The sequence below is a fragment of the Thalassobaculum sp. genome (assembly GCF_040219215.1).
GTDB lineage: Bacteria > Pseudomonadota > Alphaproteobacteria > Thalassobaculales > Thalassobaculaceae > Thalassobaculum_A.
The window spans coordinates 1-113665 of record NZ_JAVJSX010000006.1; the positions used below are offsets into that span (position 1 = coordinate 1).

101 protein-coding genes, 2 tRNA genes and 2 pseudogenes are annotated in these 113665 nt (G+C 66.2%); 59 read left to right on the plus strand and 46 right to left on the minus strand.

From position 1 onward, the window contains the following. Positions 1-940: pseudogene (groEL, locus tag RIC54_RS03040) on the plus strand (chaperonin GroEL); the annotation flags it as partial. 96 nt (positions 941-1036) lie between these two features. Here the strand turns inward: groEL and RIC54_RS03045 are convergent. The 4 genes from RIC54_RS03045 to tsaD all read right to left on the minus strand — a co-directional run bounded on the left by RIC54_RS03045 (position 1037) and on the right by tsaD (position 3858). Further along, entirely contained in the window at positions 1037-1456 is a 420-nt protein-coding gene (locus RIC54_RS03045; RefSeq protein WP_350098486.1) for an EVE domain-containing protein, read from the minus strand. A gap of 14 nt (positions 1457-1470) precedes the next feature. Continuing rightward, positions 1471-1767, minus strand: coding sequence for a YciI family protein (locus tag RIC54_RS03050; protein WP_350098487.1), 297 nt, complete (start codon positions 1765-1767; stop codon positions 1471-1473). Between the two features lie 67 nt (positions 1768-1834). Then, positions 1835-2782, minus strand: coding sequence for an NAD(P)H-dependent glycerol-3-phosphate dehydrogenase (locus RIC54_RS03055; RefSeq protein WP_350098488.1), 948 nt, complete (start codon positions 2780-2782; stop codon positions 1835-1837). Further along, complete coding sequence (gene tsaD / locus RIC54_RS03060; RefSeq protein ID WP_350098489.1) at positions 2779-3858, minus strand: tRNA (adenosine(37)-N6)-threonylcarbamoyltransferase complex transferase subunit TsaD; 1080 nt, start codon at positions 3856-3858, stop codon at positions 2779-2781. The genes RIC54_RS03055 and tsaD overlap by 4 nt, the downstream gene beginning before the upstream one ends. 47 nt (positions 3859-3905) lie before the next feature. On the opposite strand from tsaD, the gene hemC reads away from it, so the two are divergent. The 7 genes from hemC (at position 3906) to RIC54_RS03095 (ending at position 10278) form a co-directional block, all read left to right on the plus strand. After that, on the plus strand, positions 3906-4871 hold the full coding sequence (gene hemC, locus RIC54_RS03065; RefSeq protein ID WP_350098490.1) for a hydroxymethylbilane synthase: 966 nt from the start codon (positions 3906-3908) through the stop codon (positions 4869-4871). Between the two features lie 8 nt (positions 4872-4879). Beyond that, on the plus strand, positions 4880-5611 hold the full coding sequence (locus RIC54_RS03070; RefSeq protein ID WP_350098491.1) for a uroporphyrinogen-III synthase: 732 nt from the start codon (positions 4880-4882) through the stop codon (positions 5609-5611). A 12-nt stretch (positions 5612-5623) separates the two neighbouring features. Next, a complete protein-coding gene (locus RIC54_RS03075; RefSeq protein WP_350098492.1) occupies positions 5624-7123 on the plus strand; it encodes a mitofilin family membrane protein in 1500 nt (499 codons plus the stop codon). A gap of 4 nt (positions 7124-7127) precedes the next feature. Next, positions 7128-8498: a heme biosynthesis protein HemY gene (locus tag RIC54_RS03080; protein WP_350098493.1), complete on the plus strand. Its 1371-nt coding sequence runs from the start codon at positions 7128-7130 to the stop codon at positions 8496-8498. A 168-nt stretch (positions 8499-8666) separates the two neighbouring features. After that, positions 8667-9437, plus strand: coding sequence for a hypothetical protein (locus tag RIC54_RS03085; protein WP_350098494.1), 771 nt, complete (start codon positions 8667-8669; stop codon positions 9435-9437). A 72-nt stretch (positions 9438-9509) separates the two neighbouring features. Then, a tRNA-Thr gene (locus RIC54_RS03090) sits at positions 9510-9585 on the plus strand. 318 nt (positions 9586-9903) lie between these two features. Then, positions 9904-10278, plus strand: a complete 375-nt coding sequence (locus tag RIC54_RS03095) for a hypothetical protein (protein WP_350098495.1) — start codon at positions 9904-9906, stop codon at positions 10276-10278. Between the two features lie 66 nt (positions 10279-10344). Here the strand turns inward: RIC54_RS03095 and RIC54_RS03100 are convergent, their stop codons facing one another. Continuing rightward, positions 10345-10770: an OsmC family protein gene (locus RIC54_RS03100; protein WP_350098496.1), complete on the minus strand. Its 426-nt coding sequence runs from the start codon at positions 10768-10770 to the stop codon at positions 10345-10347. Positions 10771-10902: 132 nt separating this feature from the next. Continuing rightward, entirely contained in the window at positions 10903-12807 is a 1905-nt protein-coding gene (locus tag RIC54_RS03105; protein WP_350098497.1) for a carbamoyltransferase C-terminal domain-containing protein, read from the minus strand. Positions 12808-13015: 208 nt separating this feature from the next. Between RIC54_RS03105 and RIC54_RS03110 the strand changes: the two genes are divergently transcribed. Continuing rightward, positions 13016-14125, plus strand: coding sequence for a dimethylsulfoniopropionate demethylase (locus RIC54_RS03110; RefSeq protein ID WP_350098498.1), 1110 nt, complete (start codon positions 13016-13018; stop codon positions 14123-14125). A gap of 10 nt (positions 14126-14135) precedes the next feature. Here RIC54_RS03110 and RIC54_RS03115 read toward each other — a convergent pair whose 3' ends face one another. From RIC54_RS03115 to RIC54_RS03125, 3 genes are all read right to left on the minus strand, one after another. Continuing rightward, positions 14136-14690 (minus strand): PAS domain-containing protein, encoded by a 555-nt coding sequence (locus RIC54_RS03115; RefSeq protein ID WP_350098499.1) that lies wholly within the window; start codon positions 14688-14690, stop codon positions 14136-14138. A gap of 89 nt (positions 14691-14779) precedes the next feature. After that, entirely contained in the window at positions 14780-15325 is a 546-nt protein-coding gene (locus RIC54_RS03120) for a class I SAM-dependent methyltransferase (protein ID WP_350098500.1), read from the minus strand. Beyond that, complete coding sequence (locus tag RIC54_RS03125) at positions 15325-17445, minus strand: aminotransferase (protein ID WP_350098501.1); 2121 nt, start codon at positions 17443-17445, stop codon at positions 15325-15327. The genes RIC54_RS03120 and RIC54_RS03125 overlap by 1 nt, the downstream gene beginning before the upstream one ends. 82 nt (positions 17446-17527) lie before the next feature. On the opposite strand from RIC54_RS03125, the gene RIC54_RS03130 reads away from it, so the two are divergent. Further along, positions 17528-17971 carry a DUF1178 family protein gene (locus RIC54_RS03130; protein WP_350098502.1) on the plus strand — a complete coding sequence of 148 codons (444 nt, stop codon included), beginning with the start codon at positions 17528-17530 and terminating at the stop codon, positions 17969-17971. A 19-nt stretch (positions 17972-17990) separates the two neighbouring features. Here RIC54_RS03130 and ubiG read toward each other — a convergent pair whose 3' ends face one another. After that, entirely contained in the window at positions 17991-18785 is a 795-nt protein-coding gene (gene ubiG, locus RIC54_RS03135; RefSeq protein WP_350098503.1) for a bifunctional 2-polyprenyl-6-hydroxyphenol methylase/3-demethylubiquinol 3-O-methyltransferase UbiG, read from the minus strand. A gap of 141 nt (positions 18786-18926) precedes the next feature. Here ubiG and RIC54_RS03140 point away from each other — a divergent pair, with 141 nt between their 5' ends. The 9 genes from RIC54_RS03140 (at position 18927) to RIC54_RS03180 (ending at position 31047) form a co-directional block, all read left to right on the plus strand. After that, positions 18927-20156 (plus strand): aspartate kinase, encoded by a 1230-nt coding sequence (locus tag RIC54_RS03140; protein WP_350098504.1) that lies wholly within the window; start codon positions 18927-18929, stop codon positions 20154-20156. A 4-nt stretch (positions 20157-20160) separates the two neighbouring features. Next, positions 20161-22470, plus strand: a complete 2310-nt coding sequence (gene ptsP, locus RIC54_RS03145) for a phosphoenolpyruvate--protein phosphotransferase (RefSeq protein WP_350098505.1) — start codon at positions 20161-20163, stop codon at positions 22468-22470. Positions 22471-22740: 270 nt separating this feature from the next. After that, positions 22741-24087 carry a RodZ domain-containing protein gene (locus RIC54_RS03150; RefSeq protein ID WP_350098506.1) on the plus strand — a complete coding sequence of 449 codons (1347 nt, stop codon included), beginning with the start codon at positions 22741-22743 and terminating at the stop codon, positions 24085-24087. Positions 24088-24192: 105 nt separating this feature from the next. Further along, positions 24193-25314, plus strand: a complete 1122-nt coding sequence (gene ispG / locus RIC54_RS03155) for a flavodoxin-dependent (E)-4-hydroxy-3-methylbut-2-enyl-diphosphate synthase (RefSeq protein WP_350098507.1) — start codon at positions 24193-24195, stop codon at positions 25312-25314. Positions 25315-25332: 18 nt separating this feature from the next. Then, positions 25333-26577 (plus strand): histidine--tRNA ligase, encoded by a 1245-nt coding sequence (hisS, locus tag RIC54_RS03160; protein WP_350098508.1) that lies wholly within the window; start codon positions 25333-25335, stop codon positions 26575-26577. Between the two features lie 13 nt (positions 26578-26590). Then, the gene (hemA, locus tag RIC54_RS03165; RefSeq protein WP_350098509.1) at positions 26591-27856 is read left to right on the plus strand and encodes a glutamyl-tRNA reductase; all 1266 of its coding nucleotides are present in this window, start codon (positions 26591-26593) and stop codon (positions 27854-27856) included. Continuing rightward, positions 27853-28923 (plus strand): peptide chain release factor 1, encoded by a 1071-nt coding sequence (gene prfA / locus RIC54_RS03170; RefSeq protein WP_350098510.1) that lies wholly within the window; start codon positions 27853-27855, stop codon positions 28921-28923. The genes hemA and prfA overlap by 4 nt, the downstream gene beginning before the upstream one ends. 5 nt (positions 28924-28928) lie before the next feature. Beyond that, entirely contained in the window at positions 28929-29804 is an 876-nt protein-coding gene (gene prmC, locus RIC54_RS03175) for a peptide chain release factor N(5)-glutamine methyltransferase (RefSeq protein WP_350098511.1), read from the plus strand. Positions 29805-29988: 184 nt separating this feature from the next. Continuing rightward, a complete protein-coding gene (locus tag RIC54_RS03180; RefSeq protein ID WP_350098512.1) occupies positions 29989-31047 on the plus strand; it encodes a DUF4167 domain-containing protein in 1059 nt (352 codons plus the stop codon). 3 nt (positions 31048-31050) lie between these two features. Here RIC54_RS03180 and RIC54_RS03185 read toward each other — a convergent pair whose 3' ends face one another. Both RIC54_RS03185 and RIC54_RS03190 read right to left on the minus strand, forming a co-directional pair. Next, the gene (locus tag RIC54_RS03185; protein WP_350098513.1) at positions 31051-31734 is read right to left on the minus strand and encodes a helix-turn-helix transcriptional regulator; all 684 of its coding nucleotides are present in this window, start codon (positions 31732-31734) and stop codon (positions 31051-31053) included. Between the two features lie 254 nt (positions 31735-31988). After that, positions 31989-32750: an MOSC domain-containing protein gene (locus RIC54_RS03190; protein WP_350098514.1), complete on the minus strand. Its 762-nt coding sequence runs from the start codon at positions 32748-32750 to the stop codon at positions 31989-31991. Between the two features lie 259 nt (positions 32751-33009). Between RIC54_RS03190 and clpB the strand changes: the two genes are divergently transcribed. Then, positions 33010-35628 carry an ATP-dependent chaperone ClpB gene (clpB, locus tag RIC54_RS03195; RefSeq protein WP_350098515.1) on the plus strand — a complete coding sequence of 873 codons (2619 nt, stop codon included), beginning with the start codon at positions 33010-33012 and terminating at the stop codon, positions 35626-35628. Between the two features lie 30 nt (positions 35629-35658). Here the strand turns inward: clpB and RIC54_RS03200 are convergent, their stop codons facing one another. From RIC54_RS03200 to RIC54_RS03220, 5 genes are all read right to left on the minus strand, one after another. Further along, entirely contained in the window at positions 35659-37668 is a 2010-nt protein-coding gene (locus tag RIC54_RS03200; protein ID WP_350098516.1) for a carbamoyltransferase C-terminal domain-containing protein, read from the minus strand. 72 nt (positions 37669-37740) lie between these two features. After that, on the minus strand, positions 37741-38790 hold the full coding sequence (locus RIC54_RS03205) for a DUF4340 domain-containing protein (protein WP_350098517.1): 1050 nt from the start codon (positions 38788-38790) through the stop codon (positions 37741-37743). Positions 38791-38800: 10 nt separating this feature from the next. After that, complete coding sequence (locus RIC54_RS03210) at positions 38801-40756, minus strand: Gldg family protein (RefSeq protein ID WP_350098518.1); 1956 nt, start codon at positions 40754-40756, stop codon at positions 38801-38803. Between the two features lie 2 nt (positions 40757-40758). Continuing rightward, a complete protein-coding gene (locus tag RIC54_RS03215; protein WP_350098519.1) occupies positions 40759-41493 on the minus strand; it encodes an ABC transporter permease subunit in 735 nt (244 codons plus the stop codon). Beyond that, on the minus strand, positions 41486-42211 hold the full coding sequence (locus RIC54_RS03220; RefSeq protein WP_350098520.1) for an ABC transporter ATP-binding protein: 726 nt from the start codon (positions 42209-42211) through the stop codon (positions 41486-41488). Before RIC54_RS03220 ends, RIC54_RS03215 begins: the two co-directional genes overlap by 8 nt. Positions 42212-42327: 116 nt before the next feature. Between RIC54_RS03220 and RIC54_RS03225 the strand changes: the two genes are divergently transcribed. Beyond that, entirely contained in the window at positions 42328-44043 is a 1716-nt protein-coding gene (locus tag RIC54_RS03225; RefSeq protein WP_350098521.1) for an adenylate/guanylate cyclase domain-containing protein, read from the plus strand. Positions 44044-44071: 28 nt separating this feature from the next. On the opposite strand, the gene RIC54_RS03230 is transcribed toward RIC54_RS03225, so the two are convergent. The 3 genes from RIC54_RS03230 to RIC54_RS03240 are packed head-to-tail and all read right to left on the minus strand — an operon-like array spanning position 44072 to position 47012. After that, on the minus strand, positions 44072-44689 hold the full coding sequence (locus RIC54_RS03230) for a glutathione S-transferase family protein (protein WP_350098522.1): 618 nt from the start codon (positions 44687-44689) through the stop codon (positions 44072-44074). Positions 44690-44694: 5 nt separating this feature from the next. Next, the gene (locus tag RIC54_RS03235; RefSeq protein WP_350098523.1) at positions 44695-45870 is read right to left on the minus strand and encodes a M20 aminoacylase family protein; all 1176 of its coding nucleotides are present in this window, start codon (positions 45868-45870) and stop codon (positions 44695-44697) included. Continuing rightward, the gene (locus RIC54_RS03240; protein WP_350098524.1) at positions 45867-47012 is read right to left on the minus strand and encodes a diaminopropionate ammonia-lyase; all 1146 of its coding nucleotides are present in this window, start codon (positions 47010-47012) and stop codon (positions 45867-45869) included. The genes RIC54_RS03235 and RIC54_RS03240 overlap by 4 nt, the downstream gene beginning before the upstream one ends. Positions 47013-47244: 232 nt before the next feature. Here RIC54_RS03240 and RIC54_RS03245 point away from each other — a divergent pair, with 232 nt between their 5' ends. Both RIC54_RS03245 and RIC54_RS03250 read left to right on the plus strand, forming a co-directional pair. Continuing rightward, positions 47245-47517 (plus strand): DUF2798 domain-containing protein, encoded by a 273-nt coding sequence (locus RIC54_RS03245; RefSeq protein WP_350098525.1) that lies wholly within the window; start codon positions 47245-47247, stop codon positions 47515-47517. A gap of 301 nt (positions 47518-47818) precedes the next feature. Continuing rightward, entirely contained in the window at positions 47819-50389 is a 2571-nt protein-coding gene (locus tag RIC54_RS03250) for an HWE histidine kinase domain-containing protein (protein ID WP_350098526.1), read from the plus strand. A gap of 69 nt (positions 50390-50458) precedes the next feature. On the opposite strand, the gene RIC54_RS03255 is transcribed toward RIC54_RS03250, so the two are convergent. Beyond that, positions 50459-51223, minus strand: a complete 765-nt coding sequence (locus tag RIC54_RS03255) for a Crp/Fnr family transcriptional regulator (protein ID WP_350098527.1) — start codon at positions 51221-51223, stop codon at positions 50459-50461. A gap of 340 nt (positions 51224-51563) precedes the next feature. Between RIC54_RS03255 and RIC54_RS03260 the strand changes: the two genes are divergently transcribed. The 4 genes from RIC54_RS03260 (at position 51564) to RIC54_RS03275 (ending at position 54353) form a co-directional block, all read left to right on the plus strand. Next, the gene (locus RIC54_RS03260) at positions 51564-52286 is read left to right on the plus strand and encodes a cytochrome P460 family protein (protein WP_350098528.1); all 723 of its coding nucleotides are present in this window, start codon (positions 51564-51566) and stop codon (positions 52284-52286) included. Next, positions 52276-52701, plus strand: a complete 426-nt coding sequence (locus tag RIC54_RS03265; RefSeq protein ID WP_350098529.1) for a c-type cytochrome — start codon at positions 52276-52278, stop codon at positions 52699-52701. Before RIC54_RS03260 ends, RIC54_RS03265 begins: the two co-directional genes overlap by 11 nt. 29 nt (positions 52702-52730) lie before the next feature. Continuing rightward, positions 52731-53747 carry a DUF3179 domain-containing protein gene (locus tag RIC54_RS03270; protein WP_350098530.1) on the plus strand — a complete coding sequence of 339 codons (1017 nt, stop codon included), beginning with the start codon at positions 52731-52733 and terminating at the stop codon, positions 53745-53747. 117 nt (positions 53748-53864) lie between these two features. Then, positions 53865-54353, plus strand: a complete 489-nt coding sequence (locus RIC54_RS03275) for an Lrp/AsnC family transcriptional regulator (RefSeq protein WP_350098531.1) — start codon at positions 53865-53867, stop codon at positions 54351-54353. Positions 54354-54383: 30 nt separating this feature from the next. Here RIC54_RS03275 and RIC54_RS03280 read toward each other — a convergent pair whose 3' ends face one another. From RIC54_RS03280 to RIC54_RS03310, 7 genes are all read right to left on the minus strand, one after another. After that, a complete protein-coding gene (locus tag RIC54_RS03280; protein ID WP_350098532.1) occupies positions 54384-55253 on the minus strand; it encodes an ABC transporter ATP-binding protein in 870 nt (289 codons plus the stop codon). Continuing rightward, entirely contained in the window at positions 55253-56017 is a 765-nt protein-coding gene (locus RIC54_RS03285; RefSeq protein ID WP_350098533.1) for an ABC transporter ATP-binding protein, read from the minus strand. Before RIC54_RS03285 ends, RIC54_RS03280 begins: the two co-directional genes overlap by 1 nt. Beyond that, complete coding sequence (locus tag RIC54_RS03290) at positions 56014-57069, minus strand: branched-chain amino acid ABC transporter permease (protein WP_350098534.1); 1056 nt, start codon at positions 57067-57069, stop codon at positions 56014-56016. Before RIC54_RS03290 ends, RIC54_RS03285 begins: the two co-directional genes overlap by 4 nt. Continuing rightward, positions 57066-57965, minus strand: a complete 900-nt coding sequence (locus tag RIC54_RS03295; protein WP_350098535.1) for a branched-chain amino acid ABC transporter permease — start codon at positions 57963-57965, stop codon at positions 57066-57068. The genes RIC54_RS03290 and RIC54_RS03295 overlap by 4 nt, the downstream gene beginning before the upstream one ends. A gap of 143 nt (positions 57966-58108) precedes the next feature. Continuing rightward, on the minus strand, positions 58109-59359 hold the full coding sequence (locus RIC54_RS03300; RefSeq protein WP_350098536.1) for an amino acid ABC transporter substrate-binding protein: 1251 nt from the start codon (positions 59357-59359) through the stop codon (positions 58109-58111). Positions 59360-59547: 188 nt separating this feature from the next. Then, the gene (locus RIC54_RS03305) at positions 59548-60387 is read right to left on the minus strand and encodes a nitroreductase family protein (protein ID WP_350098537.1); all 840 of its coding nucleotides are present in this window, start codon (positions 60385-60387) and stop codon (positions 59548-59550) included. Positions 60388-60457: 70 nt separating this feature from the next. Then, positions 60458-61336, minus strand: a complete 879-nt coding sequence (locus RIC54_RS03310) for a LysR family transcriptional regulator (protein ID WP_350098538.1) — start codon at positions 61334-61336, stop codon at positions 60458-60460. 122 nt (positions 61337-61458) lie between these two features. On the opposite strand from RIC54_RS03310, the gene RIC54_RS03315 reads away from it, so the two are divergent. Together RIC54_RS03315 and RIC54_RS03320 are read left to right on the plus strand one after the other, a co-directional pair. Continuing rightward, a complete protein-coding gene (locus RIC54_RS03315; RefSeq protein ID WP_350098539.1) occupies positions 61459-62175 on the plus strand; it encodes a carboxymuconolactone decarboxylase family protein in 717 nt (238 codons plus the stop codon). Positions 62176-62306: 131 nt separating this feature from the next. Beyond that, positions 62307-63224 carry a ketopantoate reductase family protein gene (locus RIC54_RS03320; RefSeq protein ID WP_350098540.1) on the plus strand — a complete coding sequence of 306 codons (918 nt, stop codon included), beginning with the start codon at positions 62307-62309 and terminating at the stop codon, positions 63222-63224. A gap of 45 nt (positions 63225-63269) precedes the next feature. Here RIC54_RS03320 and RIC54_RS03325 read toward each other — a convergent pair whose 3' ends face one another. Continuing rightward, positions 63270-64472, minus strand: a complete 1203-nt coding sequence (locus RIC54_RS03325; protein ID WP_350098541.1) for a tetratricopeptide repeat protein — start codon at positions 64470-64472, stop codon at positions 63270-63272. A 220-nt stretch (positions 64473-64692) separates the two neighbouring features. Between RIC54_RS03325 and RIC54_RS03330 the strand changes: the two genes are divergently transcribed. From RIC54_RS03330 to RIC54_RS03365, 8 genes are all read left to right on the plus strand, one after another. Next, on the plus strand, positions 64693-65112 hold the full coding sequence (locus RIC54_RS03330; protein ID WP_350098542.1) for a nuclear transport factor 2 family protein: 420 nt from the start codon (positions 64693-64695) through the stop codon (positions 65110-65112). A 10-nt stretch (positions 65113-65122) separates the two neighbouring features. Further along, positions 65123-65863 (plus strand): succinate dehydrogenase/fumarate reductase iron-sulfur subunit, encoded by a 741-nt coding sequence (locus RIC54_RS03335; RefSeq protein ID WP_350098543.1) that lies wholly within the window; start codon positions 65123-65125, stop codon positions 65861-65863. Then, positions 65860-66195, plus strand: coding sequence for a succinate dehydrogenase (locus tag RIC54_RS03340; RefSeq protein WP_350098544.1), 336 nt, complete (start codon positions 65860-65862; stop codon positions 66193-66195). Before RIC54_RS03335 ends, RIC54_RS03340 begins: the two co-directional genes overlap by 4 nt. Beyond that, on the plus strand, positions 66192-66533 hold the full coding sequence (gene sdhC, locus RIC54_RS03345) for a succinate dehydrogenase, cytochrome b556 subunit (RefSeq protein WP_350150538.1): 342 nt from the start codon (positions 66192-66194) through the stop codon (positions 66531-66533). Before RIC54_RS03340 ends, sdhC begins: the two co-directional genes overlap by 4 nt. Before the next feature lie 3 nt (positions 66534-66536). Further along, on the plus strand, positions 66537-68285 hold the full coding sequence (locus RIC54_RS03350) for an L-aspartate oxidase (protein WP_350098546.1): 1749 nt from the start codon (positions 66537-66539) through the stop codon (positions 68283-68285). Between the two features lie 19 nt (positions 68286-68304). After that, the gene (locus tag RIC54_RS03355) at positions 68305-69780 is read left to right on the plus strand and encodes a M81 family metallopeptidase (RefSeq protein WP_350150540.1); all 1476 of its coding nucleotides are present in this window, start codon (positions 68305-68307) and stop codon (positions 69778-69780) included. 169 nt (positions 69781-69949) lie between these two features. After that, complete coding sequence (locus RIC54_RS03360) at positions 69950-71458, plus strand: TRIC cation channel family protein (RefSeq protein ID WP_350098548.1); 1509 nt, start codon at positions 69950-69952, stop codon at positions 71456-71458. 86 nt (positions 71459-71544) lie between these two features. Continuing rightward, positions 71545-72843: a DUF3422 family protein gene (locus RIC54_RS03365; RefSeq protein ID WP_350098549.1), complete on the plus strand. Its 1299-nt coding sequence runs from the start codon at positions 71545-71547 to the stop codon at positions 72841-72843. Between the two features lie 13 nt (positions 72844-72856). On the opposite strand, the gene RIC54_RS03370 is transcribed toward RIC54_RS03365, so the two are convergent. Next, the gene (locus RIC54_RS03370; RefSeq protein ID WP_350098550.1) at positions 72857-73855 is read right to left on the minus strand and encodes a Gfo/Idh/MocA family protein; all 999 of its coding nucleotides are present in this window, start codon (positions 73853-73855) and stop codon (positions 72857-72859) included. A gap of 139 nt (positions 73856-73994) precedes the next feature. Here RIC54_RS03370 and RIC54_RS03375 point away from each other — a divergent pair, with 139 nt between their 5' ends. Both RIC54_RS03375 and RIC54_RS03380 read left to right on the plus strand, forming a co-directional pair. Continuing rightward, a complete protein-coding gene (locus RIC54_RS03375) occupies positions 73995-74975 on the plus strand; it encodes a fumarate hydratase (RefSeq protein ID WP_350098551.1) in 981 nt (326 codons plus the stop codon). Beyond that, on the plus strand, positions 74936-75619 hold the full coding sequence (locus RIC54_RS03380; RefSeq protein ID WP_350098552.1) for a fumarate hydratase C-terminal domain-containing protein: 684 nt from the start codon (positions 74936-74938) through the stop codon (positions 75617-75619). The genes RIC54_RS03375 and RIC54_RS03380 overlap by 40 nt, the downstream gene beginning before the upstream one ends. Positions 75620-75623: 4 nt before the next feature. On the opposite strand, the gene RIC54_RS03385 is transcribed toward RIC54_RS03380, so the two are convergent. Then, the gene (locus tag RIC54_RS03385; protein ID WP_350098656.1) at positions 75624-76175 is read right to left on the minus strand and encodes a PAS domain-containing protein; all 552 of its coding nucleotides are present in this window, start codon (positions 76173-76175) and stop codon (positions 75624-75626) included. A 192-nt stretch (positions 76176-76367) separates the two neighbouring features. On the opposite strand from RIC54_RS03385, the gene RIC54_RS03390 reads away from it, so the two are divergent. From RIC54_RS03390 to RIC54_RS03400, 3 genes are all read left to right on the plus strand, one after another. After that, complete coding sequence (locus RIC54_RS03390) at positions 76368-77207, plus strand: DMT family transporter (RefSeq protein ID WP_350150542.1); 840 nt, start codon at positions 76368-76370, stop codon at positions 77205-77207. 65 nt (positions 77208-77272) lie between these two features. Further along, a complete protein-coding gene (locus tag RIC54_RS03395) occupies positions 77273-78046 on the plus strand; it encodes an SDR family NAD(P)-dependent oxidoreductase (protein ID WP_350098554.1) in 774 nt (257 codons plus the stop codon). 29 nt (positions 78047-78075) lie between these two features. Continuing rightward, a complete protein-coding gene (locus tag RIC54_RS03400) occupies positions 78076-78723 on the plus strand; it encodes a DedA family protein (protein WP_350098555.1) in 648 nt (215 codons plus the stop codon). Here RIC54_RS03400 and RIC54_RS03405 read toward each other — a convergent pair. Beyond that, complete coding sequence (locus RIC54_RS03405) at positions 78708-79403, minus strand: arylesterase (protein WP_350098556.1); 696 nt, start codon at positions 79401-79403, stop codon at positions 78708-78710. The two genes, RIC54_RS03400 and RIC54_RS03405, sit on opposite strands and share 16 nt — an antisense overlap. A 37-nt stretch (positions 79404-79440) precedes the next feature. On the opposite strand from RIC54_RS03405, the gene RIC54_RS03410 reads away from it, so the two are divergent. The 4 genes from RIC54_RS03410 to RIC54_RS03425 all read left to right on the plus strand — a co-directional run bounded on the left by RIC54_RS03410 (position 79441) and on the right by RIC54_RS03425 (position 85083). Continuing rightward, positions 79441-80124 carry an ABC transporter ATP-binding protein gene (locus RIC54_RS03410; RefSeq protein WP_350098557.1) on the plus strand — a complete coding sequence of 228 codons (684 nt, stop codon included), beginning with the start codon at positions 79441-79443 and terminating at the stop codon, positions 80122-80124. A gap of 5 nt (positions 80125-80129) precedes the next feature. Next, on the plus strand, positions 80130-82664 hold the full coding sequence (locus RIC54_RS03415; RefSeq protein ID WP_350098558.1) for an ABC transporter permease: 2535 nt from the start codon (positions 80130-80132) through the stop codon (positions 82662-82664). A 39-nt stretch (positions 82665-82703) separates the two neighbouring features. Continuing rightward, on the plus strand, positions 82704-83003 hold the full coding sequence (locus RIC54_RS03420; RefSeq protein ID WP_350098560.1) for a hypothetical protein: 300 nt from the start codon (positions 82704-82706) through the stop codon (positions 83001-83003). 85 nt (positions 83004-83088) lie between these two features. Continuing rightward, positions 83089-85083 carry a sensor histidine kinase gene (locus RIC54_RS03425; protein ID WP_350098562.1) on the plus strand — a complete coding sequence of 665 codons (1995 nt, stop codon included), beginning with the start codon at positions 83089-83091 and terminating at the stop codon, positions 85081-85083. Between the two features lie 7 nt (positions 85084-85090). Here RIC54_RS03425 and RIC54_RS03430 read toward each other — a convergent pair whose 3' ends face one another. From RIC54_RS03430 to RIC54_RS03440, 3 genes are read right to left on the minus strand one after another with little or no spacing between them, the layout of a single operon-like run. After that, positions 85091-86293, minus strand: coding sequence for an MFS transporter (locus RIC54_RS03430; protein ID WP_350098564.1), 1203 nt, complete (start codon positions 86291-86293; stop codon positions 85091-85093). Positions 86294-86335: 42 nt separating this feature from the next. Next, a complete protein-coding gene (locus RIC54_RS03435; RefSeq protein ID WP_350098566.1) occupies positions 86336-86485 on the minus strand; it encodes a hypothetical protein in 150 nt (49 codons plus the stop codon). A gap of 28 nt (positions 86486-86513) precedes the next feature. Beyond that, a complete protein-coding gene (locus tag RIC54_RS03440) occupies positions 86514-89708 on the minus strand; it encodes a WD40/YVTN/BNR-like repeat-containing protein (RefSeq protein ID WP_350150544.1) in 3195 nt (1064 codons plus the stop codon). 448 nt (positions 89709-90156) lie between these two features. Between RIC54_RS03440 and RIC54_RS03445 the strand changes: the two genes are divergently transcribed. After that, positions 90157-91371 (plus strand): argininosuccinate synthase, encoded by a 1215-nt coding sequence (locus RIC54_RS03445; protein WP_350098570.1) that lies wholly within the window; start codon positions 90157-90159, stop codon positions 91369-91371. A gap of 123 nt (positions 91372-91494) precedes the next feature. Here the strand turns inward: RIC54_RS03445 and RIC54_RS03450 are convergent, their stop codons facing one another. Beyond that, positions 91495-92187, minus strand: coding sequence for an NnrU family protein (locus tag RIC54_RS03450; protein ID WP_350098572.1), 693 nt, complete (start codon positions 92185-92187; stop codon positions 91495-91497). On the opposite strand from RIC54_RS03450, the gene RIC54_RS03455 reads away from it, so the two are divergent. Next, positions 92174-92557 carry a DUF3253 domain-containing protein gene (locus RIC54_RS03455; RefSeq protein WP_350098574.1) on the plus strand — a complete coding sequence of 128 codons (384 nt, stop codon included), beginning with the start codon at positions 92174-92176 and terminating at the stop codon, positions 92555-92557. The genes RIC54_RS03450 and RIC54_RS03455 overlap by 14 nt on opposite strands. 3 nt (positions 92558-92560) lie before the next feature. Further along, on the plus strand, positions 92561-93397 hold the full coding sequence (locus tag RIC54_RS03460) for a carbon-nitrogen hydrolase family protein (RefSeq protein WP_350098576.1): 837 nt from the start codon (positions 92561-92563) through the stop codon (positions 93395-93397). Position 93398: 1 nt separating this feature from the next. On the opposite strand, the gene folD is transcribed toward RIC54_RS03460, so the two are convergent. Genes folD through RIC54_RS03475 form a run of 3 tightly spaced genes read right to left on the minus strand, consistent with a single transcriptional unit; the run spans position 93399 to position 94944 of the window. Beyond that, a complete protein-coding gene (gene folD / locus RIC54_RS03465; protein WP_350098578.1) occupies positions 93399-94295 on the minus strand; it encodes a bifunctional methylenetetrahydrofolate dehydrogenase/methenyltetrahydrofolate cyclohydrolase FolD in 897 nt (298 codons plus the stop codon). Then, a complete protein-coding gene (locus tag RIC54_RS03470) occupies positions 94292-94630 on the minus strand; it encodes a DUF167 domain-containing protein (RefSeq protein ID WP_350098580.1) in 339 nt (112 codons plus the stop codon). The genes folD and RIC54_RS03470 overlap by 4 nt, the downstream gene beginning before the upstream one ends. Positions 94631-94656: 26 nt before the next feature. Then, positions 94657-94944 carry a YggT family protein gene (locus RIC54_RS03475; protein ID WP_350098582.1) on the minus strand — a complete coding sequence of 96 codons (288 nt, stop codon included), beginning with the start codon at positions 94942-94944 and terminating at the stop codon, positions 94657-94659. 373 nt (positions 94945-95317) lie between these two features. Here RIC54_RS03475 and RIC54_RS03480 point away from each other — a divergent pair, with 373 nt between their 5' ends. The 3 genes from RIC54_RS03480 (at position 95318) to RIC54_RS03490 (ending at position 97426) form a co-directional block, all read left to right on the plus strand. After that, a complete protein-coding gene (locus RIC54_RS03480; protein WP_350098584.1) occupies positions 95318-96451 on the plus strand; it encodes a sensor histidine kinase in 1134 nt (377 codons plus the stop codon). Between the two features lie 104 nt (positions 96452-96555). Beyond that, positions 96556-96631, plus strand: a tRNA-Ala gene (locus RIC54_RS03485). Between the two features lie 198 nt (positions 96632-96829). After that, entirely contained in the window at positions 96830-97426 is a 597-nt protein-coding gene (locus tag RIC54_RS03490; protein WP_350098586.1) for a hypothetical protein, read from the plus strand. Positions 97427-97584: 158 nt separating this feature from the next. Here RIC54_RS03490 and RIC54_RS03495 read toward each other — a convergent pair whose 3' ends face one another. The 5 genes from RIC54_RS03495 to RIC54_RS03515 form a co-directional block, all read right to left on the minus strand. Beyond that, complete coding sequence (locus RIC54_RS03495; RefSeq protein ID WP_350098588.1) at positions 97585-98673, minus strand: tyrosine-type recombinase/integrase; 1089 nt, start codon at positions 98671-98673, stop codon at positions 97585-97587. Positions 98674-98736: 63 nt separating this feature from the next. Further along, positions 98737-99159 (minus strand): helix-turn-helix domain-containing protein, encoded by a 423-nt coding sequence (locus tag RIC54_RS03500; RefSeq protein WP_350098590.1) that lies wholly within the window; start codon positions 99157-99159, stop codon positions 98737-98739. A 15-nt stretch (positions 99160-99174) separates the two neighbouring features. Continuing rightward, on the minus strand, positions 99175-99381 hold the full coding sequence (locus RIC54_RS03505) for a helix-turn-helix transcriptional regulator (RefSeq protein ID WP_350098592.1): 207 nt from the start codon (positions 99379-99381) through the stop codon (positions 99175-99177). 97 nt (positions 99382-99478) lie between these two features. Beyond that, entirely contained in the window at positions 99479-100537 is a 1059-nt protein-coding gene (locus tag RIC54_RS03510; protein ID WP_350098594.1) for a serine/threonine-protein kinase, read from the minus strand. A 6-nt stretch (positions 100538-100543) separates the two neighbouring features. Continuing rightward, on the minus strand, positions 100544-102220 hold the full coding sequence (locus tag RIC54_RS03515; RefSeq protein ID WP_350098596.1) for a S1C family serine protease: 1677 nt from the start codon (positions 102218-102220) through the stop codon (positions 100544-100546). Positions 102221-102379: 159 nt separating this feature from the next. Between RIC54_RS03515 and RIC54_RS03520 the strand changes: the two genes are divergently transcribed. From RIC54_RS03520 to RIC54_RS03550, 7 genes and pseudogenes are all read left to right on the plus strand, one after another. Continuing rightward, positions 102380-104254 (plus strand): class I SAM-dependent DNA methyltransferase, encoded by a 1875-nt coding sequence (locus tag RIC54_RS03520; RefSeq protein ID WP_350098598.1) that lies wholly within the window; start codon positions 102380-102382, stop codon positions 104252-104254. Then, positions 104247-104654, plus strand: a pseudogene (locus tag RIC54_RS03525) (restriction endonuclease subunit S); the annotation flags it as partial. The gene RIC54_RS03520 and the pseudogene RIC54_RS03525, both read left to right, overlap by 8 nt. Positions 104655-104696: 42 nt before the next feature. Then, the gene (locus tag RIC54_RS03530; protein WP_350098658.1) at positions 104697-105473 is read left to right on the plus strand and encodes a restriction endonuclease subunit S domain-containing protein; all 777 of its coding nucleotides are present in this window, start codon (positions 104697-104699) and stop codon (positions 105471-105473) included. Beyond that, positions 105470-105922: a hypothetical protein gene (locus RIC54_RS03535; protein WP_350098600.1), complete on the plus strand. Its 453-nt coding sequence runs from the start codon at positions 105470-105472 to the stop codon at positions 105920-105922. The genes RIC54_RS03530 and RIC54_RS03535 overlap by 4 nt, the downstream gene beginning before the upstream one ends. Then, a complete protein-coding gene (locus RIC54_RS03540) occupies positions 105919-107037 on the plus strand; it encodes a Fic family protein (protein WP_350098602.1) in 1119 nt (372 codons plus the stop codon). Before RIC54_RS03535 ends, RIC54_RS03540 begins: the two co-directional genes overlap by 4 nt. Positions 107038-107389: 352 nt before the next feature. After that, the gene (locus RIC54_RS03545; RefSeq protein WP_350098604.1) at positions 107390-110638 is read left to right on the plus strand and encodes a type I restriction endonuclease subunit R; all 3249 of its coding nucleotides are present in this window, start codon (positions 107390-107392) and stop codon (positions 110636-110638) included. 19 nt (positions 110639-110657) lie between these two features. Further along, positions 110658-111668 (plus strand): hypothetical protein, encoded by a 1011-nt coding sequence (locus RIC54_RS03550; protein WP_350098606.1) that lies wholly within the window; start codon positions 110658-110660, stop codon positions 111666-111668. Positions 111669-111713: 45 nt separating this feature from the next. On the opposite strand, the gene RIC54_RS03555 is transcribed toward RIC54_RS03550, so the two are convergent. Continuing rightward, positions 111714-112985 (minus strand): site-specific integrase, encoded by a 1272-nt coding sequence (locus RIC54_RS03555; RefSeq protein WP_350098608.1) that lies wholly within the window; start codon positions 112983-112985, stop codon positions 111714-111716. Positions 112986-113244: 259 nt separating this feature from the next. Further along, positions 113245-113619 (minus strand): response regulator, encoded by a 375-nt coding sequence (locus RIC54_RS03560; RefSeq protein ID WP_350098610.1) that lies wholly within the window; start codon positions 113617-113619, stop codon positions 113245-113247. Positions 113620-113665: the final 46 nt, after the last annotated feature.

Sequence of the window (113665 nt, forward strand, 5' to 3'; positions counted from 1 at the left end):
GACCGGCCTACAGACGCTGCTGCCGCTTCTCTAATCGGTCGTTCAGTCGGGCCGGCCCCTGCTGATCCTCTCCGTGGATGTGGAAGGTGAAGCGCTCGCCACCCTGTTGGTCAACAAGCTGCGCGGCGGTCTCAAGGTATCGGCCGTCAAGGCGCCGGGCTTCGGCGATCGCCGCAAGGCGATGCTTGAGGACATCGCCATTCTCACCAGTGGCCAGGTGATCTCGGAAGACCTCGGGACCAAGCTTGAGAACGTGAACCTGGACATGCTCGGCCGCGCCAAACGGGTGGTGATCGACAAGGATACGACCACGGTGATCGACGGCACGGGCGACAAAGCGGGAATCGCCGCGCGAATCGCCCAGATCAAACAACAGATCGAGGAAACGACCTCCGACTACGACAAGGAAAAGCTGCAGGAGCGGGTGGCCAAACTGGCCGGCGGCGTTGCCATCATCCGGGTCGGCGGTGCCACCGAGGTTGAACTGAAGGAGCGCAAGGACCGGGTCGACGACGCGGTGCACGCTACCCGGGCCGCGGTCGAGGAAGGCATCGTTGCCGGAGGCGGCGTCACGTTGCTGTACGCGAGCAAGCAACTCGGCAGCCTGAAGGCCGAGAATGACGACCAGAAGGCCGGCATCAACATCGTCCGACGCGCGTTGCAGGCGCCAGCCCGGCAGATCTTCGTGAACGCCGGCGCGGACGGCTCGATCATCGTCGGCAAGCTCCTGGAACAGAGCGACTCCAACCACGGATTCGACGCGCAATCCGGTTCGTATGTCGACATGGTGAAGGCGGGAATCATCGACCCGGCCAAGGTCGTTCGCCTGGCTCTGCAGGGTGCCGCCTCGATCGCCGGATTGCTGATCACGACGGAGGCGATGGTCGCCGACAAGGCGGACAAGACCGACGCAATGGCCGGCGCCGGTATGGACTACTAAACCGGCTCCGAATGCGGGCCGACGGCGACTCCGTCAATCGGATCGTCGTCGTCGGCCGGTGCCGGCCGCGTCCTGGCGTGTGCCGGCGTCCCTATCTCATCCCTTTGTCTCGGCCATCCCGCACAGCAGTTCCCACTGGTCATCGGTCACCGGCACCACCGACAGGCGCGACTGGCGAACCAGGGCGAAGCCTTCCAGCCGCGGCTCGGCCTTGACGTCGGCCAGGGTGACCGGCTTGTTCACCGGCTTGACCGCCTTGATGGTGACCATGCCGAACCGGCCGGACTCGTCGGTCGGGTCGGGGTGGTAGGTCTCGATCACCTCGACGATGCCGACGATCCGCTTCTCGTCGACCGAGTGATAGAAGAAGCCGCGGTCGCCGACGACCATGGCCTTCATGTTGTTGGCCGCCTGGTAGTTGCGGACTCCGTTCCAGCCCTCGCCCACCTCGCCCTTGGCGACCTGATCGTCCCACGACCACGCCCCCGGTTCCGACTTGAACAGCCAGTACGCCATGTTTCGGCCCTCCCTCAGGCACCGACGGCCGGATTGAAGAACGCCTTGCGCCAGCGGGTGATCCGCACGCTCTCGAACAGGCCGGCCTTGGCGAACGGATCGCCGTCGGCAAAGGCCTTTGCCGCCTTCTCGTCGGCGGCGTCGATGATCAGGACCGAGCCGAGCATGGCCTCGCCGTCCTCGGCCAGCTGCGCGCCGCCGACCAGGATCTGGTCTTCCTTGGACTTGAGGTAGGCGATGTGCTCCGGGCGGTGCGCCATCCGCAGATCCATCGAGTTCGGCTTGTCGATACAGTAGATGGCGTAGAGCATCGGTCTCTCCGGGTTCCTGATCCTTGATTGCGCCGAACGCTAGCCGATCGGGCGCGGCGGCGGAAGGTCAGGCGGTCTCGGCCCCCCGCGACGGGCGCGCCAGCAAGCCCACGGCGGTCGCCTTCAGGTCGGCGCCGCGGTTCAGCACCGCGTCGACCGCCTCGGTCACCGGCAAGTCGAGTCCCAGCGACCGGCCGCGCGCCAGCAGGCTGGCCGCCGTTGCCGCCCCCTCGACCACGCCGGCACTGGCCGACAGGGCCTCGTCGATGCTGCGGCCCTCGCCCAACCGGCGTCCGAAAGCGTAGTTGCGCGACTGGCCGCTGGTGCAGGTCAGCACCACGTCGCCCAGCCCGGCGAGGCCCATCACCGTTTCGGCCCGCCCGCCCAGCCCCGCCGCCAACCGCGCCAGCTCGGCAAGGCCGCGGGTGATCAGGGCGGCGCGTGCGTTGTCGCCGAGCGCCATGCCGTCAGCGATGCCGCAGGCGATGGCCAGCACGTTCTTGAAAGCGCCGGCCGCCTCCACCCCGATCACGTCGGTGGTGGTGTACAGCCGGAAGGTCGGCGAACCGACGGCCGCTGCGATCCGGTCGGCGACGTCCTGGTCGCTGCATGCGACGGTCGCGGCGGTGGGCACGCCGCGCACCGCCTCGGCCGCGAAGGTCGGGCCCGACAGCACCGCCACGGGGTTGCTTGGCGCGTCGGACGCCAGCACGTCGGACAGCATCCGACCGCTGTCCGGATCGAAGCCCTTGGCGCACGACACCAGCACGCCTGAACCCCCGGCCGCTGTCCACGCCGCCGCCACCGGGCGCACCGCCTTGGCCGGAACCGCAAGCAGCACGATCGACGCCCGCACCGCCGCCAACTCGCCGGTTACCGCGATGCCGGAATCATCGAATGACAGGTTGCGCGGCTGCCGCGCCCATAGCGTCGGACGCTGCCCGGCGCGGCGGGCCAGTATCGCCAACGCCTGTCCCCAGGCGCCGCCGCCGAGGATCGCGATGTCGGCCGTCATGCCTTCACCGCCCCGGCGCCGATCGACCGCGCCGCATCCGGATCCAGCGGCCAGCGCGGCCGCGGCCGGAAGTCCAGACCGTCGACCATGCCGAGCGCCAGCCGCTCCTGCCCGGCCCAGGCGATCATGGCGGCGTTGTCGGTGCACAGCGCCAGCGGTGGTGCGACGAAAGCCATGCCGCGGCGCTCCGCCAAGCCGGCCAACGCCGCCCGCAACGTCTTGTTGGCTGCCACGCCACCGGCGACCACGAAACCGCGTCCGGTGCCGTGCTCGGCCTCGAACAGCGCGATTGCCCGCCCGGAACGGTCGACCAGCGAGGCCGCCACCGCCACCTGGAAGCTGGCTGCCAGGTCGGACTTGGCCCGGTCGTCCAGACCGTTGCCCAGTTCCTCGACCCGTCGGCGCACCGCGGTCTTCAGCCCGGAGAACGAGAAGTCGCATCCCGGCCGTCCGACCATCGGGCGTGGCAGATCAAAGCGGGTGGCGTCGCCGCGCTCGGCCGCCCGCTCCAGCGCCGGTCCGCCCGGGTAGCCGAGGCCCATCAGCTTTGCGGTCTTGTCGAACGCTTCGCCGGCCGCGTCGTCGATGGTGGTGCCGAGCCGGCGATACCGCCCGACACCCTCCACCGCCAGCAACTGGCAGTGCCCGCCGGATACCAGCAGCAGCAGATAGGGATAGTCGATGCCATCGGTCAGCCGCGCGGTCAGTGCGTGTCCTTCCAGGTGGTTGATCCCCATGAACGCCAGGTCGTGGACCATCGCGATTGCCTTGGCGGTGGTCGCCCCCACCAGCACCCCGCCGATCAGACCTGGACCGCCGGTCGCGGCCACCCCCGCGAGGTCGGGAAACCCCAGATTGGCGTCCGACATCGCCTGCGCGATCACCGCGTCAAGATGATCGAGATGCGCGCGCGCCGCGATTTCCGGCACGACCCCGCCGTAGATCCGGTGCTCGTCGAGCTGCGACAGCACGACGTTCGACAGGATGCGCCGGTCCGGTGCGACAACGGCCGCCGCGGTCTCGTCGCAGCTGGTCTCGATGCCCAGGACCGGGCCGGATTTCGGTCGCGCGTCCAACGGCGCCCCCTTTTCGTGCGTGCCGCTTCCGTCTACACGATGCGGGCATGAGCGCAAACAACGCCCCTTCGTCGACCAATCCGCCGCGCCTCACTCTCGGGTCGCGTGGTTCGCCGCTGGCCATGCGCCAGACCCACGAGGTGCGCGACCGGCTCGTCGCCGCGTGGCCGGAGCTCGCCGGTGCCATCGCCATCCAGGAGATCCGCACCACCGGTGACGCGGTGCGCGACCGGCCGCTGGCCGAGATCGGCGGCAAGGGCCTGTTCATCAAGGAGATCGAGCAGGCGCTGATGGCCGGCCAGATCGATGCCGCCGTGCATTCGATGAAGGACATGGAGACGGTCATCGCGCCCGCTTCTGTGCTGGTGGCCGTGCTGCCGCGCGAGGATCCGCGCGACGCGTGGCTGTCGCCGGTTGCCGGCCGGATCGACGACCTGCCGCAGGGTGCCAGGATCGGAACCGCCTCGGTCCGACGGGCCGCCCAGGTGTTGAACCGCCGGCCGGATTTGCAGGTCGTGCTGTTCCGCGGCAACGTCGAAACCCGGCTGCGCAAGCTGGCTGAGGGCGAGGTTGCCGGCACGTTCCTGGCTGCCGCCGGACTGAGCCGACTCGGCATGCTCGACAAGGCAACGCGGATCCTCAGCGTCGACGAGATGTTGCCAGCGGTCTCCCAGGGCGCCATCGGCGTCCAGTGCCGTGACGGCGAGGCCTCGGCCCGCGATGCCGAGATCCGGGGCTGGCTCGCCGCTCTCGACGACCGGCCGAGCCGCCTGCGGGTTACCGCCGAGCGCGCCATGCTGGCGACACTCGACGGTTCCTGCCGCACCCCGATCGCCGGGCACGCCACGCTCGGCGGCACGCGATTGACCTTGACCGGCACGGTGTTCTCCCTGGACGGCCAGAGCAGCCACGGCGCGGCGGACACCTCGGGCACCGATGACCCCGAAGCGCTGGGCCAAACCGTTGGCGAGGCGATCCTTGCCCGCTGCGGGCGCAACTTCCTCGCCCGTTGAGTGCGGCGATGACCTGCAGGGTCCTGGTCACCCGCCCGCAGGCCGAGGCCGAAGCGCTGGCCATCGACCTGACGAGGCGCGGGCACGAGGCGGTGATCGCCCCGATGCTGGTCATCCGGTCGACCGGCATCCAACTCCAGGATGCCGAGCGGTATCAGGCGGCCGCGGTGACCAGCCGCAACGGTGTCGACGGTCTCGCCTCCGCGACCGACCGCCGCGCTGTTCCGGTGTTTGCGGTGGGCGAGGCCACGGCAGAACAAGCTTTGGCGGTCGGCTTCAGTCCGGTGACCGCCGCACGGGGAACCGGCGGCGCCCTGGTCGATTTGATCCAAGCGCGGTTGAAACCCGAGAACGGTCCGATCCTGTGGGCAAGCGGCGACGAGGTGCGGGTGGATTTGACGACCGAACTCGGCAAGCGGGGCTTCGCGGTCGAACGCGCCGTCGTCTACAGGGCTGAAGCAGTGGACCGTCTGTCCGACGCCGGTTTGCGGGCCCTGACGGACCGGCCGGCGGACGCCGTATTGTTTTTCTCCCCCCGAACTGCGGAACGGTTTGTTAGGCTGGTGCTCGACGCCGGGCTGGACAGACGGGTGACCACGATGGCCGCCCATTGCCTGTCACCCCCGATAGCCGATACCGTCAAGACGCTGCCTTGGGCGACGATTCGTACGGCGGCGCGGCCGACACGCGATGACTTGCTGGCGATGCTGGACGATACCATCTCGTCCAATCCGGACTGACAGGAGCTTGCGATGGCCGACACGCCGAAGGGCGACACCGCTTCCCCGACCGACGATGCCGAGCCAATCCGGTTGGGCGAAGGGGCTGCCGACGCCGAGACGGTTTCTGCGGATACCATCGCGGCCAATGCCGCCGACGACATCCTGATGGCCGGCAGTCGCGACGGTCGCGCCGCCGAACCGTCCGATGCTGACGCCAATCCTGCACCGACCCGCACAGGCGGCGGGCGACGGTATCTGGTGCTGGCCATTCTGGTGGTCCTGGCAGTCGGGGCCGGATACGCCACCTACCCGATGTGGCGCGCCCAGGTCGCCCCCCTGGCGCAGCGCATCGGCATCACCCTGCCCGAGATCGGGATGGCCACGGCGCCAACTGAAACGCCACCGGCCGAGTCGAAGCCGGCGGCCGCGAACGAAACCACGGCCCCCGCGGCGACGCCGACCGTCAAGGCGCCGGAACCGCCGGCGACCACCGCCGACCCGGCGCTGGCGGGTGACGTCGACCGGTTGATCGACCGGGTGAACGCCCTGGAGCAACGCCTCGCGGCCGTCGAGAGCAAGCCAGTCGAGCCGACCGCCGACACTGGCGCGATCACCGCCCTGGAAGCCCGTCTGGATGCGGCAACCCGGAAGCTGAACGCAGTCGCCGACGAAGTCACCATCGTGCGGGAAGGGCTGGCCACCAGCGGCGGCACCGAGGGGCTCGGTCCCCTGGCCGCAAAACTCTCGGAGCGTCTTCAGGGTCTCACCGGGCGGGTCAGCGCGCTGGAGCAGGAACCGGCGGCGCCGGCAGTCGCTCCGGAACGCCTGGATGCGCTGCAGTCCCGCCTGGACAACCTGTCAGGCAGTCTCGACGGCGAAGTCCGTAAGAGCGCCGAGGACGTGGTTCGGCTGGAAACCCTTCAGGCCAGCGCGCAGGGTCGCCTTGATGAAATGCAGCGGCGCGTGGAGGAACTGGCCAAGGCTCTCGAGAACACCCGCAGCGGCCGGGAGAAGGCCGGTGCGTTCCTGCTGGCCGCCAACCAACTCGCCGCCACATCGGCCACGTCCGCCGATTTCAACGCCGAACTGGGAGCGTTGCGCGCCGCCGCACCGGGCGACCCGGAGGTATCCGGTGCCCTTGATACCCTGGCCCCCCATGCCACTGGCGTTCCCTCGATGGCCGTGCTGCGCGAGCGGTTCGGCCGGACCGCATCCGCCGCGGTTGATGCCTCGGTGGTGGGAACCGGTGAAGGAGTGATCGGGCAGGCGCTGACCCGTGTCGCCTCGCTGGTCACCATCCGGCGAACCGCCACGGCGGAATCCGAGGGTCTGGACGCCTATCTGGTAGAGGCAGAGACGGCCTTGGCGGCCGGCGACCTGACCGCGGCGATCGCTGCGGTCAGGAAACTGGATGGCGATCCGGCCAAGGCGACCGCCGGCTGGCTGGCCGATGCCGAGGCCCGCGTCACGGTTGACGCATCCGTCCGGACCATCCAGGCCAAGGCCCTGGCCGGCGTGGCTGGGGGCTGATCCGGTGCGCCGCTCGTTCCTGTACATCATCCGCCTCGCCGTCCTGGTCGCGCTGGCGATCTGGCTGGTCCGCAATCCCGGTGACATCCGGATCGACTGGATCGGCTGGCGGCTGGAGATGCCGTTCGCGCTGTTCATGGCGGTCGCGGTCGCGGTGATCTGGGTGGCCGGCATCGGCCTGCGCATGGCCGCCAGCGCGCTCGGCGCTCCCTGGGTCGCCATGCGTCGCCGCGCCGACCAGCGCCGGGAAGCTGGATTCCGCGCCCTGACCCTCGGGCTTGCCGCAATTGCCGCCGGGGACGCCGAAGAAGCCCGACGCCAGGCCCGTGAGGCCGACCGCCTGCTGCGCGACCCCAGCCTGACCCGGTTGCTGTCGGCCCAGGCGGCGGCGCTGAACGGCGACACCGAGGCAGCGGCACGGTATTTCGCCGCCCTGCGCGACAACGAAGACACCGCGTTCCTCGGGATCGTCGGGTTGCTGCGGCAGGCACTTGCACGGGGCGACGAGGCACGGTCACTCGAACTCGCCGAGGAAGCCTATGCCATGCGGCCCGATGCGCCGTTGGTGGCAACCACCCGGTTGTACGGTCGTGCGCGGGTGGGGCGCTGGTTCGACGCCCAGGTTGCCCTGTACGACGCGGTCAAGCGCCGGATCGTGCCGGAAGAGGATGGCCGGCGGCATCGCGCGGCGTTGCTCACCGAACGGGCCCGCGAGGCGCTTGCCGCCGACAAGATCGACGAAGCGCTGGAGCTCGCCGGAAAGGCTCGCGAGTCGGTTCCGGGTTTCGTGCCGGCGTTGGCACTGGAGGCCGAACTGCTCGGCCGAACCGGCAAGGCCAAGCGAGGCCAGCGGCTGATCGAGGAGGCATGGCCGAAGTCACCGCATCCGGCCCTGGCGGACGCGTATCGCGGTCTGCTTACCGAAACGAACCCGATCGACCGCTTCAAGCGGCTGCATGCCCTGGCCGATCACGCGGCCGACCATCCCGAAAGCCGCATGACCATCGCCGAAGCGGCGCTCGATGCCGAACTGTGGGGCGAGGCCCGGGTGCAGTTGGAGGCGCTGTCCGGCGCCGATCTGACGGCGCGCGCCTGCCGCCTGCGGGCACGGCTCGAGGACGCTGAGCACGGAGACGACCGGGCCGCCCGGCTTTGGCTGGAGCGTTCCGGTTCAGCCCCGGCCGACCCGGCATGGACCTGCGGAAGTTGCGGCGCGGTCGCGCCCGACTGGTCGGCGGTTTGCGGCCACTGCGGCGAGTTCGACACGGTGGCCTGGACCTTGCCGCCGCGTGTCAGCGTGCTCAGCAGCGATGACGTCGCCGAACTTGAGGTCGATGTCGTCGAAATGCCGCCTTCGCTGCCTCCGGCTGCGTGAGCGATCGCCTCCGTCCGCGGATCGCTCAACGATGAATCGATATTGCGGTTAATTTTTCGTAAAGACTCTCCAAACACTTTTGGCTAGAATTCGTCCTATCCGGAACAGAACGCCGGATACGCTAGGCAGGTGCCGTGGGGGAGCCTGCCGCCCAGAAGGGACAGAGCCGTGCTCGCTCCTGTCAGTTCCAAGAGCATCGGGACAACGCTCGCCGTTGATGAGGCGGGAGCGAACCGTCCGGTAAGGCCATCGTCGCCGCCGATCGATCTCGCCGCCTTGTCGACCGTTCGTCATTCGCGGCCCGACGATCGGCTGTTCCTGACCGTTGAGCCCGATGGCCGCGACGACATCGGATTTCTGGACCGCCTGCGCCACGCGCTGCGAACGGTGTTCGAGGCGGTGCAGACCACGGAAGAGGCGGATGCCTCCGCCGAGCGGGCGTTGCAGGCCGCCGAGAAGTCGCTCGACCCGGCCACTCTCGCTTCAAATCGCTTCTTCGTTCAGCTGCGGGTAGTCAGTGTGGAAGTCGCATACGCCGACGAGGCCGGCCGGGGTGACAGCGCCTACGCGTCCTATCGGCGCCTCGGCATCGAGATCGGCGTCGCCCGCGAGGGCGTCGTGCGCGCCGACGACACCAGCGTGGTCGACCTGGAAGGGCGGTCGGTGGAACTGACCCGCAACCAGGTCCTGACCGGACTCTCCAGCGGCATCTACCGTCGGGTCGAAGGGGCCGGGGCCGGCCTGTCAAGCGCGGCAAGCGAGCGCTTGGCGACGGCGCAGGCCGGCTTGGCGCGCGTCAAGGCGATCCAGGGCGCTCTGAAGGCCTACCGTTCCGGCGACGCCGATCCGTTGAAGCAGTTGCTGAACGGTGACGACAGCCGCTCCGGCGGCCGTTCGGCGGTGGTATTCCCGGGCATCGGTGCCGTGACCCTCAACTGATCTGCACGGCCCGCACGCACCGCACTTGCATCAGCGGCCCGCAAACCGTATCTAGGGCGCGTCTTTTCCAGGGCCGCAGTAGCTCAGCTGGTAGAGCATCGCATTCGTAATGCGAGGGTCGGGGGTTCGAGTCCCTTCTGCGGCACCACCTTTTCACTACACATCGGCCTCCGCCAACAGAGTTCCTGCGTATCCTGGCCCTGCCATACGCAATGGAACGATGGCTGCTGACCACCATCCGACAATCACGCCGTGCCACCTTCCGTTCAGGCTGAGGGCTGGCTATTCTTGCGCGGCGCAGGGGCGGAATGCCCATGGAATAGCGGATCTCGATAAAGTCGTTGTTTGGTCACGGAGCCTTGCCTGCCCGGGCATGTTGCCGGCGCGGACCGGCAATGGTGAGAGTGGGCCGTCCCTCCCGGGCCGGTTCATCGTAAATCGGCAGCAGACGTTTTGGAGTGCCGTCATGCGTTGTGTGCTCGCATCTCTTCTGAGCCTCGCCTGCGTCTTGCTGCTGCCGGTCGCCGCATCCCACGCCCAGGATATTTCCGGTCGCTATGCCGTGGAAGGCGGTAATCCGAACGGCCAGGGCGCATACCAAGGCGAAGCGCAGGTCGTCCGCGCGGGCGACGTCTTCCACGTCATGTGGTCCATCGCGGGTCAGCAGCAGACCGGTACCGGCATCCTGCAGAAGGGAGCGCTGGCCGTCGTGTACCAGCAGGAGGGAGAGCGGCCCGGTGTCGCGCTCTATACGCTGAATTCCAGCGGCTCGCTCAGCGGGACCTGGACCTCGCTCGGCGGGACCGTGCTGGGGGTCGAGACGTGGCGGCGGAAAAAATAGCGGGGCGGCGGGTCCCGGAACGCGGGATCCGCTTACCTGATTCTCCTACACCCTGAGCCTGAACGGCTAGGGTGCGGCTGAGTCGACGACTTCGAAGTCGTGGGTGATCACCGCCGTATGAGCGAGCATGGCCGACGCGGAGCAGTACTTGTCGGCCGAGAGTTGGATCGCGCGCTCGACCTTGGCGATCGCAAGATTCCGACCCTTGACCACAAAGTGCATGTGTATCCGGGTGAAAACCTTCGGTTCGGTTTCCGCACGCTCGGCCTCGAGTTCCACGACACAATCCTCGACCGCCTCCCGCCCCTTCTCCAGGATCTGAACGACGTCGAAAGCGGTGCACCCCCCGGTGCCGATCAGAACCAGTTCCATCGGGCTCGGTCCCGGGGTCGGTTGTCCTGGCGACGGCGACGTCCCCAGAACCAGCTTGTGCCCGGTGCCAGACTCGCCAACGAACGTGCGGTCCTCCACCCATTTCACCCGTGCCTTCATGGTAGCTCCGTCTGCTCGCGACCCATCAGTGTGGTGAGACCATACGGGGTGCCATGACCGCTGTGGAGGCGCATTCGAGCAACACCGCCAAGCCGCACGCGTCTGCCGACAGGCGGAGTGGACGGCGCCCGCTCAGGCAGACCGCTTCCGGATGCGGTTGTTCTCCAGGTACAGCACGTCGGTCTCGGTTCGGCGCAGGAAGTTGAGCGCGTGTTCCGGCGTCTCCACGATCGGCTCGCCCGGGCCGTTCAGCGAGGTGTTCATGACCACCGGTGTCCCGGTCTGACGATCGAACGCCTCAATGATGTCACGGAACGCGCCGCTCGCCGGCTGCACGGTCTGGACCCGTGCCGAGCCGTCGACGTGGGTGACCGCGCCGAGGGTTTGCGAGCGGACCCGGTAGTTGAACAGCATGTGCGGCGAGTGCGGCGGTCCGCCGTCGAAATGGTCGCGCAGCTTCTCCGACAGGCAGGCCGGAGCGAACGGCCGCCACAGCTCGCGCGACTTCAACCCGTTGACCCTCGCCCAGTTCTCGGTCCTCCGCGGATCGGCGAGCAGCGAGCGGTGGCCGAGCGCCCGCGGCCCACTTTCGGCACGCCCCTGGAACAGCGCGACCACATTGTCCGATGCAAGGTCGGCGGCCGCACGCTCGGCAAGATCGACATCGGTTTCAACCTCGAATTCCGAGGCGGCCTGGCTGACCGCCTGCGCAATCGCCTTCGCGGTGTGCCCGCGACCCAGGGCGGCGATGCTGCGGGTGGGGTCGTTGGTCTCGCGCCGTTCATGCCCCAGCACATGGTGGTAGGCGTACAGCGATGCCCCGATCGACAAGCCGCCATCGTCGCAAGACGGCGGAACGAAGACCGAAGAGAATGCCGTCTCCTCGACGATCCGGCTGTTGGTCGGGCAGTTCAACGCGCACCCACCGCTCAGGCACAGGTTCGGCCCCATCCGCCCGGCCCTGGTCAACAAGACCCGCAGCCGTTCCACGACGAACAGGACCAGGGATTCGAAGGTCTTTTGCGCTGAAGCGGCAAGGTCCTTGCCGAATGGCCCGAAAGCCGGTCCGTCCAGGGCATAGTCGAGTTGCCGGGCCTTCTGGTCGACCACGTCGAACCATCCGTAGGCGTAGGTGAAGTCGGGGTCGCGCTGCGGGTTGAGGTAAAGGTCGGCCAACGGCTCGACATCGCCGATGAACCGGCTGTCAAAGAACACCGGCTCGCCATAGGCCGACAGGCCCATCAGCTTTCCAGGTCCACCGGCGCCGCCAAGCTCCAGAAGCTCGGCGCATCTGTTGTAGATCAGCCCGGCCGCCACCGGTGCCGTCCAGATCGGGATCAGGCGGTGCCCTTCACCATAGAACAGCATTCCGCCGGTATACTTGTTACGGCTGCGGACCGGGTTTCCGACGTCCTGCGCAAACACCGCCGCCGTCTCGAAGCTCGACTGATAGAATGCCGCCGCCGCGTGCGACAGCTGGTGCATCACGCCGACCGCCGGATAGTCCTTGCCGTCCAGGGTGACCGTCATCGGCAGCACATGACCGGTCGCGAGGCTTGGTGTCGTGAAAATGTCGTTGATGATCGATTCCTTCAGTTCGTCGATCAGCAACATCCCGTGCCTGGTCGTCCAGACATCGGCCATGTCCGGCCATTCGGAATTGTAAAGATAGTGGCCGTTCTCCCGAATGTTCCGGTTCTCGATGGTCCTCGATATCTCGATCGCCCGGTCGAAGACCGTTCGCCGGAACTTGTCGGCGCCGAGCGCCTCGGCGGTCTCCCAGGCGTATGCAAAGCGCAACCGCGTTGAATCGTCCGACTGGTAGCCGAACCGTTGCGTGGTGCACAACGCAAACAGATCCACGTCCGCTGCCGTCAGGCCGCAATACTCGAGCGCCTGGTGGATCAGGTCGACCGCGATCACTTCGTCGTGCCGAATGCGGGTGACGCGCTCCTGCTCCAGGTGAACGAGGACCTGCCCGTTCATCACCACCGCCACGGACGCATCGTGACCACACTGAAGCCCGACAATGAGCATGCTGAGCACCTTAGATGCTGGCTGGAAACGCTTTGCTCCGGCCGCCTGGCCGAAGTTGGACTGGTCGGCGGAGATCAATAGTCGCCTGAACGCGGCTTGTCACACCCGCCGTCCCGACCGGCCGGCCGAAATCCGCTGTTCACCCGGCCAAAAGCTGGGCAGGGTTGGTAACCGGCCACGGGGCCGAAAGGCAACAGGAAGCAGCACCATGTCGGCACCGGTTCTGTCGATCTCCCGGCGCACCCGGGAAACCCCGTTCACCCGCCGGGTCACCGAAGCCGGCGTCCGCGGGTACACCGTCTACAACCACATGCTTCTGCCGACGGTGTTCGAGAGCGTCGTGGCCGACTACCACCACCTGAAACGTCACGTTCAGGTATGGGATGTCGCCTGCGAGCGTCAGATCGAGATCCGCGGCCCAGACGCTGCCCGCCTCATGCAGATGCTGACTCCGCGCGACCTTCGCGGCATGAATCCGGGACAGTGCTACTACGTGCCGATCGTCGACGAGACCGGCGGGATGATGAACGACCCGGTGGCGCTGAAGTTCACCGATGAGAAGTTCTACATCTCCATCGCCGACAGCGACCTGCTGTTCTGGGCAAAGGGTCTGGCCTACGGGTTCCGGCTCGATGTCGACGTGAACGAACCGGACGTGGCGCCGCTGGCCGTGCAGGGCCCGCGGGCCGAGGAACTGATGGCCCGGGTGTTCGGCGAGGGGGTGCGGAATATCAAGTTCTTCCGCTTCGCCCTATTGAGCTTCAAGGGTCGGGAGATGCCGGTCGCCCGGTCCGGCTACTCCAAGCAAGGCGGGTTCGAGATCTATGTCACTGGCTCCGACATCGGCGAGGCGGTCTGGGACGCGCTGATGGCCGCCGGTGATGACCTGCAGGTGCGGGCCGGCTGCCCCAACCTGATCGAGCGGATCGAGGCGCGTTTGCTGTCCTATGGCAACGACATGACACGCGACAATACCCCTCACGAGTGCGGCCTCGGCCGGTTCTGCGACACCCAGACGGCGATCGGCTGCGTCGGCCGCGATGCCTTGCTGCGGGTCGCTTCCGAAGGGCCCGTGCGCCAGATCCGGAGCCTCGCCATCGCCGGGGATCCGGTCCCCGCCTGCACGCGGCCGTGGCCCATCCATGCCGGCAGCGACCGCGTCGGAGAGGTCACATCGGCTGCGTGGTCGCCGGATTTCAAGACCAACGTTGCCATCGGCATGATCCGGATGACGCACTGGAAGGACGGCACGGCGGTCGAGATCGACACCCCCGACGGCAGGCGCTCCGCGCAGGTCCGCGAAGCCTCGTTCATCTAGCCCGGCACCGCTACAGGATCAGCGGATCGAGCGGGACCGGCAGCATCGCCGGATCGGGCACGCCTGCACCAAGGTCGACGAAGCGATTGTCGTCGCCGACCGGATTGTAGACCGGGTCGAGCTGCGGCAGGCGCAGGACCACGTCCTCGACCGGCTGACGGATGGTGAACAGTTGGGTCGGCGCGTCGTCCGCATCCGCGAACACCGGCAGGCAGACGTACTCGGAGTAGACCGGCGGGCCGATGCTGTACTCGAACAGCGCCTTGAAAGCGATGCCGCACGGGTAGCGGGCCAATTCGACGTTGATCGCCGACCGGCGCGGCCAGTCCTGCGGTCGCGACAAGTCGCGCAGATTGGTCCCGGTCAGCTCGCGGCCGCGGGTGTTGTTTATGGCGGTACCGACCAGCCGGAAAACCATCTCGTCGGCGGACCGGACCTCAAGAACGCTGAGCCAGTGCAGGTGGCGGGCGATGTCACCAAGCTCGATCATCCCACGGCGCGGCGCCACTGCGTCCCCTCGCCAGCGCATCCAGGCCTGCACGAAGTCCCGGCAGGTCGGTGTCACCAACCGATCGCGTAAGCGCCCAGCATACGTATTCTCATGTGCCGATCCCGTGCCCATCGTCCTCTGTCAGCCGTTTCGCGACAGGCCGCTCAAACCGACCTCTTGGGCCGCACGGCCATGATGCGCTGCCGCACCGCCGGGCGGGGTTCGGTCTCCTCGACGTCCTCGAACGCCATGACCACCAACTCCGGGCGCACCGCGATCAGCAGTTCCTCGCGGTGCAGGAGATAGTCAGGGTTGGACGGCCAGCCATAGGCCTCGTTGCCGACGGCGAAGGTGTCATAGATCAGCGCACCGCCCGGCTGTACCGAGGCGACCAGCGCCGGCAGCATCGGCCGATGCAGGTAGTTGACCACGATGACGCCGGCGAACTGCCGCCCGGCTAACGGCCATGGCCGCCCGCCCTCCAGGTCCTGCGCCACGATCTCGACGTCGTCGTCGCTCGCCATGTCCGCGACCTGGCTGATGTCCCGGTCCAGCATGACCACCGGGTGGCCCAGGCTCCGGAAGAACCGGCCGTGGCGGCCGGAGCCGCAGGCGACGTCCAGAACCTCGCCACCGGGCGGGATCATTCCACCGTGCTTGACCACCCATCCCGACGGCGGGAGGACGGTCCGGTCCGACTCCCCTGGCATCAGCCGCCCTCCTTTCGCGTCTCGGCCGGCACCCGCGCGCCGGTGAACTGGCAAGCCGGGCTCGCCAACCGCACGAACGCATCGGTAATCGCTGCCGGCTCCGGCAAGCGCTCGGGACGCTCATTGGGAAACGCCGACGCCCGCATGCCGGTGCGCACTTCGCCGGGGTCGATGACATTGACCCGCACGGACGTCTCACGGGTTTCGGCGGCGTAGGCGCGTGCCAGGGCTTCCAGGGCAGCCTTGCTGGCGGCATAGGCCGACCAGTCCGCATGCTCGCCCTCGGCCGCACCGGAGCTGACCATCAACACCCGCCCGGAACGCGACGCCCTGATCAAAGGATCCAGCTCACGGAGCAATCGAAACGCCGATGTCACGTTGACCTCCACCACCCGGTCGAACAGCGTAGCATCCAACTCGGCCGTCGGCAGCAAAGAGCCGAGCATGCCGTGGTTGGCGACCAGCACGTCCAGACCGCCGAGCTTTCCGGCGAGTCGGCCCGCAAGCCCTTCGACGGCCGTTGGGTCCGACAGGTCGATCGCCAAGGTCGCGGCCTGTCCGCCGGCGGCGCGGATCCGACCGGCAACGGCATCGAGCTCAACCTGTGACCGGGCCGCCAGAACCACCCGCGCACCCTCAGCCGCATACCGTTCGGCCACCGCCGCACCGATGCCGCGCGATGCGCCGGTAACAAGGCAGGTCAACCCGTCCAGCGCCCGCCCGCCGGCGGTCGCTGCGGCCAGTTCGCGTTCCTGCTCCACCAGACCGAGCTCGCGCCGGACCAAGTCGAGGACGTCCCCGAGGGTTCCGACGATGCGGTCGATCTCGGCGTGGGTGACCACCAGCGGCGGCGCGATCACCAAGGCATCGCGCACCGCTCGCAGGATGATCCCGCGCTGCTGCATCTGGTCGCGGATCACCGCGGCGACCAGCCCGGGCGGATCGAATGGGATCCGAGGTTCGCGCTGCTGGACCAGTTCGACCGCACCGATCAGGCCGATCGAGCGGGCCTCACCGACCAGCGGGTGGTCGGCCAGGCGCCCCAACGCAGCGGCAAAGTAGCCCTCCAGATCGTCGCGCACCCGCTCGACCAACCCTTCGCGCGCCAGGATGTCGAGGTTGGCCAGCGCCACCGCGGCTGCCACAGGATGGCCCGAATAGGTGAACCCGTGCGCCAGATCGCCGCCCTGGATCAGGGACTGGGCGACCCGTTCGCCGATCATCACCGCCGAGATCGGCTGGTAGCCGGAGGACAATCCCTTGGCGAGCGCCATGAAATCCGGGCTGAGACCGAAACGCTCGGCGGCCGACCACGCCCCCAGCCGGCCGAATGCGCTGACCACCTCGTCCAGCACGAACAGCACATCGTGCTTGCGGCAGATCTCCTGTACTCGCAGCAGATGGCCGGGCGGCGGAATGATCACGCCGCCGGCGCCCTGCACCGGTTCGATGACCACGGCCGCCACCCGCTCCGGCCCGATCTCGCTGATCTTGGCGTCGACCCAGCCCGCCGCGGTCTCGGCAAAGGCCGCCGGATCGGCGGCCGGTGCGTGGCGGAACGCATATGGCGCCTTGACGTGGGAAAAGCCCGGCAGCGGCAACCGGCCCTGGGCGTGCATCGACGAGATCTGCCCGAGGCTGATCGTGGCCAGGGTCGAGCCGTGATAGCCTTCCTCCCGGCCGATCATCACCCATTTGTCCGGTTTGCCCTGCAGCGCCCAGAAATGCCGGGACAGCCGCACGATGCTGTCGAGCGCCTCGGAGCCGGAGTTGGCGAACAGCACCCGGTCGAGCCCCGGCGGCATCAACGCCGCAAGCCGTGCCGCCAGGGCCGCCGTCGGAGGACTCGTGGTCTTGAAGAAGGTGTTGTAGTAGGCGAGCCGCTCCATCTGGTCGGCCGCCACCTTCGCCAGTTCGGCGCGGCCATATCCGACGTTCACGCACCACAGCCCGGCCAGGGCGTCGAGGTAGGATCGCCCGTCCTCGTCCCACAACGTGCAGCCCTGCCCCCGGACGATCACCGTCGGGCCGCCGTCGTCGATCAGCACCTGCGGATCGGTGAAGGGGTGCAGGTGGTGGTCGCGGTCCTGTCGGGCTAGTTCGGAGGAATTCTCGGGCATCGGCTTCCTTGCCGCGAACGGCTATAGCTGGATCATCGCCGCGTTACGCCTATATTAAGCCGATGATATGGAATGGACGACGATGATCCTGTACCGCCTGCGCTGCAACGACGACCACGAGTTCGAAGGCTGGTTCCGCAACGCCGATGCGTTCGAAACCCAGCGCGAATCGGGACTGCTCGCATGCCCGGCCTGCGGAACCGCGGACGTGACCAAGGCCCTGATGGCGCCGAGCATAGCCAAGGGCCGCGAGGTGGCGATCGCCGCTCCCGCCGAGGTTCAGGCGATGCACCCTGCCGCCCAGAAGGCCGCCGAACTGAAACAAAAGCTGCGCGCGGTACGCCAGATGGTCGAACAGAATTGCGACTATGTCGGCGACCGCTTCGCCGATGAAGCCCGCAAGATTCACTACGGCGAAACCGATGCCCATGGGATCTACGGCGAAACCACGGCGGAGGAATCCGAGCGCCTGAAGGACGAAGGCATCGAGTTCGGATCGGTGCCGTGGATCCGTGACGACGCCTGACGCCCCGTCCTATACCTTTTCAGAGTTTTCGGGCCACCACTGCATAGTTCACCCGGTCGTCGGAAGACGGACTGAAACTTCCCTCGACCATGCTGTAGACCAGCCCGACCGGCGCCTCGACGGCAAATCCACGCGGCTCCAGCAGCGCCTGCAATTCCCCGGGTGTCGGAAACTTCGCCCAGTCGTGGGTCCCGCGCGGCACCCAGCGTAGTACATACTCGGCGGCCACGATGGCCATCGCATAGGAGCGCCGGGTCCGGTTGATGGTCGTCAGAACCAGCAGCCCGCCCGGCCTAACCAAGGCGGCCAGAGCATCTGCGAACGCCTCGCGGTCGGCGACGTGCTCGATGACCTCGCTTGCCACGACCATGTCGAACGCCCGGCCCTCGGCGGCCAGATCCTCGGCAGCACCCGCACGATAGGCGATGTCCAGGCCGACCTCGGCAGCGTGCGATACCGCAGCGGCAATCCCCGCGGCGTCGGCATCAACGCCTGTCACCGCCGCGCCCAGTCGGGTCATCGGCTCAGACAGCAGGCCGCCGCCGCATCCGATGTCGAGCACGGACAGGCCGGCCATCGGCCGCCGGCTGTCCTTGCTTTCGGGGGCTACCGTCATCGCCGCGTCCCGGATGATCGCCATTCGCGCCGGAACATAGCGATGCAGCGGTCCATGCGGCCCCTCGGGATCCCACCAGCGATCGGCCATCCTGGCAAACCGGCCGATGTCCGCGGCATCCACTGTCCCCGACCCCACCGTCGGTGCGACCACGGTATCGGCTCTCCGCTTCAGGCTGCGGCGCAACGATCCGATCATCTTGTCCTCCTCGGCCTCGCGAAAGCGGGCGGAGCGCTTGCCCGTAGCGCGTGTGCGTAATATGGATACGCCCGCTTGCGGCCGGCAAGCCAGCGCGACGGTCGGCCGCAACGTCCCTGTGGCTCGAATACGGATCCCGCGATGGCACGCATCGTGATGAAATTCGGCGGTACGTCTGTCGGCGACGTCGAGCGAATCAAGAACGTCGCCCAGCGCGTCAAGCGCGAGGTGGACGCCGGTCATGAAGTGGCGGTGGTGGTGTCCGCGATGTCCGGCACGACCAACCAGCTCGTCGGCTGGACCAGCGCGATCGCGCGCCTGCACGACGCGCGTGAGTACGACGTCGTGGTCGCCTCCGGGGAACAGGTCACCGTTGGGCTGCTGGCATTGGCGCTCCAGGACATCGGCATCAACGCCCGCTCCTGGCTCGGCTGGCAGATCCCGTTCCGGACCGACGGTATTCACGGCAAGGCCCGGATCGACCGGATCGAGACCGAGGAAATGGAGCGGCGGTTCGCGCAGGGCCAGGTCGCCGTGGTGGCCGGTTTCCAGGGGATCGGGCCGGATGCCCGTATCACCACCCTGGGCCGTGGCGGCTCGGACACCTCGGCCGTGGCGCTGGCCGCCGCCCTGAAGGCCGATCGTTGCGATATCTACACCGACGTCGACGGGGTCTACACCACCGATCCGCGGATCGTGTCCAAGGCCCGCAAGATCGACCGGATCACCTACGAAGAAATGCTGGAACTGGCCTCCCAGGGGGCCAAGGTATTGCAGACCCGTTCGGTCGCCATGGCCATGCAACATGGGGTGCGCGTGCAGGTGCTGTCGAGCTTCGTCGACGTGCCCGGCACCCTGGTCGTCGATGAGGATGAGATCGTGGAACAGCAAGTCGTCACCGGCATCGCTTACAGCCCGGACGAGGCGAAGATCACCCTGGTCGGCGTTCCGGACCGGCCGGGCGTCGCCGGCGCCATCTTCGGGTCGCTCGCCGATGCCGCCGTCAACGTCGACATGATCGTCCAGAACGTCAGCCAGGACGGCCAGACCACCGACCTGACGTTCACCGTCGGCCAGGCCGACCTGGATCGCGCCAGCGACGTGCTGAACAAGCTTCAGGCCGACCTCGCCTATGCCGAGTTGGTCGCCGACCCGAACGTCTGCAAGATCTCGGTGGTCGGGGTGGGCATGCGCAGCCAGCCAGGCATCGCCAAGACCATGTTCCAGACGCTTGCCGACAAGAGCATCAACATCCAGGTGATCTCGACCTCGGAAATCAAGGTCAGCGTGCTGATCGGCAACGACTACACCGAACTCGCCGTACGCGCCCTGCACACCGCCTTCGGTCTCGACGCCGACGCGGACAGCTGAGCCGATGACCGGGCCCTCCGCCTCCCGGGATGCCGGCAGGGGCGGTGGCCCCCGGTTGATGTTGCGTCACCTGCGCGACGTGATGGCGGGTGGCGGCACCCCGCAGGACCGTCTCGACAGCACCGTGAAGGTGATCACCGGCGCGCTCGGCGCCGAGGTGTGCTCGATCTACGTCAGGCGCAGCGGCAATCTGCTGGAACTGTGCGCCACCGAGGGGCTGAACCGCGAAGCGGTGTATCGAACCCGAATGCGCTTCGGTGAAGGTCTGGTCGGGCACATCGCCGAGACCGGGCGCTCGATCGCGCTGGCGGACGCCCAGAACCACCCGAAGTTCGCCTACTTCCCGGAGACCGGCGAGGAAATCTACCACTCCCTGATGGGGGTGCCGATCCGGCGCCTGGACCGGGTCCATGGCGTCCTGGTCATCCAGCACACCACGGCGCGTGAGTACACCGAGGAAGAGGTCGAGTCGCTGGAGACCCTGGCGATGGTGCTGGCCGAGATGATCTCGGGCGGCGACATCCCCGGCTCTGCCCAGAACCGCGGCGAGGGCACGCCCGTACGGATCGCCGGCACGCGGATCACCGGGGGGATGGCGGTCGGCCGCGCCCGACTGCACCGGCCGCGTATCGTCATTCGCCGGGTGGTGGCGGAGGATCCCGACGATGAACTGCGTCGGCTGAACGATGCGCACTCGGCCATGCATGACGCGCTCGACAAGCTACTCGACTCCACGGCGCTCGCCGCGGCCGGCGAACACCGCGAGGTTCTTGAAACCTACCGGGTTATCGCCAGCGATGCCGGCTGGATCGGCCGCATCCGCGAGGCCATCCTGGACGGCCTGACCGCCGAGGCTGCGGTTCAGCGGGTGCGTGACGACACCAGGGCCCGGATGGCTCGGGTCGAGGATGCGTATATCCGGGAGCGCCTTACCGACTTCGAGGACGTGGCGCTGCGCCTGCTGCAGCACCTGTCGCCGGAAAGCGACCCGGTTGGCGAGGCCGAGCCCGAAGGCGACTGGATCCTCATTGCCCGCTCGCTCGGGCCCGCTGAAATCCTCGACTACGACCCCACCCGACTGAAGGGTGTCGCGTTAGAAGAAGGTTCCGCCACCGCGCATGTCGCGATCGTGGCACGGGCGCTGGACATTCCGGTGGTCGGGGGGCTGACGAATCTGCTGGGCGAGGTAGAGCCGGGCGACCCCCTGATCGTTGACGGGAATCATGCCCAGGTGTTCGTGCGGCCCGGCGAGGACGCCCATGCCCTGTTCCGCGCCAGCATTGCGGCACGCACCTCCGAACGCGCGCACTATGCCGCGTTGCGCGACCGTCCCGCGATCAGTCCCGATGGAATCGCGATGACCCTGCTGATGAATGCCGGGCTGCTGATCGATGTCGCGCAGGTTCCAGTGGTCGGCGCCGAAGGCGTCGGACTGTATCGCACCGAGATTCCGTTCCTGGTCCGACGCGAGTATCCGGACGTCGAGGCTCAGACCGCGTTGTACCGGCAGGTGCTCATCAGCGCCGGAGACAAGCCCGTCACGTTCCGTACTCTGGATGCCGGTGGCGACAAGCGGCTGCCATCATTCGCTCACGAGCCGGAAGAGAATCCGGCGCTCGGCTGGCGGGCCCTGCGGATCGGACTCGACGTCCCATCCCTTCTGCGCCAGCAGATGCGCGCGCTGATCCAGGCGGCCGACGGACGGACGCTGCGCGTGATGATGCCGATGGTCACTACCGTGGAGGAGTTTCGTACCGCTCGAAGCTTTCTGGACCTGGAGTTGGAACGCGCTGAAGCCCGGGGCGTCAGAACGCCGCAATCGGTTGCCGTCGGCGCGATGGTCGAGGTTCCGGCCATCGTCCTGGCGATCGAATCGCTGGCCCGCGAGGCCGACTTTCTGTCGATCGGCAGTAACGACCTGCACCAGTTCCTCTACGCTGCCGATCGCGGCGGTGAACGTATGGCCGGACGCTACGATTCACTGGACCCGGTGTTCCTGGATGTGCTGCGGCGAATCCAACAAGCCGGGTCGGCGGCCGGTATCCCGGTGACGGTCTGTGGCGAGATGGCAGGCCGACCGCTCGAAGCACTTGTGCTGGCAGCCCTCGGATACCGATCGCTGTCGATGTCCGCAGTTTCGATCGGCCCAGTGAAAGAAGCAATTTTAAACACGAATATCAGTGAGTTATCTTTATTCCTTGAGTTTTTAAATAAATTACCGTCTTCGAGCCGTCGAAATCACCTGAAAAACTACCTCGCAGAGCGACGCTTCTCTGACGGGACGACACACGCATTGGCATCAACACCTAATTGAACTCGTGTCGTCAGTCTCGGCATTAGCTTATTGATATCGCAGCAGGTTCAAAGTAACTTACTAATGTAAGCGTTATAATTGCGCGATGCAGAGGCGGGGCTTCGCGTTGTTTGAACTGCCCGCCGTTCGGCCCGAGGGATCATGGGACTGAAGTCGGAACGTTCACGCATCCGCTTCAAGGATATCGAATCGGTGCCTTCGTTCGGCGCAGCGCGTCGGACGGGGGGACCGACGGGACCCCTCGAACCACCCGCCAATGAGGAACGGGGAATGGGCTCTCAACCGATACCGGTCGGCGAGGAGCTTCGCCGAGCCCGTGAGGCTGCCGGCCTCGAGATCTCGGACGTGGCAGCGCATCTGCGCATCCGCAGCAACTTCCTTTCGGCGTTGGAGGAAGGTCGCCCGGACGCGTTGCCGGGGGTCACCTACGCCATCGGCTATGTTCGGACCTATGCGGGATTTCTCGGTCTTGATCCGGAGGTCTCCGTGCGGCGCTTCAAGGAGGAAGCCGCCGGGCTGAACTCCCGAACCGAGTTGGTGTTCCCGTCGCCGGCACCCGAAGGTCGCGTTCCCGGTGTGGCCGTGATGCTGGTCGCCCTGTTGCTGGCCGGTGGCGCCTACGGAGGCTGGTACTGGGTATCCGAACGCGATGGCAGCCTGCACGATCTGGTGCCCCTGGTGCCGGAGCGCCTGGCACAGCTCATCGAGGGCGAGGCCCCGTCCTTGCCGGTCTCGGCGGGCAAGCAGACGTCAGGTGCAGCCGTACCGGCGCCGCGTGGCACCACGGGCACCTACGCCGACGCCAACCCGACCGGAGTGGAACTGCCGCCAGCCGGATCAGCCGGCACCGCAACACCTGCCAGCCCGAGCGTACCGCCGCAGTCCGTCGCTCCACAGGCAACCAGCCCTGCCACGACCCCGGTCATCGCGAAACCTGCCGAGCCTGCGTCCGCGCCATTAATCACAGCCCCTCAAGCGGGCTCCGCGCCCGGGGTAGCGCCCAATCCAACCCTCACCGCGCCCGCACCGGCCGTTGCGGTGGAGCCACCGCCTTCACGTGGTGGGTCTACAACTGCAACCGCCCAGGCACCCGGTGCGCCGGTACCGGCCGAGACGACGGTTGCCGCGTCCGACGACACGCCGGACGTGACCGCCCTTCCGGAACCGACCAGCGCGGCTCGCCAGTCGGCGGTCGTCACACCGCCTGAGACATCGGCGCCACCGCAGGTTCGGACGTCGGCCCCTGTCGAGCCCGACGTACCCGCAGCCCCCCGGATCGCCGGTCTGATCGGCGCGTCGGAAGCCGCCGTCCCGGTCGACCGGACCACCGCCGGTCCGATCGATCGCATCATGATCCGCGCGACCGGCGACAGTTGGGTGCAGGTCCGCGATTCCGAGGGGACCGCGCTGTTCACCCGGGTGCTGCGCGAGGGTGACATCTACCGGGTTCCCAGCAAGGCCGGCTTGAAGCTGGCGACTGGAAACGCGGGCGCCCTGGACATTCTGGTGGATGGGGTTCCGGCACCGCGCCTCGGCGGTTTTGGGGACGTCGTCCGCAACATTACGCTCGACCCGGCGCGCCTGGCCGCCGGAACCGCAGCCAGCGCCACCCGCTGAAGCCGGGGGCGGCTTCCGCCGCCCTGCCGCTTTCGCTATAACCCGCTCGATATTGTCTGGCCGGCGTAACCCGGCCCCCTAAGCTGCGACCTTGCGAGGCTCCAGATGAGCATCCGCCCATACCGTGACATCCAACGCCGCCAGTCCCGGCGCATTCACGTTGGCCCGGTTCCGGTCGGCGGCGGCGCCCCGATCACCGTGCAGACCATGACCAACACGCTGACCACCGACGTTGCGGCCACGGTTGCACAGATCCAGCGGGCCGAAGCCGCCGGCGTTGACATCGTCCGGGTGTCCTGCCCCGACGAAGAGTCGTCGGCGGCGCTGAAACAGATCGTCCCGCAGGTGTCGGTGCCGATCGTCGCCGACATCCATTTCCACTACAAACGCGCCATCGAAGCCGCCGAGAACGGTGCCGCCTGCCTGCGCATCAACCCAGGCAACATCGGCTCGGCCTCCCGGGTGCGCGATGTCGTGCAGGCAGCCAAGGACCACGGCTGTTCCATGCGGATCGGCGTCAACGCCGGCAGCCTGGAAAAGCATCTGCTGGAGAAGTATGGGGAGCCATGCCCCGAGGCGATGGTCGAAAGCGCGCTCGATCACGCCCGGATCCTCGAGGACAACGATTTCTTCGAGTTCAAGATCAGCGTGAAGGCATCGGACGTGTTCCTGGCGGTCGCCGCCTACCAGGGTCTGGCGGATGCCTGCGACTACCCGCTGCACCTTGGTATCACCGAGGCCGGCGCCCAGCGGGTCGGCACGGTCAAGTCGTCGATCGGCATGGGCATGCTGCTGTGGTCGGGTATCGGCGACACTATCCGGGTATCGCTGTCCGCGGCCCCGGAGGAGGAAGTCCGGGTCGGATTCGACATCCTGAAGTCGCTGAACCTGCGTCACCGCGGGGTCAACGTAATCTCCTGTCCGTCCTGTGCCCGCCAGCAGTTCGACGTGATCTCGACCGTCCAGGTCCTGGAGGAGCGGCTGGCCCACATCACCACCCCGATGACGGTGTCGGTGATCGGCTGCGTGGTGAACGGCCCCGGCGAGGCGCGGGAGACCGACATCGGAATCACCGGCGGTGGCAACGGCACGCACATGGTCTATATCGCCGGGCAGCCCGACCATCGACTGAAGAACGCGAGCGTGGTCGATCACATGGTCGAACTGATCGAGAAGAAGGCCGCCGACATTGAGGCGGAGATGGCCGCGGTCGCGGCTGCGGAATGAAGCACGGGAGTTCCTGATTTGGCGAAGCTGCAACCGGTCCGCGGTACACACGATCTCCTGCCCGAGGAAGCGCGGCGGCACCGCCATATCGTCGAGACCGGGCTGAGCGTTTCCGGACGCTATGGCTTCGGCGAGATCGAGACACCGATCTTCGAGTTCACCGAGGTGTTCGAGCGGCCGCTCGGCGAAGCGACCGACGTGGTCACGAAGGAGATGTACACCTTCACCGATCGCGGCGGCGAGCAGCTGACGCTGCGTCCGGAGGGGACCGCCAGCGTCTGCCGGGCGTTGATATCCGGCGGCCTGACCCAGAGCCTGCCGGCAAAGTTCTACTACCAGGGTCCGATGTTCCGGTACGAGCGTCCGCAGAAGGGACGCATGCGGCAGTTCCACCAGATCGGCATCGAGCTGCTGGGTGCCGCCGAGCCGCAGGCCGACATCGAGGTCATCGCCTGTGGTGCCGACATCCTGGATGCGATCGGGGTGCTTGATCGCACGACGCTCGAGCTGAATACCCTGGGCGACACCGAGAGCCGGCGTGCCTACCGGGGTGCCCTGGTGGAGTATTTCAGCGGTCACCGCGACGCCCTGTCCGAGGACAGCCTGCGGCGGCTTGAAGTCAACCCGCTGCGCATCCTCGACAGCAAGGACGAAGGCGACCGTCGCCTGATCAAGGATGCGCCAAGCTTCGACGATCACCTGAACGCCGCCTCCAAGGATTTCTTCGGGGCTGTCACCCAAGGCCTCGATGCCCTCGGTGTCCGGTTCGTGCGGAATCCGCACCTGGTGCGCGGGTTCGACTACTACTGCCACACGGCGTTCGAGTTCGTGACCGACGCCCTCGGTGCCCAGGGCACGGTGATGGCGGGTGGCCGCTACGACGGCCTTGTCGAGACACTCGGCGGCCCGGCCATTCCCGGCGTCGGCTGGGCGGCCGGCATCGAGCGTCTGTCGCTTTTGGCCGAAGGCATTGCCGACCCGGTTCGGCCGATCGCGATCGTTCCGGTCGGGCCCAATGGCGAGACGGAGGCCCTGAGGCTGTCGCACCGTCTGCGGCGCGCCGGCTTTACGATCGAGCACGGCTATTCCGGCAATCTCGGCAAGCGACTCAAGCGCGCGACCAAACTCAGCGCACGCGCCGCAGTAATCCTGGGCGAGGATGAGCTGGCACGCGGGATGGTGCAGCTTCGCGACCTCGATGCCGGGGCGCAGGACGAGGTCCCTCTCGACCGGATCGAGGAGAGCCTCGCCCGCTTGCGTTAGCGGGGAGACGGCCATGACGGCCGGAAATGCGCCGATCTCCGTGATCGGGCTCAGCCACCGGACCTGCCCGGACAGCCTGCGCGAGCGGCTGTATGTCGATGATTCCGAAGTGGCCGCCGTCATCGGCACTCTGCGCATTCGCGGGGTCCGCGAGGCCATCGTGCTGTCGACCTGCGATCGGGTGGAGGTAACCGCGGCGTTCCGCGACGGCGACATGGCGCCGATGACCGTCGCCACGGCACTCGGCGGTCCCATCGGGCTGCGCGGCGAGCAACTGATCCCCCATCTCTACCGTCACGACGGCAGCGACGCCGTGCGCCATGTCTTTCGCGTCGCCAGTGCCCTCGACAGCCAGATCGTCGGCGAGCCTCAGGTTCTCGGCCAGGTCAAGGCGGCCCAGCGCCTGTCGAAGGATCTCAACGCCGACGGTCCAGCGATCGACCGGATCCTCCAGGCCGCCTACGCGATCGCCAAGAGGGTCCGAACCGAGACCCGGATCGGTGAAGGGGCCGTGTCCCTCGCGACGGCGGCGGTGGCCAGGATACACGACCTGCATGGCGCCCTCGACGGCCGCTCCGCCCTGGTCATCGGCGGTGACGAATTGAGCCTGATGATCGCACGCCAGTTGCGCGCCGTCGGGCTTCGCGACCTGACGGTCCTCGACCTGTTTCGCAAGCGCGCGGCGGTCACCGCCGCCGAGTTGGAGGCCCACCACGGCCCCATGGGCGACCTTGCCGATGCCCTGGATCGTGCCGATGTGGTCATCGCGGGCCTTGGCATCGGCCGATACCTGATCACTGCCGAGATGATGCAGGCCGTGCTGCGCCGCCGGCGGCGGCGGCCGGTCTTCCTGCTCGACCTTGCGGTACCGGGCGACATCGAGCCGGCCGTGCATCGCCTGGACGAGGCTTATGTCTATGACGTCGCCGACCTGGAGAGGGTCACCCACGAGGGCCGGGCCGGCCGGGAGGCGGAAGCGGCCAGGGCCGAAGCCCTCGTCGAAGAAGCCGTGGTGCGATTCGACCATCTGCAGTCGGTGCGCGACGCGGGCGCGGACATTGCGCGGCTGCGCGCCCATGTGGAAGCGCTGGCCCTGACTGCGGCGGGCGACAGCCCGGAAGCCGCCGCCATCGCCCGGCGGATTGCCGGACGGCTGTTGCACGCTCCCAGCGAGGCTCTGCGTCGGCGCGCTGCCGCCGGACGGCTGGACAACGACATCTTGACGCTCATCAACGAAATGTTCGGCATGGATGGCGCGCCGAAAGGAGACGACACGTGAGCCTCGATGAAAAGCTCGACCGGGTGCTGACCCGCGCCCTGGAGCTCGAAGCCCGTTTGGCAAGCCCGGACGGCTTCGTCCAGTCCGACTTCCAGCGGCTGTCGAAGGAACTGGCCGAGCTGACACCCGTCGTCGAAACCGTGGCGCTGTTGCGCCGGACCCGGGCCGAGTTGGCGGATGCCCAGGCTCTGGCCGAGGAGTCCGATGGTGAGATGCGGGAACTGGCCGAGGAGGAGGCTGCGGCCATCGAGGCCAGGCTGCCTGAGCTGGAGCGGGCAATGATGCTCCACCTGCTGCCGCGCGACGAGGCCGATGCCCGCAACGCCATTCTGGAGGTCCGGGCCGGAACAGGCGGCGACGAGGCCGCCCTGTTCGCCGCCGACCTGTTTGCCATGTACCAGCGCTACGCCCAGGGGCGCGGCTGGCGCTTTGAGACAATGGAGGTCTCGGAGAACGAAATCGGCGGCTACAAGGAAGCCATCGCCACGATCAGCGGACAGTCGGTGTTCGCCCATCTGAAGTTCGAATCCGGTGTTCATCGAGTGCAGCGCGTGCCCGTCACGGAGTCCCAGGGGCGGATTCACACCTCGGCCGCCACCGTCGCCGTGCTGCCCGAAGCCGAGGAGGTGGACATCGCGATCGACGAGAAGGATCTGCGGGTCGACGTCTACCGCTCCAGCGGCGCCGGCGGCCAGCACGTCAACACCACCGACAGCGCGGTGCGCATCACCCACCTGCCCACCGGTGTCGTCGTCACCCAGCAGGACGAGAAATCCCAGCACAAGAACCGCGCCAAGGCGATGAAGATCCTGCGGGCCCGGCTGTTCGACCAGGAGCGCACCCGGCGCGACAGCGCGCGCGCCGCCGACCGCAAAAGCCAGATCGGCTCCGGCGACCGGTCGGAGCGTATTCGCACCTACAACTTCCCGCAGGGCCGGGTCACCGATCACAGGATCAACCTGACGCTCTACAAGATTGACAAGGTCATGACCGGCGAGGCGCTCGACGAGATCGTCGACGCCCTGATCGCCGAGGACGAGGCCGAGCGGCTGGCGACTCTGACGTGACCAGCGTGGCCGACCTGCTGCGCGACGCCGCCCGCCGCCTGCGCGCCTGCGGCATCGACAGCGCGCGGATCGATGCCCGGCTTCTGCTGGGCGAAGCGATGGAGCGTGAGGTCTGGCCGCACGAGTCGGGCCCGGTCACACCAGCTGAACGCGCTCGCTTCGAGACATTGCTGGCACGCCGGCTGGGCCGCGAACCGGTATCCCGGATCCTTGGGAGGCGCGCATTCTGGACGCTCGATCTGATCGTCGGACCCGATACCCTGGATCCCCGCGCGGATACCGAAACCCTGATAGAGGCGGCACTGGCCGCGTTTGCAGACCGCGAGCCGCCGCGCCGCATCATCGACCTCGGCACCGGTACCGGCTGCCTGCTGCTGGCTGCCCTTGCCGCGTTTCCAACCGCAACCGGTCTCGGGATAGATCGGTCGCACAGCGCGATCGAAACCGCCCAGGCGAACGCCGTGCGCAACGGGCTGTCCGGGCGTGCCGGGTTTCAGACGATCGGCTGGGACGAACTGCCGCAGGACCAGGGGGATCTGATTCTGTCGAACCCGCCCTACATAGACGACTCGACGCTGAGTGCGCTGGCCCCGGAGGTTGTCCGCTTCGACCCGCGGGACGCTCTGTCGGGCGGCGCGGACGGGCTTGACGCTTACCGTGGTTTGGCCGGTGTGCTGCCACGCTTGATGGCCTCGCAAGGGATCGCGATCCTGGAACTTGGGGCAGGACAGCGCAGGGATGTCGAAGCACTGATGGTCGGGGTTGGCTTTGCCATCCAGGAAGTACGCAAGGACTTGGGAAATATCGAGCGTGCTTTGGTTCTGAAATGGAATGACACTGGTGATGGCGGCTTAGACCTGCGTCATTTATGCTTGGAATAGGCCGGAATTCGGTCTACTGTTTTCTCACGCATCGCAGGCCAGCGGGCCCGGTGCGGCCACTCACTCGACGGACCATCGATCTTGCAGACCGCCCGCTTACGTGTGGGCCGCTTGCAACACAGGGTTACGAGTGACGGGAACGGACGATGGGTTCGTTCCACGACAATAGGACTCGCGAGAAGGAATGAGACAAGGGCCACACCAGAAGCGTGGACGCGGTCGCGGCAATCATCGCCGATCGAACACGCCGAACCGCAACCAAACCTTCGACAGCAACGGGCCCGACGTCCGGATCCGCGGCAACGCCACTCAGGTTCATGAGAAGTACCTGAACTTGGCGCGTGACGCTGCCGCGTCCGGGGATCGGGTACTGGCCGAGAGCTACTTCCAGCACGCCGAGCACTATTACCGCATCCTGAGTGTCTTCCAGGACGCCCAGGGCGGTGAGAACCGGGGCCAGCAACCGAACCAGAATGGCGGCTCCCGCGACTGGGATCAGGACGACGACGATCGCGACAGCGGTGGCGACGACAGGAATGATCGCAACGGCGACGATTCCTCCGACCGCGATCGTGGCGACCGTCAGCGTGCCGAGAACGATCGCGGAGGCGACGGCAACAATCGCGATCGGGGCGACCGGTTCAACCGGGAACGCGGCGAGCGTGATCGAGGTGACCGAGACCGCAATGTCAGCGATCGAAACGGTGGCGACCGGAACAGCGGAGACCGCAATGGCGGCGATCGCGACCGGAATGATCGCAATGCCGGAGATCGGGATCGCGGCGACCGGCGCCCAGCGCGTGCCGAGAGCGATTTCACCCCGCGGAACGATCGCGCGGAATCCGTGCCGATCTCTCAGCCGAAGCCTGCCGAAGCGCCTGCTTCCGAGGCCGAACAGCCGGTGACCCGGGCGCCTGAGCCGACGGTCGCGCAGCCGCAGTTGGTTCCTGTCGAACCCACAGCAGCAGCGAGCCCGGCGGCCCAGCCGCAACGCGCCGAGCCTGAAGAGGACGGAATCCGCCGGACGCTTCGTCTGACGCCATCGCGGGGTCCGCGGGCAGCCGCTGCGGCGAAGGAGGCAGCCTCTCCGGTTGCCGACGCAGCGGAAGCCGTCGAGCCGGTGCCAAGCGCTGACGCCGAACCGGTGCGCAAGCCGCGTCGTCGCAAGGCGGCGCCAAAGACCGAGGACAGCGTTAAGCCGTCGGCGGTGAACGATGATGAAGGGTCCGTCGCCGCAAGCTGACGGCTACTCGATCCAACGATCGAAGAACTCGACGAGCGTCCGGCCGGGCTCCGGCCGGAATCGCTCGTCGAGCGTTTGCATCGCCGCCACCCGGTCCAGCCGGAACGAGCGAAAGTCGACGCGCAGTTCGCACCACGCCGCCAGCAGCCATTTCGGCCCGTAGAACAGCAGCCCAAGCGGCCGGACCCGGCGTTCTGACCGGCGCCCGTTCTCATCCTCGTACAGCAGCTCCAATACGCGCCGATCACGGATGGCCCGTCGGTACGGTCCGGTATCGATGCGGTATTCGGCTCCGAGATGCTGCCTGGGTGGCGCGAACAGTGCGAGGTCGCCAATCCGACGCTCGAGTTCATCCGGTACCGCCGCCCGGACCCGATCGATCGCCCGGCCGGCCGCCTCGGCCATTGCCGGATCGGTCCAGCTCTGGACGATCCGCAAACCGAGCGTCAACGCCTCGATCTCGTCCGCATCGAACATCAGCGGCGGTAGATGGTAGCCCGGTCGCAGAATGTATCCGACGCCGGCAGACCCTTCGATCGGCACACCGCTGGCCATCAGGTCCGTCATGTCGCGGTAGATCGTCCGGGGTGATACCTCCAGCAGCGATGCCAGATCCGACGCCCGGGTTGCCCGGCGGCGACGGCGCAGTTCATCGACAATCCGGAAAAGGCGATCAGCACGACGCATCTCACATCGTATCGCATACTGTTGCCACAACGGTGTCAGCAACTACCGGAATTCGGCGGATTTGTCCTGCTGCTCCTGACAGTTCCTGGCAAGAGAGCGCGGCAGACTTGCGGCATGGGACCTTGCTACGACACAGATCGCCTCATTGCCCTCGGAATCGACCCGCGGGTGCCCCGAAGCATCACACCGGACCGGCACCGCCCGCCGTTGCCACTACGAACGCTGCTGAAGCGATGGCTGTCGCGGATCCTCGGTCAGTCGAGGACAGTCACCGTATCGCCCGGAGCAATCCGGCCGCCGACCGTCACCCGCGCATAGACCCCGCAGTCGTCGTGCCCGAAGCCGCGGCGCAAATCCCGCGGCACGGTCAGATCGCGCTGCCCGGTGTCGGGATCGACATTGGTCGCAGCACACCGACCGATGCGCGCCTCGACAACCAGTTCGGCCGCACCGATCCGCAGCCGTCGGCCAACCCATCCGAACTCAGCCCACGGCGCAGCATCGGCCAACAGCACGTTTCCGCGGAACCGGGCCGGGTCGACCGGCTTGCCCACCACCCGCTCAAGGTCACTGACCGAAGCCGGGTTGATGATCGAGATGAACGGCGCGTCGGCGTCGGTGAAGGCCTCGTTGCCACGGTCCACCAACCGCGGCGCACCCCGCAACTCGGCCTTCATGTAGGCCGCGAAGAACTGCTCGATGACGGTGCGGCCGTTGGCGGTCGACAGCACTCCGTGCGCGATCATCCGGCCGTGGCGCTTGAGCGCCAGCGTCTCGGTCGCCTCGTCGTACTCCGCCGTCAGGGCGGCCAGCCGCGGGTTGCTCATCAGCTGCAGGAAATGCGCCTTGGCCAGCCACTTCGGTGACGCCTGGTCGATCGGCGCGGTGCCATGGGCAATCGCGAAGCGCCGGTCGTGCGGGATCGTGCGCCCCGGCGACAACTCAACGGCGTCCAATGCCTGCGCAGACAGGCCTTTGACCGGGTAACGGCGCAATCCGGCGACGGTGGTGCTCATGTCCCGACAGAACCTTTCCGCCGGGTCCGTGTCAACGATTGCACACAGCGTGGTTGCAGCGTCATCGGCGCTTGTGTGGCATTCCCGCCACACCCATATGCGATGGTGACGGAGGGCGGTGCCATTGCGGACCGCTTCGGGATGTCAGAGGACACGCGTCGCTGATTTCCCGATATCCTTCTTCGAACGTCTGCCACATCGCCTGATTGGGGTGCGGCGGGCGGTACTGGCTGAACGCGGTACTCGACGGAGAATACTGATGAATTTCGAGAAGCTATCCGACCGGTCCAAGGGCTTTCTGCAGTCGGCCCAGACCTACGCCTTGGGACAGGGTCACCAGCGCCTGCTGGTCGACCATCTGCTGAAGGTCTTCCTGGACGACAAGGAAGGCTTGGCCTCCAGCCTGATCGAAAGCGCCGGCGGCGACCCCAAGCGGGCTCGCCTGGCCGTCGAGAGTACCCTTGGCAAGGTGCCCCGGGTCGAGGGCAGCGGTGCCGGGCAGGTTTACATGTCGCCCGAGTTGGCGCGCGTCCTGACCCAGGCCGAGGAGGTCGCAGAGAAATCCGGCGACCAGTACGTGACCGTGGAACGGCTGCTGCTGGCAATCGCGCTGGCGTCCGGCACCGACGCCGCCAAGGCGCTGAAGGACGCCGGGGTGAATCCCCAGGCGCTTGAGCATGCGATCCAGGACCTGCGCAAGGGCCGGACCGCCGATACCGCCAATGCCGAAGGCAATTTCGACGCGCTGAAGAAGTACACCCGCGACCTGACCGACGCCGCGCGCTCCGGCAAGCTGGACCCGGTGATCGGCCGCGACGAGGAAATCCGGCGCACCATCCAGGTGCTGTCCCGGCGCACCAAGAACAACCCGGTCCTGATCGGCGAGCCCGGCGTCGGCAAGACCGCCATCGTTGAGGGCCTGGCGCTGCGCATCGTCAACGGCGACGTGCCGGAGGGCCTCAGGAACAAGCGGTTGCGGGTGCTGGACCTGGGCGCGCTGATCGCCGGAGCCAAGTTCCGCGGCGAGTTCGAGGAGCGGCTGAAGGCGGTGCTGAACGAACTCGGCCATTCCGACGGCGAGACGGTGCTGTTCATCGACGAGTTGCACACCCTGGTCGGCGCCGGCGCCGCCGAGGGCGCGATGGACGCCTCCAACATGCTGAAGCCCGCGCTGGCGCGCGGCGAGCTGCACTGTGTCGGAGCCACCACTCTCGACGAGTACCGCAGGCGGATCGAGAAGGACGCCGCCCTGGCCCGCCGGTTCCAGCCGGTGTTCGTGTCCGAGCCGGGCGTGATCGAGACCATCTCGATCCTGCGCGGCCTGAAGGAAAAATACGAGCTGCACCACGGTGTGCGGATCACCGACGGCGCCCTGGTGGCGGCCGCCAATCTCTCGAACCGCTACATCACCGATCGCTTCCTTCCCGACAAGGCGATCGACCTGATGGACGAAGCCGCCAGCCGTCGGCGCATGGAGGTCGACAGCAAGCCCGAGCCGATCGACGAGTTGGACCGCAAGATCATCCAGTTGAAGATCGAGCGCGAGGCGCTGAAGAAAGAGGACGACAAGGCCAGTCGGGAACGCCTGACCACGCTGGAATCGGAACTCGCGGACCTCGACGAGAAGGCCACCGTGCTGACGGCGCGTTGGCAGAACGAGAAGGAGATGCTGTCGGGATCGCAGAAGCTGAAGGAGAAGCTCGACCAGGCCCGCCAGGAGTTGGAGGTCGCCAAGCGGCAGGGCGACCTGACCCGTGCCGGCGAACTCACCTATTCGGTCATACCCCAGCTTGAGCAGACCCTGGCCCAGGCCGAGGACGCGTCGTCCAAGCGCATGCTCAAGGAGGAAGTGAACGACGACGACATCGCCTCGGTGGTGTCCAAGTGGACCGGCATCCCGGTCGACCGCATGCTGGCGGGCGAGCGCGAGAAGCTTCTGTCCATGGAGAGCAACCTGCACAAGCGGGTGATCGGCCAGGACGAAGCGATCGGCGCGGTCGCCAACGCGGTACGACGTGCCCGTGCCGGCCTGCAGGACCCGAACCGGCCGATCGGCTCGTTCCTGTTCCTGGGGCCGACCGGTGTCGGCAAGACCGAGCTTACCAAGGCGCTCGCCGAGTTCCTGTTCGACGACGAACAGGCGCTGGTCCGGCTCGACATGTCGGAGTTCATGGAGAAGCACGCGGTGGCCCGTCTGATCGGGGCGCCTCCAGGCTATGTCGGCTATGAGGAAGGTGGCACGCTGACCGAGGCGGTGCGCCGCCGGCCCTATCAGGTCGTGCTGTTCGACGAGGTCGAGAAGGCCCATCCGGACGTCTTCAACATCCTGCTGCAGGTGCTGGACGACGGCCGGCTGACCGATGGTCAGGGCCGCACCGTCGACTTCCGCAACGCGCTGATCATCATGACCTCGAACCTCGGCGCCGACCTGCTGGCCGGTCAACCCGATGGCGAGCCGGTCGACGCGGTACGCAACGATGTCATGGAGATCGTCCGCCGGGCGTTCCGGCCGGAGTTCCTGAACCGGCTCGATGAGATCCTGCTGTTCACCCGGCTTGGTCGCGAGATCATGAAGGATATCGTCGACATCCAGCTCGGTCGCCTGCGGCGGATGCTGGTCGACCGCCACATCGCACTGAACCTCGACGACGAGGCCCTGGCGTGGCTGGCGGCCGCTGGATACGACCCGGTCTACGGCGCCCGCCCCCTGAAGCGGGTGATCCAGCGGTCCCTGCAGAACCCGCTGGCCAACCGGATTCTCGAAGGCAAGATCCGCGACGGCGACAGGGTGCAGATCTCGGTAATCGACGGCCAGTTGGCGATCAACGGCGATCGGGCCGCGCGGGCCGAGGACGTGACGATCGAAGCGGCGGAGTAGCAGGATCCAGCGGCGCGAGGCGGCAGGCGCTCAGGCGTCCGTCGCCTCGCGCCGGCTGATCCGGAAGCCTTCCAGATAGACCGCGTCGACCTCGCTCGACAGCAGGAACGCCAACGCTTCCTCGGGCGTCTCGACGATCGGCTCGCCAGGTCCGTTGAACGACGTGTTCAGCACCACCGGCACGCCGGTCAGGGCGTCGAACGCCTCGATCACCTTGCGGAAGCCACCGCTCGAAGCATCCACGGTCTGGATCCGCGCCGAGCCGTCCACATGGGTGATCGCCGGCAACCCGTCGCCCCTCACCCGCGCCGTGAACAGCATGAACGGCGACACCGCCGGCGCGCCCTCGAACCATTCGCCGGCCTTCTCCTGCAGCACGGCCGGAGCAAACGGCCGCCAGTACTCCCGCCGCTTCACGTGATTCACCCGGCGCCACGTGCCCGGCCCCCTCGGGTCCGCCAGGATCGAGCGGTGGCCGAGCGCCCGCGGCCCGATCTCGCTGCGCCCTTCGAACCAGCTGACGATCCGGTCGGCCGACAGGTCTTCGGCCGCCGCTCGCGCGGGATCGGAACAGCGCTCCACCACCAGCGCCGCACCGGCGGCATCGATCGCCCGCGTCACCGCGGCTTCGTCATACGCCAGCCCCAGATAGGCGCCCTCGGATCGTCCCGCTGCCTGGGACTGCCTGGGGACTCCAAGTACGTCGTGACTGACCGCGAGCGCCGCGCCGAGCGGCAGCCCGGAATCATCGCAGCACGGCGGCACGAATACCGACCGGAACGGTCCCTCTCGCCACAGGCGGCTGTTGGTCGGACAGTTCAGGGCGCCGCCACCACCCAGGCAGATCGTCCCGGCCGCCAGGCCCGCGGCGTGCAGGCCGTCGGCAAACCCGCGCAACTCGCCGAGCATGTTCTCCTCGAACAGGGCCTGGGCGGTCGCCGCCAGATCGACGTCGAGGGACCCGAGGTTGTCGGCCCCCATCTCACCAGGGATGCTGTGCCGGGTCGGCGCCGACGGATCGTCATACAGGCCCGGCGAACGCCGGCCGACGATCGCCTCCAACGGCTTCAGCACCGCTCCGCGCTCACGCTTGTCACCAAGCGCGTAATCGCTGCCGAACAGTTCGAAGGCGTTTCCGATCAGGGCGCGATCGAAGAAGCGCGGCTGCCCATAGGGCGCCAAGCCCATCAGCTTGCCGGCAGCGCTCGAATGGCCCAGCCGCAACCGCTCGCCGACGCGCTGATAGAGGTGGCCGTGCGACGCATAGGTCGGGCCGATCGGTATCAGGCGCTCGCCCTCGCCATAGGCGTAGATCCCGCCGAGATAGCCGCGCGACCGAGAATTGCCCTCGCCGTTGTCGATGGTGTAGATCGCCGCCCGCTCCAGGTCGGATTGGTAGAATGCATTGGCCGCATGCGCCAGATGGTGCGGCACCAGCAGCGCCGGCTTCGACACTCCCCGCAAGGTCGCGGTCGCCGGCATGTACCCCTGCCGAACGGAGCGAAGCTTCGACACCTGTCCACACCACCCGGCAAGGTCCCCGCGCTGAACCGTTCCCCGCCACCAGGCGGCCTGGTACGGCCAGTCCACGTTGGCGAACACCGACGCGTCGAGGTCGAGTCCCAGAGTCGGCTCGGTGAGATACTCGGTGTACGCCCCGCCGGGATGAAAGAATCCCGGGACCCGAGCGCGCGCGTTGCCGTCCATCGACCGGATCCATCGCTCGCCCGCGCGCATCGCGTCCAGCATGCTGCCGGAAAAGCCGAACCGCTCCGCCGTCGCAAGATCGACGGCCACCCGAAACTCCGATGGCTGCAGAAAAATGAACGGCCAGGACTGGCTGGTCGATACCGCAACGGTATCAACGTCGCGCCACTCGATCCCTGCGCTTCTCAAGGCGAACTCGACGAACTCGGCCGTTAGCAGGGCGCTGCGCTTGGTTCTGCTGAACCGCTCTCGCTGCAGCACGGCGACGGTACGGCCGTTGTCGACAACCGACACGCCCGCGTCGTGCGCGAAGTTCAGCCCTATAACGATCATGGCGTCTCGGTCTCCATTCACCCGCGTGAACGGGTAGCACCCACCTCACCGCCACTCAACGCCGCAAGCCGGTCAGGATCCTTCGGCGGGCTTGGTCAGGGATTCCAGCGTGGCGTGAAGCCGGTCCATGTCATAGGACGACAGGCGATAAGCCCAGCCGCTGGTCTGTGCGCGGACCGCCTCGCCGAGCTTCCGGGCGTCTTCGGTGGCATCATCCGCGACCGCCACTTCAGCCCGCAGCCACGGTTCGGCAGTTCCAGCCTGATCGGCGGGAACCGCACCGAAGTCCACGGTGATGGTCAGACCATCCTTGGTCTTGAACACTCCGCCGCCCAGTCCTGCGTTGAAGTCCAGTCCCTCGGCCGACCGCACATCGTCGAACAGCAGCTTGTCGATCACCGTCGCCGCGTTGTTCACCGAATACTGCAGCGTCACCTTGCGGCTCGACGGCAGGCCTACGATCTTGAACTCCTCGCCGGATCGAACGAGTTCCAGGACCTCCCCGGAAGCCGACGTCAACGTCGCCGAGACAATGGTGTCCTTCGGGATGTTCATGATCTCGCGCGGCAGCCATTGCACCGGTCCGCCCCGCAGGTCTAGTTCGCCTTCGGCCAGATAGGTCTGTGCCTCATGGCTGCGCCGGACATAGACCATGGGCTTGCCGCCGGTCAGGCTCTCCCGTTTCTTGCCGACGTGCAGATCGACCAGGGTCTCGCCCTGCGAGGTGGTAACGACGACGCGCGCGGCTTTCGAGTCCTTCTGCGCAACGTCGCGGAGGTTCAGGCGAGCCGAGCGCTCGGCGTCGTTCGTCTTGCGTTCGATCAGTTCGATCTGCCCGAGGTCGAACAGCAGCTTGCGGACCAGATCGGTGCGCACCGGAAAACCGTCACGCTCCGCGAGGATCCATCCGGCATCCGTGCGAATCAGGGTGATAGGCGCGTCGGCCCGGAGCACCTGGACCTGGCTGACGTCACCGGCTTTCGCCTCGAGCGTTGGGTACGGCCGCACGGCGTCGACGCCGGTGCGGGTCTCGGCGGTGCGGTCGATCACCGCCGCGGTTGCACCGAGCGTAGTCGCCAGGGCCGCCGCGCCAAGCAGGATGACGGTGCGTCGTCTGATCATCGTGCGCTCCTCACGCTTCAACCATGGTGCGGCGGGCGCGCCGTCGGACCCGCCATACCGCCAGGAGGATGGCAAACACCGCCACCAGGATCGGCATCAGCGCGATGTTGGCGAACAGCACCTTGCTTTCCAGCCGTTCCACGTCCTCCCGGAGCGAACGTTGAACCCCGCGCAGCTCCGAACGGACCCGCAGGATCTGGCGCTGGTACTCCTGCACCTGTCGGCGCTCGTCCTCGCTCAGCGCCACCGGACCGCCGGTTCCGGCCTGCCGGTTCCGCAGGGCGTCCAGCTTCTTCTGGGTCTCGGTAAGCGTCTCCCGCAACTCCTGCTCCTTGGCCTGGAACTTGCGGTCAGCCTCGCGCTTGATCTGCTCGATCACCTCGAACGGCCGGTAGGACGACCCCTGGCCACGCAGGTCCAGAAGTGCTGACGAACCGGTCAATGCGTCGAGTGCGTTGGCGACGAAGTCGCCATTGCCGGCCCCCGGTACCGCGACACGACGGCCATAGAATTCCCGGAACTGGACCCAGAATCGGTCGGTCAGGACGTCGGTGTCGGCGACCACAATCGCCTCGATCGGCTGCTTCGACTCGGTCAGCACGGTGTCGAATGTTGCCGTCGGGTCGTCGTCCTGCCCGTCGGCAAGCGGCGGCCGGCCGTCGGGAAACCCGGTCTTGACGTTGCCGGTCACCATGGCCGCGATCGTGAACCGCTCCGGCCCCGCCACGTAGTTGCGCAGAAGTTTCTCCGGCTCCGGCACCGGGCCCAGCAGTTCCTTGACGTCGATCAGCATCGAGCCGGGGCTCGAGCGGACCAACGGGTCGAGCTTGATCGAAGCGCCGTCCTTGGCCTTGAGATAACCGGCGCTGGCCACCGCCAGACTGTCGATCTGCGCGGTGATCGGCGAATTGCGCTCCAGATTCGGTCCGCGCAGCAGCAGCCAGGGCACGTAGGTGATGAAGCTGCGGCCGTCGCGCGCGCCGACCCGCCGGGCCCCGAACCGGTCGCCGACCACCTGGTCGGTCGGCATCTCCAGCCCCCAGGCGTCGAAGAGCGGCTGCAGCGTGCTCGAGGGCACGTTGCCCATCGGGCCGCCGGTCATGGCGCCGGCCTGTGACTCGGCGAACGGGTCGACGAAGATCGCCGCCTTGCCGCCGCCCAGGATGTACTGGTCGACCGCGAACAGGGTGCGCGGCGACAGGTTGCTCGGTTGGGCGATCAGCAGGATCGTGATGTCTTCCGGGATCTTCTGGATGTCGCTGTCGAGGGTCTGGACCTCCAGGATCTCCTTGATCCGCTCGGCGACCACCATTGGCGGGGTCTGTTCCGGCCGGCCCATCTGGCCCATCCGAACTTCGCCGTCGAGCTTCATCGATCCGAGGATCCCGACCTTGCCGATCCACCCCTTGGACAGCGAATGGATCATCTTGGTCAGGTCGTACTCGAGGAACGCCTCGCGGTCCGGCTGCAGGAACGGGATGGTCTCGATGTCGTCGGTCATGTTGCTGCCGGCGAGACCGAAGAACACCGTGCCGTCGGTGCCTTCCAGCGGGATCTGCTGCAGCCCGTACGACACCGCCCGGTCCTCCACCGGGGTGAACGGCGTCGGGTCGTAGATCTCCAGAACAACCTTGCCGCCGGAGCGGTTGGCGTACTCGCGCAGCACATCCTGAACGCGCTCGGCATATACCCCGTAGGACGGGACCTTGGTGCCGAGTTGCTTGGAGTAGAACAGGCGCAGCGTGACCGGTTCCACGATTCCGTCGAGCACCCGCTGGGTAGCGGGCGACAGCGAGTAGAGCTTGTCGGACGTCAGGTCCAGCCGCTGGGTCGTCAGCGTGAAGGACACCAGAACGTTGACCGCCACGAACAGGACGGCCAGCAGGGCCAGGGCGATCGCGGTCAGGCGCGCGGGGTCACGCCGCGCAGTGCCGGCGCCCGACGGGGCGAGATCACTGGTGGTCATGGTCAATCCGCCTTCTTGAGATCGACGATCAGCGCGTTGGCAAACAGCGCCAGCACGATGACCGAACCGAAGAAGATCGCGTCGCGCAGGTCGATGACACCGCGGGCGATCGACTGGAAGTGCGTGAGGAATCCGAACCCGGCAATCAGGTCGACAACGATCGCCGGCGCCCAGCCACGGAAAGCCTCCAGCACCGCGTCCGAACCGGCCAGCGCGAACACGAACAGGGCGGCTGTGGTCACCACGAAGGCGATGACCTGGTTCTTGGTGGTTGCCGAGATCATCGAGCCGACTGCCAGGAATGCCCCGGCCATCAGCAGGCTGCCGACATAGGATGCCAGGATCACCCCGTTATCCGGGTTGCCCAGCAGATTGACCGTGATCCACAACGGGAAGGTCAGGATCACCGCGATCGCCGTGAATGCCCAGGCCGCCAGGAACTTGGCGATCACCGCCTCGCTCATGGTGATCGGCAGGGTCAGGAACAGCTCGATCGTGCCGGTCCGGCGCTCCTCGGCCCACAGCCGCATGGACAGTGCCGGTACCAGGAACAGGTACAGCCACGGGTGGAACGTGAAGAACGGCTGCAGATCGGCCTGGCCGCGCTGCAGCAGGCCGCCGACGAAGAAGGTCAGCGCCCCGGCCAGCGCCAGGAAGATCACGATGAAGATGTAGGCGAGCGGCGTGGCGAAGTAGCCGCGCAACTCGCGGCGCATGATCAGCCCGACATTACGCATTGGCGGTCACCTCGCGGAACACATCGTCCAGGTTCCGGCTGGCCGACAGGCCGCGCAAACCTTCCGGGGTGTCGTCGGCCAGGATCCGGCCGCGCGCGATGATCATGGCGCGCGAGCACACCGCATCGACCTCTTCCAGGATGTGGGTCGAGATCACGATCGCCTTGGTCGCCGCCATCGCCTTGATCAGCTTGCGCACTTCGAACTTCTGGTTCGGGTCCAGGCCGTCGGTCGGCTCGTCCAGGATCAGCACCGCCGGATCGTGCAGCAGCGCCTGGGCCAATCCGACTCGGCGCTTGAAGCCCTTGGACAGCGTCTCGATCGGCTGGTGGATGACCTCCTCCAGCCGGGTCTTGGCGATCGCCGCGGTCACGCGTTCCCGGCGCTCGGTGCCGTTGTAGCCGCGGATGCCCGCGATGAAGTCGAGGAACCCGATCGTCGTCATGTCCGGATAGGCCGGCGCCCCCTCCGGCAGGTAACCGAAGCTGCGTTTCGCGGCGATCGGATTCTCCAGTACGTCATGCCCGCAGATCACCGCCGTACCAACACTCGGCGCGAGGAATCCGCAGATCATCTTCATTGTCGTGGACTTGCCGGCGCCGTTCGGGCCGAGGAAGCCGAGGACCTCGCCGGTCGCGACCTCAAAGCTGAGATCGTCTACCGCGGTCTTCGGCCCGAAGCGTTTGACCAGACCACGCACCGATAGGGCGTTCGTCATGTCCGATGCGACCATTTGTAAATGAAAACCATGCCTAAGTCGGCGGTGCGTGGTGTACCAATTTCCCCACGATTTTCAAGTGATTGCGGTAGTATCTTGGATATTGTGGAGCGATTATGGCAGCTACCGTCGATCACCCAGCCACCGCCCGAACCGCCTCGACGGGAAGCATCGTTGCGCGCTGGCGCACGGCATCGGGACTGATTCTGTTCAGCTATGTGCTCTCGCACCTGCTGAACCATGCCACCGGGATCTGGTCGCTCGAGGCGCTCGCGTATTTCCGCGAGCCGTTCGTGCTGGTCTGGCGCAATCCGGTCGGCACCGGCCTGCTGTACGGCGCCTTGACTGTCCACGTCGTGATCGCCCTGCGCGCGATCTGGCTGCGGGACTCCTTCCGCGCGATGAGTTGGGCGGAGATCGCTCAGTTGCTGCTCGGCCTCTCGATCCCATTGCTGCTGGTCGACCACGCGATCGCCACCCGCTACGCCAGCGCCGCCTTCGGGGTGAACGACGACTACACCTTCGTGCTGCTGAACATGTGGGTGTTCGCACCGTTCCTGTCGGTCAAGCAGCCGGTGGCCCTGGTCGTTGCCTGGATGCATGGCTGCGTCGGGCTGTATCTGTGGCTGCGTTTCCGGCCCTGGTTTGACCGTGCCGCGCCGTGGCTGCTGGCGGCAGCGGTGACCATACCAACCGCGGCGCTGGGCGGCTTCATCGCCGCCGGCATGACGATCCGGGAGTTGGCGCAGGATCCGGTGTGGCTGCAGAACGCCGTTGCCGCGATGAACCTGCCGTCGAACGCGGACATCGGCACGGTCTACCGCTACATCGACAACGCCCGCATGGGTTTCGTGCTGCTGGTGGCGGCGGCGCTGGCGGGCCGAACCGTGCGGCTGACCGTGGAGCGTCGCAGCCACGACGCCATCCTGCGCTACGGCAGCGGACGCAGCGTGCGCGCGACCGTCGGCATGACGGTCCTGGCGGTCAGCAGGGCCAACGGCATTCCACACGCGTCGGTGTGCGGCGGGCGCGGGCGCTGCTCGACCTGCCGCATCCGAATCGGTGCGAGGCTGGAAGCGCTGCCGGAGCCAAGCGACGCCGAGGCCAAGGTTCTGCGCCGTATCGCTGCTCCACCGAACGTGCGGTTGGCCTGCCAGACGATGATTGTCGACGGGCTCGAGGTCATGCCGCTGCTGCCGCCGCACGCCGCCGGAGTATCCGAGGCGCATGGCGGGCCCAGCTACCTGCAGGGCCGGGAGTTGGATATCGCGGTCCTGTTCGCGGACCTGCGCGGGTTCACGCAGATATCCGAGCAGCGCCTGCCCTATGACGTGGTGTTCATCCTGAATCGGTACTTCGCCGAGATGGGGGCCGCGATCGAAGGTGCCGGTGGCCGGATCGACAAGTTCATCGGCGACGGGATCATGGCGCTGTTCGGCGTCGACTCCGACCCGGCCACCGGCTCACGCCAGGCGCTCGCCGCCGCCCGGGCGATGAGTGAACGGCTGGCCGACCTGAACGCCAGTCTGGAAGGCGACCTGAGCGAGCCACTGCGGATCGGCATCGGCGTGCACCTGGGTCCGGCGATCGTCGGAGAGATGGGCTACGGCCGGGTACGCGGCGTCACCGCCGTCGGCGACACGGTCAACACCGCCAGTCGGCTTGAGAGCATGACCAAGGAGCATGGCGCGCAGTTCATCGTCTCGCAGGTCGTGGTCGAGGCCGCCGGAGCCGACCTGGAGCCCGCCCCCACCCTGGAGATCGACATCCGAGGCCGTCGCCAGACCCTGGCGGTCCGGGTGGTGATGGACGCGTCCGAGCTTCCAACCTGACGCCCCGCGGGCGGCGATGCATCTGCCCTCAATCCACCGTCTCGCCGGACAACGGGGTTGCCTGCATCGACGAGCGCTCGGCGAACCGGTCGAACCACGAAGCCAGCCTTGGATGATCGACGCGGAATGGCGCCACGTTGCGGAACTCGAGCCAATCGAGGGTAGTGGCAAGCGCAATCTGCCCGATCGTGAGCAACCCATCCAACGCCGGATCCTGTTCGACGAAGGCGTAGGCCGCCCGCAGCTTGGCAAGTTGGCCATCGTGGAACGGGGCATAGCGCAGGGCTTCCGGTCGACGCTCGGTCTCCCAACGCACGGCGATCCCGGCGTCCGCCATGCCCTGGGCCAATGCCTGCAATCGCAGTGCAGCGAACCGCGCTGTCGGCTCCGCGGGCAGCAACCGCGGCCGGTCGTGCAGACCGTCGAGGTACTCGCAGATCACGTTGGAGTCGAACAGGCAGGATCGGTCAGCGAGCACCAACACGGGGACCTTGCCGAGCGGATTGAGCGCAAACACCGCCTCGTTGCGACGGGTCGGGCTGGTCTCCTGGTGGATCACCTCCAACGCTGCCGCCAGGCCGACCTCGTGCGCCATCACCAGGACCTTGCGGGCGAACGGCGAATGGGTCTGGTAGATCAGCTGCATGCCATTCACCGCTCCGGCAATGCCGTCTCGACCAGGGTGGTCCAGTACGCCGCACCATGCGGCAGGGCATCGTCGTTGAAGTCGTAGTACTGGCCGTGCAACCCGCGGCCCTGGCCGGGCTCGCCGCCGTTGCCCAGGAAGGCGAAGCAGCCATCTTTCTCCGCCAGCATGCGGGCAAAGTCCTCGGCCCCGCCGATCGGCTTGCAGTCCGGGTCGACGTTTTCCGCGCCGAAAGCTGCACGGGCCGCATCGACCACCAGCCCGGTCGCCTCCTCGGTGTTGATCGTCGGAACGAACGAGTTGCTGTAGCTCACCTCGCAGGTCGCCCCGTGCGCTGCACAGACCCCGGCCGAGATTCGCCGCATCAGCGCCTCGACCCGGCCCTGGGACTCCGGCGTAAACGCCCGCACGTCGCCACGAATCCAGGCGGTCGACGGAATGACGTTGCGCACCCCGTCGGTGGTCAGTTCGGTCGCCGACACCACGACAGCGTCGAGTGGCGAGAACCCGCGCGCCACGATGCTCTGCAGCGCCAGCACCAGTTCGGCCGCGATCACGATCGGATCGATCGTCTGCTGCGGAGCCGAGGCGTGACCGCCGGCACCGTTGATGGTGATCTCGAAGTTGTCCTCGCTGGCCATGATCGGGCCGGTCCGGACCGCCAGTTGGCCAACCGGCAGGCCGGGCATGTTGTGAATCCCGAACACCTGATCGATGCCGAAGCGGTCGAACAACCCGTCGTCGATCATCGCCGCTGCACCACGCCCGTGTTCCTCAGCCGGCTGGAAGATGAACACCGCGGTGCCGTCGAAGCGACCCCGCTCGGCCAGGTGCCGGGCGGCACCCAACAGCATCGCGGTGTGCCCGTCGTGGCCGCAGGCGTGCATGACGCCGTCATTGACCGATCGGTACCCGAAGCTGTTCTTCTCGTGGATCGGCAGGGCGTCGATGTCGGCCCGCAGCCCGACGGCGCGGTTCGAGGCACCCCGGCGCAGCACGCCGACCACCCCGGTGCCGCCGATACCGGTGTGAACCTCCAGTCCGAACTCGGCCAGTCGCTCGGCAATCATCCGGCTGGTCCGAATCTCCTCGAACCCCATCTCCGGGTGCTGGTGCAGGTCGCGCCGCCACTCGGTCATCGCCGCCACCAGATCGGGAGCGATCTCGCCGGTACGGCTCATCGCCCGCCTCCTGCCATCACGTCTTCCGGTGTCCGGCCGACCATCGTTGTGTAGATCTCCGGATCGGTCGCACCCTCGGTTCCGATCAGCAGCACCCGGCTGTCGCGGCCAAGCCCGAGTGCATTCCAGGTAACCGGCCGATCCCGCGCTGCCAGCAGGGCCGACAGGCCGGCCACCCCGGACTCGCCGGCAACGATCGGTTGATCGCCGCCCTCGCCAGCCGCCAGCATGCGCATGGCCGGCGGTACGAACGCGTCGTCGACCGCCACGAAGTCATCGGCCCCGGCATCCAGGATCTCCCAGGCCAAGGGCGAGGGGTCGCCACAGGACAGCCCGGCCATCACCGTCTCGCCGGCCAGCGCGACCTCGGTGCGGCCACCCCGGCGCGCACTCTCCAGCAGGCACGCCGCCAGCGACGGCTCGACCACGACGAACCGCGGCGCATCGCTGCCAAGCCTGGAGCGGAGTTCGACGCACAGCGCGGCCGCCACTCCGCCGACGCCGGCCTGGATCAGCACGTGTGTCGGCCGATCCGGGCCAAGCTGCTCGACCGCTTCGGCCGCAATCAGCGAGTACCCGGCCATTACCGCCGTCGGAGTGTCGCGATAGCCGTCCCACGCCGTATCGGAGACCACGTGCCAGCCTTGGGCCGCCGCATCGCGGGCACATTGACGCACGCTGTCGTCGTAGTTGCCGGACACCCGCACGATCTCCGCCCCGAGCGCGCGCAGCGCCGCCTCGCGGCCCTGGCTGACTCCGGCGTGCAGGTAGATCACCGAGCGGGCGTCGGCCTGCCCGGCTCCCCAGGCGACCGAGCGGCCGTGATTGCCGTCGGTCGCGGCGGCGAAGGTGATACCTGTTCCGCGGCCGAACTGCTGGACCAGCCGCTGCACCGCATAGGCCCCACCGAGTGCCTTGAAGCTGCCCAAGCCGAAGCGCCCGGCCTCGTCCTTGTACAGGACCGCACCGATGCCCAACCGCCTGGCGAGGCCCGGCAGATCGACCAGCGGAGTCGGCGCATAGCCCGGCCAGCCGCGGACTGCCGCCTGCGCCTCGGACCGGATGCCGGCGCCCAGCACTCCCGGCAGCGGTGCCTTGCGGTCGGTCCTCGGGTTGGCCAGATGGTCGATCGGCTCGGCCATGGGATCTCCGTTGGCTGTGGTTCGGTCGGAGCAGAGTACCCGGAACCAGAACCGGAAAATCGCGTATCGCCGACTTTCAGCGCATTAAAATTCCGATATGCGGCTTCAGCACGCGGATTTGCCGCGGATGGATCGCCACGCTGAAGAATGACATTTGTTCCGTCGCGGCAGGCTTCATCGCCCGCCGGGAGCATCGTATGGTCGGCGCCGTTCTCTCAGGACCGAAGACGCCATGAGCCGAGCCGACACACCGACGATCCGGCCACGACGCAAACTGCCGGCGCGCTACGGCGCGATCGTGACGCCATTGTTCATTTCGATCCTGATGTCCTGCATCGTCTCCGGGATCTCGACCCTGAACGGCATCGGCCTGATCAGCGGATTCATTGAAGTCTGGATGCAGGCGTGGGGGACGTCCTGGGTGATCGCCTTCCCGATCCTCATCATCGTGCTGCCGGTCGTGCGGCGCCTTGTAGCCGCCGTTGTCGAGCAGCCGGCCCGCTGAATTCGGGCCGCTCGAACGATCGATCGACGAGCATTCGATATTGACGCTGGTTCACCGGAGTATGGCGCGACCGGCGCGCGGCAAGTGGCTGCACTTCCCGATACGCGTTCGACGCGCATGGTTCGCGACGTTCCATTGAAAATGGTTCAGAATACCCGCCACTCGAAAGCATCGATTCTGTGGACGCGCCCATGATAATTGCACTGTGTCCAGTAGTGCACAGACCAAGGAAGTCGATGTGTATAGAACGAACCGACGACCTTTGCGTTGAGCATTCGTCCACCCGGCATGCGCGTAGACAATGAGCAATGAGCCGAACGATCGTCTCGATGAAAACGCCGGTGCGGGCATCGCGGCCGGAGCTCGGGATTCGGCGTCACCGACCGGCGCGGTGCAACCCTTCGGCTTTCTGATCGCGGTCTCGCCGGATTGGACCGTGGAGCACGCATCGCGGAACACATCGCTCTGGCTGACGGTCGGCCTTGACGGTCTTTGCGGCCACCGGCTCACCGATGTCCTCAGCGCGCAAGCCATCCACGCCATCCGTGGGCGGTTGCAGCTGCTGAACGCACCGGATCTGATCGAGCGGATCTTCGGTCTTGTCCTGCAGGATGCCGGACCGCCGTTCGATGTGGCCATTCATCGGTCCGGCGAGGTGGTGATCATCGAAGCGGAACCCAGCCTTCCGGAAGAGTTCAACACGGCCGACCTGCTTCGCAACATGACGCGACGCCTTCAGCAGACCCCGGACATCCCGATGCTTTGCCGGGAAGCGACGCGGCTGATGCGCGTCCTGACTGGCTTCGACCGGGTGATGGTTTTCCGGTTCGATCCAGATGGGTCCGGCGAGGTGATCGCCGAATCGATTCGCTCCGACCAGGAATCGACGATCGGGTGGCGCTATCCGGCATCCGGCCTGCCGCATGCCGCCCGAGCCCTGTACGAGCGGAACTGGCTGCGGATCGTCACCGACGTCAACGCCGAGCCATCGGCGATCCTTTCCCGACCAGGCGTCGGGCGCCGCCCCCTGGATCTGTCCATGAGCTTTCTGCGCTCGGTTGCACCGAGCCACCGGGAGTTCCTGGATCAGATGGGGGTTGCCGCATCGCTGTCGGTCTCGATCCTGCGAGCCGGAAAGCTGTGGGGCCTGCTCGCCTGTCACAACGTGACAGCCAAGCACGTGTCGTTCGAGTTCCGCACGGCGTTCGAGCTGTTCGGACAGATGTTCTCCTGGCTGCTTGAGAGCCGCGAGCGGGAGATGGAGTTGCAGCGCGAGGCCCGTGCACGCAGGCTGTACGATCAGTTGATGAGCGTCATGGCCACCGGCGCGACCACCTTGGCCGCGATGACAGACCATTTCGACCAGCTTGCAACCACCCTGAACGCCGACGGGATCGGCGCTTGGCTCGACGGCGACATCAAGCTCTCGGGGGCAACGCCCTCAAGCGAACAGTTCACACAACTGGTCCATCACCTGAGCACGGTGTCCGCCAACCGGATCGTCGCGACGAACGAGATTGCGACGCTGCACGAACCCGCTGCCGCGTACACCGATCGAGCGGCCGGCCTCCTGGCGATCCCGATCTCGCGAACTGCCGGGGACTACCTGGTGTTCTTCCGCCGGGAAAGCCTGCACACCGTCTTTCGCACAGGAACCAGAAGCGCCGACGCGACGGCGGTAACCCAGCCGGCGCCGCAATCGGCCGGGCCGGCAATGCAGATCGGAGGCGACATCGTTCGCGGCCAGTCTGTAGTCTGGACCGACGAGGACCTGCGGTTTGCCGAATCCCTGCGGATCATGCTGCTCGACGTCATCCTGCGCCTGACGGCGGTTGCCGACGACGAACGCAAATCGGCACAGGACCGACAGGAACTTCTGATCGCGGAGCTCAATCACCGGGTACGCAACATCCTCGGCCTGATCCACGGACTGGTCACCCAAAGTCGAGCGGGCGTCACCTCCGTGGACGAGTACGCCGTCGTCATCGGCGGCCGGATCCAGGCGCTTGCGCGCGCTCACGACCAGATCACCCAGCGGCGGTGGGAGCCCGGAGCGCTGCGCGACTTGTTCGTGTCGGAAGCCAGCGCCTATCTCGGTGGACAGGCCGATCGGGTTCGCCTTAGCGGAGGGCCGGTTCTCGTCGATCCCAGGGCGTTCTCGGCACTGGCTCTCGTCGTCCACGAACTGATGACCAACTCCGCCAAGTATGGCGCCCTGCGCAACCCGGCAGGGCGGATTGATGTCACCTGGACGCTGGAGGCGACGCAGGGCCTTGTCATCGACTGGCGCGAGACCGGGGGCCCGCCGGTAGCGCCCCCCACCCGGCGGGGATTCGGCACGACCATCATCGAAAGATCGATCCCCTACGAGCTGAAGGGAAGAGTACACGTGCGCTACGAGACGTCGGGCGTTGAAGCGCAGTTGGTGATTCCAGTCGACTTCGCCCATCTGGCGCCGTCGGGCACCGAGCCGTCCCCGAGCGAATCCTCCCAGGCGTCACCCTCTGCGGAGCCCGGTCTTGCCGGCACGGCGCTGGTGGTCGAGGACAACATAATCATCGCGCTTGATGCCGAGGAAATGCTGCAGGAGCTGGGTGCGGAGCGGGTCGAGACCGCCGCTTCGGTTCGCGAAGCCCTGCAGTTGATCGAGATGTCGACGCCGGGCTTTGCCTTGCTCGACCTCAATCTCGGGTCGGAAACCAGCCTGCCGGTGGCTCAGCGGCTTCGCGACCTGGGCGTTTCGGTGATCTTCGCGACAGGCTATGGCGACAACCACAACATACCACCGAATCTCCGCGACATTCCGATCGTCGACAAGCCATTCACGATTGCGACTCTTCGTGCCGCCCTGGGGAAACTGCCGGGTTCGTGAGCGAATGCCCGAGGACGGCTCGCCCGCCGGGTCGGCGCGGCCAGACCGGGAATGTATGTCGATGGCTGACTACGGTGTTCGACGAGGCTGCGGGTAGATCCCTGCCAGTACGTCGTCGAAATGCCGCCGCACCTCGTTGTTGCACCCGCAGGCAAGCGCCTTGAGCGCCTCGGTATCCTGAACCCACAGGCTGCCGCGGTGCGTGGCCAATATCCCCCGCGCGCGCAACGAGCCGATGATCCGATTCACATAGCTGCGCCCCACGCCCAGCATTCCGGCCAGCTGCTCTTGCGTCACGGTCAGTCCGGTATCGCCCGTTCGATCGATCGCCGCCAGCATCCATTTGGCGGCACGTTGCTCGATCGTGTGCACAGCGTTGCAGGCCACGGACTGAAAAACCTGCGCCAGCAGGCAGTCCGCATAACGGTCAAAGAGATGGCGCAAGGTCACCGAACTCAGTTTCAGCTCTTCGAGTTCGACCGCTTCCATGCGCAGGAACCGTCCCGGAAACTGAACCACCGCTCTTGCAAATGCCGGAGCCCGGCCCTGGCTGACAACGCCGCCTAGAGCCCCTTCGCGGCCCACGAGCAGCGTCTCCACGTCCGGTCGATCATCGAGGGCCACGCGATACGAAACGAGGCTCGCCCCGCACGGAAAGTACACATGCCGAACCTCGTCCCCGGGCTCGTACAGCACCTTATCGGCCGGTCCTGCCCACGCCTTCAAATATGGCAACAGAAGCATGAGATCATCGGACTTCAGGAACCGCAGTAGATTATTGTCCACTCGACCTTCGGGACGGATCGCTCCAATTTGCGCTGAATCGACGACCATCAGACCTCACCATTACCCAATTTTTATTTCTCCCCGTCGAAGAAAAACTTTTGATCATGCAATTAGTTCTGATGAGCACGGATATGACACGCCATTGCTTCTTTTGGCTGTCGGTCATCATTCCGAGATGCATTTTGTGTCATCGCGGCGGCTCAAAAGCCCCGAAAGACCCGCAGAACTCCCACAGGGCGATCACCCGGTGTCACGGAAGTGTCTCTCAGACGTGATCAGGCCTGATTTCAAGCGTGACTGAGGCATCCGTATCTTGAGAGCAGGACACGGCGACCGACGCGCCTGCACCGCTCGTCGGCCCGATCGATCCGGAAAGGGAGGGCGTTCAATGAACCGCAGGAATTCGATGATGCTGGGGAGTGCCGCAGCGTTGGCGGTTGTCGGTGGGACGATGGCGGTAGCCGCCGGGGTCTCGGCCGACACCGGCGCGAAGGAGAGTAATCTGACCGATCGCGCCTGGGCGCAGATCGCCCAGGCGCCGGCGGACTGCGTCGTCCCGCGGCTGCGCACCGAATGGAAGGCCGCCGGCGAGCCCAAGGTGGAGGGCTGGGCGGAAAACGTCACCGACGCCGAGGCGGCCGCTGCCTACGCCTGCATCAAGCCGGAACTCGCGCAGAACTTCGCCAAGTCCGACGAGGCCGGCGCCAAGGAGTACCAAGGCTGGGCCATGGTCAACACGGTCGCCTACGGTTCAAGCACCCACGGCGGCCGGTTCGTGAACAACTTCGCCAACCCGACCGGCAAGGCGTATGGGAAGTTCGAGGAAGCCGGTGTCCTGCCGAAGGGCTCGATCCTCGCCAAGGACAGTTTCGGCATCGACAAGACCGGTGCGGTCAAGGCCGGCCCGTTGTTCACGATGATCAAGATGGACAAGGGATTCAACGCCGAGAGCCGCGACTGGCGCTACGCGCTGATCTTCCCGAACGGCGAGTTGATGGGAGCCACCGGCGGAAAGAACTCCGACGGCCTCGGCTTCTGCATCGCCTGCCATGCGGCGGCAGAGGCCAACGACGCCATGTTCTTCCTGCCGGAAGAATACCGTGTCAAATGAGCCTTCGGGTACGCCTCGTCGCACCGTCCGAGTGGTTCTGGCCGGGACGCTCGCGGCACTTGCATTGGCCGTCACGACCACGGAGCCGACCGCGGCCGATGGCGATGCCTCAGCCGGCGAAACCGTGTTCAGGAAGTGCGCGGTATGCCACACGGTGGAGCTCGGCAAGCACAAGATCGGCCCGGGCTTGCTGGGAGTCGTCGGACGTACTCCGGGAACGGCGGAAGGCTTCAAGTACTCGGGCGCCATGAAGTCGTTCGGTGAAGCCGGGCAGGTCTGGAATGAGGCCACACTGGACAGCTACCTCACGAACCCGCGCGCGGTCGTGAAGGGGACACGAATGGCATTCCCCGGTTTGAAGGACACTGCCGATCGGGACAATGTCATCGCCTACCTGAAGTCACTGTCCCAATAGGCATCCGCGCCGCGCCAACGGAGACGGGCATGTCATGTACTGACCATCGAACCTGGTCGCGGTGCGTTCGGCAAGGCAGCGGTGTCCTTGCAGCCCTGCTGATTACCGTCGCAGTTGCGGGTTCGGCGTTTGCCGCCGACGTTCCGGCTTCCTGGCTGAAAGCATGGCCCAGCACCGATTTCAACCGCACGTCCATCAATCTCGATGAGATCCAAAGCGGCGGGCCACCGAAAGACGGCATTCCCTCGATCGACAATCCCGTGTTCGTTTCGGTGGCCGAGGACGCCGGACTTGCCGACGACGAGCCGGTGATCGGGCTGTCGATCGCCGGGGATGCGCGTGCCTACCCGCTGCAGATCCTGATCTGGCACGAGATCGCCAACGACGTTGTCGGCGGCGTTCCGGTCGCGGTGACCTATTGCCCGCTGTGCAACGCGGCGATCGTGTTCGACCGCCGGGTCGACGGCAGAACGCTGTCGTTCGGGACCACCGGAAAGCTCCGTCGCTCCGACCTGGTGATGTACGACCGCGAGACCGAGAGCTGGTGGCAGCAGTTCCTCGGCGAGGCCATTGTCGGCAAGATGACCGGCCAGAGTCTGCAAACGGTGCCCGCACGTCTGGAATCGTTCGCCCGGTTCCGCGCCCGCCATCCGGCTGGTCGGGTGCAGGTCCCGAACGATCGTTCCCTGCGGCCCTACGGCCGGAACCCTTATGTCGGCTACGACACCGCGGTGCAGCCCTTCCTGTTCGAAGGGGCGCTGCCGCCGGAAATCCCGGCCATGGCCTACGTGGTTGCCGTCGACGGCCAAGCCTGGCTTCTGGACCTGGTTCGACGCCAGCAGGAGCTCCGCAGCGGGGACCTGATCATCTCCTGGACACCGGGGAGCAGGTCCGCACTGGATACCGCCACCATCGCCGAGGGTCGCGACGTGGGCAATGTGGTCGTGCAGCGCGAGACCGCCACCGGATTGATCGATGTCCCCTACGACCTCACCTTTGCCTTCGTATTTCACGCGTTCCGGCCGGACGCTCCCATGCACCGCTGAGGGACCGGCTGGTGGAGGCGCCGACAGGCAGGGCGTCCCGGGGCTGCGGCACCTGACAACGCTCGGGCCGGCCGTTAACGTGCCGATCGATCAATTGGTTGGCGCGAAGGTCATGGGATGAACCGACGGGCGACACTGGACAACTTCGACCGCAAGCTCCTGGCGCTGTACCAGGAGAACGCCCGGCTCACCGCGGACGAGCTGGGCGAGCGGGTCGGGCTGTCGGCGTCAGCCTGCCATCGCCGGCTGAAGCGCCTGCGCGGCGCGGGCGTGATCGAAGCGGAGATCGCGGTGGTTTCGCCGGAGGCTGCCGGACGTTCGCTGACCATGATCGTCGAGGTGTCGCTCGAGCGCGAGCATCCGCACATCGTGGATGCCTTCAAGAAGTCGATGCGCGCCACCCCGGAGGTGATGCAGTGCTACTACGTCACCGGCGATGCCGATTTCATCATCATCCTGACGGCCCGCGACATGAAGAGTTACGAACGCTTCACCCAGCGCTTCTTCTTCGACAACCCGCAGGTCCAGCGGTTCCGCACCTTCGTGGTGATGGACCGCACCAAGGTCGGCCTCGGCGTGCCGATGGATGACGACGACCAAGCTTAGCGATCCAATCCGCTCGACGCCATTTCCCGCTCAACCGCCGAGGAACAGGCGGCCGACCTCCGGGTTCTTCAGCAGGTCGTCGCCCTTGCCGGCCAGCGCGGTCTCGCCCGACACCAGGACATAGCCGACATCGGCGAATTCCAGGCCCTTCTTGGCGTTCTGCTCGACCATCACGATGGTCTTGCCGTCGACGCGCTGCAGGTCGTCCAGGATCTCGAACACCATGTCGATGAAGCGCGGCTCCAGGCCGATCGACGGCTCGTCCACCAGCAGGATCTCGGGGTTCATCACCAGGGCCCGGCTGATCTCCAGCAGCCGCCGCTCGCCGCCGGACAGCACGCCCGCCGGCTTGTTGCGGCGCTGTGCCAGCCGGTCGTACTTGGCGAACACCTGCTCGGTGGCTTCCTTCGCCTCGTCGACGGTGTCCTTCAGGAACCCCCCCATCAGCAGGTTCTCTTCCACCGTCATTCCCGGGAACACCGACTTATCCTGCAGGATGTACGCGATGCCGGCCTCTTTCAGCTTCTGCTGCGCGCTGAGATAGGTGACATCGGCGCCCCCGACGGTGATCGATCCGGAGAAGATGTTGGTGAACCCGAAGATCGAGTGCAGGACCGTCGACTTTCCGGCGCCGTTCGGCCCGATCAGGCACAGCGACTGGCCCTTGCCGACCTGCAGGTCGAAATCGTGCAGGATCTCCATCTTGCCGTAGCCGGCCCGCAGCGACTTGATCGTCAGGAACGGATCGCCGTCGACCAGGGCCCCCAAGGCCTCGACCGTCGGCCGTTCATCGGAGATCGCCTGAGCCTGCCGGACCACGTCCTCGACCGAGATGACCGTCGAGACGTCACCGCTGCCATAGCCGCGGACGGTTTCGCTTGCCGGGGTTTGATCGCTCATCAATGGGCTCCCAGGTAGGCGTCAATCACGCGGCGGTCGTTCTGGATGTCCTCGGGCGTGCCGGTGGCCAGCAACTGGCCGTGCGCCAGGCAGGAGATCTGTTCGGCCAGGTTCATGATCACCCGCATGTTGTGCTCGATCACGAACAGGGTCACCCCGAACTCCTGGTTCGCCCGCTTGAGGCGGTCGATCAGCCCGTTGATAAGGGTCGGGTTGATTCCGGCGGTCGGCTCGTCGAGCAGCAGAACCTTGGGCTCGTTCATCAGCGCCATCGCAAACTCCAGCAGCTTCTGCTGGCCGAAGCTGAGTTCGCCGGAGGTGAGCTTGCGCTTGGAGTACAGGCCGACGAACTCCAGCAGGTGCTCGGCACGCTCAACCGTCGCCGCATCCTTGGCCGACTTGAACACGCCGGCCAGCCCACCGCCACCGCGGTGCGAGACCGAGATGACCATGTTCTCGACGCAGTTCATCTTCTTGTAGATGCGGGTCTGCTGGAAGGTCCGCAGCATGCCGAGCCGGGCGATCTCCGGCACCCGCAGGGTGGATATCTCCCGGCCCTCGAAGGCGATCGAGCCTTCGTCGATCGGGTGATAGCCGACGATCGAGTTGAACAGGGTGGTCTTGCCCGACCCGTTCGGACCGATCAGTCCGGTGATCCGACCTTCCGGCACCTTCAGCGAGATGTCCTTGTTGGCAATGACGCCGCCATAGGCCTTGGAGACGCCCTTGAGCTCGATCTGGATCTTGGTTCCGTTGGCGCTCATCCGGCGGCCTCCGCACTTGTCTCTGCCGGTTCACGATCGACGGAAACGCCGAACAGCCGGGGCCACTTGTCCTGAGCCCAGCCGAGGATTCCCTGCTGGAAGTAGACGATGTTGATGATGATGATCGCGCCGAGCGCCACCCACTGCCAGCCGAGCAGATAGGTCCAGGTCCATTCCTTGACCACGTGGAACAGGATCGCTCCCAGCACTGGCCCCCACAGCGTGCCCTTGCCGCCGACCAGCGCCATGGCCACCATGAAGATGCCGAAGGTCGTGGTCGGGAACGCGACTTCCAGCGGTTCGATGAAGCCCGACATGTTGCCGAACACCGCCCCGCCCATGCCCATGAAGAACGCCGACGCCACCCAGGTGACCACCTTGTAGCGGGTGGTCTGGATGCCCATCGCCTCGGCCTTGTCCTCGTCGTCGCGGATCGCGTTGATCGCGAGCCCGAACTGGGTGGAGTACAGCCAGCGGCAGAACAGGTGGGAGGCCAGGGCCAGAAGCCCCAGCAGGATGTACCAGACGAGCGAGCCCTGACCGGCGATGCCGGGATAGACCGGCATCGAGATGCCGCCACCGCCGCCAACATATTCCCAGCCGCTGACCAGTTCGGCCACGGCAACCGCCAGGCCGAGCGTCCCGATCGCGAAGTACGGCCCGCGCAGACCCAGCATGAACGGCCCGACGATGATCGCGAACACCGTCGAAACCACACCGCCGGCCACGATCCCGAGGCCCAGGCCGGTGAAGTACTGGGTGTCGGTGAACTCGACGACGATCGCGCCGAAAGCCGACGTGTACTCGGCGACGTCATAGACCACCCCGATCTGCACGACCGCAGAGGCGTACATGCCGAGCCCGAAGAAAATGACGTTGCCGAGCGAATTGTAGCCCATCTGGCCACCGGTCATGTCCCAGGTGACGGCCATCAGGACCATGAGCCACATCACCGCGATCTGCGATGTGTAGTTGGGGAACAGCACTGGTGCGACGAACGCGAACGCGATGAGCGCCGCGTAGATCGAGAAGTCGAGCTTGCGCGCGCTCATCGGACCACCTGCCTTACACGGTAGGATTGGGCGAGCCGGTACATCAGGACGAACACCAGCATGATGACCACGGCCGCAACCGCGAACTCCGCGCCGAACACGAACCCGGACACGTTCTCCCACATGCCGAGCCCGAAGCCGGCGATGATGACGCCCGGCAGATTGCCGAGCCCGGCCGCCGTCACGATGATGAATGCCCGGATCGAATACACGATGCCGTAGTAGGGCTGGATCACCCAGATCATCGCTACCAGGACCCCCGCCGCTCCGCAGATCGAGGCGTTCAGCGCGTAGGTGAAGGCATAGACGTGATCGGTGTTCACGCCGAGCACGCGGGCCGCGCGGGCGTCCTGCGCCGTTGCTCGGATCGCCTGTCCCATGCGCGACCGCTTCATGAACACGATGATCGCGGCGGCCAGCACCCCGGCGAGCAGGAGGCTGTAGAGCCGGATGTTCTGAATGATGATGAAGCTGCCAAGCTCCATGTTGCCAAAGCCGGCCTCGGCAACCTTCACTTCAGGCCCATAGATCAGGTTCAGCACCTGCTGGATCAACAGGCTGAGTCCGAAGGTGGCGAGAAGCGACGTGAACATGTCGCGATCGACGACCCGCCGGATGATCAGCACGTAGATCAGCCACCCAAGCCCGAACATCAGGACGATCGCGGCAGGCAGCGCGACGATCGGATGAAACCCCCAGAGCGTGGCCTGGTACGAGATGTACCCGCCGAGGATGACCATGTCGCCCTGGGCCAGGTTCTTGACGTTCATCACGCCCCAGACAAGGGCCAGCCCGTAGGCGACCAGCGCAAAGATCGCGCCGATGAACAGGCCCTGGAGCAGCAGGTCGACCCCAATGATTGGCGCCTGCCAAAGGAGGGACAGATTGTCGAGCATCCGGTGGTCCTTACGTCGAGTATGGCCCGCCATCGCGCCGGCGTGGCCTCCAGCAGCGCGGCCGTCGACGAAACGGCGATGCTGCGAAACGGCGAACGGCGGGAGGCATCAACCTCCCGCCGCTGTGTCTGCTATCCGACTCGTCAGTTCTTCGGCTGACGCGGATAACGCAACTCGGATGACGCCCACTTGGAGGGCGCGACCACGTTGTATTCGCCGTCCTGGATCTGGCGCAGCACCATCGGCTTGGCGATGTTGTTGCCCGCTTCCGAGAACTTGATGGCGCCGTAGAAGGTCTTCATGTCGGTGGCGGCCAGCGCGTCGCGCAGGTCCTCGGTGTCCGCGGACTTGGCCCGGCCGAAGGCATCGGCCCAGACCATCACCGCGGCCGTCGCCTGCGCCGTCTGGTACGGGACCGTGGTGTATTCCGGATAGGCCTTCTTGAACGCCGCATCATACTCCGCGGCGGTGCCCATCAGCGGATCCGAGTAGCTCAGCGTCTCCGCCCACTGCGTCGGGCAGAGCAGCCCCTCGGAGGCATCAGCCCCGAACTTGCCGACCACGTCCGCTGCTTCGCAGTGGGTCATGGCGATCATCGGCGTGTCGATCTTCAGTTCCTGGATCTGGCGTGCCGCCGTGGCAGCACCCTTGGAGTGGCCCGACACCACCAGCAGATCCGGCTTCAACGCCTTCACCTTGGTGAGCGTGGACGTCATGTCCGACAGGTCGCGGGGCAGCTTGTCGTCGATGACGATCTTCATGCCGAGCTTTTCGGCGTCGTCAACCACGCCGGCCCGCACATCGAGCGAGAACGGGTCGTTCTCGAAGGCCATGGCGATCTTGACGTCCGACGCCTTCTTGCCCTGCTGCACGGCCACTTCGCCGGCCAGCGCAATCGAACTGGCGAGATACTGCTCGGAGGTCGACAGCACCGCGAACATGTAGCGATAGCCCTGCGTGAACAGCGACCGCGATGCACCCTCGGCCTCGACCATCGGGATCTTGTACTTCTCCGTCACCGGCGCGATCGCCTTGGTCAGGCCCGACGAGTACGGTCCAAGCATGTACTTGATGCCGTCCTGATTGATCAGGCGCTCCGCCAGCTGCGCGCCGCGCGCCGGGGTCGACTCGTCGTCGTAGTACTGAACCTTGAGCTTGTACGACTTGCCGCCGACCGTCACGCCACCGTTGTCGTTGATCTTCTTGACCGCAAATTCGTAGCCCTTCTGGGCGTGAATGCCGTTGGTCGCATATTTGCCGGTCAGCGAGATTGCCGCGCCCAGAATAATGGTGTCGCCGTCGATCTTGGCGTTCGCCGCCGAGGCCATGCCGAGTGCCGCGATACCCGCGACCGCCGACGTCAGAACACGCACGCTTTTGCGTGATACGAACATGAAGTCCTCCCTTCGTTCCCTGTGGCATTCCCGGCCGAACAGACAGCCGGATGCACGCTGCCGCGCTTTACGCGGTCTTGTCGGACGAACGGTAGGTAATCCTCACGGCTAAGGAAAGGGCCTTTTTTAGATTCCCATGGTGCGGTGCAATATTCGCGAACGTTCCCCATGCCCGCTTAGATCGAGGATCAGTCTAATCCGAACCCTTTCGAGGCAAGAAACCGAGCGAGCTGCTTTCGCTGCGGGGTCGCATACTGTCGAGCCTTGTCTTCGGACCATCCGTAGAATCCCGCGGTACCATATTCCTTGGTCATCCGCTGTTTCTCGGGCGGAGTAGCGAACCGGGAGTCGCGGCGACGGTCGTACCCGTCGATCTCGGCCATCAGGTTGCCGTCGTCGTAACGGTCCGTGTGCACCGTGACGGCCGGCGGCAGCCGCAGGCTGACCCAGCCGTTCTGCGCCGGCCAGCCGAGCCCCATGCCGGCGAGCGGAAAGACGTTGTCCGGCAGTCCAAGCAGATCGGACACCTCCTCGATGCGGTCACGGATCACGCTGATCGGACAGCAGCCAAGCCCCACCGCTTCGGCCGATCGGATGAAGGTCGCCAGGACGATACCGGCGTCGACCGCGCAGTTCAGGAACGAGTCCAGATGGCCGTTCGGATACGGCTTGCCCCGAGCCTCGGAAATCCGGCGGATCCGGCGGTTGTCACCGCAGAACACCAGCATCGCCGGCGCGCCCGGCACCCAGTCCTGGCTGGCTACCAATGCGTTCATTTTCGCCCGCACGTCGGGGTCTTTCACGACGATCACGGAACATTGCTGCAGGTCCGATTTCGCCGGGGCCGAGAATGCCGCCGCCAGGACTACGCGCAGCAGTTCGTCTGAAACCGGGTCCGGCTTGAACCGTCGATGGCTGCGGTGGCGCAGGATTGCCGCCAGTTCGCCGTCCGCCGGCATGTCGCGGCCGTCCTCGGTTGTCAGACCGAAACGGTCCTCGATCAGGTCGGCGATTGTCTTGTCGGTCATGGGGTCCTCCGGTGCGGTCGGCGGCAATCCTCGCCGATGACGATTGCAGGCGCCAGTCACCAAGGACGACTCACCGCTGCGGCCGAAAGCCGCCGACGGTATGGACCATCAGATCGCGGACGATCCGTTCACCGGGATCGCTGTCCACGGTGGGGCTCCAGGCCATCGAGACATCGAATTCCGGCGACTCGAAGGGCAGCTGCGTCATCGTCAACCCTGGCTCGTTCGCGAGCGCTGCCGCCAGATACTGCGGGACTGTCACCATGTACCCGGTCCCGCGCAGGACGTATGGGACCACCGCAAAGTTCGACACCGACAGCCTGACGTCGCGCGCCACACCCTGCTGCTCCAACGTCTCGTCCACATACCCGATCAGGTCGCCGGCAAAGGTGACAAGAGCGTGCTCTCCGGCGCAATAGTCGGCGAGCGTGGCAACCTCGGCGTTCCGGTTGTCCATGACGAGGCGATATCCGACACGACTGATCGTCCGGGTCTTAGCGGCCGCCGGAAGCTTGTCGAGATACCCGACGACCAGCGACACGTCCCGTCGATCCAGCATCTCGCCCGCGGCCATGTAGTTGGCCTGCTGCACCACCAGCCGGGCGTTCGGCATCCGCTCGGTGAAAGACGCCAGGAACTGCGGCAGGAACGCCATCTGCAGATCGTCGGACATCCCGATCCTGAACGTCCGGTCAGTGGACCGGGGATCGAACGCCCGCGAAGACACCAGGGAACTGTCGATCCGTTCCAGGGCTGGAGCAATCTCGGCATAGAAGGCCTTGGCCCATTCGGTCGGTTCCATCCGACGGCCGGACCGAACGAACAGAGCATCGCCGAGTTCGGAACGGAGCCGGGCAAGCGCGTGCGAAACCGCCGGCTGGCCGATGGACAGGCTTCGGGCGGCCCGGGTCAGGCTGCGCTCGCGCATGACCAGCGCGAAAACCCGCAACAGGTTGAGATCCAGATTCGTTAAATTATTTCTATTCATAATTTCCATTATTCTCATCGATTTGAATGATGATCAAACCAATGGCATTGGTCCCCCATTGCGCTCGGATCAGGGAGATACCCATGCCACGCACGATCGATGCCGGCGGTCGCCTGCAACGCTATGACACCAGGACCCGCGACGGAGACCTGCTGACCCGAACGGTATTAACGGCGAACGAGCGCTTCGCCGTCATGCTTGGCGCGATGGCCGCGCTCCCGGTCGATACCGACCGTCTGGTCCGCGAGTTCGGCGCATTGGTCGAAGAGGGCATCGACCCGGGCCTCGCCGAAGACATCCTCGTGCAGATGGCCGCGTACATCGGATTCCCGCGGGCTGCAGCGGCGCTGGACGCGTTCCGTCTCGCCGACCTCCGGCGGCCACCGGTCGACGATGTCGCCACGGTATCCGACGAGCAGCGCTACGAAGCAGGTATCACCGCCTACGCGCAGGTCAACGGCACGGCGCTGGCCACGATCCGGGCCGCCTTTGGCGACCTCGCCGGCGAGATGATCGACCTCACGTTCCGGTCGTTCGGCGACGTCTTCAGCACGTCGAGCCAGCCCTTGCCGTTGCGCCAGCTCGCCACGGTCGCCGCGTTGGCCGCTCTCGGCGGCGCGGCACCGCAACTTCGGTTCCACATCGGCGGCGCGCTGGCGGTCGGGGTAACCCAGCGGAAGCTGGTCGAGGCGTTCATCTGGGTTCAGTACCTGGCGGGCATGCCGGCCGCCTACAACGCGTTGGTCGAACTGAAGCAAGCGCTGGCCAGCGGCTCGGACGCCCCTCCAGCCTACGAATAGCCTCTCCGACCGCGGCGGATGGCGGCCCGTCCGGGACAACCGCTTGCCGCCCGGTCCAGCAGCGTCCTACCCTCGCCTCCAAGATGTCTTGGCCGGTTGCACCGGCGTTCAGGATCCGCCGGGAGGACACAATGAAAATCGCGATCGTCGGCTGCGGCGCCATGGGATCGATCTATGCCGGGTTGATGGCCGACGCCGGCAACGAGGTCTGGGCGGTCGACACCTGGAAGGAGCACGTGGACACCATCAACCGCGACGGTCTGCGCGTTGAAGGCAAGTCCGGCGACCGGACGGTGCGCGTCCACGCCACCACCAACGGCAACGATGTCGGACTCTGCGATCTGGTGATCGTGGCGACCAAGGCCAGCGGAGTTGCCGCCGCTGCGAAGACCGCGCTGTCGATGACTGGCCCGGATACCATGATCCTGACGATCCAGAACGGGCTGGGCGCCGCCGACCGGATCGCCGAGGCGATCCCGACCAGTCAGGTTATGCTGGGGGTCGTGGGCGGCTTCGGCGCCTCGATGAAGGGCCCCGGCCATGCACACCACAACGGCATGGAACTGGTCCGGCTGGGCGAGATGGACGGCGGCGAGACCGACCGCCTCGCCAAGGTGGTGAAGGTCTGGGAGGATTCCGGCTTTGCAGCCAAGGGCTACCCGGACATCCACCAGATGATCTGGGAAAAGCTGATCTGCAACTGCACGTTCTCCGGGCCGTGCTGCATCACCGGGCTGACCGTCGGACAGATCCTCGACAGCGAGGACGCCTGGCCGATCGCCCGGGCCTGCGCTGCAGAGGCCGACACGGTCGCGCGAACCAAGGGCATCAAGCTCGGCTTCGACGATGTGGAAAGCTACATCCGGACCTTCGGCGCCAAGATCCGAGGGGCCAAACCGTCGATGCTGCAGGACCATGAGGCACGCCGGGCGTCGGAGATCGATGCGATCAACGGCGCCATCCCGGCCGAGGCGGCCAAGGTCGGGCTGTCGGCACCGACCAACGCCACCGTCGCCGGCTTGATCCGGGCCCGCGAAAGCGGCTTCTGATCGACCGGGCGGGCGTTCGGGGCGGCGAGAAGCCGCCCCGTCATCCTACAGCTTGGTGCGGCGGGCCAGCGGCTGGTTGCCTTCCTCTGTCAACCAGAAATAAAGCAACGCCGTCTCGGGGTAGTTCTCGAAGTACTTGGAGTTTTCCTTCGCCTTGATCATTTTCTGATCGGCCTCGGTCGGTCGCGCCGACTTCTTCAGCATCCGCGACCAATAGACATACACCTCGGACGAATTCGGGTTCAGCCAGGCGGCATGCCGGAAGCTCTGCTCGGCTGCCTTGAACCGCTCCAGCTCGGTCTCGGCCACGCCCTTGATGGTGTAGGCGCTGGCCAGCAGGGTGCGGTTGTTGGTCATGGGCCAGTAGGTCGGGTAGATCACCTTCTCCAGGATCTTCAGCGCCTCCTCGTAGCGGTCCTCGTGAACATCCAGGAAAGCGAGGTTCAGATACCCGACAGACAGCTTGGGATCGGACTCGATGGACTTCTGGAAGTCGGCCCGGGCGGTCGCCACGTCGTTGTCGAGCAACCCCATGATGCCGCGCAGGTTCTCAAGCAAGGCGCGGTGATCGTGGGTCAGCGACCCTGGAAGGTCATTGATCTCCTTGTCGATCATGACCCGGCTCGGGTCGACATCCTCGTTGTTCTTCGCCCGCCCGTTCAGGTCGTACAGCAGCGCCAGGTAGGGATCGAGCTTCAGGACGGCCTGAAAAGCGGCATCGCGGATCAGATGGTCGAAATCGTCGTCCTTGGAATGCGCCGACATCTGGATGTCGAAGTATCCGCTTTTCGGGTCGTATCCCGTCAGCACCAGCTTCAGGGTTTCGCTCTCGGCCACGACGTACTCGGCGACCCGCCCGTCCGGGCCGTTCTGCACCACCTGCACGCGCTTGGTCGGATCCTCGACGATAACGCTGGTCACCATCTTGGGGGGCACGATGCCCATCAGGCTCTGCATCGCGCCCAGCGCGCCTTCCAGGTTGGCAAACTCCGCCAAAGCCACCGAGATCGGCTTGGTCTTGCTCGACTGGATGGTCGGTGCCGCGATCAGGGTGGGGGTCTTGGTGATCTTCTTCACTTCCGAGATGAAGATTCCGTCGACCACATACTTCTCGTACCCCTGCTCCTTCACCGACTCCGCGACGGTCGTGTCGAGATACATCGTGTTCTGATTTACGTAGGTGTCCGTCACCACCAAACCGAATGCCGCGAGAACGGCATAGATTGCCGCCAACGTCGTCGGATCCATCGAAACTTCCCCTCGCCTGTCCCACACAGCCAGTACGGCCGAAGCGCTTATCCTACCCGGCTGTTCGTTACTGGGAAGTGAACATTAACGTCCGAGAAGCAGAGGGCGAATCGTTCGGGAAACGGAGACTGCACGCCTTTGTCGACAGCCGCGCCATTGCACCGTCGCGAACCTGCGGTTCATACTCCGGCGCCCGATCACGAACGCCACGGAGGCGACCATGTCGACCGCGTATGCCGAACTCGTCCAGGCCATGGACCTGCACTTCGACGGTTTCTACACCGGCGACGTCGAGACCCTGAAGAAGGTCTTCCACCCCGACTGCCACCTGATCTCCGGCACCGGCGGCAGTCTGGCGAACGACCCGATGGAAGCGGTCTACGCCCGGGTTCGCGGCCGCGCCAAGCCGTCGGAGGCGGGTCAACGCCGCTACGACCACATCCTGTCGATCGACCTTGCCGGGCCGGAGACCGCGCTGGTCACCTGCCGGATCGCCCTGGAGCCGAAGCTGTTCACCGACTACCTGAACTTCGTGAAGCTCGACGGCCAGTGGCGCATCGTGTCCAAGGTCTACACCTGGGTCCCGGTGAACGAAGCCGCCGGCGCCCATCCCGTGACGACCGCCCAGGCGGCGGAGTAGCCGCGCCGACATGACCACCGCCACCGCCTCCGACGGCGGGACGCTGGCGGTCGAGATCTGGCGCGGCAAGGATGCCGGACGGTTCGAGACCTACACCGTTCCGCAGCGGGCCAACCAGACCGTGCTCGACGTCGTCACCTGGATCCAGCGCCACGCCGAACCGGCACTGGCCTACCGGTTCGCCTGCCGGGTCGGCGTGTGCGGCTCGTGCGCGATGACCGTCAACGGCAAGCCGCGCTGGACCTGCCGCACCCACGTCTCCAAGGTCGCCGGTGAGGGCGCGCTGCGGATCGAGCCGCTGCGCAACCTGCCGCGCCTGAAGGACCTGGCGGTCGACATGACCCCGTTCTTCGAAAAGTGGCAACGTGCTCAGGGCCGCTTCACCCCGACCCGCACCCGAAAGGATCCGCTGACCACCGTCAGCCCGCAGAGTGCCGGCCGAAAGGCTGCCGACGCCGGGATCGAGTGCATCAACTGCGCGGTCTGCTACTCGGCCTGCGACGTGGTCGGCTGGGATGACGGCTATCTCGGGCCAGCCGCCCTGAACCGCGCCTGGACCCTGGTCAACGACGAGCGCGACGGCGATCGGGCCGGCGTTCTGAAGTCCGCGTCGTCCGGCGGCGGTTGCCACTCCTGCCACACCCACGGCAGCTGTGTTGAGCACTGTCCGGTCGGCATCAACCCGACCGCCGGGATTGCCGGCCTGAAGCGATGGTCGATCGTCGAACTGCTCGGGGGCAAGCTGCCGTGACCCCGGTCGTGCTGTATCTGGCGCAGCGCCTGACCGCGCTGATCCTCGCGCCGCTGGTCATCGCCCATCTGGTGTTGATCCTGATCGCGGTCGAAGGCGGGCTGACCGCCGCCGAAATCCTGGCCCGGACGCGGGGCAGCGTCGGCTGGGCGCTGTTCTACGGGCTGTTCGTCGCCGCCGCCGCCGTTCACGCCCCGATCGGCCTGCGCAACGTGATCCACGAACACACACGCTGGACCGGCCGGTCGCTCGACTGGTCAATGCTGGCGCTGGCCGTGCTTTTGGCCGGCCTTGGCGCACGCGCCGTCCTTGCCGTGGTGGTGACGCCGTGATCCGCCCGGCACGCAACCATCCGGGCTTCTGGGCCTTCGTCGCGCACCGGGTGTCCGGCGTGGCGCTGGCGCTGTTTCTGCCGCTGCACTTCCTGGTCCTGGGCCTGGCGCTGGAGTCCGGCGACGCGCTCGACCGGACGCTGGCGGTCGCCGACCGGCCGGTTTTCAAGATCGCCGAATGGGGGCTGGTGGTGCTGCTGACCATCCATCTCTGCGCCGGGCTGCGGGTGATGGCGCTGGAATTCCTGCCGTGGCGCGACACCCGCAAGGGACTGATCGGCATCGGCGCGGTCACCGCCCTGCTGGTCGGCGCGCTTTTCATGCTGCGGGTGGGGTGAGCGATGGAACAGTTCGACACCGACATCCTGATCCTCGGCGCCGGCGGCGCCGGGCTGTTCGCCGCCCTCCACGCCCTGCAGGCCGACCCCGACCTGGACGTCACCGTCGCGGTGAAGGGCCTGCTCGGCAAGTGCGGCTGCACCCGCATGGTCCAGGGCGGATACAACGTCGCGCTCGACCCGCGCGACAGCCTCGAGCGCCACTTCATGGACACCATCGTCGGCGGCAAGTGGCTGCCACGCCAGGATCTCGCCTGGCGGCTGATCGAGGGCGCGGTCGAGCGGGTCCGCGAGCTGGAAAACGAACTCGGCTGCTTCTTCGACCGCAACCCGGACGGCTCCCTGCACCAGAAGGCATTCGCCGGCCAGTCCTTCGACCGCACGGTCCACAAGGGCGACCTGACCGGGATCGAGATCATCAACCGGCTGATGGAGCAGGTGTGGGCGCGCGGCATCCGCAAACTGGAGGAGCATCGGGCGGTCGCGCTGATCCCGGCCGCCGACGGCTCGGGCCTGGCGGGCGCGCTGCTGATCGACATGCGCACCGGCGGCTACCGGATGGTGCGCGCCAAGGCCACCCTGCTGGCGACCGGCGGCGGGCCGACCATGTACCTCTACCACACGCCGTCGGGCGACAAATCCTGTGACGGCATGGCGATGGCGATGCGTCTCGGCCTGCCGGTCCGCGACATGGAGATGGTGCAGTTCCACCCGACCGGGCTGCTGGCCGGGCTCGACACCCGGATGACCGGCACGGTCCTGGAGGAAGGGCTGCGCGGTGCCGGCGGCTATCTGCTAAATGGCGACGGCCGGCGCTTCATGGCCGACTACGACCGCGCCGGCGAGCGCGCCACCCGCGACGTGGTCAGCCGCTCGATCTACGCCGAGATGCGGGCCGGCCGCACCACCCCGATGGGCGGCGCCTGGATCGAGATGAAGCACCTCGGCCCCGAGAGCGTCGCCAAGCGCTTTCCCGGCATGGTCAAGCGCTGCGCCGACTGCGGCTTCGATCTGGCCGGAGGCCGGGTCGAGGTGGTTCCGACCGCCCACTACATGATGGGCGGGGTCGAGTTCGAGATCGACACCACCACCGCGGTCCCCGGCCTGTTCGCCGCCGGCGAGGATTGCGGGGGCGTGCACGGCGCCAACCGCCTGGGCGGCAACGGTGTCGCCAACTCCACGGTGTTCGGCGGCATCGCCGGCGACAGCATGGCGGCGTTCGTGAGGCGCAACGCACCGCTGCGCGACCCTGCCCAAGCGGCGATCGATGCCGCCGTCGCCCGGGCCGAGACGCCGTTCGCGCTGGCACGGGGCGACTTGGGCGATCTGCGCGACCGACTGTGGCACCTGATGTGGGACGATGTCGGGATCCTGCGCACCGCCGACGGCCTCAGGCGCGGCCTCGGCGGCCTCGCCGACCTCCGTGCCGAGCTGTACCGCACCGGTCTCGCCGACGGCGACCGCGCCTTCAACCTGACCTGGCACGACTGGTTGAACCTGGAGAGCCAGATCACCGTCTCCGAAGTGATCGCCACCGCCGCGCTGGCCCGCGAGGACAGCCGCGGCGCCCACTTCCGCGAGGACTTCCCGGAAACCGGCGATCTCGACACCACCGCCTTCACCCGGGTCACGCTGGACACCGACGAGCGCCCGCGGCTCAGCATGGTGCGGGTCGACTTCACCATCGTGAAACCGGGCGAGAGCCTGATCGACGACGAAGCCGGGGCGCCGCCGGCCACCGCAGCCGAGTAGGCCCACCGGAGACGCCCGCATGCCCCGCCTCGCCATCGCTCGGTTCTCGCACGAGGGCAACTCGTTCTCGCCGGTGCCGACCGGACTGCCCGAGTTCCGGCGCGAGTGGTACCGGGGCCAGGAGGCCGAGGCGGTGTACCGCGGCACCACCACCGAGGGCGGCGGCGCGGTTGCCTTCCTCGACGCCAATCCCGACTGGCGCGGCACCTTCCTGCGCATGGCCGGCGCCACTCCCGCCGGCCCCGTCACCCGAGATGCGTTCGAGGCGATCGTCGGCGAGATTGTCGACGATCTGCGCGACGGCGGGTGGGACGCCGTGTTTCTGTCCCTGCACGGCGCGATGCTGGTGGACGGCATGGACGTCGCCGATACCGAGATCGTCCGCCGGGTGCGTGAAGCCATCGGCCCCGACCTGCCGTTCGGCGTCAGCCTCGACCTGCACGCCAACCTCGATCCGTGCATCGCCGATCTCGTCACCTTCGCCGCGGGGTTCAAGGAACATCCGCACACCGATATGAAGGAGACCGCCGAGCGGGTGCTCCACGTGCTCGATCGCGCGGTGAAAGGCGAGATCCGGCCGGTCGGCCACATCGCCAAGCTGGACGCGATCCTGCCCAGCATCAACATGCGGACCGCCGAGGGGCCGATGGCCGAACTGGAGGCGTTCGCCCGCGGGCTGGAATTCGACCCGCGCATTCTCGACGCCTCGCCGTTCGGCGGCTTCTCCTACGGCGACACCGTGGTGGCCGGAGCCGGCGCCCTGGTGTTCGTCGACGGCGACCGGGATCTGGCGCGCAGTGCCGCCGAGCGAGTGGTCGAGGAGTTCCGCAGGCGCCTCGACCGGTTCTACATCACCCTGCCGAGCGCGGAGGAAGGCATTGCCCGGGCGCTGCGCAGCGAACAGCGCCCGGTCGCGGTGATCGACTCCGGCGACAACCCGCTGTCCGGCGGGATCGCGGACACCCCGGAAATGCTGCGCGCGCTGCTCGCCGCCGAGCCGGAGGTGCCGGTCGTCGTTGCGTTCTTCGCCGATCCCGGAATGGTCGAACGCTGCCACGCCTCCGGCGTGGGCGGAGCGATCGACGGTTGTCTCGGCGGACGGATCTGCCGCGACTTCGGCGCGCCCGTCCCGTTCGCCGGCACGGTGCTGCGGCTGACCGACGGAGACTACGTCAACGCCGGGCCGATGATGCACGGCCTGCCGATGTCGCTGGGCCGCACGGCGGTCATCGGCGTCGGCCAGGTCAGCATTATCGTGACGACGGCGTGTGGCTCGGCCCACGATCCGGCCTTCCTGGCGCTGCACGGCATCGACACCGCCGACGTCGCGGTGCTGTGCGTCAAGGCCAAGAACCACTTCCGCGCAGCCTTCACGGCACTCTGCCCGGTGATGATTGACATCGACGCACCGGGGCCCGCCGCCCTGGAAATCAGCCGGTTCCCGTTCCGCCTGGCGCCGCCGACGCTGTACCCGCTGCGCAACAAGATGGACTGATCGCCCAGGGCTCGATCAGGCCGGCGGCGTCCGTGTGGCGACGGTGGCATCGGCGGCTATACTGCTCCTACGGACAACCCACGGACGGAAGACGATGCCGCCGGACCTCTGCACTCTCGCCCACCGCAGGGGAACGCGGACTCTTGAGTGGGGCCTCGGCCGGTGCCTCATGCTGTGGCTCGTCGGTGTCGGCTGCCTGCTGCAGGCGAGCGGTCTGGTCTGGGCCGGTGAAAACACGCGCCACACCGTCCTGCACGGCGCCTGGCTGGCCGACGACCACGAGATGGTCGGCCGTGTCGATTCGGCAGGCCCCGTCGGCGGGACCTTCGAACTGCACCTGCTGGAGGCGATCGGCCGGCGGGCTCAGCTGGACTTCTCGCTGCAGCGCATGGACCCGGGCGATGTCGCGGCGGCCTTCGCGTCGGGCAGGCTCGACTTCGCGCTGCCCGCGCAGCGGAACCAACCCCCTGCAGAAGGCGCCCGGTTTTCCCGCCCGTACGGCGTGCGCAACGACGTTCTGATGTGCAATCCGCACCTGAGACCGCTCCCCACCGAGGGAATGGCGGCCCTGAAGGAAGCCGTGGCCCGCGACTGGCGCATTGCGGTGCGCGCCGGCGAGAGCTACGGCGCCGAACCCGACGTCATCCTGGCGGGGGCCCATGAACGGGGCTTCGTTCGTTGGGTCAACAGCGACCTCGACTTGGTGGAGGTGCTGCTGGCGGGCGAAACGACATGCGTTCTCGCCCCACGCCTCGAACTGATGGTCGCCCTGACGCATCGGCGCCCCAGCGAGACTTTCATCGAACACCAGCGCATCTTCCTGAGCGAAGCGCGGCTGCGGATCCTGTTCAACACGGCCACCGTCGACGCGGCGACGATCGGCGCGGTCGATCGGGCCGTGAAGGAGCTGCAGGAGGACGGCACGGTGGACGAACTGCGGCAAAGCGCCGTGCGGCCGACGCTGCTGGCCTTCGCGGTCGCGACGCCCTGGTTCTCCTGGTTCGACATCATCGGCACGATCGCCTTCGCGCTGTCCGGCGTGCTGATCGCCCGAGCCGAGGGCTTCTCCCTGCTGGGCGCCTTCGTCCTCTCGGCGCTGCCGGCGGTCGGCGGCGGCGCGCTCCGCGACCTGCTGGTCGGGCGGGAGCCGATCGGCATCGTCGCCAGCCCGCTCCCGCTGACGCTGGTCGCCGCCACCGTGACCACGGCCTATGTTCTCTATGCCCTGCGCGACCGGCTGGAAGCGCCCTCGCGCACGTTCGTCGCCCGCCTCTCCGGCACCGGCCGCTGGCCGCGCGCCCTGAGCTTCCGCAATCTGCTGGAACTGACCGACGCGATCGGCCTTGCCGCCTTTACGGTGATCGGAGTCGTCGTCGCCGTACGCGTCGGCGCCGAGCCACTGTGGTTGTGGGGCCCGCTGTGCGCGGCGATGAGCGGCGCCGGCGGCGGCATCCTCCGCGACATCCTGCGGGTCGGCTACAACAACCCGGCGCTGCGCACGTCGTTCTACGCCGAGGTCTGCGTCGTGTGGGGTTTTCTGCTGTCGCTGGCCGTCCTCTACCTCCTGACCGAAGAAGATGCGGTGCTGCTGCGCATCAGCATCTTCGTCACCGTGCTGGGCGCGCTCGCAACCCGCCTTCTGGTCGTCGCCTTCAAGGTGCGCAGTCCACGCTTCTAGAGCGTCTTGGCGCCGACCGGGGCGTGCGGGATTTGCAAGCGGGTTTCGGAGCGTCACACTGCTGTGGGTTGATGGGCGGGGAAGGCATGAAATTTCATTCCGAGCGCGAGGCGCTGACCCTGGAACTGCACGACCGGCCGTTCCGGCCGATGGCGGCGCCGCTGCGGATCTCGCATCTGGCGATCGCCACCGGCGAACGCGGCGGCGAGCGGGATCAGGCCCAGTTCGCAGCCCTGTGCCGGCGCTTCGGCAAGGCCGAGCCGGCGGCCAGCGCCAAGCATTTCACCGTGGACCTCGGCCCGTTCACGGTGAAATGGGAGCGGCACACCGAGTTCTCGAGCTACACCCTGCTGCGAGAGGAGCCGGTCGAGCATCCGTTTGCCGAAACGGTGTTCGGCCTGGCGCCCAAGGAATGGGTGGACGGGCTGTTCGGCGAGGTGATGGTCGCCGTCCACCTGACCGTGACCGACGACGGCGAGGCGGTTGACGCCAACCGGCTGTCACGCTGGTTCGACGGCAACCCGGTGTTCGGCAGCGCCCTCGCCGACAGCCGGGCCACCCTGTACGGCGACCTGCGCACCCACGACGACGGGTTCGAGCGGCTGATCCTGCGCGCCGGCGCGTTCGAACCGATGCTGCTGGGCCAGTTGGTGCAGCGGGTGCTGGAACTGGTCACCTACGCCCGCTTCGCCATGCTGTCGCTGCCGATCGCCCGGTCGGCCAGCCCGCGGCTGGAGGAGATCGAGCGCGGTCTCGCCGAGGTAGCCGGAACCCTGGCCGACGGCAATCGGCAGGCCAGCGACGAGACGCTGCTGGAACGGCTGTCCGGGCTGTCCGCCGAGTTGGAGGACGTGGTCGCCGCCTCCAACTACCGCTACGGCGCCAGCACCGCCTACGCGGAGATCGTCGAGAATCGGCTGCGCGACCTGCAGCCGGCCGCCGTCGACGGCTACATCAATTTGTTCGGCTACCTGATGCGGCGGCTGTCACCGGCGATGCGGACCTGCTTCTCCGTGGCCACCCGCCAGGAAGCGCTGTCGCGGCGTGCCAACCGGCTGTCCAGTCTGCTGCGCACTGGAATCGAGGTGCGGCTGGAAGCCCAGAACCGTGATCTGCTGGAATCGATGAACCGCCGCTCGGCCCAGGCGCTGGCCCTGCAGCGCACGGTCGAGGGCCTGTCGGTCGTCGCCGTCAGCTACTACGCCCTCAGCTTGGTGAAGGTCGCGCTCGACGGGCTGGCCAAGGCCGGCCACCTCGGCGGGATCGACCCAAGCGTCGCCACCGCGCTGTCCCTGCCGCTGGTGGTGGCAGCCATCTGGTTCGCGCTGCGCCGACTGACCCACCGGGTTCTGGCCCGATCCAAGCCGGGCGGCGCCGGCGACTGAGGCCGCGACCGGGTTACGGCGTCTCCCATTTCCCGCTGGTCTCGGAGCGGAACAGCGCGTCGAGGATCCGCATGTTCAGGATCGAATCCTCGACGCCCCAGGCCAGGGTCTCCTCGCCCAGCACTGCGCGGCTGAACGCCTCGGCCTGCAGGGTATACTGGTCGGACACCGCAATGGTCTCGACCACCGCGCTGGAACCGTCCGGCGCGCTGCCGTCGTCGATCAGGATCTTGGTTTCCTCGCCCTGCGGCGCGTTCACCGGAACGACGATCTCCAGCCGCGCGTCGGTGCCGAGGACCTGCAGGCGCTGGTACGGGTTCGCCTGGGTCGACACCGCGAAGGTCATGTGCCGGCCCTGGCCGAAATCGAGGATGGCGCTGCTGAGCCGATCGGTCCCGAAGGTCGGATCGCGGTCAATCAGAGCGATCACGCGCTGCGGATCGGCGTCCAGCAGGAAGCGGCCTCCGACCATCGGGTAGCATCCGATGTCCATCAGCGCGCCACCGCCGGTTTCCAGCTTGTTGCGGATGTTGGCCGGATCCGGGTTGTTGTAGGCGAACAGCATCTGCAGGGTGCGGATCGTGCCGAGGCGGCCGGACCGGACAATCTCGCGCGCCCGGATCCACTGCGGGTGGAAGCGCACCATGAACGCCTCCATCACCAGCCGGTCCTTCGGACAGCCGCGCAGCGCCTCGGTGTCGGCCGCGCTCATGCCCATCGGCTTTTCCGACAGCACGTGCTTGCCGGCCCGGGTGGCACGCAAGGTCCACTCGACGTGCAGGTTGTTCGGCAGGGGGTTGTAGATCACCTGGATCTCGGGATCGGCCAGCATCTCCTCGTAGGAGCCGTAGGCCGTTGGAATGCCGAGCCGGTCGGCCGCCGCTCGCGCCTTCGCCAGATCGCGCGACGCGATCGCCGCCACCTCGACGTTGCCGGCTTTCAGCATGCCGGGGATTACCCGGTTGAGGCCGATTTTCGCGGCTCCCAGAATTCCCCACTTCACCCGCGTCATCCGGCGTTCTCCCATCCAGTCATCATATGACCCTATCACACACGGCTCTGCGTCAATCAACCGACCGACCGCACCTTTCACCCATTGTCCGGACCCGCTAGGCTGCCGCTTGAGGAAACGCACCAGAGGGCGACAGCCAATGCCCCACGCAGCGATGATCGCGGCCGAGCGGATCGAGGAAGCCGCCCACACCGTGATGAGCAAGGCCGGGATCGAGATCCCGGACGACTACCTGCACGGCATCCAGGCGATGGCCAACACCGAGTCCGGCGACCTGTCGGCCTTCGTGCTGCGCGCCATGCTGGAGAACTGGGAGGCCGCCAAGGCCGACAAGCGACCGATGTGCGCCGACACCGGGGTACCGCGCTACTACGTCAAGATCGGCAACGACGCCCGCATCGACGGCGGGCCGGTCGAGCTGGAGCGTCGCATTCGCCGGGCGACCGCGCGCGCCACCCACGACGTGCCGTTGCGCCCGAACCGGGTGCACCCGCTGTCGCGCCGGGACAACGACAACAACGTCGGCATCAACGCCCCGGAGATCGAGTACAGCTTCGAGCCGGACGCCGACTGGATCGACGTCACCACCGTGCACAAGGGCGGGCTGTTCGGCACCGACTACCGCATGCTGTTCCCGGCCGACGGCGTCGACGGCATCAAGCGGTTCTTTCTCGACACCCTGGTGGCGTTCGGCAAGCGCGGGTTGGCCTGCCAGCCGGCGATCGTCGGCATCGGGCTCGGCGGCTCCAAGGACACCTGCATGGTGCTCGGCAAGCAGGCCGCCTGCCTTCGGGTGGTGGGCGACCGCAACCCGGATCCGGAGATCGCGGCGCTGGAGGAGGAACTGAAGGTCCTCGGCAACTCGATCGGCATGGGGGCGATGGGCTTCGTCGGCTCGTCCATGGTGGTCGATTGCCACATCGAGGTCGGCTACACCCACACCGGCGGCATGCCGATGAGCGTGCACTGCTTCTGCCTGTCGTCGCGGCGGGCGACGGCGCGGCTGCACCCGGACGGGCGGATCGAGTACCGCACCGATCCGGACTGGTTCACCCCCTATTTGCGACGGGACACGGTCGAATGGCAGACCCCAGCGGCACCCTTAAAGAAGTCCGGCTGAGCACCCCGGTCCGGGACGAGGACCTGCGCAAGCTCGAACTCGGCGACGTGGTCTATCTGGACGGACTGATCTACACCGGCCGCGAGAGCGTCTACAAACGCGTGCTGCAGGACGGGATGGCCCCGCCGGTCGACCTCAAGACCCTGACCAACGTGAACTTCCACTGTTCGCCTGCCGCCTCGCGCAATCCCGACGGCAGCTTCAACGTCGGCGCCGTGACGGCCACCGCCAGCTTCCGGTTCTCCAAGTGGCTGCCGAAATGGTTCGAGGTGTCGGGCGCCAAGGTGATCGTCGGCAAGGGCGGGATGAGCGAGCAGGACTACCGCGAGGTGTTCGTGCCGGCCGGCGCGGTCTACCTGACCACCGTCGGCTACGGCACCGGCGCCCTGCTGGGACGCGGCATCAAGAAGGTGCGCGACGCCCACTGGATCGACGACCTCGGCATCGCCCAGGCCATGTGGGTGTTCGAGGTCGAGAAATTCGGCCCGCTGCTAGTCGAGAGCGACCTTGACGGCAACTCGCTGTTCGAGCGCAACAACAAGGTGATCAACCAGGGCCTGGCCCGGGTCTATGAGGGCCTGAAGGCGCCGAGCCTGGCCCGCTTCGGCGAGACCGACGACCGGCGGGACGAGTTGATCGGATAGCGTCTCAGTCCCGGAAGTCCGGCAGTCCGGCGCCGATGTCGATGTAGGTCCGGTTCAGGACGTTCATGACCTGAAGCTGGTCGGACTCCGGTGCGACATGCGCCCGCTCGCGGGCCGGGCTGGAGCAGAAATAGACATAGCTGGCGACGCCGTTGTCGCCGCGCATCGGAAAAGCGATCGACTCCCGCGTCATGACCCGGCCCGAACGGGTTACCGACTTCAGCTGAACCAGCATCCCGGCCGGCTGTTCGCAGATCACGTGGATGGCGCGCGACGCCTTGGGCTGACGGGGCGGTTCGACGAAATCCAGATAGTTGCGACCGGCGATCTCCTGGCCATAGTCATCAACGACCGCCGAGCCGGCGAGCCGGATGCGAATCATCTCCGGAGAGAGCAGTTCGTGGATGACCACGTTCGGCAGGATGCGCGGAACATCCTCCGGCATGAACGACGTCCGCATGGGAACCAGGCCGGTCTTGGGCAACGACAGCCAGTATTCCGCAAACTGCCGCGAGCGCTCCTCCGTCATGTCCAGCGTCCGCAACGCTTCGCCCACCTCACCCAAGGTCACCTCCGATCCAGCCGGGACACCGACGACAAGCCTAACACACCCATTCCGATTGGAGCGGGTCGATCGTGTCGACGTCCGCCAGCCGCTGGTTTAAGACTGCCTCACATCTCGCCGCGGGAGGCGGCCCTGTCCGATACCGGCTATCTCGACGACACCCGGCGCACGCGCGGCATCCTGTTGATGTGCGTGGCGTTCCTGCTGTTCACCTTCCTCGACACCTCCGCCAAGCTGCTGGCCCAGGAAATGGGCAGCCTGCAGATCGTATGGGCGCGGTTCGTCGGGCACGCCGTCCTGGTTGCCGCAATCCTGTTGCCGCGCAAGGGCACCCGGGTGCTGGCATCCTCCAACTTGAAGCTGCAGATCCTCCGGTCGGTCTTCCTGTTCCTGTCCACGGTCTTCAACTTCTTCGCGCTGCGCTACCTGCACCTCGCGACCACCGCCTCGATCATGTTCACGGTGCCGTTGCTGGTCGCCGCCCTGTCGGTTCCGCTGCTCAGTGAGCAGGTTGGCTGGCGGCGCTGGACGGCCATCGCGGTCGGTTTCATCGGCGTGCTGATCATCGTGCGACCGACTGGCGCCACCCTGCACTGGGCGATCGGACTGTCGCTGTTCAACGCGGTGTCGGTGGCGCTCTACCAGATCACCACCCGCAAGCTGGCGGCCCGCGACCATTCCGACACCACCTCGCTGTATTCCCCTCTGTTCGGTGCACTCATCCTGCTGCCGCTGCTGCCATTCATCTGGGAAACCCCGTCCGGGCCGCTGGCCTGGGCGCTGCTATGCGCGATGGGACTGTTCGGCGGGATCGGCCACTGGCTGCTGATCATCGCGCACCGCTACGCGCCGGCGTCGCTGCTGGCCCCGTTCAGCTATACCGGCATCCTGTGGATGACGACGTCCGGATTCCTGGTGTTCGGCCATCTGCCGGACGAGTGGACCGTCGTCGGCGCCGCCGTGGTGATCGCCAGTGGCCTGTACGTCTTCCATCGCGAGCGGATCCGCAAGACCGGCGCTTGAGCGGCGGGACCGCGCCTCCTACCCTGACCCGCGTACCGTCCCCGCCCCTGCTCCCCGGAGGCTCCATGCCGATCACCACCGCGCTGTTCGATCTCACCGGCCGCACCATTCTGATCACTGGCGCCTCGCGCGGCATCGGGTTCGCCATGGCCAAGGCCTGCGCCGAGCACGGTGCAAAGGTCGTGCTGAACGGCCGCAATCCCGCAACCTTGGCCGAGAAGGTCAAGGAACTGACCGCCGCCGGGCACGATGCCGAAGGCGAAGCGTTCGACGTTACCGACGAGGCGGCGGCCGTCGCTGCCCTCGACCGGATCGTCGGCCGCCACGATGCTCTCTACGGTCTGATCGCCAACGCCGGCGTGCAGCACCGGGTACCGGTCCTCGAGTTTCCGACCGACGACTTCCGAAGGGTGGTCGAGACCAACCTGACATCCTGCTTCATGCTCGGCCGGGAAGCGGCGAAGCGCATGGTGCCGAATGGTGGCGGTTCGATCATCAACACCGTCTCAATGCTCGGCCCGATCGCCCGTCCGACCGTGCCCGCGTATATTGCCGCCAAGGAAGGATTGCGCGCCCTGACCCGCGCGATGGCCGTCGAACTCGGCGGCAGGTCGGTCCGGGTGAACGCCATCGCGCCCGGCTACGTGGCAACCGAGATGAACACCGCCCTGATCGAGAACAAGGAGTTCAACTCCTGGGTCGAAGGCCGCACCCCGCTCGGCCGTTGGGCACAGCCTGACGAGCTTGGCGGCGCCGCGGTGTTCCTGATGAGCCCGGCAGCCAACTTCGTCAGCGGTCACATCCTGTCGGTCGACGGCGCGATGAGCGTCGCGGTCTGAGTTGCGGGAGCGGTCGGCGCCCTCGCGCGTTGCCCGCAGATGAACCGCAGATCGGCATCCCAGTGCTGGACGCACTGACCAACTGGGCCGCGCAAGGTGGCTACCCGGCCGTCGCGGCCCTGATGTTCCTGGAAAACGTGTTCCCGCCGATCCCGTCGGAGGTGGTGATGCCGCTCGCCGGGTTCGCGGCCAGCCGCGGCGAGATGAGCCTGCCGCTGGCCATCCTGTCGGGTTCGGCCGGGTCCCTGGCCGGTGCCTGGCTCTGGTACGGCATCGGGCGGACGATCGGGGTGGAACGGCTGGCCGGATGGGCCGGCCGCCATGGCCGCTGGCTGACCGTATCGTCCGGCGACGTGAAGCGGTCTGCCGGATGGTTCCATAGGCACGGCGGCAAGGTCGTTCTGGTCGGCAGGCTGGTTCCGGCCCTGCGCACGCTGATATCCGTGCCGGCCGGGGTCGCCCGGATGCCGACCGGTCGGTTCCTGCTGTACTCGGGAATCGGCACCGTCATATGGACGGGATTTCTGGCCGGCGTCGGGTTCACGCTGGGGAGTCAGCACGCGGTGGTCGCGGCATGGGCCGACCCGATAGCAAAGCTGATCGTCGGGGCGTTGTTTCTCGCCTACCTATGGCGGGTCATCACCTTCAAGCCCGATCCCGATCAGCCGGCGCGCTGAGCCTTCACCCGACCGATCAGTTCCTCGACCTTCGGCAGGATGCGTTCGACAACCACCGCCACTCCTTCCGCGCTCGGGTGCATGCCGTCATCCTGGTTCAGGGACCGGTCCGCCGCCACGCCGTCGAGGAAGAACGGGTAGAAGATCACGCCATGCGCGGCGGCAAGGTCGGCATAGACCCGGCGGAAGGCATCGGCATACTCCCGCCCCAGGTTCGGCGGGGCTCGCATCCCAGCCAGGAGGGCCGGAACACGATGGGACCGGAGTTCCGACAAAATCGCATCCAGATTGTCGCGCATGGCTTCAGGCGACAGGCCGCGCAGGCCATCGTTGGCACCAAGTTCGACGATCGCCGCGTCGGGCTTCTCGGCCAGCGACCACCCCAGCCGGGCCTTGCCGCCGGCGCTGGTATCCCCGGACACCCCGGCGTTGATCACGCGAACGTCGTGGCCGCGTTGCCGCAACGCCGCCTCCAGCTGCGCCGGAAAGCTCGACCCGCGCGACAGGCCATAACCAGCCATCAGCGAGTCGCCCAGGCCGAGAATGGTGATGGGCTCCGCCCGCGCCGGCGGAATCGCAAACGTCAGGAAGATCAATGCCAGGGCTATCCAGGCGTTGATCGAGCGCAACCAAGGACCATATGCGCCTGATGCCCGGCCAGCGGCGAAGGAACGCGACACGATGAATTCTCCCGACCGATCCAATTCCGCAGCGCCGATGATCCAGCTCGCGGACGTCACACTGAACCTGAGGAGTGCGGCGGGCGAGGTCAACGTTCTACGCGGGATTGATTTGTCGGTGGCCGCCGGCGAGGCCGTCGGGCTGGTCGGTCCCTCGGGAGCGGGCAAGTCCACCCTGATGATGATTGCCGCCGGCCTGGAAACCCCTACGACCGGCCGTGTCCGGGTTGCCGGCTGCGACCTCGTCGGTCTCAGCGAGGATGCCCTGGCCCGGTTCCGGCGCGACCATGTGGGCATCGTGTTCCAGGCGTTCCGGCTGGTGCCGACCATGACCGCGCTGGAAAACGTGGCGATCCCGTTGGAGCTGGCCGGCCGCAACGACGCGTTCGAGGCGGCCGAAGCGGCGCTGGCAGCCGTTGGGCTGGACGCACGGACCGGCCACTACCCCGACCAGTTGTCCGGCGGCGAGCAACAGCGCGTCGCCATTGCCCGCGCGTTCGTGTCGGCTCCACGCCTGCTGCTCGCCGATGAACCCACCGGCAACCTCGACGGCAAGACCGGCGACGCCATCATCGAACTGCTCTTCGGCCTGGCCCGCGACCACTGCACCACCCTGCTGCTGATCACCCACGACCCGGTTCTTGCCGGCCGCTGCGACCGTGTGCTGCACATCGCCGACGGCCGCATCGTCGAACAGGACGCCCGCCAGGCGGCGGAGTAACCGCCATGGTATTGCCGCGGTCGATCACGCTTCCTCTGCGCTTTGCCCGGCGCGAACTGCGCACCGGCATCAAGGGCTTCCGGATCTTCCTAGCCTGCCTGGCCCTCGGTGTGGCCGCCATCGCCGCGGTCGGATCGGTATCGTCGGCGATGATGGCCGGCCTGGAAGGCGACGCCCGGCGACTGCTTGGCGGCGACGTCGACCTTCGCCTGGTGCACCGCGCGGCCGACGACGCGCAACGCGACTTCCTGGCGCAATCCGGCCAGCTGTCCGAAATCGTATCGATGCGGGCCATGGCGCGCCGGTCCGATGGCGAGGCGCGCTCGCTGATCGAGCTGAAGGCCGTCGACAACACCTATCCGCTGATCGGTTCGATCGAGCTGGCGCCCGCTATCGAACTGGATGCAGCCCTGGCCGAACGCGACGGCGTGTTCGGCGCAGTCGTGGAAGAGTCGCTAGCCACCCGGCTCGACCTGGAAGTCGGAGATCATCTGAAGGTCGGGGACGCCACCCTGGAGCTGCGGGCGATCCTGATGCGCGAGCCCGACCGAATCGTCAACTTCGCCAGCTTCGGTCCGCGCCTGATGCTCTCCGAAGCCGCTCTGCCGGCGACTGGGCTGGTGCAGGTCGGATCGTTGATCCGCTACCACTACCGGGTGGTACTCCACCCTGGGACCAACCGGGAAGCCTGGCTGCAGGAACTCGACACCCGGTTCCCCGACGCCGGCTGGCGCACCCGGTCGCTGGAGAACGCGGCCCCCGGGTTCGACACCTTCGTCGACCGGACCACCCTGTTCCTCAGCCTCGTCGGGTTGACAGCACTGCTGGTTGGCGGCGTCGGCGTAGCGATGGCGGTCAAGACCTACCTGGACGGCAAGACCGAAACCATCGCGACGCTGAAATGCCTCGGCGCGCCGAGTGCGCTGGTATTCCGCGTCTATCTGCTGGTGGTCCTTATCCTGGCCGGTGCCGGGACCATGGCCGGCTTGATCGTCGGTGCAACCGCACCGTTGGCGGCGTCCGCCCTGGCCGGATCGATGCTGCCATTCCAACTGCCGGTCCGGATCTATCCTGCGCCTTTGCTGGTTGCAGCGCTTTACGGGCTTCTGACGGCGCTGGCCTTTTCACTGTGGCCACTGGGCCGGGCCGGGCAGGTCAAGGCTGCCGCGCTGTTCCGCGCGGTGGTCGCACCGCTGGCCGGCCGGCCGCGCGCCGCGTTCATGCTGGCAACCGCCGCCGCCGTCGCGCTGCTGGCGGCATTGGCCATCGCCACCACGCCGGACCGGGTGTTCGCCGCGTGGTTCATCGCCGGATCGATCGGCGCGTTCGGGCTGTTCCTGGGCGCGGCGTCTCTGGTGATGGCCGCGGCGCGCCGGGCCGGACGACCGCGTGACCCGGAGCTGAGGATCGCTCTCGCCAACCTGCACCGGCCGGGCGCCCCCACGCCCGGCGTGGTGCTGGCGCTGGGCCTGGGCCTGACCGTCCTGATCGCCGTGGCACTGATCCAGGCCAACCTGGTGCGGCAGGTCACCGAACGCATTCCGGACCAGGCACCGGCATTCTTCTTCATCGACATCCAGCCCGACCAGGTCGACCGGTTCAATGAAATCGTCCGCGCGATCCCGGGCGTGTCCGAAGTAAGAACCACGCCGATGGTACGTGGGCGGATCGCCGAGGTGAACGGCGTGGACGCCGAAGCGTTGACCGTCGACCCGGACTCGGCGTGGGCGCTGCGCGGCGATCGTGGCCTGACCTACTCCGCGACCCCGCCCGACGGGTCCGAGGTTGTCGCCGGCGAGTGGTGGGCGCCGGACTACGCCGGACCGCCGCTGATCTCCTTCGATGCCCGGATCGCCGGAGACCTCGGAGTCGGAATCGGCGACACTGTCACGCTGAACGTGCTCGGCCGGCCGATCACCGCCACCATCGCAAACCTGCGCCGGATCGACTGGTCGTCCATGTCGATGAACTTCATCTTCGTGTTCGCGCCCGGAACCCTGGAGGCGGCTCCGCACTCGGTTATCGCCACCGTGCGGGTCGACGACCCCGGGACCGAGACCACGGTGCAGCGCCGAGTGACTGACGCCCTGCCGAACGTGACGGCGATCCGGGTGAAGGACGCCATCGAGGCCGCCGACCGCATCCTGCGCGCGGTATCGACGGCGGTCCGCGCCACCGCTGCCGTCACCCTGCTGGCCGGCACGCTGGTCCTGGCCGGAGCGATCGCCGCCGGCCACGCCGGGCGGGTGCGCGACGCGGTCATCCTGAAGGTCCTGGGCGCCACTCGGGTGCGGATCCTGAAGGCCTATGCACTGGAGTACGGCATACTGGGCTTGGTCACCGCCGCAATCGCAGCCGTGGTCGGTTCGGTCGCGGCCTTCGTCGTCGTCACCCGGGTTATGCGGGCCGACTTCGTTCTGGCGCCGGAGGTGGTCGCCATCGTCGCGGCGATCGCGACCGCGATCACCCTCGTGTTCGGCTTTGCCGGTACCTGGCAGGCCCTGGGCCAGAAGCCGGCACCGCTGTTGCGCAACGAGTAAGGCCATGATGACGCCGTATTCCTGGCGGATCGTCTGACGATGAGCCGTCTCACCGCTTCCGTCGCTGCGATCATGCTGATCTGTACACCCGCAGCCGTTGCGCTCGCGCAGAGTGACGGCCAGAAAGCGCCCAGCCCGACCGAACGCCTGCAGGAGGGCGCGGCGGCAATCGTCGATGGCCTGCGCATGTTGATGGACCAGCTCCAGAGCTATCAGCCCCCGGAGGTCCTGCCGAACGGCGACATCATCATCCGGCGGCAACCGCCAGTCCAAGGCGACACCACGCCCCCGAAGCCGGAGCAGTCCGAGCCGGATACTCCCAAGCCACTGACGCTTTGAAGGCTCCCGGCCGCTTCCGCCTCTTTACGGGCCGTTAACCCCGGCGTGTCAATGTGGTCCCACTATGGGATCGACCGACTCAACCATGCGCAAGCCAATCGACCTCGATCTGGCGCCGGATCCATTGGCTCCGGATCGCGAGCTGCTGCAATCGCTCCTGGACAGCGCCTTCCAGGGGTTGATGGCGCTGCGTCCGGTAATGGGCGATCAGGGGCAAACGGTCGATCTGGTCTGGACGGTGGTCAACGCGGGTGCCGAGCAATTGCTGGGCAAGCCGTCAGAAGCCTTGATCGGCACGTCGTTCCTGCCGACGGTAGCCGCTTGGCCGATCCCAGGGGCCGCTGACCGATTGCTGCGCGTGCTGGACAGCGGCACATCGGACGCCTTCGATCTTACCCTGCGGATCGACGGACAACCGTGCGTGATGTCGATCAAGGTGGCGGCATTTGCCGGTGGGCTGGCCATCTATGCGCGGGACGTCACGGACCGGCGCGCCGACGAGATCCAGATGCGGGAGTTGGAACAACGGGCCCGTCGCGCCGAGCAGCGCCTGATTGACGCGCTGGAAGCCAGCCCCGATCCGTTCGCGGTCTTTGATTCCGGCTCCCGGCTGATCCTTTGCAACCAGACCTGGGCCCGCATGTCCGGCCTCGGCGACCCTGCCCTGCTGCCTGGTCGGCAGTTTGAAGATCTGCTTCGCCAGGTATCGCTTGGCGCCGACCCGGCCAATGTCGGGTTCGACACCATCGAGGCGTTCATCGAGTGGCGGATGGAACGCCACCGCAGCGCCGACGGCGAACCGATCCAAATCACCCAGAAGGACGGACGGGTGTTCCTGATCCGCGAACGCCGGATGGACGGCGGCGGGACAGTGAACGTCGCCACCGAGATCACCGAGTTGGAGCGCAGCCGGCGGCTGCTGCGCGACACCGTCGACGCCACCGAGCAGGCGGTCGCGCTGTTCGATTCCGAGGAGCGTCTGGTCATCTGGAACCAGTCGTTCGAGCAGTTCTCGCCAGCCGCTGCCTTCTGGGTCGGAATGACACTGGAGGAGACGGTTTTGACAGTTACCGAAACCTCCAACAGCACGCTGCTGGTTGACGGCAGGCCGATAACCGCCGCCGAGCGTGTGGCGCTTCGCCGCGGCTCGTTCAACGAACTGGAGCGGCGTTCCGCCGACGGACGGATCTTCCTGGTCCGCGAGCGGCTGACCGCGGACGGCGGCGTTGTCATGACCGCGACGGACGCCACCGACCTGAAGATCAAGGAAGAAACCCTGGAAGCGCAGGTCCAGGCACTCCATACCGCCCGGGCCGAGGCCGAGCGGCACGCCGAGCATCTGGCGCGCATGACCGACATGCTGACCCGCGAGAAGGAGCGTGCCGAGGCCGCGAGCCGGACCAAGTCGCAGTTCCTGGCAAACATGAGCCATGAGCTGCGCACGCCGCTGAACGCGGTACTCGGCTTCTCCGAGATCCTGAAGACCGAGGCGTTCGGCCCGCTCGGCGCCAAGCGCTACAAGGAATACGCCGACGACATCCACGCCAGCGGGCACCATCTGCTGAGCCTGATCAACGACATCCTCGACATGTCGAAGATCGAGGCCGGCAAGTACCGTCTGCACAAGGAGAAGGAGGCGCTGGCGTCGATCATCGGCGCGGTCGGCCGGATGATGCGCGGCCGCGCGGCCGAGGCCGACCTGGTCCTGCAGGTCGAGTTGCCCGACCCGACCCTGGTCGTGAACGTAGACGTCCGCGCGATCAAGCAGGTGCTGATCAACCTGCTGGCCAACGCCATCACCTTCACGCCGGCGGGCGGGCGGGTGCGCCTGGGCGTGCGGGTCGACGAGGACGGAGTGGCAGTTCACGTCACCGACAACGGTATCGGCATTCCAGAAGAAGAGCTGCCACGGCTGCTGCGACCGTTCGAGCAGATCGACGGCGCCGACCGGCGCGGCCGCGAAGGCACCGGCCTCGGCTTGGCGCTGTCCAACGCGCTGGTCGAACTGCACGGCGGGACGTTGACGCTTGAGAGCCAGATCGGGATCGGCACCACGGTTACGGTCCGGCTGCCGGCCTGACCCCGCCCTAGGGGCGCTGCGTGACCAGACGGCGGCGGTGACGGTGCGTCAGCAGTACCACGATGGCAGCCAGCAGGGCGAACCCCGCCAATCCCCGGAACAGCGTCGCGTAGGGCAGCACCTCCAGCAATCCCCCGGCAACCAGCGGCCCCGCGACCTTGCCGAGATTCTTCAGCGTGCCGTACACGCCCATGCCCAGGCCCAGGTGCCCCGAGTTGACCGCGTTGCCAACCATCGCGAGCGTTGAGGGGAAGATCAGTCCCTGGCCGATCCCGCTCAGCGCCGCAACCATGAACAGCTCCGAGGTGGTCGACACGGTCGGCAGCCACAGCAGTGCCAACGCTATCAGGATCATCCCGGCGGCAATGCCCGCCAGATGACCGACCCGGTCGCCGAACCAGCCACCCACCGGGCGTGAGGCAATGTGCGCCGCTTCCTGGACGGTGAAGAACACGCCGGCCGCCAGCACGCCGTATCCGGCCTCCTGGATCGCGAATAGCGGCAGGAACGCCTTCAGGCCGTAGGTGACCGAATACACCGTCATCTCCAGCGACCCGGCGAACCACATCTCGACCCGTGTCGCGGTGTGGGCGAACCCGGAGGCAAGCTGCCGCAGGATACTCGGACGGTTCGCCCGCTGCGCCTGCATCGGAGTCTCGTTGAACCGCACGAAGGCCGACGGCAGAAAGGCGAGGCAACTGAACAGGCCGATCACCGTGAACAGAGTGGCCGGATCCTCGAACGTCAGCAGCATCCATCCCGCGATGGTCGGGGCCAGCAGATAGCCGAATTCGCGCGCCAGCCCGAACCAGCCGAGCCGCGTGGCGCGCCCGGTACGCTCCATCTCCGCGACCAGGGCCAGGGTGATCGGCCCGAAGATCGCCGTCGCGCTGCCGTGGAACAGCCGAAGCGCCAGCAACTGCTCCGGCGTGTCCACCAGCTGGTAGAGGAACGGTGTGCCGGAGAACAGGATCAGCGCCGCGAAGAACCAGAGCTTGCGGCCCCACCGGTCCGACAGCGCGCCGATCAGCGGCTTGGACACCATTCCGGTCATCGTGGACACCGCCACGATCGTGCCGATCATCAGTTCGCCGGCGCCCACGGCGGCCGCGAACATCGGCAGCACCGGCGTCTTGCCCATCTGGTAGCCGGTACGCACGATCATGTCCGTGCCGAACAGACTCCAGAAGCCCTTCGGTTGCTTCAGCATGTGTGCTCGTCAATCCATGGAGCGGCCGGGATGGCGGCCCCGTCAGTCGTGGCGGCGGGCAGCCAGTTTCCGCAGCAGCGGACGGGCGGTGAACAGCAGCACGATCGCCACCAGGGCGACGATGTACATCGCCTCGGTCGAGCCGTCGCCGCCGTCGGGGGAAATGCCGAACAGCTGTTCGATGAAGTCCATGGGATCCTCCTGTGGCTGGCGGTCAGACCTACGCGGTGCCCAGAACGCCAATGCCGGCGGCGGTCAGAGCCTTGTTCAGGGCCGGCACGTCCTTGGCGACAAGATCGTTGAACGCGTCGATCTGGGCCTCGACCTTGGCCATGATTTCGGCCGAGACCTCATGGGCCTGGGTGGTCGGAGCCGCGTCGGCGATCGCGGCCACGCTGATCAGGTCGACCAGGGTGTCGTTCAGGCCGGCCGGGTGGCGCAGCACGTCACGCGGCGACTCCCGATGCACGTCGACCAGCACGCCCTCGATCGCACCAAGGCTCTTGGTCAGGGCGTCGGCCTGCTCGCGCAGGGCCAAATGGTCGTCGCCCAGGCGGCCACCCAGGTCGACGATCTGCCGTTTCAGGCGGCGCAGGTTGTTCACCGTGCCGTTCAGTTCCGACAGGCTGTCGCTGAGCGCCTGCAACAGGGCGAACTGCTCGGCGAACGCGTCCGCGGTGACGTTCAGGCGCGGATCGGGGACGACCTCGAACCCGGCCTTCTGGATCACCCCGCCAACCTCCAGCTCGACCGTATAGGTGCCGGGCACCGCGGTCGGGCCAGGCTGGCCGTCGCCATCGCCGGCGAACGGCTTGATCTTCAGGCCGCTGAGCGCGGGATCGAGCTTCTCCGGCGCCCTGTACCGCAGGTCCCAAACGAACCGGTTCAGGCCGGCCTTGGTACCGGGTCGGCGCTGGTGCGGCGCGTCCTTGTCGGCGCTGCTGAAGCTGACCACCTCGTCGCCACCGGCGTCGCGGATGGCCAGGCGCACCGGTCCGTCGGCGCTTTCAGCCAGCTGATAGTAGATGATGGCACCGGCCGGCGGGTTCTCGCCGACGTCCAGGTGATGACGGATCCGCGCACCCTCGAATCCTTCGACCAGATGGGTGCTGCCGTTGATGCCGAACGCCGGGCCATAGCTGATACCGGCCAGATTGCCGCGACCGGCGCTCCAGGCCAGACGCTGCCGGATCGTGGTGCGCGGGGTGAACAGCTTGGTCGCCTTGGCGGACGCCATGGCGCGCAGCGGGGTGATGTCGTCGAGAATCCAGAACGACCGGCCGTGGGTCGCCGCCACCAGGTCGGCATCCTTCAGCTTCAGATCGTAGACCGGCACCACCGGGAAGCCGCCGCCCATCCGTGTCCAGTGGGCGCCGTCGTCCAGGCTGAAGAACACCCCGGTCTCGGTGCCGGTGAACAGCAGGCCGGCCCGCTCGGTGTCGGCGCGCAGCACGCGGGTGATCTCGTCGCCCGGCAGGTCGCCGTTGATCGACTGCCAGGTCTTGCCGCTGTCGGTGCTGCGGAACAGGTACGGCTTGTAGTCGGCCAGCTTGTAGCGGGTCGCCGAGACGTAGACGGTGTCGGCATCGTGAGCGGAGACTTCCACGCTGCCGACATAGGCCAGTTCCGGCATGTCCGGAGGGGTGACATTCTGCCATGAGCCCCCGTCTTTGCGGCTGACATGCACCAGCCCGTCGTCGGTGCTGGCCCACAGCTCGCCTTTGCGATGCTTCGACTCGTGCACGCAGGCGCAGGATGCGTGGGTCTCCGCCCCGGCGCTGTCGCGGGTCAGGGTGCCGCCGGAATAGTCCTGGCGCGCCGGGTCGTTCAGGCTGAGGTCCGGTGAGATGCAGTCCCAGCTGGTCCCCTCGTTGCGGGTGCGGAACACGTGGTTGCCGCCGACGTACAGGGTGTTGCTGTCGTGCGGCGAGAACAGGATCGGGAAGGTCCAGGCGAACCGGTACTTCAGGTCGCGCGGCGCGATGCCGGTCGACTCCTCCGGCCAGACGTTCACCAGTTGGACCTGCCGGGTGCGGTGGTCGTAGCGCTGCAGCGCACCGGCGCCACCCGGGCTGGAACCGATGGCCCCGACATAGACGATGTTGGCGTCCTCGGGATGGACCGCGACGAACCCGCTCTCCCCGGTGCCGGGATAGGTGGCGTCGGACAGCGTGATCACGCCCCATTCCGACGCGCTCGGCACGCTGATCGAGGTGTTGTCCTGCTGGGTCGCGTACACCCGGTAGGGGTGCTGGTTGTCGATGTCCATGCGGTAGAACTGGGCGGTGTTCTGGTTGTAGATCGACGACCAGGACTCCCCGCCGTTGAACGACACGCAGGCCCCGCCGTCATTGCCCTCGACCATACGGCGCGGGTTGGCCGGGTCGATCCACAGATCGTGGTTGTCGCCGTGCGGGGTGGTGATCTCCTTGAAGCTGACCCCGCCGTCCGTCGATTTCCACATCTGCAGGTTGGTGACGTACACCGTGTCGGCCTGGTCCGGGCAGGCGAACACGTGGGTGTAGTACCAGGGCCGGTGCATCAGGTCGCGGTTGCGGCAGACATGGGTCCAGGACTTGCCGTAGTCGTCGGAGCGGTACAGCCCGATCTTGTCGCCCTCGGCCTCGACCAGCGCGTACACCCGGCCGGCCTTGGCCTCCGACACCGAGACGCCGACCTTGCCGAGCATGCCGTCGGGGAAGCCGCCGCCGGTCACCTGTTCCCAGGTATCGCCGCCGTCGGTGGAACGGAACAGCCCGCTGCCCGGCCCGCCGCTCGACAGGTTCCAGAAGTTGCGGCGCGCCTGCCAGAACGCGGCGAACAGGATGCGCGGGTTGTTCGGGTCCATCGACATGTCGACGCAGCCAGCGTCCGGGCCGCGCTCCAGCACATGCTCCCAGGTCTCGCCGCCGTCCCTGGAGCGGTAGACACCGCGCTCGGGGTTGGCGCCGAAGGCGTCGCCGAGGGCCGCCACGTAGACCAGGTTCGGGTCGCGCGGGTGCACCAGCACCCGGCCGATGTGCCGGGTCTCCTTCAGGCCGATGTGCTTCCAGGTCCGCCCGGCGTCGGTCGAGCGGTACATGCCGTCGCCGAACGACACGTCGAGCCGGATCGTGGTCTCGCCGGTGCCGGCGTACACCACGTTGCTGTCCGAGCGCGCCACCGCCAGCGCGCCGATGGTGGCGCTGGTCAGGTAGCCGTCGGTCACGCAGCGCCAGTACACCCCGCCGTCGGTGGTCTTCCACACCCCGCCGGCGCACGCACCGAAATAGAAGGTCATCGGGTCGTTGGCGTCGCCGGCGACCGCCACCACCCGACCGCCGCGCGACGGTCCGATGCAGCGCCAGTTCAGCGCGTCGAGGGCGGGGTTTGTCGCAGCGGTGGCGGGTAAAGCAGCGGTGCTGGCGGTCGGCATCGGGGGCATCCGTGGCTTGGGGAGGGGGCGGGTGGAACGGAGGTTGGACAGAACTGACGGAACGGTATGGGCTGTAACGGCCCCGACCGCGACGACCGCTCGTGCGGCAACCTCGCCGCCGCACGAGCCGTCCCCGGTCGGATGACGTCACGGGAAGGCGGAAATCCAAGATCGCGCCGGCCCGAACGGACCGGCAAACCGAAGCCTAGGTCAGGATCGAGGCGGGCTGCAATGGGGGGAAACCAAACGATCGGTTGAATTCAGCGTGAGGCAGCGGCAGTTCCGGTTTCGGCACATTTGGATCCGTCGCGGCCAAACACAGTTTCATGCTGACGGGCCAGTGACGCAGACGCCCTTCTTCCTTGCCCCGCGCGCCGCGCTCCCTATACTCCGCGCCCGTCCGGGGGCCGGTTGGGTGCCCGGCGATCAGCGTCACTGCGAGGGCACCATGGCCGACTCCCCCAAGAAGGTGGTGCTCGCCTATTCCGGCGGGCTCGACACCTCGATCATCCTGCGCTGGCTGCAGGATACCTACAATTGCGAGGTGGTGACCTTCACCGCCGACCTCGGCCAGGGCGAGGATCTGGAGCCGGCGCGCGCCAAGGCACAGATGCTTGGGGTCAAGGAGATCTTCGTCGAGGACCTGCGCGAGGAGTTCGTGCGCGACTTCGTCTTCCCGATGTTCCGCGCCAACACCCTGTACGAGGGCTGCTACCTGCTCGGCACCTCGATCGCCCGGCCGCTGATCTCCAAGCGCCAGATCGAGATCGCCCAGATGACCGGCGCCGATGCGGTCGCCCACGGCGCCACCGGCAAGGGCAACGACCAGGTGCGCTTCGAGCTCAGCTACTACGCGCTGCAGCCCGACATCAAGATCATCGCCCCATGGCGGGAGTGGGACCTGACCTCGCGCACCGCGCTGCTGGACTATGCCGAGAAGAACCAGATCCCGATCGCCAAGGACAAGCGCGGCGAAGCGCCGTTCTCGGTCGACGCCAACCTGCTGCACGCCTCATCCGAGGGCAAGGTGCTGGAGGACCCCTGGGCCGAACCGGGCGATTACATCTGGTCGCGCACCCTGTCGCCGGAAGAGGCGCCGGACAAGGCGACCTACGTGGTGATCGGCTTCGAGAAGGGCGACGCGGTGTCGATCGACGGGGTACCGCTGAGCCCGGCCACCCTGCTGACCCAGCTCAACGAACTCGGCCGCGCTAACGGCATCGGCCGGCTCGACCTGGTGGAGAACCGGTTCGTCGGCATGAAAAACCGCGGCCTGTACGAGACCCCGGGCGGCACCATCCTGCACGTCGCCCACCGGGCGGTGGAGAGCATCACCCTCGACCGCGGGCTGACGCATCTCAAGGACGAGCTGATGCCGCGCTACGCCACCCTGATCTACAACGGCTTCTGGTTCTCGCCGGAGCGCCAGATGCTGCAGGCGGCGATCGACTACAGCCAGCAGGACGTCACCGGCGAGGTCCGCCTGAAGCTGTACAAGGGCAACACTTCGGTGGTCGGCCGCAAGGCGGACAAGAGCCTGTACTCGGCCGACTGGGTGACCTTCGAGGAAAGCGCCGTCGCCGACTACGACCACAAGGACGCTGCCGGCTTCATCAAGCTGAACGCCCTGCGCCTGCGCCTGAAGAAGATGCTGCAGGGGTAGGACGGCAGGTTCCGCCGACGGCTGCCGCACCGTGTCCCGGATCGCGCTGAAGCGCGTCCGGGATGACGGCTCAGCGGCGCCTCCGAGCAGGTTGCGTTGTCGGCCGTCGTCCCGGTCTGTCGGTCAGGGGTGCGGCCACACGCCGGTGTAGAGCGGGTGCAGCCCGTACAGCGCCGCCCACAGCATCAGGCCGAGGGCCGGCCGCCACAGCCCGATACCGGGCCAATCGACCCGCACCCGACCCTGCATCGCCGCCAGGAACGGTACGCACGAGGTGGTCAACGCCATCGGACCCCAGGCGGATTCCAGCCGCCGCTGCATCTTGGCGTCGAGCGCCGGCATCCCGGCATAGGCCAGCAACGCCATGCCGCCGAACAGCGCCATCGAGGCAAGGTCGCCATTGGCTGCGAGGTGGGCCAGCGCCCACAGACCGACGGCGTTCAGGAACGGATGGCGGGTAATGGTCAGCACGCCGCGCACCGCGTTCGGGTCGTCCAAAGCACCTTCCCCGCCGACCGCGGTCGGGTTGCGGGTCGTCACCCCCGCGACCAGCAGGGCGGCGGCGAGCGGCATCACCAGGTTGGGGACCCACAAGGTCCACCGCGGCGGCAGCCAGACCTCGATGTAGGGTGCGGCCTCGTAGGCCAGGATGGTCCACAGCAGGGCCGCCAGCGCCGCCGAGGCGTAAAGGACGCGAAACCGCTCCTCGCCCAGGCGCCGGACCAGCGGATCGCGCAACGGCGGCGACGACAGGACGAAATGCCCGCCGACAAACGCGGCCAGCCCGATGAACAAAGCATCGATGGTGCCGAGCATCGCGGTGTGGTTCCCCCCGACTTTCGCGTACAGTGCCGATATGGCACGCGAACCCCAGAATACCAACCCTTCCGCCGCGAACGACGACGACGAGGCCTCCGCTCTCGACGATGTCGGCAAGGCGATCCTCGACGCCTGCGCCGCCGCCGGTCCGGGCAAGTCGATCGATCCGGCGATCGTGGCCCGCGCGCTCGGCGGCAACCCGAACGACGTGGTCCCTTGGCGCGTGCTGATCCGGCGCATCCGCGCGGCGGCGGCGGCGCTGCAGGACCGCGGCCGAATCGCCGTGCTGCGCAAGGGCAAGCCGGTCCACATCCGCGCGGCGCGCGGGGTCATCCGCCTGGCGCTGCCACCCGGCACCGACGGCTGACCGATGCCGTCCGGCGTTGCCGTGGCGACGGTGCAGTGTCCGGTCGAACCCGATCCGGTCCGCAACGCCGGCGCCATCGTCCGGGCGATGCGCCGGGCCGCCGCCCGCGGCGCCCGGGTGGTGCATTTTCCGGAAGGCGCGCTGTCAGGCTACGTCAAGGCCCAGATCTGGTCATGGGACGACGTCGACTTCGACGCCGTCCGTGCCGGCCTGTCGCGGATCGCCGACGAGGCACGGCAGCTCGGCGTATGGGTCGCCGTCGGCTCGGCGCACCCCCTGACCTCCCCGAACCGTCCGCACAACTCGGTGTACGTGATCTCGGACCAGGGCCGGATCGTCGACCGCTACGACAAGCGCCGCTGCTCGAACACCGAGATCAACGACTGGTACACGCCCGGCTTCGAACCCTGCGTCTTCGACGTCGACGGCATCCGCTTCGGCTGCGTCATCTGCATCGAGGTCAGGTTTCCCGAGCTGTTCGCCGAAGCCGCCGGGCTCGGCGTGCAGGTCATGCTGGTGTCGTCCTATTCCCGCGAACCGATGGACGGCGTCCTGGCCCAGGCGCACGCCGCAGCCAACACCACATGGCTCAGCTACAGCGTCCCGGTGGACGCGAGCCGGCAATACGCCAGCCGGATGTTCGGCCCCGACGGTCGCGAACTCGTGCGCTGCCGAGCCGGTCGCAGCCAGGCTCCGGTGACGCCGATCGATCCCGACGATCCGGCATGGGAAGTCCCGCTGCGGCACGCCCGACCCTGGCGGGCCGACGCCCGGGCCGGCCACATCTACGCAGCGCGGCGGGTGGACGATTCGAGAAGCCGCGACAAGACGGCCCTGTAGCCTACAGCGCCGGCACCACGATGCCGCGGCGTCGGCAGGCCGCCTCGACGGTGTTGCGCAGCAGGACCGCAATGGTCATCGGGCCGACACCGCCGGGCACCGGGGTAATGGCGCCCGCCACCGCCGACGCCTCGGCAAACGCCACGTCGCCGACCAGCCTTGTCTTGCCCTCGCCCCTGTCCGGCGCCGGCACCCGGTTGATGCCGACGTCGATCACCGTCGCCCCCGGCTTGATCCAGTCGCCACGCACCATCTCGGGCCGGCCGACCGCCGCCACCAGGATGTCGGCCTGCCGGCACACGGCCGGCAGATCGCGGGTCCGCGAATGGGCGACGGTCACCGTGCAGTTCGCGCCCAGCAGCAGCTGCGCCATCGGCTTGCCGACGATGTTGGAGCGACCGACCACCACGGCGTGCAGTCCCGACAGGTCACCCAGCCGGTCCTTCAGCAGCAGCAGGCAGCCGAGCGGCGTGCACGGCACCAGCGCCGCACCGCCGGTGGCCAGCCGCCCGGCGTTCACCACATGGAAACCGTCGACGTCCTTCGCCGGATCGATCGCATCCAGCACCGCCTGCGAGTCGATCTGCCCGGGCAGCGGAAGCTGGACCAGGATGCCGTCGACCGCCGCGTCGGCGTTCAGCTCGGCGATCAGCGTCAGCAGGGTGTCCTGGGTGGTGTCGTCCGGCAGCCGATGCTCGATCGAGTTCATGCCGGCTTCGACGGTCTGGGCGGCCTTGTTGCGCACATAGACCCGGCTGGCAGGGTCGTCGCCGACCAGCACCACGGCCAGTCCCGGCTTCAGACCATGCTCGAGAACCAGGCCGCCGACCGCCTGTCCCACCCGGCCGCGCAGCGCCGCGGCGAACGCCTTGCCGTCAATGATCCCGCCCGTGCTCATGCGCTCGTTCCCTCGCTGGTCAGCCATGTCTCAAGACGGGTCGTCAGTGCCGCCGTATCGTCGCTGTGCACCAGCAGGACCTTGCGCCGGTCTGTCGCCCCCTGGACGATTTCGATCGACGATTTCGGCACCCGCCAGCGCTTCGCCAGCAGAGCGGTCACCGCCCTGTTGGCGCGGCCATCCTCCGGCACCGCGGTCACCGAGACTTGCAGCCACGCGACGCCGGCTTCGTCCTGAACGACACCGCGGACACGGTCGGCCGCGGCTTTCGGCATGACTTTGAGCGCGACCCGCACACCGTCGGGTCCGGCGTGAAACGGTGTGGGTGTCGGCATGGCGGCAAATGATGTTTGAAGCCCGGTCAGCCCATCCGGATTGCCAGCTCTTCCAGCAGGCGGACACCGAACTGCAGCGCAAGCACCAGGATCACCGGCGAGATGTCGATGCCGCCGAGGTTCGGCATCAGGTTGCGGATCGGGCGCAACGCCGGCTCGGTGATGCGCGACAGGAAATCCATCACCACGTAGACGACGCGGTTGTAGGCGTTCAGCACGCCGAATTTCACCAGCAGATCGATCACGATGTAGGCGAACAGCAGATAGGTATAGAGCTGCACTACCTGCTTGATCAGCCAGAGAACCGAATCCATCGCCATCGCCCTCCCGTCGTGTGCGCCGCACCCTAACCAGGGCAGGCGGCCACGGCAAGCTCGGGCGGCCTCGCGGTCGCAGCGGCATCGATGGCGATCCCGTCCGGTGACGCCGTCCACAAGCCACTCGCGCTACCAGGGCAGTTCCCGGGCCGGAACCAACCGGAATTGTCCCGCCGAGCGACAGGACTGCGAAAGTTTACAGCGCCGCCGGCATGGATGAACGCCGACGATTGTCGGTGGCCAAACACAGTCGCTGAACAACCCAGGGTTTTCCTCAAACAGTAGGTATTCCGGATTCATCTAGCGTTCCTAATGTTTTGCTGGCCATTCCTCTCGTTTTCGATAATCTCAAATGCCATGAGGATGCCCCATGGTTCGGTCTGACAAGACATTGCCTCTCGATCTGATCTTCAATGCGCTGGCGTCGATAGACGTGGCGGTGGCGATTTATGATCGCGACGATCGGGTCGTGGCGGTCAGCCCGTATTACGAGACCATGTTCCCCGAGGAAGACCTGAAGCCCGGACTGACGTACCGCGAGGCGCTGGCCCGATTCGGCCTGCACCACGATCGTGTCCAGGCCCTCGGCTACTCCGACCTGGAAGCCTACATCGACGCCGAGGTCCAGCGCCACCGCACACCCTACGCCCAACAGGTCTACCAGCTGAAGAACGGCCGCTGGATCGAAGCCCGCAAGGTTCCGCTGCCGAATGGTGGAATAGCCGGCCTGTGGCGCGACATCAGCACCCAGCGGGAAGCCGAGCTGGAGATGCGCCGATCCAAGGAATCGACCGAGCTGGCGAGCCGCGCGAAGGCCGATTTCCTGGCTCTGATGAGCCACGAGCTGCGCACCCCACTGAACGCGGTGATCGGCTTCGCCGAACTGCTGGAACGGTCCGGCTCGACCATGAAGCCGGAGACCCTCGGCGAGTACGCCAACCTCATCCGGACCAGCGGCGAACAGCTGCTGCGGATGATCAACGACATCCTCGACCTGACCCGGCTCGGCGGCAACGAAGCCGCCCTTCCGATGGACCTGATCCGCCTGGAGTCGATCACCGCCACCTGCCTGCGGATCACCGAGCCGTTCGCCCGGCCCCGCCAGGTCACGCTGGTCGACGCGGTACCGACCGACCTGCCGCCGTTGCGTGCCGAGGTGGCGTCGCTGCGCCGGATGATCATCCACTTGCTGTCGAACGCCGTCAAAGTGTCCCCCGCGGGCGCGAACGTTACGCTGACGGTCGAGCGTCGCGCGAATGGTGCGCTCAGCGTGGTCATCATCGACGACGGTCCCGGCATGTCCGAGGAACAGATCGCGGCGGCAGTCCAGCCGTTCTCGCAGAACGACGAGGTCCGCTCGCGCCGCCTCACCGGGGCCGGCCTTGGGCTGCCCCTGGTGAAAACCCTGATCGAGCTGCACGGCGGACGACTGGTTCTGGATTCGGAACTGGGCCGCGGCACCCGCGCGTGCCTGGAGTTTCCACCGGCATCCGTGGCGGTTTGATCGGCGGTGGCGGCCAACGCCATCCTGCCTCTTGAACAGGACCGGCGAACTTCATATAACCCCGGTCACATGACGGGCGGCTTCGGCCGACCCGCCCAGTCGGTGGGGCCGTAGCTCAGCTGGGAGAGCGTCGCGTTCGCAATGCGAAGGTCGGGAGTTCGATCCTCCTCGGCTCCACCAAAATCTCCGTAAAATCAAATAGTTACTGAGCGCCAGTTGGGCGCAATTTCGGTGACTCAGCTCTGGTAAGCCAATGGTAAGCCAGCGGGACGATCTCGGCTTCGCGTTTCGTTTGGAGTCGCGATTCCGGTTGCGGCTCGCCGTCGCCCGGTCGCACCGTGGGATCGCGAGCGATACCCTGGCCGGAGAACGCGCACCATGTCGATGCCCTACGGCGTTCTCGCTTGCCCGTCCTGTGGATACGAAGCAACGACCAAAGGCCTTTGGGGCCTTTTCGTCTATCGCAGCGACCAAGGTGCAGAGGTGCATATCGAGCGGCATCTCGGCTGGTGCCACAGTTGCCACGGCGTGGCGGCGATCGAGGCGTTGCCCGATGCAGGCCGTATCCAGGCCGAGCAGGTCGAAGCAAAGTCTCGATGGGAGGCACTGATACCGACGACCGGCCTGCAGCGTCTGCGGGGCTTGTTCAGTGGATCGGCACGTGGTCTGCGACGACAGGCGCTGGACGCCCTACGCCGGGCGGACCTGCTCGCTGCCGTCGTGATGCCAGGCCGGTCGCCGTGCTGTCTGGATTGTGGATCGACGGACGTCGAGGTGATCGTGCTGCCCAACCCTGAGTCGCGCGGCCAGATGCAAGACCAGGGGCTCGCCTTCCGGCATCCAGGCTGCCCTAAGCCGATGCGCCTGCGGGAGTCCGGAGGCACCCGGTTCGCGATGGCGCCAACGAAGCGGGTCTACGATCCGCAGGGTCGGTTCATCGAGCATGCGGATCCGCGGTCACGGTTGGTGAGGTAGTCGCTATCGTCGGGGGTGCCCGGGGCAACGAAATGGCCCTGAGGGTCGATCAGCAAGGCTGGGATCGAGTCACTCATGATGACATTCACGACAGTCGGATTCTTGACGATGTCTCGGGCGTCAGGATGTCACCGCACTGGCGGGCGGGACCCTGATCCTCAAGCCCGCTGCAGCTTCGCGAGCGTCTTCACGACTTCGTCGATCACCGCGTCGCGGTCCTCGGCCGGTTCGGCCAGAAGCTGCATGATCTCTGCCTGACGGTATCGATCGACGGCGCCGTAGCTGGTGAAGGTCGTCAGCACCTGCTCGTGGCCCAGGTTTTGGCTCCAGGCCTTCATCTGCTCCGGGGTGCGGCAAACCCGTTCTCCGAGTTGGGCGAGGGTCTTCCGGAAGCTGTGCGGGTTGAAGTAGGGCTGGCCGATCCGATTGAAGGCCTCTCGGAAAATGGTCCGGATCGGCGTCGCGCTGCCCCAGTGCTTGCGGTGCAGCCCCGCGGCTTCGAACTTCCGCGAGGCCCCGACCGCGACCTTCGTCGCCGGGAACAGCGGATCGTCGTCGCCCCACATCTTCTCGATCCGCAGGTAGGCGATCCAGCCCTCGACGATCTCGCGAACGTCGTCGCCGACTGGGAAAAAGCTGCTGGTGAAGGTCTTGCTGAACTTGGTGCGCACCTCGCGGGCATCCTGCAGGACCGTCCGGCGCCCGAGGTCGACGTGCTTCAATTTCAACGAGGCGATAGCACCGTCGCGGGCGCCGCTCAGCAGGGCGAACGGGACCACGGCGCGGTCCCGGCGCTGCAACTCCGCGCCGGTCGGCATCGCGCCGATGGCATGGCGGATCTGCTCCAGCGTCGGCACCGGCTGTTCGCGCTCGGCGGTGGCGACCGCGCGTTCCTTCTCCGAGATGTTGAAGTACTCGGCGTCCGAGTAGCTGACCGCCGACTTGTAGCCGGACTGATCTGCCAGCCAGACGATGAACGCCTTCATGGCAGACAGGGTCGCATGCATCGTCGCGGCACTCAGTGGCTTACCGGATCGCCGGGCCTTCTGCCGCGTCAACTGCGCCTTGAAGCCGGTCGCCTGGTTGATGTGGAACCGCTTGAAGGGCTTGCCGCTGGTGTAGCCTTCGAAGGCTGCGATCGCCGCCATCGCCTTGTCGATCGAAGCCTCGCTCTGCCGCTTCGCTTCGCGCAGGAACGTCATGTAGCGATGCTTGATGCGCTCGTTTTCGGGATGGTGCTTGGGCATGGGGTCGGTCTCCTTCTGGAAGTCACCATTCAGGGAGGGGTAAGGGCGATCAGTTATGCGTCGCTATGCTTCCGGCAGGAGGACTTCACCGAGGCGCTCAAAGACGGGAAGATCCGTCAGTCGGATGGCCCGGTGCATCCAAGTATCGCAAACAGCGCACGACGCACCCAGGTTGCCGTGGGTCGGGCTGAGGGGCCGGTACTCGACGAGCCCACCGGCCGGCTCGCGCGGTGCCCGACAGCGCAGGCAATACAGATGGCCAGGCGGACAGGTGACGCGATGCTCGGCACGCTTCGCCGTCAGGAAGGCACGCAAAGCATCACCGCGAACCAGGAACGGGCGTCGGTCGGTGACGGCTTCCAGGCCATGATCCTTGATCCATCGGGAGACAGTGTTTTTGTGGACCTCCAGGGCCCGAGCCGCCTCCGGAATCGTGTAGTTGCGATGCAGCTTCGCGCGACATGGGTTCGGGTATCGCTTGGCCATCGGCCGCGACCTCGATCAACAGCCGCGTTCGGGTTCAGATGTGCTGCGGCGCTTGCGTGACTCCAGCCACGCGTCGAGGTCCACAGCGTCGTACAGGACGACCCGCGGGCCAGCTTTCATGTAGAGCGGGCCGTCGCCACGCAGCCGCATCTTGGCAAGGGTCGAGGCAGACAGGCTGAGGTAGACGGCGGCAGCCGGAGCGCGGAGTTTGTTCGAAAACATGGTAATGCCTCTTGGTCCGGGTTCGAGAACCGCCGTGGGTGGCGATCTCTGTTCCGGAAGCTACGGAGGCGGTCACCGCCCAAATAGGCGGCACGATTTAATTGGCGATTCGATTCCCGCGAGTCGATTTCCGGCCGGGCTTGCTCCACGTCTCGTTGCCAGTGCGATTGATGGCGTTCGCCCAGGCCCGGGCAAAGCCTCGCCTACTGACATTGAATTGGCGAATGGCTTCGATTTGATACCCGCCCTTGGCCATGATTGGCTCATTGACCATGAGTTTGCAGAGCCATTCTTCACACCGCGTTTCGCCACGAACCGTTGGCGGTGTTGTCGCAGAGTCTCCACCCTCAACGGCCGGAACAGCCTGCAGGAATCCTGGAAACGAAAGCCCATGGGAATGCATCCATTCACCGCCGGCGTCCCCTTGCAGCCAACGGACAAACTTGGAGACGTCGATCGGAATCGCTCTGAACGATCGGGCAAACTCAACTGCCTCCAGCGGACTCCGCGGCTGACCGTCGGGCCCAATCGCGGGCACGGCAACCGGCGCGTTCGGCTCGAAACCGACCAATGCGTCCACATCTAAGGTTCGGCGAAACAAGCGCTCCGAGATTGCTGCCGCAACGATTGCTTCTCCCAGAATCTCCACATCTATTTCCTGGTCAGGCTGGTCAGCAGCCCAGCGCTGCGCAATCACCAGCGCTTGAAGTTCGAAGCCAGGAAGGCTCGAAGCATTGTCCGGCATCGGGGGCCAGAGCTCCTGAACCTGATCGCTTCGAAATCTCAGTTGCGTCCAGGTCGTGCCGCCAATCCGATGGAGCGGCACGGGGCGCGCGGCTTCAGGTTCGAACGTCAGTTGGCCAGCGGTCCAATACACAGCCGGAATCGGCTTTGGATCGCCCCGTCCCTCCACCAATCCTATAGCCTCTAGATCGCCAGCTTCCAGGCGAGCCCGCAGAGCAGCGATAGCGGAAGTGAGTGACGGGTACCGGCGCACAAACGACGCATCAGCCATGGTCAGGCTCATCACGTTCGGTCGCATCTCACGCGCCAGTGACTCGTCGCCGGCCCGTTCAATCAGATCGACATCATCGAGATGAATCCACGCAAGCGCCTGCAACAGATTCCAGTATGTCGCTTCGAATGCGCTCGTCATTGTATTTCAAAACGCCACGAGAAACGGTCCGGCCCCGGTTGGGACACGAATATGACCAGCGAACACAGCAAACCCAAGGCCCTGGGTTTTCTTTAGAAAGCTGGTCGCAACGCCCACGACCTCTCCGGCTCGGTTCAAGACCGGGCCACCACTGTTGCCAGGGTTTATCGCGGCGTCCACTTGCACCAACACCCCTCTGGATGTCGGACGGATCGCCCCGACGATCCCCGCCGTGATGGTGCCGCGCAGGCCAAGCGGGGACCCGATGACGACGACCGGCGTACCCGGTTCGGGCAAATCCTTGGCGATCGGCAGAGGGCGCACATCGACCGGCGAATTGAGCCGCAGCACGGCAAGATCGAGATCACCGTCACCGCGCTCGACGACATCCGCCGACAAGCGCCGACCAGACTGCAGTTCGACCTCCGCCCGACTGGCATCACCGACGACATGGGCGTTCGTGACAACCAGGTCGCGGGCAATGAAGAAACCCGAGCCCTGTGAGTTTCCAGCGTGAATCGTCGCAACCGCGGGAATCGATGTCTTGTAGAGGGCGGAAATCGACCCGGCCTCACCGGGCTCCGTCGGACGCACAATACTAGGCGCGATTTCCGCGGGCGGCAGCGACGTGGATGGTCGCGAGTTGGTTGGCGGACTGGGAAGTGTCGGGGATGCCGGGTGCGGTTGGATTACGCGGTCGAATCGCTTTGGTAGGTCAAAGACAACTGCAGTTTTTACGGTCTCCGATTTTCCGTTGACCGTCTTCTCCACCTCATCCGTGGTGATGTAAGAGAAGCCGCTGTAAGGATCAATTAAAATAGAAAACGTGTGTTGGACGCGAACGTTGGGTGCAGTGATTTCAAACACACCCTTCGTCGATAGAAATTCATATCCATCGACATAGGCAACCCCAACAATTCTTTCACTACTTCGATAACTAAAATTGCCAGTATTTAAACTATTCGGAAGATTTTCGGAGGTGTACTTTGCAATCTCAGTGTCTGTAATAAATTCAGATGAGGCCATCGTCGCGATATAAAAACGGCGAGCAAATTCTACATTAGATTCAGCAAGAACAGTTGATCCGATTGAAAGGTTAGCATCATAAATTGGAACATTTACAACTTCAATGATTCGATCGAATTCGGATCGGTTAAAAGCAGTTTCTCGAAGCATTTTAGTCAAATCTGCGTCGATGCCTCCAGCGCCAGTTGCGGTAGGATTGCTTTGCACCGCGTATATCCGCCTTGGATAACCGCGGTCATCGATCTCAAAATCGGACAACCGACCATCGGATACGGTGAAATTGATCCCCTTCTTGTTCTGTGACGTCCACGAAATGTGCTCAACAAACGTCTGGATCCGCAGTGTGCTCCGATTTGTCGGCACGATCGTCACGTATCCTTCAAGTTGCGTGCGCTCCCCCTTGCTGTTGGTGAATTCACCCCGATACGGCACCCTTCCGAGGGGTCGATACCGGACCTGGGTCAATGTCGGAATCGCCGAGGCTTCGGTGGCGACCGGGATTACCAGTTCCGGCGACGGTTCGGTGTACCGGACGGTCTTGCAGCCGGAAAGCATCGTCGGCAGCAGGATCGCCGCCACGACCAGCCATTGCAACTTCCACCCGGTGCGCGGTTCGAAGCGTGCCGGCGGACCGTCGTCGCCAGTAAAGTTTGTCATGTCGCCCCCCGAAGTCGCTTTTATACTCGGACAGAATTGCCGGTTCGACCATAGGCCCAGACCACGCTCTGCGGCAGAGCCCCCGGCTCAGATCAAACCACCCTTCCATTGCACCCCGGGTCGGCGCAACAATCAGAAATAGGGGAGGAACAACAACGCATGCCACGCCAGGATCTGATCGACCGCTTTGTCGCAGTGCTGAAGGAACTTCACGGCTCGGCCGGGAATGGGCGGCTTCGCGAGACGCTGGGCTGGTCTGCCGACACCTACGATAGCGTGCGCGCGGCGCTGGTCGCCGACGGCACCGTCAAGCCAGGTCGCGGGCGCGGCGGCTCGGTGGCGTTGACGAACTACCAGTCGAGCTTCGATAAAATATTCGATAAGGATTTTGCCGACGTTGATCTGAGCGGACTCGACGCCCCCGAGTTCATCCCGGCGAAGCCCCCAGCCGCCGCTGCGCAGAAGCCCGGTCGCGGCAAGGCCAAGTCGACCAACAACGGCAGCAACGGCGCTGCCCTCGGCTTCGAGGCGCAACTGTTCCTCGCGGCCGACAAGCTGCGCAAGAACCTGGAACCGTCGGACTACAAGCATGTCTGCCTTGGCCTGATCTTCCTGCGCCACATCTCGCACGCTTTCGAGGCGCGCCACGCCGAGCTGCTGATCGACGATCCGGAGGCGGCGGAGGACCCCGACGAGTACCTGGCCGACAACGTGTTCTGGGTGCCGATGGAGGCGCGCTGGTCGCACCTGCAGGCGAACGCCAAGCTGCCGACCATCGGCAAGCTGATCGACGACGCCATGGCCGCGGTCGAGGTGGCCAACCCGAAGACGCTGCAGGGCGCGCTGCCGAAGGACTACAACCGCCCGGCCCTCGACAAGGTGATGCTGGGCGAGTTGATCGACCTGGTCTCGGGCATCCCGATCGAAGCGCCCGGCGGCAAGGCGAGCGACCTGCTGGGCCGGGTCTACGAGTACTTCCTCGGCGGCTTCGCCGGCTCCGAGGGCAAGCGCGGCGGCGAGTTCTACACGCCGCGCTCGGTCGTCCGGGTGCTGGTCGAGATGCTGGAGCCCTACAAGGGCCGGGTCTACGACCCGTGCTGCGGCTCCGGCGGCATGTTCGTGCAGTCGGAGAAGTTCGTGGAGAGCCATGGCGGCCGGCTCGGCGACATCGCGATCTACGGTCAGGAATCCAACAACACCACGTGGCGGCTGGCGCGGATGAACCTCGCGGTGCGCGGCATCGACGCTGATATCAAATGGAACAACGAGGGCAGCTTCCTCAAGGACGAGCTGAAGGATCTGCGCTTCGACTATATCCTGGCGAACCCGCCGTTCAACGTGTCGGACTGGGGCGGTGAGGGCCTGCGCGAGGATGCCCGCTGGACCTACGGCGTTCCGCCGGTCGGCAACGCCAACTACGCCTGGCTGCAGCACATCCTTTGGCACCTCGCCCCCGGCGGCACCGCCGGCGTGGTGCTGGCCAACGGCTCGATGTCGTCGGGCCAGTCCGGCGAGGACACCATCCGCCGCGCCATGGTCGAGGCCGACGTGGTCGACTGCATGGTGGCGCTGCCAGGACAGCTGTTCTACTCGACCCAGATCCCGGCCTGCCTGTGGTTTCTTGCCCGCGACCGGTCAGGAGCAGACTCCGGCGGCCGATTCCGCGACCGCCGCGGCGAGGTGCTGTTCATCGACGTCCGCAAGCTGGGCTCGCTAGTAGACCGGACGCGCCGAGAGTTCTCGGATGAGGACGTGGAACGGATCGCCGGCACATACCACGCGTGGCGCGAGGGCAGCGGTTATGCGGACGAGCCGGGGTTCTGCAATTCGGCAACTCTGGAGGAGATTCGCGGGCGCGGGCACGTCCTGACGCCGGGGCGGTATGTCGGGGCGGCTGATGCAGAGGACGAGAAGGTGCCGTTCGCTGAACGGTTTGAGCAACTCCGCGCCGAACTTGACCTGCATTTCGCCGAAGCGGACAGACTGAAGTCGACGATCCGGGTTCAGCTAGGGGGCCTTGTTTCCAATGGCTGAATGGGAGCGTGTCCCCCTTGGTGAAGTACTGACACTTCAAAGAGGTATCGATTTGCCCGATCGTGACCGGTCGCCAGGGTCTGTACCGATCATGGGATCGTTTGGGGTGACCGGCTGGCATACGAGCGCTGCATGTTCGGGGCCAGGGGTAACGGTTGGTCGAAGCGGAGCGTCAATCGGCACCGTATGTTATATTGATCGAGAATACTGGCCACTAAATACCTGCCTTTATGTCAAAGATTTTAAAGGCAACAATCCACGATACATATTCTACTTGTTGAAGACTCTTGAATTATCCCAGTATAACTCAGGAAGCGCTCAACCGTCTTTAAATCGAAACTTCGTGCATCCGATCCCTGTCGTAGTGCCTCCACGTTGTGGACAAGATCATATCGCTTCGACGCTCGGCACCCTCGACGACAAGATCGACCTGAACCGACGCATGAACGAGACGCTCGAAGCGATGGCGCGGGCGATCTTCAAGGACTGGTTCGTCGACTTCGGCCCGACCCGGGCGAAGATGGAAGGCCGCGCGCCCTACCTCGCGCCAGAGATCTGGGCGCTGTTCCCGAACCGCTTGGACGACGAGGAGAAGCCGGAGGGGTGGGAATACGTTGCCCTTACCGAGTTTTCCGAAGAAGTGCGGAGAGGCATCTCCCCAAGCTATATCTCGGACGGAGGCATCCGAGTTCTGAACCAAAAGTGTATTCGAGACAGGCAGGTGAACTTCGAGCCTGCCCGTCGGCACGATCATGGTCGCCGTAAAGTCGACGACCGGCTTCTGAGGCCAGGTGATATCCTTGTGAACTCAACCGGGGTGGGAACTCTCGGGCGGGTAGCGCAGATTTGGGATCTCCACGAACCAACCATTGTTGATAGCCACGTGACGATAGTCCGTCCCAATGAGGGACCGGAAAACGCTTACTATGTTGGGGTAAATCTTCTTAACCGGGAGCAAGAAATAGAGGCTTTAGGCGAGGGGAGTACTGGCCAAACCGAACTGTCGCGCACCCGATTGAGCACACTTTCTATATTGCGGGCGGGTGAAGACGAGCAGCGCGCATTCGCCGAACTGATAGAGCCGCTCGTTAAGAAAAGTTTGCAGAATGGACGCGAGAGCGAAACTCTGACTGCGACTCGCGACCTGCTCCTCCCGAAACTGATGTCCGGCGAGATCCGCGTGAAGGATGCCGAGAAGCTCGCGGAGGCTGCCGCGTGACGTCGGATGCGCCCGTCAGGGATTGCTGGTCTTGCCCGACTCATCGGGCCGCACGGCGGTTCTCGGCGACGGCGCATGCGCGGCTGGCCCGCAAGGTCGTGTTCCGGCTTCAGCGGCTCGCGGCGAGCGGCGTCTTCGGCGACGATCTCAGGGCCAAGTCCGTTTGGGACGAGTACTGCTACGAGGCGCAGCACGGGCCGACCGACGCGCTGACCAGCGCCTGGGACCAGGTGCTCACTCCGACCATCGCCTCGGTGGTCGCCCGGCTTCCTCGTGAAGAGGCGGTGCTTCTGTCGATCGGGGCCGCCTGGGACCTGGAGGAGTTCGAGCTGGATCTCGGCGACGGCGTCGTGGCCCCGGAACTGATCCGTAGCAACGTCCTGCGGTATATCGACCAGATCGCCATGGACCGACGCATAGAGCGGCTCTCTGGGCTCGGCTTCGGATGAGCCCGGTCGACTATCATCACGGCAGATTCCCGCCGCCGACGCTGGACTGGCCGGTGCTGTTGCCGCTGATCGGGCCGGCCAACGCCGCCATCGCCCGCTACGAGGGTGTGCTGCGCGGCGTGCCGAACCCCGACGTGCTGCTGGGCCCACTGACCGCCCAGGAAGCGGTACTGTCGAGCCGGATCGAGGGCACTCAGGCAACCCTTGGCGAGGTGCTGGAGTTCGAGGCGGAAGGCGACCTGTTCGACGAAAGCACGCCGAAGAAGGTCGATATCCGCGAGGTGCTGAACTACCGGACGGCGCTGCGCGAAGGCACCCGTCTGCTCGACGAGCTTCCACTGTCGCAGCGCCTGATCCGCCGCACCCACGAGGTGTTGATGCAGGGGGTGCGGGGGCGGAACAAGGCGCCGGGGGAGTACCGGCGGGTGCCGAACTGGATCGGACCGGAGGGGCGCCCGATCGAAGAGGCGCGGTTCGTGCCGTGCGATGCCGCGCGCCTGCCGGCGGCGATGAGCGCGTGGGAGGCGTATCTGCACGCCGACGCGCCGGACATCCTGGTCCAGCTCGCCATCGCCCATGCCGAGTTCGAGGCCATCCATCCGTTTCTCGACGGCAACGGCCGGCTCGGGCGGCTGATGGTGCCGCTGTTCCTGAAAAGCAAAGGACTGCTGAGCCGCCCGAATTTCTATCTCAGCGGCTATCTGGAGAGTCATCGCGACGAGTACTACGCCCGGCTGTTGAGCGTATCCCGCGACGGCGACTGGACCGGCTGGTGCGCCTTCTTTCTGCAGGGATTGATCACCCAGGCCGAGGAGAATCAGGCCAAGGCGCTGTCGATCTTGGCGCTCTACAATTACCGGAAGGACTGGATCGTCGAGGCGACGCACTCGCAGTACGCGGTGCGGGCGCTCGACTGGTTCTTTAACCAGCCGATCTTCCGGACCTCGGATTTCGTCGCAACGGCCGACATCCCGCGACCGACGGCCAACCGCATCCTCAGGGTGGTGCGCGATCAGGGGCTGTTGCGCGAGATCCATCCGGCGAGCGGCCGACGGGCTGCGATCCTGGCGCTGCCCGAGCTGCTGAACATCGCGGAGGGCCACGATGCGTTTTGAGGCTCATCCATTCGCGACAAACCCCGTTGTGGATCATGAATCGCGTTCTGTGAGCCGCAACGAAGTTTGTTGTCATCCGGTGAGCCACAACGGCGGGCAACGGTACGACGGGTGGATCCCGGATCGCGCGGTGCGCGTCCGGGATGACGGCCGGGGAAGGAGTCGGACAGTTTCCCCGGGCCCCCACGTCTTCCACCGCCATCCCGGACCGAACCGCCACCGGTGGGACGGAGCCGACGGCGGGTCGGGACAACCGGTCTCCAACGCTCTCTCCCTCTCCTGTCGTCATCCCGGACCGGACCGCCATCGGCGGCACGGAGCCGGGATCCACGAAGCGACGGAGAGCTGAGCGATGGCCGCCTTCGCTGAAAGCCACGTCGAGGATGCCGCGCTGGCCTGGCTGTCGGAACTCGGCTACGCGACGGCGAACGGCCAGGACATCGGTCCCGACAGCGCCACGCCGGAGCGGGCAAGTTACGGCGACGTTCTGCTGGCCGGGCGGGTGCGAGCGGCGATCGAGCGGCTGAATCCAGAACTGCCGGCCGAGACCCGCGCCGAGGTGTTCGCCAAGCTGATACGGGCCGAATCGCCCAAGCTGATCGACGAGAACCGGCGCTTGCATCGCTACCTGATCGAGGGTGTGCCGGTCGAGATCCGCCGCCCCGACGGCAGCATCGGCGGCGAGTTGGCCCGGCTGGTCGACTTCGACGATCCGGACGCCAACGACTGGTTGGCGGTCAACCAGTTCACGGTCATCGAGAGCAAGGCGAACCGCCGGCCGGACATGGTGGTGTTCGTCAACGGCCTGCCGCTCGGCGTGGTCGAACTGAAGAACCCCGGCGACGAGAACGCCACCCTCGACGGCGCCTACAATCAGCTCCAGACCTACAAGGCGCAGATCCCGTCGCTGTTCCGAACCAACGCGGTGCTGGTGACCTCCGACGGGCTGGCGGCCCGCATCGGTTCGCTGACCGCCGACCGCGAACGCTTCATGCCGTGGCGGACGGTCACCGGCGAGGATCTGGCGCCCAAGGGAACCCCTGAGCTGGAGACGGTTCTGAAGGGCGTTTTCGAGCACCGACGATTCCTCGACCTGGTCCGCGACTTCGTGGTGTTCGGCGACACCGGCGGCGACGTGATCAAGATCCTCGCCGGCTATCATCAGTTCCACGCGGTGCGCCGTGCCGTCGCCTCGACCCTGCGGGCAACCGCACCGGCCGACAAGCATGCCCACGGACCCGGACCGAGCGAGGATCCGGCACAGTACGGCCTGCCGGGCGTGACCGGCTATCACCGCGGCGACAAGCGGATCGGTGTGATCTGGCACACCCAGGGGTCGGGAAAGAGCCTGCTGATGGCGTTCTACGCCGGCCAGATCATCAAGCACCCGGCCATGGCGAACCCGACGCTGGTGGTGCTGACCGACCGCAACGATCTCGACGACCAGTTGTTCGCGACCTTCAGCCTGTGCAAGGACCTGCTGCGCCAGACCCCGCAGCAGGCCGGCGACCGGGACGAACTGCGCCAACTGCTCGACCGGGCGTCCGGCGGTGTGATCTTCACTACCTTGCAGAAGTTCGCGCCGGAGGCCGGCACGGGCGACTACCCGGTGCTGACCGGCCGGCGCAATGTCGTGGTGATTGCCGACGAGGCGCACCGCAGCCAGTACGGCTTCAAGGCCAAGTTGGATCGCAAGACCGGAGCGGTCTCGTTCGGCTTCGCCAAGCACATGCGCGACGCATTGCCGAACGCCTCCTTTATCGGCTTCACCGGCACGCCGATCGAGAAGGAGGACGTCAGCACGCCCGCGGTGTTCGGCGACTACATCGACGTCTACGACATCGGCCGCGCGGTCGAGGACGGCGCCACGGTGCCGATCTACTACGAGAGCCGGCTGGCGCGGATCGAGCTGGACGAGGACGAGAAGCCGAACATCGACGCCGAGATCGCCGAACTGACCGAGGACGAGGCCGATAGCGAGCAGGAGCGGCTCAAGCGCAAATGGGCCAGCGTCGAGGCCCTGGTGGGCGCCGAGAAACGCATCGCCCTGATCGCCGAAGACCTGGTGGCGCACTATGAGAGCCGGGTCGCCGCGCTCGACGGCAAGGCAATGATCGTCTGCATGAGCCGGCGGATCTGCGTGGCCCTCTACGACGCGATCGTGAAGCTGCGCCCGGATTGGCACAGCGACGAGGACGATGGCGGCGCCATCAAGGTAGTGATGACCGGGGCCGCCTCCGACCCGGCGAAATGGCAACAGCACATCGGCAAGGGCGCGAAGGCGCGGCGCGAACTGATCGCCAAGCGCGCGAAGGACCCGAAGGACCCGCTGCGGCTGGTGATCGTGCGAGATATGTGGCTGACCGGCTTCGACGCACCGTGCATGCACACCATGTACGTCGACAAGCCGATGAAGGGGCACGGGCTGATGCAGGCGATCGCCCGGGTCAACCGGGTGTTCCGCGACAAGCCGGCCGGCCTGGTTGTCGACTACATCGGGATCGCCCATAACCTGAAGAACGCGCTTGGCCAGTACTCCGGTGGCGACCGCGACCAGACCGGCATCGACGAGGCTGAGGCGGTCCGCGCGCTTCTGGAGAAGGTCGAGATCGTCCGCGGCATGTTTCGACCGGACACCAAGGGCGGCTTCGACTACCGACCGGCACTTGAACCGGCGGCGACGCCGCAGGCGCGGCTCGTCATCCTGGCCGGGGCGCTGGATTGGATCCTCACACTCCAGCAGCAGGACGCAGCCAAGGAGACGAGCGACGAGGGGAAGAAGCGGGCACACCGGCGCTATGCCGACGCGGTGGCTGGCCTGTCTCGCGCCTTCGCGCTGTCGGGTGCCAGTGACGAGGCCCGCGCGCTCGCCGAGGAGGTTGGATTCTTCCAGGCGATCCGTGCCGCGCTGGTGAAGAGCGCTCCGGCCGACGGCAAGAAGACCGCAGCCGAGCGTGAACTGGCGATCCAGCAAATTGTCAGTCGCGCGGTTGTCTCAACCGAGATCGTCGACATCATGCGGGCGGCCGGGATCGAGAGTCCGGACATCTCGATCCTGTCCGACGATTTCCTGGCCGAGGTCCGGCAGTCTGACCGGAAGAATTTGGCCATCGAGGCGCTGCGGAAACTGCTGAACGGCGAGGTGCGCTCACAGGCGCAGCGCAACGTCATTCAGGCGCGGGCTTTTACCGAACGGCTGGAGGCGGCGATCGCCCGCTACCACGCCAACGCCCTGACCACCGCGCAGATCCTCGAAGAGCTGATCCAGATCGCCAAGGACTACCGCGCCGCCCGGGCGCGTGGTGAGGAGACCGGGCTGACGCCCGAGGAAGAAGCGTTCTACGACGCGCTCGCCGACAACGAGAGTGCCCGTGACGTCATGGGCGAGCCGGCGCTTCGGGTCATTGCGCACGAGCTGGTCACGGTGATCCGGGGCAACATCAGCATCGACTGGATGCACCGGGACTCGGCGCGGGCGAACATCCGCCGCCACGTGAAGCGGCTGCTGCGAAAGTACGGATATCCGCCGGACCTGCAGGACGCCGCGGTACAGAACGTGCTGCAGCAGGCGGAGGCGCTGTCAGCACAGTGGGCAGCCTGAGGGAGAACCGGGAACATTGATGAAAACGCTCGATGAGTATCTGAGTGCCAAAGTAGCTTTCAGGCAGCTGATGCGTGAAATTGCGCTTGTTGCCCCGAAAGAGAATCACTCATTCAGGTTTATTTCTCAATCTCAAGCAGGAGCGCCAATTACGAATAAAATCGCAAGGCAATTTTTGGAGGGATCGTTTGATCCGCGCGAATGGAGTTCGGTTCATTTGCGGGCCTTGATTTATGATCAAACTAGAACAATTCATGCCATAGATACTTTTCGGCACTTATCGTATGTTCAAGTAACCCAGATGGCTGATAGTATCGGGAATTCACTATCGTCAAATGATATACTTAGTTCAATTCTAATACTCAGAAATATGATTGAGAGAATGTGTTTTTTTATTGTAGTATCTAAGGGAATTACAAAATACGACAAATCCACTCCAGATTCTGAGGCGTTAAAAGTACTTCTAGATTCCCCCCATGTGTCAGGGTTAATGTATTCTCAATCGAATAACTGGAAAACGTACATAAACGAAAGCTTCTCGGAAATTAACGTAAAAGAATCTAGATACATCCCAAATAGCGAAACGGCAAATCTTTCTCCGACAAACATTTTAACGATCATTGGAAAAGTTGACAAGACCCACAAAGGAACACTTGCTTTGTATAATATACTTTCTGATTTTACACATCCAAATATCGGAGATCTACTTTTAAGAACAATTAATCATAAAATAATACTTGATGACCGCGGGAATCGTTTTGTGAAGAGAACAATTGGATATCCGGGCCTAGATGAAAGTCTGTTTAGCGAAATTCATACTATTCTAGGAAAAATATTCGAATTATCATCCACCATTTGTCAATCTTATTTACAATCATACAAACAATTTTTGCCGATATGCAAAGAGTGGATGTCACAATTTAGGCGAATAGCCCACAAAAATGCGAAAAATAACAGAGCATTGTTCAACAAACGCGACGCCTGCCCATGTTTAAGCGGTAAATCGCTCAAATATTGCTTAAAAAAATAGAGAGTTCATTCAATTTCACGCGCTATTTATTTTGCATGATTCATGCTATCTCGTAGCGTGACGATTCATAGACGCCGCGATATTCCCCGAGATTCGATCGGCCGCCGCATTCACCGGGTCGTCGGCCAGATGCGCGTACCGCTGGGTCGTGTGCGCCTGATTGTGGCCCAGCAGCTTGCCGATGATGTGGAGGCTGTCGCCGCCCGACGCACCAACGCTGGCGAACGAATGCCGCAGGTCGTGCAGGCGAACGTCATGGAGTGCCGCCAACTCCCGCACACGCTCCCAGACCTTCTGCAGTCCGACGAACGCTCGTGCCTCACCCTCATTGCCGTCCGGTTCAGCAGTGACCGCCCTGCCCTGGATCACCCACGGTGACATCTTGTCCCAAAGCCGGGTCTGGATCTCCTGCAGTTCCAGCAGCGCTGCGGCACCGAGCCGGATCACTCGTTCGCCGGTCTTCGACTCCGGCAGGCGCAGGCAGGACCGTTCCCAATCGACCCAGGACCACCTCAGGCCAAGGATCTCGCTCTTGCGAGCACCGGTCAGAATCAGCAGACGGACCGCCGCCGTACCGAACCGGCTGCCGCCGTCAGTCTCGTAAGCCGACAGCGCCGTACCGAGGGCCGCCAACTCCTTCGGCGACAGGAACCGCTCGCGTTTGTGCGCCCGGTACTTCTTCACGCCGAGCGCCGGGTTGTCAGCACGCAGACGTCGATTGACCGCAAAGCCGAGGATCGCCGACAGCAGCACCACCGTCTCGCGCGCCGCGCCCTCTCCGCCCCGTACGATCGATCGCCCGCGCTTGATCCCGGTCTTCTCGTCCTGTCGGGTCTTGCCGGCGGCGATGTCACTCTGCATCCGCTCGACGTCGCCACGATCCAGCAGTCCGAGGCGCTTCTTGCCGACCAGCGGCTTGATGTGCCGCTCGATCCGGCTGCGGTCGCGCAACACCGTCGTGGCACTTTTCGTGGACACTCCCTCGTTGAGGTAGAGGTCGCAAAGCTCACTGACCGTGATGTCCTTGCGGGCCGCCCGCTTTGCCTCCGCCGGGTCGACACCTTCCTCGGCCTGTCCGAGATAGCGCTTCGCGGCCTTGCGGGCGTCCTCGGGCGTGATCTTCCCGTGCGTGCCAATCGTCATGCGCACGGCCTGCCGGTCATGTCCGACCACGCGGTACTGGGCGACGTATATCTTGCGGCCGGCGACGGTGACCTTCAGCCCAAAACCGCGCAATTCGGTGTCCCAGAAGAACGCCGTCCCGCCCTCCGCCTTGGCGGAGTCGACGAACCGTTTGGTGATCTTGGCTTGCGGCATCGGAGGGGGCCTTGAGTGGCTTACCAGCGAGTTCTGGTAAGCCAATAGTAAGCCAACGGGGCGAAACCACAAGACACGCCTGGAACGACGATCTTTCTATCTAGTTGATTTTGCGTAATTTATGGAATTCTACGGAATGGCGCGGAACCTAGAGAAACATCCTACCTTCGCGTTCGCAATGCGAAGGTCGGGAGTTCGATCCTCCTCGGCTCCACCAAAATCTCCGAATGACTCAATCGCGGGCAAGCAGCGCCGCAGATCAGCAGTCGGCTCGCGGCGAGGCGCGCAGCGCGGTCTCGATTGCCTGGGAAATCATCGCGGCGTTGAACGGCTTGCCAACCCGGACCGCCTCGGGCGCCCGCTCGTTCAAGTCGGCGTCGCTGCTGGAGATATAGACAACCGGAACGGGCGACGCCGCCGTAATGCGGCGGACGGCGGTGATGCCGTCGCCGGCAAGCAGGCGCACGTCCGCAGTGATCAGATCGGGGTGCTCCAAGGCCGCAACTTCGACCGCCTCGTCCTCGGTGCGCGCGACGCCGCAGACATCAAAACCCAGCTCCTCCAGGGTCTCTGTCAGGTCCATCGCAGTCAGATACTCGTCTTCGATCACCAGAACCCGACGCTTGCCGACCATGGAGTCCTACCCTTTTTTCGGCGACCGGCGTTCAAACAATTTTAGC

Excerpts from the sequence above, each read along its gene's own strand:
- RIC54_RS03045 (WP_350098486.1), bottom strand. The coding sequence starts at position 1,456 with ATGGCGTACTGGCTGTTCAAGTCGGAACCGGGGGCGTGGTCGTGGGAC.
- RIC54_RS03050 (WP_350098487.1), bottom strand. The coding sequence starts at position 1,767 with ATGCTCTACGCCATCTACTGTATCGACAAGCCGAACTCGATGGATCTG.
- RIC54_RS03055 (WP_350098488.1), bottom strand. The coding sequence starts at position 2,782 with ATGACGGCCGACATCGCGATCCTCGGCGGCGGCGCCTGGGGACAGGCG.
- hemC (WP_350098490.1), top strand. The coding sequence starts at position 3,906 with ATGAGCGCAAACAACGCCCCTTCGTCGACCAATCCGCCGCGCCTCACT.
- RIC54_RS03070 (WP_350098491.1), top strand. The coding sequence starts at position 4,880 with ATGACCTGCAGGGTCCTGGTCACCCGCCCGCAGGCCGAGGCCGAAGCG.
- RIC54_RS03075 (WP_350098492.1), top strand. The coding sequence starts at position 5,624 with ATGGCCGACACGCCGAAGGGCGACACCGCTTCCCCGACCGACGATGCC.
- RIC54_RS03095 (WP_350098495.1), top strand. The coding sequence starts at position 9,904 with ATGCGTTGTGTGCTCGCATCTCTTCTGAGCCTCGCCTGCGTCTTGCTG.
- RIC54_RS03100 (WP_350098496.1), bottom strand. The coding sequence starts at position 10,770 with ATGAAGGCACGGGTGAAATGGGTGGAGGACCGCACGTTCGTTGGCGAG.
- RIC54_RS03105 (WP_350098497.1), bottom strand. The coding sequence starts at position 12,807 with ATGCTCATTGTCGGGCTTCAGTGTGGTCACGATGCGTCCGTGGCGGTG.
- RIC54_RS03110 (WP_350098498.1), top strand. The coding sequence starts at position 13,016 with ATGTCGGCACCGGTTCTGTCGATCTCCCGGCGCACCCGGGAAACCCCG.
- RIC54_RS03120 (WP_350098500.1), bottom strand. The coding sequence starts at position 15,325 with ATGCCAGGGGAGTCGGACCGGACCGTCCTCCCGCCGTCGGGATGGGTG.
- RIC54_RS03125 (WP_350098501.1), bottom strand. The coding sequence starts at position 17,445 with ATGCCCGAGAATTCCTCCGAACTAGCCCGACAGGACCGCGACCACCAC.
- RIC54_RS03130 (WP_350098502.1), top strand. The coding sequence starts at position 17,528 with ATGATCCTGTACCGCCTGCGCTGCAACGACGACCACGAGTTCGAAGGC.
- ubiG (WP_350098503.1), bottom strand. The coding sequence starts at position 18,785 with ATGATCGGATCGTTGCGCCGCAGCCTGAAGCGGAGAGCCGATACCGTG.
- RIC54_RS03140 (WP_350098504.1), top strand. The coding sequence starts at position 18,927 with ATGGCACGCATCGTGATGAAATTCGGCGGTACGTCTGTCGGCGACGTC.
- ptsP (WP_350098505.1), top strand. The coding sequence starts at position 20,161 with ATGACCGGGCCCTCCGCCTCCCGGGATGCCGGCAGGGGCGGTGGCCCC.
- RIC54_RS03150 (WP_350098506.1), top strand. The coding sequence starts at position 22,741 with ATGGGCTCTCAACCGATACCGGTCGGCGAGGAGCTTCGCCGAGCCCGT.
- ispG (WP_350098507.1), top strand. The coding sequence starts at position 24,193 with ATGAGCATCCGCCCATACCGTGACATCCAACGCCGCCAGTCCCGGCGC.
- hemA (WP_350098509.1), top strand. The coding sequence starts at position 26,591 with ATGACGGCCGGAAATGCGCCGATCTCCGTGATCGGGCTCAGCCACCGG.
- RIC54_RS03180 (WP_350098512.1), top strand. The coding sequence starts at position 29,989 with ATGAGACAAGGGCCACACCAGAAGCGTGGACGCGGTCGCGGCAATCAT.
- RIC54_RS03185 (WP_350098513.1), bottom strand. The coding sequence starts at position 31,734 with ATGCGTCGTGCTGATCGCCTTTTCCGGATTGTCGATGAACTGCGCCGT.
- RIC54_RS03190 (WP_350098514.1), bottom strand. The coding sequence starts at position 32,750 with ATGAGCACCACCGTCGCCGGATTGCGCCGTTACCCGGTCAAAGGCCTG.
- clpB (WP_350098515.1), top strand. The coding sequence starts at position 33,010 with ATGAATTTCGAGAAGCTATCCGACCGGTCCAAGGGCTTTCTGCAGTCG.
- RIC54_RS03200 (WP_350098516.1), bottom strand. The coding sequence starts at position 37,668 with ATGATCGTTATAGGGCTGAACTTCGCGCACGACGCGGGCGTGTCGGTT.
- RIC54_RS03205 (WP_350098517.1), bottom strand. The coding sequence starts at position 38,790 with ATGATCAGACGACGCACCGTCATCCTGCTTGGCGCGGCGGCCCTGGCG.
- RIC54_RS03210 (WP_350098518.1), bottom strand. The coding sequence starts at position 40,756 with ATGACCACCAGTGATCTCGCCCCGTCGGGCGCCGGCACTGCGCGGCGT.
- RIC54_RS03215 (WP_350098519.1), bottom strand. The coding sequence starts at position 41,493 with ATGCGTAATGTCGGGCTGATCATGCGCCGCGAGTTGCGCGGCTACTTC.
- RIC54_RS03220 (WP_350098520.1), bottom strand. The coding sequence starts at position 42,211 with ATGACGAACGCCCTATCGGTGCGTGGTCTGGTCAAACGCTTCGGGCCG.
- RIC54_RS03225 (WP_350098521.1), top strand. The coding sequence starts at position 42,328 with ATGGCAGCTACCGTCGATCACCCAGCCACCGCCCGAACCGCCTCGACG.
- RIC54_RS03230 (WP_350098522.1), bottom strand. The coding sequence starts at position 44,689 with ATGCAGCTGATCTACCAGACCCATTCGCCGTTCGCCCGCAAGGTCCTG.
- RIC54_RS03235 (WP_350098523.1), bottom strand. The coding sequence starts at position 45,870 with ATGAGCCGTACCGGCGAGATCGCTCCCGATCTGGTGGCGGCGATGACC.
- RIC54_RS03240 (WP_350098524.1), bottom strand. The coding sequence starts at position 47,012 with ATGGCCGAGCCGATCGACCATCTGGCCAACCCGAGGACCGACCGCAAG.
- RIC54_RS03245 (WP_350098525.1), top strand. The coding sequence starts at position 47,245 with ATGAGCCGAGCCGACACACCGACGATCCGGCCACGACGCAAACTGCCG.
- RIC54_RS03250 (WP_350098526.1), top strand. The coding sequence starts at position 47,819 with ATGAGCAATGAGCCGAACGATCGTCTCGATGAAAACGCCGGTGCGGGC.
- RIC54_RS03255 (WP_350098527.1), bottom strand. The coding sequence starts at position 51,223 with ATGGTCGTCGATTCAGCGCAAATTGGAGCGATCCGTCCCGAAGGTCGA.
- RIC54_RS03260 (WP_350098528.1), top strand. The coding sequence starts at position 51,564 with ATGAACCGCAGGAATTCGATGATGCTGGGGAGTGCCGCAGCGTTGGCG.
- RIC54_RS03270 (WP_350098530.1), top strand. The coding sequence starts at position 52,731 with ATGTCATGTACTGACCATCGAACCTGGTCGCGGTGCGTTCGGCAAGGC.
- RIC54_RS03275 (WP_350098531.1), top strand. The coding sequence starts at position 53,865 with ATGAACCGACGGGCGACACTGGACAACTTCGACCGCAAGCTCCTGGCG.
- RIC54_RS03280 (WP_350098532.1), bottom strand. The coding sequence starts at position 55,253 with ATGAGCGATCAAACCCCGGCAAGCGAAACCGTCCGCGGCTATGGCAGC.
- RIC54_RS03285 (WP_350098533.1), bottom strand. The coding sequence starts at position 56,017 with ATGAGCGCCAACGGAACCAAGATCCAGATCGAGCTCAAGGGCGTCTCC.
- RIC54_RS03290 (WP_350098534.1), bottom strand. The coding sequence starts at position 57,069 with ATGAGCGCGCGCAAGCTCGACTTCTCGATCTACGCGGCGCTCATCGCG.
- RIC54_RS03295 (WP_350098535.1), bottom strand. The coding sequence starts at position 57,965 with ATGCTCGACAATCTGTCCCTCCTTTGGCAGGCGCCAATCATTGGGGTC.
- RIC54_RS03300 (WP_350098536.1), bottom strand. The coding sequence starts at position 59,359 with ATGTTCGTATCACGCAAAAGCGTGCGTGTTCTGACGTCGGCGGTCGCG.
- RIC54_RS03305 (WP_350098537.1), bottom strand. The coding sequence starts at position 60,387 with ATGACCGACAAGACAATCGCCGACCTGATCGAGGACCGTTTCGGTCTG.
- RIC54_RS03315 (WP_350098539.1), top strand. The coding sequence starts at position 61,459 with ATGCCACGCACGATCGATGCCGGCGGTCGCCTGCAACGCTATGACACC.
- RIC54_RS03320 (WP_350098540.1), top strand. The coding sequence starts at position 62,307 with ATGAAAATCGCGATCGTCGGCTGCGGCGCCATGGGATCGATCTATGCC.
- RIC54_RS03325 (WP_350098541.1), bottom strand. The coding sequence starts at position 64,472 with ATGGATCCGACGACGTTGGCGGCAATCTATGCCGTTCTCGCGGCATTC.
- RIC54_RS03330 (WP_350098542.1), top strand. The coding sequence starts at position 64,693 with ATGTCGACCGCGTATGCCGAACTCGTCCAGGCCATGGACCTGCACTTC.
- RIC54_RS03335 (WP_350098543.1), top strand. The coding sequence starts at position 65,123 with ATGACCACCGCCACCGCCTCCGACGGCGGGACGCTGGCGGTCGAGATC.
- RIC54_RS03350 (WP_350098546.1), top strand. The coding sequence starts at position 66,537 with ATGGAACAGTTCGACACCGACATCCTGATCCTCGGCGCCGGCGGCGCC.
- RIC54_RS03355 (WP_350150540.1), top strand. The coding sequence starts at position 68,305 with ATGCCCCGCCTCGCCATCGCTCGGTTCTCGCACGAGGGCAACTCGTTC.
- RIC54_RS03360 (WP_350098548.1), top strand. The coding sequence starts at position 69,950 with ATGCTGTGGCTCGTCGGTGTCGGCTGCCTGCTGCAGGCGAGCGGTCTG.
- RIC54_RS03365 (WP_350098549.1), top strand. The coding sequence starts at position 71,545 with ATGAAATTTCATTCCGAGCGCGAGGCGCTGACCCTGGAACTGCACGAC.
- RIC54_RS03370 (WP_350098550.1), bottom strand. The coding sequence starts at position 73,855 with ATGACGCGGGTGAAGTGGGGAATTCTGGGAGCCGCGAAAATCGGCCTC.
- RIC54_RS03375 (WP_350098551.1), top strand. The coding sequence starts at position 73,995 with ATGCCCCACGCAGCGATGATCGCGGCCGAGCGGATCGAGGAAGCCGCC.
- RIC54_RS03380 (WP_350098552.1), top strand. The coding sequence starts at position 74,936 with ATGGCAGACCCCAGCGGCACCCTTAAAGAAGTCCGGCTGAGCACCCCG.
- RIC54_RS03395 (WP_350098554.1), top strand. The coding sequence starts at position 77,273 with ATGCCGATCACCACCGCGCTGTTCGATCTCACCGGCCGCACCATTCTG.
- RIC54_RS03410 (WP_350098557.1), top strand. The coding sequence starts at position 79,441 with ATGATCCAGCTCGCGGACGTCACACTGAACCTGAGGAGTGCGGCGGGC.
- RIC54_RS03415 (WP_350098558.1), top strand. The coding sequence starts at position 80,130 with ATGGTATTGCCGCGGTCGATCACGCTTCCTCTGCGCTTTGCCCGGCGC.
- RIC54_RS03420 (WP_350098560.1), top strand. The coding sequence starts at position 82,704 with ATGAGCCGTCTCACCGCTTCCGTCGCTGCGATCATGCTGATCTGTACA.
- RIC54_RS03425 (WP_350098562.1), top strand. The coding sequence starts at position 83,089 with ATGCGCAAGCCAATCGACCTCGATCTGGCGCCGGATCCATTGGCTCCG.
- RIC54_RS03430 (WP_350098564.1), bottom strand. The coding sequence starts at position 86,293 with ATGCTGAAGCAACCGAAGGGCTTCTGGAGTCTGTTCGGCACGGACATG.
- RIC54_RS03435 (WP_350098566.1), bottom strand. The coding sequence starts at position 86,485 with ATGGACTTCATCGAACAGCTGTTCGGCATTTCCCCCGACGGCGGCGAC.
- RIC54_RS03440 (WP_350150544.1), bottom strand. The coding sequence starts at position 89,708 with ATGCCGACCGCCAGCACCGCTGCTTTACCCGCCACCGCTGCGACAAAC.
- RIC54_RS03445 (WP_350098570.1), top strand. The coding sequence starts at position 90,157 with ATGGCCGACTCCCCCAAGAAGGTGGTGCTCGCCTATTCCGGCGGGCTC.
- RIC54_RS03455 (WP_350098574.1), top strand. The coding sequence starts at position 92,174 with ATGGTGCCGAGCATCGCGGTGTGGTTCCCCCCGACTTTCGCGTACAGT.
- RIC54_RS03450 (WP_350098572.1), bottom strand. The coding sequence starts at position 92,187 with ATGCTCGGCACCATCGATGCTTTGTTCATCGGGCTGGCCGCGTTTGTC.
- RIC54_RS03460 (WP_350098576.1), top strand. The coding sequence starts at position 92,561 with ATGCCGTCCGGCGTTGCCGTGGCGACGGTGCAGTGTCCGGTCGAACCC.
- folD (WP_350098578.1), bottom strand. The coding sequence starts at position 94,295 with ATGAGCACGGGCGGGATCATTGACGGCAAGGCGTTCGCCGCGGCGCTG.
- RIC54_RS03470 (WP_350098580.1), bottom strand. The coding sequence starts at position 94,630 with ATGCCGACACCCACACCGTTTCACGCCGGACCCGACGGTGTGCGGGTC.
- RIC54_RS03475 (WP_350098582.1), bottom strand. The coding sequence starts at position 94,944 with ATGGATTCGGTTCTCTGGCTGATCAAGCAGGTAGTGCAGCTCTATACC.
- RIC54_RS03480 (WP_350098584.1), top strand. The coding sequence starts at position 95,318 with ATGGTTCGGTCTGACAAGACATTGCCTCTCGATCTGATCTTCAATGCG.
- RIC54_RS03490 (WP_350098586.1), top strand. The coding sequence starts at position 96,830 with ATGTCGATGCCCTACGGCGTTCTCGCTTGCCCGTCCTGTGGATACGAA.
- RIC54_RS03495 (WP_350098588.1), bottom strand. The coding sequence starts at position 98,673 with ATGCCCAAGCACCATCCCGAAAACGAGCGCATCAAGCATCGCTACATG.
- RIC54_RS03500 (WP_350098590.1), bottom strand. The coding sequence starts at position 99,159 with ATGGCCAAGCGATACCCGAACCCATGTCGCGCGAAGCTGCATCGCAAC.
- RIC54_RS03505 (WP_350098592.1), bottom strand. The coding sequence starts at position 99,381 with ATGTTTTCGAACAAACTCCGCGCTCCGGCTGCCGCCGTCTACCTCAGC.
- RIC54_RS03510 (WP_350098594.1), bottom strand. The coding sequence starts at position 100,537 with ATGACGAGCGCATTCGAAGCGACATACTGGAATCTGTTGCAGGCGCTT.
- RIC54_RS03515 (WP_350098596.1), bottom strand. The coding sequence starts at position 102,220 with ATGACAAACTTTACTGGCGACGACGGTCCGCCGGCACGCTTCGAACCG.
- RIC54_RS03520 (WP_350098598.1), top strand. The coding sequence starts at position 102,380 with ATGCCACGCCAGGATCTGATCGACCGCTTTGTCGCAGTGCTGAAGGAA.
- RIC54_RS03530 (WP_350098658.1), top strand. The coding sequence starts at position 104,697 with ATGAACGAGACGCTCGAAGCGATGGCGCGGGCGATCTTCAAGGACTGG.
- RIC54_RS03540 (WP_350098602.1), top strand. The coding sequence starts at position 105,919 with ATGAGCCCGGTCGACTATCATCACGGCAGATTCCCGCCGCCGACGCTG.
- RIC54_RS03545 (WP_350098604.1), top strand. The coding sequence starts at position 107,390 with ATGGCCGCCTTCGCTGAAAGCCACGTCGAGGATGCCGCGCTGGCCTGG.
- RIC54_RS03550 (WP_350098606.1), top strand. The coding sequence starts at position 110,658 with ATGAAAACGCTCGATGAGTATCTGAGTGCCAAAGTAGCTTTCAGGCAG.
- RIC54_RS03555 (WP_350098608.1), bottom strand. The coding sequence starts at position 112,985 with ATGCCGCAAGCCAAGATCACCAAACGGTTCGTCGACTCCGCCAAGGCG.
- RIC54_RS03560 (WP_350098610.1), bottom strand. The coding sequence starts at position 113,619 with ATGGTCGGCAAGCGTCGGGTTCTGGTGATCGAAGACGAGTATCTGACT.